We start from the raw sequence: 115343 nt of genomic DNA on the forward strand, positions 1-115343 counted from the left end.
CCTGCCATAAATGCTAAAGCTTGATCTGAATCACTTAAAGATTCACGACCAGCAGATAAACGAATATAACTATGCGGCATAACAATACGTGCTACCGCAATGGTGCGGATCCATTCAATAACATCTAGTTTTTCAACATCAGCTAGAGGTGTACCTTCAATTGGTACAAGCATGTTAATTGGCACAGATTCTGGGTGAATAGGTAAGGTTGCTAACTCGTGTAATAAACCGATTCGATCTTCACGGCTTTCACCCAAACCAACAATACCACCACTACATACTTTCATACCTGCTTGGCGTACATAATCCAAAGTATTCAAACGGTCATCAAAAGTACGTGTGCTAATAATGTGAGAATAGTACTCACGAGAGGTATCTAGGTTATGGTTGTAATAATCTAAACCAGCATCTTTTAGGCGTTCTGCTTGTGATTGGTTAAGCATACCTAATGTCATACAGGTTTCCATACCTAATGCTTTAACTTCACGTACCATTTCTAAAACATATGGCATATCGCGTTCATGTGGGTTACGCCAAGCAGCACCCATACAAAAACGAGATGAACCTGAATCTTTTGCAGCTTTTGCTTCGCTAATTACTTTTTCAACAGCAATACGTTTTTCTGCTTCTAATTTTGAATCGTAATGTGCAGATTGAGAGCAATATTTGCAATCTTCAGGACATTTACCCGTTTTAATCGATAAAAGGGTGCTGACCTGAATTGTATTGGCAGTGAAGTGCTCACGGTGTACTTGCTGAGCCTTAAAAACTAAATCCAAAAAAGGTTGTTCATATAGAGCTTGGATTTCTTCACGAGTCCAATCATTACGTAGAGTCATTGTCATATCCATGATGATGGCATTAATTCACTGTACATAATCATACAGAATTCGTATTAAAGCTATAGGGCAAAAAACATCATTTTTTTAATTTGATAGCTGAAGTTGATTAAGTTGCTGTTCAATTGCCCAATCAATATGCACATTGACGATTTCGTCATGTAAATTTTTGCCTTTGTGTAGCTGATCTACAATTTCTTTTGAGTACGGTGCATTGCCTAAACCGATAGCAATATTGCGCTTAAATGACTGATAACCTGTGCGTCGTATTGGACTACCTTCTGTATTGGCTAAAAAAGTAGCTTCATCCCACTGCCAGATATCAAGCAGACTAATATTATCTAAACCATGTCTAGGGTTAAAGTCAGTAATAGAAGCTGTCTTAGCAAAGCTATTCCACGGGCAAATTAATTGACAGTCATCACAACCAAATATTCGGTTACCAATACCTGCACGTAATTCTTCATCAATAATTCCCTTATATTCGATTGTTAAATAAGCAATACAGCGTCTAGCATCTAACATATAAGGTTCAACAATCGCTTGTGTCGGGCAAATATCAATACACGCACTACACGAACCACAGTGAGATGTTGCAGGTTCATCAAAAGGTAAGTCGAGTGATGTAAATAGTTCACCTAAAACAAAGAAAGAACCTGACTTTTTATGAATGAGCAAAGTATGTTTACCTGTCCAGCCCATTCCAGCACTTTCAGCTAATGATTTCTCAAATATAGGCGCCGAGTCTGCAAAAGGGCGAGATTCAAAATCTCCCACTTTTTCACGGATACGTGTAGCTAATGTTTTTAATCTGCCTCGCATCACCTTATGGTAATCACGACCACGAGCATAACGGGCGATAATCGCAGAGTTGGGTTCAAAAGGTACATATCTTGGCTTTGGTGATTCCACCAAATAATTCATACGCACGCAAATAATACTTTTTGTGCCGGGAACTAATAGAGTCGGATCAGCCCGCTTTTCCAAATTTTCTTCTAGGTATGTCATATCTGCATGATAACCACGTTCAAGGTACTCTAAAAAACGTGGCATTTGCTCTTGAGCATCTGGTTTTGCAATGACACAATCAGCAAAACCCAAGTCTAATGCTTGAGCTTTGATCCATGCTTTTAATTCATGTGGATCAATTTGTTGCACTGCAATGCGTGATGTGTTGGAAGATGTCATAAAACCGAAAAATGCAAGAGGATAAGAATATGCAGGCAGTAGTTTACCATAGCCAAGATATCCAGGCATGGGAGCAACGTTGGTTTGCTGCGCAAAACTCATCATTAGGCTTAATGCAACAAGCAGCTTGGTCAATCACTCAACAACTCATTGTACTTTTTCAAAACCAAGATATTAAGTATATTGCTGTTTGGTGTGGACAAGGTAATAACGCTGGTGATGGCTACTTTATAGCAAGTTATCTCAAGGAAGCAGGGTTATATGTTGAAATATTTGCGGCCGAATTGGGCGAGTCAGCCGATTTACACCATGCTGTCCATTTTGCTAAGGCAAATCATGTCCAAATACATCAAGGTTTTGAGGTACACAGAACATTTGATTGTCATATTGATGCGTTATTTGGGATTGGTTTAAATCGAAAGTTAAATGATTATTGGCAACATTCTATTCAACAATTTAACGAGCAAGCTGGGTTAAAAATTTCAATTGATATACCAAGTGGCTTACATGCAAATACAGGACGAGTCTTACCTTGTGCTGTAAGGGTTGATCATACATTTACTGTTTTAGGGCTTAAAGCTGGATTATTTACAGGCCAAGGTAAAGAGTATGCGGGGCAAATTCATTTAATTAATTTAATTCCAGTAGACCAAGACCTGAAACCTCTTGCTTACCTGACGCCAACACATATCAGACTTCCTAAACGTTTGGCTTTTGGTCATAAGGGAAGTTATGGACATGTTTTGGTGATAGGTGGTCATGAGCAAATGGGCGGGGCTGTCATTATGGCTGCTGAAGCTGCCTTTCATGCAGGAGCAGGCAAAGTTACGGTAGTTTGTCACCGAAACCATCATCAGGCTATTTTGTCGAGAGCTCCTAATATTATGCTTCGTGACATTAATAATTTCGATGAAAACAGTATTAAAGAGATTTTATCTCAGGTTGATGCAGTATGTTTTGGCATGGGCTTAGGGCGTGATGAATGGGCACAGCAAATCTATCAACAGTGGTTCGATTATTTAAATCATGACTCACATTTGGAAGTTGTATTAGATGCAGATGCACTATGGTTTCTTGCCAAACAACCTAAAAAATTGGGTGCACATATTTATGCAACTCCACATCCCGGAGAAGCCGCTACTTTATTGGATTGTTCTACAGCGAAAATTGAAAATGACCGAATTGCTGCTATTTATGCGTTGCAACAAAAATATGCGGCTCAATGGGTGCTGAAAGGTGCGGGCAGCTTAATTTTAGAGAATAAGTTATATATTTGTACCCAAGGTAATGCTGGTATGGGAACGGGCGGCATGGGAGACATATTAGCGGGTATGATCGCAAGCTTAAAAGCCCAGTTCCACAAAGGTATTGCATTACATGAGATTGTAACTCTTCATGCTCAGGCAGGGGACCAACTGGCAAAAAACGGAATACGTGGTTTACAAGCTTATGAAATGAATCAGGCAATTACTCGAGTAGTAAATAATCAATAAAGCTTTAACGTCTACGGCTACTCGAACGGCTGCGTCCACGTGCCATACCACCTAAAGCATTCAAGACAGAAAGTTTACTCATACTTCCTGAAGCATGGGCATGGCAAATCGCAGCAGCAAGAGCATCGGCTGCATCGGCTTGAGGTTTAATAGTTAGGTTGAGTAAACGCATGACCATCATTTGTACTTGCTCTTTATCGGCAGCACCATAACCCACTACGGATTGTTTTATTTGTCGGGCTGTATATTCTGCAACTTGTAAATCTAAATTAACTAAGGCGGCTATTGCAGCTCCTCGGGCTTGCCCTAGTTTTAAAGCAGAGTCCGGATTTTGTGCCATAAAAACTTGTTCAACCGCAGCTTCAGTTGGGCCATGAAATTTTACAATTCGCTCAACACCAGCAAAGATACGTTTTAAGCGCTCAGGCATTTCTTGAGTTTCTGTTCGGATTGTACCAGCATCGACAAAACGCAGTTTACTACCATCTTTTTCAATGATTCCATAACCTGTTAAGCGTGAACCTGGGTCAATTCCAATAATCAATGCCATGTGTAGACTTACATAAATAGTTTAGAGAGTATTGTTGCATAGCCAAAAAGGTTCTGCATAAGTAATTTAACCAATGCTGATATAAACGGTTATTTTTCGATTTCTAACTCTACTGATGTATATTTTGTTAGGTACTTTTTGGACCTTAATCGTAATTGGTCTAAGATCACTTGATGTAATTCTAGTTTAATGGAATACTTATCTATAAATATGGAATTGGGTCTGGTCGATGGATGATATCAACATCAGGATTGCACATCGAATAAGGGAGCTGCGTTTAGCACGTGGATATACTTTGGATGTGCTAGCTGCCCGATGCCAAGTTAGCCGTTCAGCTATTTCTTTAATTGAAAGAGGGGAAGCGAGTCCAACGGCAGTTGTTCTTGAAAAACTAGCCAATGGTCTAGAAGTACCTTTAACTAAAATTTTTACGAACGAAACAACTAGTCCATCTCCTCAACCATTTATTCGCAGAAATGAACAAGTTGAGTGGCAAGATCCGGAAACTGGATATGTTCGCCGTACTGTCTCACCACCAAATTTAAAACTACCATTTCAAATTGTTGAAATTGAATTCCCTCCTCATGCTCGAATTACGTATGAAATTAGTGAAAGCTCTAAAGTAGTACAACAGCAACTTTGGGTAGTTGAAGGGCAAATTGATATTCAACTGGGCAAAAACTCTTATGCATTGGGCGAAGGGGATTGCTTAGCTATGCAATTAGATCAACCCGTCATATATAGCAATAATTCATCACAAGTCGCTCGCTATATTTTAGTCGTCTCTAATCAACTCGTGTCTGCTCTTAAGGAATCTTCATGAACTATTCCCTTGATTCTAATTTTCGTTTAATTGATTGTAATGAAGCAGAACATGCGGCAGCTATATTAGAGATTTTAAATGAGGCAATTGTTAATTCTACAGCATTGTATGACTATGTACCGCGTTCGCTTGATTCAATGAAAACTTGGTTTTCGGTAAAAACCAGAAATAGTTTTCCTGTAATCGGGGCTGTAGATGAGTCAGGTAAGTTATTAGGATTTGCTAGTTGGGGAGCTTTCAGAGCTTTTCCGGCTTATAAGTATACGGTTGAGCATAGTATCTATATTCATCATGAACATCGGGGCTGTGGTTTAAGTAAAGTTTTAATGCAAGCGTTAATTCAGCGGGCTCAAGAGGCTCAGATTCATGTATTGATTGGTTGTATTGATGCGACAAATCAAGCCAGTATTGGGCTCCACGAAAAACTCGGTTTCACACATGCAGGTACTTTTAAACAGGTAGGCTTTAAATTTGGACAATGGTTAGATGCTGCATTTTATCAGCTAATTTTAAATACACCATTTGAACCAGTGGATGGGTAAATTATTGAATTTTTGGGTAGACAATGACTCAGTTCAAAGTAAGAAAATTTGAACTGAGTCATAGCATGGATTTATAAAATACCTAATAGTTCTAATCTCTTTTCATGTAAAATCACTTATTTCATATAATAAAAGAGCTCAATTTAGGAAAAAATTGCAATCTTGTAGAAAAAACACTTGATAAAGTTGTTATAGCACTCATTAATAATAAAGTATGGCTATTTTATTAATTTAAATCAGTCTTATTGATAGTATTGCAGCATTTGGGTTTAGCCATGTTTTTAGGTTAAAAGAAAACATTGCCTAAGCTTCACTACAAGCTCTTTAATCCGTATTTTAACTGAAAATGGTTCATGGATTAGATAGCTAAAACTGCAATGAATTTTCTTTTTGAGATAGATAAAGTTTTACATGAATTTACTTCTTATTGTGGTTCTGGGCGCGATTGTTGAAATTGCCGTATGGATTGGCGTAGCACAGTTCATCAGTGGATGGTATGTGTTTTTCTGGTTCATTATTGCTTTCTTTATTGGTCTTACGCTTATTCGCAAAAGTACGGCTGGTATTATGCCGCAATTACAACAAATGCAGATGACCGGGCAATTAGGCAGTGATCCGACAGTAACTAAAAAACTAGCATATGCTTTTGCAGGTTTTTTATTGATGGTGCCTGGTCTGGTATCTGATGTGTTAGCGCTTTTAATTCTAATTCCAGGCGTGCAAACTGCGTTTCGTAATATCGCAATGAGAACACTTGCAAAGCGTCAGCAAGCAATGATGGAAAAAATGATGGGTGGCATGGGCGGAGCAGGTGCTGGTCAAAACCCATTTGCTGATTTAATGCGTCAAATGCAGGATATGCAGAACTCACAAGGTGGCAATCAATACCGTGGTGACTCCAGCATTATCGATGGCGAAGCGAGAGAAGTTACCCCAGACCATAAGAAAATTGAACATAAAAATAAGGATTGATTAATTCCTTATATAAAAATAAAAGGCCTAAATCTTAAATGATTAGGCCTTTTTTAATATTCTATCGATTATTAATTTGAACAATCAGCATTATCTGTTCCAGCTTGAGCTATTACAGTTGAATTTTCTTCTGACTTCGTCTGAGGTTGATACTTGTTTGAAGGTAGAGCTGTCTGCTTGTTTTCAGATTGTTGATATTTCCGGCTTCTATTGGCTCTTTCACGAAAGCCACCTTTATTAATGAGCTGGGTGTGTGACATGGATTGGCCTAGAAAATGAACTATTCATGTATTTTAACAAATTCAGCAAAATATCAAAATAAGAAAAATAGTACAGAAAAAATAATATTTAATTTATCTCCTTGTATAAACTAAATTTTTTAAAAATGAACGCATTGTTCATTCAGATTGAATTCTCTTTTCATTTCACATAGGATAAATATAAAGGATGTATAAATTAAAAATTGTAGCAAACCTATTAAAACAACAACGGTTGAAGTGAGGGAAGGAGGGTTACCTATGATATATCAATATCATTGTGCGTGTTGTGACAAAGTTGTGGCATCAACTGACAAATCATGTCCATATTGTGGTTCACATCATATTCGTAGTCCTTATGGGTTATGGATGTTTTGTGTGATGGCTTGTTTGGCAGTAGTTGTTGTATTCAAAGTTGTCCATATTTATATTCAAAATCATCAGGATACACCTACTCAATCGACTTTATTAGATGTACTAAATGAAGGTGATAAAACTACGAAACAGTAGTAGTGCTTAATTTGCTACATACTTTTAAATAATGTGTGTTGGAAAGTTTATTGCTTAATTTTAACAAAATATAAAAAATAATAAAAAAAGCCCGCATTAAGCGGGCTTTTAATATATAGGGCTTAAAGGCCCGCCGCATCTTTAAGTACTTCAACTTTGTCAGTTTTTTCCCATGTGAATGCAGAATCTGAACCTTCACGACCAAAATGACCGTAAGCAGCTGTCTGTTTATACATTGGTTGAATCAAGTTAAGCATACGAGTAATACCAAATGGACGTAAATCAAAATGCTCACGTACTAATTGGATAATTAACTCATCAGAAACTTTTGCAGTACCAAAAGTATTGATTGAAATAGAAGTTGGTTCTGCAACACCAATTGCATAACTCACCTGAATTTCACATTTGTCAGCAAGTCCAGCCGCAACAATATTTTTAGCAACATAACGACCAGCGTATGCAGCTGAACGGTCTACTTTAGATGGATCTTTACCAGAGAATGCCCCCCCGCCGTGACGAGCCATACCACCATAAGTATCAACAATGATTTTACGACCTGTTAAACCACAGTCGCCTACAGGGCCACCGATAACAAACATACCAGTCGGGTTAATATGGAATTTAGTGGCTGCATGGAACATTTCAGCAGGGATGATCGGTTTGATAATTTCTTCAATTACAGCTTCTTTAAGCTGAGTTTGAGTAATTTCAGGATCATGTTGAGTAGAAAGTACTACTGCGTCTAAACGTACAGGCTTGCCATTTTCATACGCAAAAGTAACCTGACTTTTTGCATCAGGACGTAACCATGGTAATGCACCTGAACGACGAAGCTCAGCTTGACGCTCCATTAAACGGTGAGCATAAGAAATAGGAGCTGGCATAAGCACATCAGTTTCACGACTTGCATAACCAAACATTAAACCTTGGTCACCAGCACCTTGATCTTCAGGTTTTTGGCGATCCACACCTTGTGCAATCTCAGGTGATTGTTTACCAATCATGTTGATTACGGCACAAGTTGATCCATCAAAGCCTAGATCTGAATGGTGATAACCGATACCGTTAACAGTTTGGCGAACTACAGCTTCTACATCAATATTCGCAGTTGTTGTGATTTCACCTGCAAGTACAACAGCGCCTGTTTTTACCAGTGTTTCACAAGCAACACGTGCGTATGGGTCTTCTTTTAAGATTGCATCCAAAATAGCGTCGCTAATTTGGTCGGCCATTTTATCGGGATGACCTTCGCTTACAGATTCCGAGGTAAAAACAGCGTACTCGCGCATGAAAGTCCTATCTTGGTTATTTCAAAAAGACATAATATGTTACATCGACTTGAGCTTGAGGACCAGTTCATACTGACTAAAAAGCATGAATTTCTTTCATTTCTACTATGTTTTAATTGATAAGTGTATCAGGGAAATTGATATAGCTAGATGAAAATTAATTATTTTTATATAAAAAATTTAAAAAAATGTCTAAATTTTAAACATTTGATTTTGTTAAATATTAACCAAAAATTTTAGACTATGAAGCGAAAGACTATAATTAAAGAGAATAAATATAACTTTATATGCTGATCAAAGGGGGATATCTCGACAAATGTTGAGGATAGAAGTACCCGTAAATAGTATTGTTTTACACAGCTTAAGAATCTAAATGTTTTTTGAGTAACCAAGAAAAGGTTAAAAATAAAGAAATATACCGTGTTGGGGTTTACCCCTAGGCGTTTTTTTAAGACAATATAGCGGCATTGAATGGTTATTCATCATCTTCTTTTCATCAATCTATTAAAATTGGATTCTGATCTATGACGACCCCTTTAAACGAACGTCGTATTGCAAACGCAATTCGTGTATTGGCAATGGATGCTGTGCAACAGGCAAACTCAGGGCATCCAGGTGCTCCAATGGGGATGGCAGATATTGCTGATGTCGTCTGGCGCGAGTTTTTAAATCACAACCCAACTAATCCACAATGGGCAAACCGTGACCGTTTTGTTTTGTCAAATGGTCATGGTTCAATGTTGCAATATGCTTTGCTTCATTTAACAGGTTATGATCTTTCAATTGAAGATTTAAAACAATTCCGTCAATTGCATTCAAAAACTCCTGGTCACCCTGAATATGGTTATGCACCAGGGATTGAAACAACGACTGGTCCTTTAGGTCAAGGTATTGCAAACGCCGTTGGTTTTGCATTGGCTGAAAAAACTTTAGCTGCTCAATTCAATAAAGATGATTTAAAAGTAGTTGATCACTTCACTTATTGTTTCTTGGGTGACGGCTGTTTGATGGAAGGTATTTCTCACGAAGTATGTTCATTGGCAGGTACTTTACAGCTTGGTAAATTGATTGCTTATTATGATGACAACGGCATTTCGATTGATGGTGAAGTAGAAGGCTGGTTTAGTGATGATACTGAAGAGCGTTTTAAAGCTTATGGCTGGCAAGTTCTTCGTGTAGATGGCCATGATGCTGATGCTATTCGTCAAGCAACAGTTGAAGCTAAAGCTGAAACTCAAAAACCAACGATTATTATTTGTAAAACAATTATTGGTTTAGGTTCTCCAAACAAACAAGGCAAAGAAGATTGTCACGGTGCGCCATTAGGTAAAGATGAAATTACCTTAACTCGTGAAGCTTTAGGTTGGACTGAAGAAGCATTTGTTATTCCTGCTGATGTATATGCTGCATGGGATGCTAAAGCAAAAGGTAATGAAGCTGAAGCAGCTTGGAATGAAGTATTTGCTCAATACCAAGCAAAATATCCTACAGAAGCAGCTGAGTTACTTCGTCGTATTAACGGTGATTTACCAGCAGAGTTTTCAGCTCAAGCAGATGCGTTTATTCGTGAGACAAATGCTAAAGCTGAAACTGTAGCAACTCGTAAAGCAAGTCAAAACACATTACAAGCATTTGGTCCTTTATTACCTGAATTATTAGGTGGTTCTGCGGACTTGGCTGGTTCTAACTTAACACTTTGGAAAGGTTGCCAAGGTGTTCAAGAAAACCCAGCGGGTAACTACGTGTACTATGGTGTACGTGAGTTTGGTATGACTGCAATTGCAAATGGTGTTGCATTACATGGCGGTTTCATTCCTTACGTGGCAACATTCTTAATGTTTATGGAATATGCACGTAACGCAGTGCGTATGTCTGCATTGATGAAACAACGTGTAATTCATGTTTATACACATGACTCAATTGGTTTAGGTGAAGATGGTCCAACACACCAACCAATTGAACAAATTGCTTCTTTACGTGGTACACCAAACTTAAATACTTGGCGTCCTGCTGATACTGTTGAAACAGCAATTGCATGGAAATCTGCTTTAGAGCGTAAAGATGGCCCTACAGCACTTATTTTCTCTCGTCAAAACTTGCCATTCCAAACGCGTACTGAAGAACAAATTCAGAATGCAGCAAAAGGTGGTTATGTTCTTGCTCAAGAGAAAGGCGAGTTGAAAGCAATTATTATTGCTACTGGTTCTGAAGTTTCTTTAGCAATGGAAGCTTATGCTCAGCTTGAAGGTGTTCGAGTTGTTTCAATGCCATGTGCTGAAGAGTTCATGAAACAAGATGCTGCATACCGTGAAGCTGTATTGCCAGCTCATATCCGTGCACGTGTTGCGGTTGAAGCAGCTCATGTTGACTACTGGTGGAAGTTTGTTGGTCTTGATGGCAAAGTAATTGGTATGTCAACTTATGGTGAGTCAGCACCAGCGAAAGACTTGTTCCAATTCTTTGGTATTACAACTGAAGCTGTAGTAGCTGCAGTAAAAGAATTGACTGCTTAATCTAATTAAGTAGTATAAAAAAAGCGCTCTGATTGGGGCGCTTTTTTTATAAATTTTTTAAATATTAAGCTCAGTTTGAATTGAAATATTAGAAGTTAAAAGCTTATGAATTGGGCAGCTTTCAGCAACTTTTAAAAGTCGTTTATGTTGATCTTCAGTAAATTCACCCTTTAGCGTAATTTTACGTTCAATGTTATTTTGACCAGCTTCCGGATCACCATTTGGATTTAAAGCTAAATCGACTTGTACATGCTCAAGCTTAATTCCTTTGTGATTTGCATACATTTCTAGTGTAATTGTAGTGCACGCGCCTAAAGCTGATAGTAAAAGCTGAACTGGATTTGGAGCTGTATCTTGTCCACCTTTATCAGTTGGTTCGTCTGCAAACCATTGATGACCTGACGGATCGGTAAGTGTTACTCGGTACGGAGTAGAAGTGCTTTGTGCTTGAACAGTGTTAGCCATGTTTTACCTTGTTATTTATCAATAAAATCGAAGTAAAAACCAATAAATCTGAAGGTTTCGGATAGAAAAATATCTATACTTTATAATATGGGTTTTGAATAACAACTGTAACGCTTTTATTGTTGCATGGATGAAACATATCGTTTTATAAAGAATAGTGAATTAAATTACTTGATGTATACACTAACGACTATATCAATAAAGGATACGAAAAATGCATCTTAAAACATTAAGCTTCGGTTTAGCAGCAGCGTTGGCAAGTACAGTTACTTTAGCTGCACCAGTGGATTATAAAATTGACCCAACACATACAGCGACTGTTTTCTCATGGAATCACTTTGGTTTTTCAACCCCAAGCGCTAACTTCTCGGACATCCAAGGTGTAATTAAAGTTGATAATGCTAAACCAGCAAATTCTTCTGTAAATGTGACAATTCCTTTAAGCAGTGTAAATACAAACGTGCCTGCTTTAGATAAAGAATTCCAACAAGAAGCTTGGTTTAATGCAGCTAAATATCCAAATATCACTTTCAAAAGTACGAAAGTAGAAACTAAAGATAAAAAACACTTCAAAATTACTGGTGACCTAACTGTTAAAGGTGTCACTAAGCCAGTTGTACTTGATGCTGTTTTAAACAAACAGGGTGAACACCCAATGGCAAAAGTTCCAGCGATTGGTTTCAATGCGACAACTTCATTCAATCGTTCTGATTTCGGTCTAGGCAACTATGTGCCTAATGTAGGTGATAAAATCACTGTAAACATTACGACTGAAGCAACGGCAGCTAGTGCAGCTAAAAAATAAGTTGTAAGTTTTCTAAAAAGTCCTCAATGATGAGGACTTTTTTAATTAGATTGGTTCTTTTTTATCGGGTTCTATAAAAACTAAGGGTTGAGAAGGATCTACATTTCTTTTTTCGGCTTTTTCTCTTAAAAATTGATAAGTTGGCACTTTCATTTTTGCCTGATCACGTAATTTCTTTTTAATATAAAGAACAAGAGCAAAGCAGGTGGTTGCTACGGTCAGCATCATGCCATTCATATAACTCATGATCGAACTTACGTAACCAATGGTGGTTAAGCGATGCATCATACGCTCAACTTGAGTACTAGTTTCAATACCAGTGATGGCCCAACTGCATAAATGTTCACAATTATTAATGATCAAATGATAATGGTTTTCGTGCATGCGTGAGCGCATACGTCGAACAACCACTTTTCCTTTGTAGCGTGGCGCATCATAAGAACGCACATGAATTTTTTTGCCATGAGAAAAGGCATCTAATGAAGTAATTTCAATGGGTCGTTTTTTGATGAAATGTGCTAGGCCTGAATAATGAATAACTCGACCTCTCCCAGCGTAAATACCATGATGGCTATAGCCGAGATGTTTTACAATAAGATGAGCCCCTAAAGGGTAGCGTTTATTTGTTTGTTGCATTTTCACGCTGATCCAATAAAGTTTTGATCACTTTTATTAAAAGCTGTTCACTATTATAACGAATATAGTTGTGCTCTAGTGTATTGTTTAGGTGGAATAAGCGCCTTTCGGGTATATATCACATCAAAGCATTTTATTTAATAAAGTATTGCTATGAACAGAAAATGACATATGAGGTTTGCCATTAATGAAAATACTCATGCTGTGTATTATTAATTTTATGGTCTTTGGGCAATCTGCTTTAGCAGAAGAGTATAGCCAAATGCAAAATGCTACCGATGATCAATTTGAAGTCATTGAAATTTCAAATTTAAATCAATTGCGCTTATTTTTGCAAAATCCAAAAACGAATCAATATTATAAAAGCTTCGATAATATTCAGCGCCAACTCAAATCATGTGAACAGCTTACTTTTGCGATGAATGGAGGTATGTTCCATTCTGGTTTTTCTCCAGTAGGGCTATATATTGAACAAGAAAGACAGCTCCAGCCCTTAAATGAAGATAATGGATGGGGTAACTTCTTTTTGCAGCCTAATGGAGTTTTAGCATGGAATGACAAACAAGCGGTTATACTGACAACTGAACAATATAAAGCAAAAGCTTTTCAACCCGAATATGCAACTCAATCTGGCCCTATGTTGCTGATTAATAGCAAAATAAATCCGTTATTTCTAGCAAATAGCGATTCAAAGAAAATACGTAATGGGGTAGGTATAAAAAATAATAAACTTTATTTTGTGATCTCTAAAAATAGAGTGAATTTTTATAATTTTGCTGAATTTTTCCAAAAAGGTCTTAACGTAGAGCAGGCATTATACCTAGATGGTTCTATCTCTAGTTTGTATTTGCCTAAGAATAACCGTAATGATAGAAAATTTTATATGGGACCTATTATTGGTTTAGTCAGCCACACAAATTGTGAAGTCAAATAAAATACAAAAAAGCCAGTACATGACTGGCTTTATAATTAATGAATAGATGGTTTTTGAATGAGTTCATTTAACTCTTTACGGCTATACCCACGGGAAATAAGAACTTTTTTTATTCCCATAATGACATCTTCATCTGTTGCTTGTGCAAGCGCACTTAGAAGTTGTTCATTAGTTTTACATGAGCAGTCATTTTCAACACAAGCAGTTTGATTCTTATGCTCGTTATGCTGTTGATCTGCTAAGAACAGCTTTTGCCAAAAACTCATAGAGCCTTCATATACAACCTAACATAGATCGAAATATAGCCAAATTAAATTAAAATACAAGTCTCTATAAGTGATAAATCCACCAGTTGAACTAGAGAATTTTCGATAGTAATGGTTGAGTTAAACGAAATTATGACGAATAGATGACTTGATATTTTTTTTAAATTTAAATACTTAATTAAAAGATATTGAAAAATAAGGAGATATTTAACCTCCTTATAAAATAGAGTTACATTGAAAAATTTTGTTTAAATCTTCTCGAGTAATACACCTGACTCAACATGATGTGTATAAGGAAACTGATCGAACAAAGCAAACTTAGTCACTTGATGAGTTTTTGTGAGTGTTTTTAAATTTTCATATAAAGTGTCGGGATTACATGAAATGTAGATAATACGCTCAAAACCTTGCAAAAGTTTTAAAGTTTCATCATCAATTCCCGCACGCGGAGGATCTACAAATACAGTATCAAAATCATAACTTCGAATATCAATATTTGCTTCTTGTAGACGGCGGAACTCGCGCTCACCTTGATAAGCTTGAGTAAACTCTTCAGCTGATAGACGTGCTACCTGAATATTATCAATCTGGTTTTGTTCAATATTCCATTGAGCAGCATAAACTGATGATTTTGCAAGTTCGGTAGCAAGTACGCGTTCGAATTTTAGTGATAATGGAAGGGTAAAGTTACCGTTACCACAATAAAGTTCTAGTAAGTGTTTTTTCGAACCCTCAGCTGCATCACATGCCCATTGCAGCATTTTTTTGCAAACTTGTGCATTCGGCTGCGTAAAGCTACTTTCAATTTGTTTGTACTTGAATGTACGGTTTGAAAGTTCAAATTCTTCTACAACAAAGTCATCGCCAATAACAACTTTCTGACCTCGGCTACGGCCCATAATTTTAATATTTAGTTTTTCAGCAAGTGCTTTAGCTGCTTGTTCCCACTCCTGATTAAGTTTACGGTGATAAATCAGGGTAACTAGCATTTCTCCACTAAGTGTTGCGAGAAAATCAACTTCAAATAAACGCTGTGAAAGTAAAGGCTCAGCTTTGAGTTCTGCTAAAAGGCGAGGCATTAAATCGTTAATGCTTTTGTCTGCAATAGGAAACTCATCTATGCGGACAACTGTTTTTTGCTTATCTTCATCGTTACGTTCAAACATGGCATAGAACATATCATTTTCTGTATGCCAGATCCGAAATTCAGCACGCATACGGAAATGTTGTTCAGGTGATTCAAACACTTCTAATGTAGGCGGTGTAAATTCAGAAAATTGAGTAGTAATGCGATCAATTTTAGCTTGAAGTTGTTGACGATAAGAAGAGGTCATAGACAAAGAAAATTTAGACAGAATCAAATAGTGAATGGTATCAAAAAAATCGAGCTTGCAGGAGCCAATTTTAGTCAGATATTCATAAAGAAATAGGGTACTTAAATTAGAGATGATTTAAGACGCGGTTAATAAAATCTGATTTTATTGCTCTATATTGATCGGGATCTAAATGGCTACACTGTAATTTTAATTGATTATATTCATGCACCAACAGCGGTGAATCTATAAGCTTATTTCTAAATGTTAAGAAAAACGTAAATACTGAATCGGCTACTACAATTTGAAATGCAACTTCATCATCGTTCATTGATTCAAGCATGCAAAGCTCATGTGTCCTAAGGGTATTTTGTTTTTCTATAAAATTAAGTGTTTTTAATTGTTCTATTGCGAATTCAAATTGATCAGACATCACTTCAATATAAATGTCTAAATCACCTTTTGAAATCGCATTCGGGATTGCAGACGAACCAATATGCTCAATTTTGGCAAATGGTACAAGGCAGGAGATATTCTTTTTATATGAGTTGAAAAGATCAATACAATTTTGTTGATATTGTTCTGGTTCTAAAAAGATCATTATGAAATTCGCTAATCGATAACATTTATATATTTAAAAAGAGATTACTCGATTAAACAAAAAAGCCCAAATACTGAAATTTGGGCTTTTCGATAAATTATCTGTTAATCCGACATGGTCATTAAGCTTGCATTGCCACCAGCCGCAGCTGTATTCACACTAATTGCACGCTCAATTACTAAACGTTCAAGTGGAATTGACTCGTTTGATTCAACATGTGTAATGCCTACAATTGCACCAGAGCGGCTTGCAATTTCTTGCTGTAATGAGAGAACCTCTTCACGGCTACCATGGTGCAAAACAGCATCAAAATCATCTGTAGTGATGTTTTTGATAGTCGTAATTGCATCAAGTACATCTTTTGGCAACGTTTGCTTATGTTTTGCCAACAATGGACTATTTGGCATTACAGCAGCTTGACTACCCACTGCAAAAATTGCGAGCAATTGATGTAATTGATTTTGTTCATTGTCGGCAATTGAAAGCACACGGTGACGCGGCAAAATAATATATTGGTTACTTTCCCCAGTAGGGCCTTGTAACTCATAAAACTTGCCTACACCAAATGGTTCAATTTCACGACTTGCTTGTGGTAAATGTTGTTTCGCCCAGTTTTGTAAGCTTTGATAAACTTCGCGGTTAAAGCCTTCAAAAATGGTTTGCTCATTTTTTACCGCAAATGGAGTTGCTAATACTTTGTTTGAACAATCCTGCATTAAGCGATACATGTAAAGAGGGCCACCCGCTTTAGGACCTGTACCAGATAAACCTTCACCACCGAATGGTTGAACGCCAACAACGGCCCCAACAATATTACGGTTGATATAAAGGTTACCAACTTCAGCATGTTGAATTACGGTTTGGATGGTTTCATCAATACGAGTATGTAGACCCATTGTTAAGCCATAACCTTTAGCATTAATGCGTGAGATGAGTTGTTCAAGCTCACCATACTTATAGGTAATGATATGTAAAACCGGACCAAAAACTTCACGCTGTAAGTCATCGAGGTTAGGTAACTCAATTGCTGTTGGTACAACAAAAGTTCCTTTATCTAATTCAGTTTGGCTTGTCGCTCCAAACATCAATTGATGTACTGGATAGCCCTTAGACTTCATTTTTTGGATGTGCTGGTCAATCGTCTGTTTTGCTTCGTCATCAATAACTGGACCAATGTCAGTTTTTAAAATAGCAGGGTTGCCTACAATTAACTGTTGCATTGCACCTTTAAGCATTTTAATAACGGTTGCAGCACTATCTTCTTGTACACATAAAATACGCAAAGCAGAGCAACGTTGACCCGCGCTATCAAATGCAGAACTTACAACATCAAGTACAACTTGTTCAGTTAATGCAGATGAGTCCACAATCATTGCATTCTGGCCACCAGTTTCTGCAATGAGAGGAATAGATTGACCATTAGCAGCTAAACGTTTTGCAACTGTCTTCTGCAAAATTTTTGCAACTTCAGTTGAACCGGTAAACATGATGCCATCAATACGTCGATCTTGGCTAAGCTGAGTACCTACTGTTTCACCACGACCTGGTAATAACTGTACAGCACCATGTGGAATACCAGCTTCCCATAAAATTTGCACTGCTTGAGCCGCGATTAAAGGTGTTTGTTCAGCAGGTTTTGCAATAACACAGTTACCACTGACTAATGCTGCAGCAATTTGACCAGAGAAAATTGCAAGAGGGAAGTTCCATGGGCTAATACAAAGTACAGTACCAAGTGGCTGAATCGTTGTATTTGCAGGAAGATTCTCAACTTGAGTTGCGTAGTAACGTAAGAAATCTACAGCTTCACGAACTTCTGCAATTGCATTGGCATAAGTTTTACCACTTTCACGGCAAAGTAATACCATTAACTCTTGTATACGGCTTTCCATAAGGTCAGCTGCACGTTTTAAATATTGTGCACGTTGAACTTTAGGTGTATTTGCCCATTCAATTTGTATTTGTTCAGCTGCATTCAATGCAATTTCTACATCATTAAGATCAGCTTCTTGTACATACCCGACAATTTCATCATTTTGTGCTGGATTTGTAATTGCAACAGAATGGCGTTGTTCTGTTGAAGCGTTATTTCCTAGTAGTGGATGGCTTTGCCAAACACGGTTACGAAGTTGTTGAGCTGTGCTATCTAAAGCTTCAAGCGGCGTGTCGTTTGCTAAGTCATATCCTTTAGAGTTTTTACGGAGTGTGCCGTACATATCTAAAGGAAGAGGAATTGATGGGTGTTTTAAACCAATTGAGCCTTCAAGCTTAGCTGCATTGCGTATATCGTAAATTGGAGACTGAATGAGGTCTTCAACTTTAAGTGTTTTATCGGCAATACGGTTAACAAATGAAGTATTTGCACCATTTTCAAGTAAACGACGAACCAGATAAGCTAATAAAGTTTCATGGTTCCCAACTGGAGCATAAATACGGCATGGCACGCCTAATTTATTTTGCTCACGTGGACCAACAACTTGTTCATAAAGCGGTTCACCCATACCATGTAGGCATTGGAATTCATATTGACCAGCATAATACTTGCTTGGATCAGCTAAATGATAAATTGTTGCTAGTGTTTGAGCATTGTGAGTCGCAAATTGTGGATAGATGAACTCAGGCGCTGCAAGTAATTTTTTAGCACAAGCAATATAAGACAGATCTGTATGCACTTTACGTGTGAAGACAGGGTAGTCATCCATACCTTCGATTTGCGCTTTCTTGATTTCGCTATCCCAATATGCACCTTTTACAAGGCGAATCATGAGACGCTTTTGGCTGCGTTTAGCAAGATCAATAATATAATCAACTACGAAGAAACAGCGTTTTTGGTAAGCTTGAATAACGAATCCAATACCTTTCCAGTTCTCAAGTTCTGGCTCAAAACAAAGACGCTCAAGTAACTCAAGAGAAATTTCTAAACGTTCAGATTCTTCTGCATCGATATTTAAACCAATGTTGTACTGTTTAGCTAAACGAGCGAGTTCAAATACTTTGCCGTAGAGTTCTTTGTGAACACGTTCAATTTGCGCACGTTGGTAACGTGGATGTAAAGCAGAAAGCTTAATTGAGATACCAGGGCCATCATAAACGCCTTTACCATTAGATGCTTTACCAATTGCATGAATGGCTTGTGTGTAATCGTTAAAGTAGCGTTCAGCATCATGTTCGGTTAAGGCAGCTTCACCTAACATGTCATAAGAATAGCGGAAACCTTTATCTTCAAGTACTTTTGCGTGGTCGACAGCTTCTTCGATGGTTTCACCAGTTACAAACTGTTCACCCATCATGCGCATTGCTACATCAACTGCTTTACGAATAATGCCACGACCACTACGGGCTAACAGGCCAGTAAGTACACTTGAAAGACTGGTTTGCTTTGGTGTCTCCATAAGCTTACCGGTTAACATGAGGCCCCATGCTGCAGCATTTACAAACATTAAGCTACTTTGGCCAACGTGTTCTTTCCAGTTACCTTGATTGATTTTATCGCGAATGAGCAAATCACGTGTTGCTGTGTCTGGTATACGAAGCAAAGCTTCAGCAAGACACATCAAAGCCACGCCTTCTTGTGAAGAAAGAGAGAATTCTTGTAATAACCCTTGAACAATACCCGCTTTACCCGAAGAGGTCTTACGTTCACGTAAATTATGGGCAAGGTTAAATGCAAGGTCATAAATTTTATGATCTAAATCATCAGATACCGCAGCAGCTTGTAATAGCTCTTCTACAGCTTCAGGTTCAGCACGACGCCAAGCTGTATTAATGCGTTGTTCAAACTCACTTTTATCGTTGAATTCGGTGATATAGCCTTGGTGAGATTTATCCATTTGATGAAAAGTATCCATTGTGTTCATATCTATTTCCGCCAACCAGCTCTCATAAACTCATCTTGAGTAGAGAGGTTTAGATAATTTATCATTACAGAAGAAACACCGAATAACTCACTATATTTTGCCCATTTTTTAGAGGAAAATTCAGATGAATGGCCCCTTATTAAGCCTTGATCGTACAGATTTAAAAATTTTGGATATTCTTCAAACAGATGGGCGTATTTCCAACAGTAGATTGGCTGAACTTGTAAACCTATCTCCAACTGCAGTTATGGCCCGGGTGCAGAAGCTGACGAAGGATGAATTTATCTTGGGTTATGAAGCTAAATTAAATCCAGTTAAGTTAAATGCAAATTTTTTGGTTTTTGTTGAAGTCTTACTCGATAAAACAACACCCAATGTTTTAGATGAGTTTATTGACGCAGTAGTGCATTATCCAGAGATCGTTGAATGCCATATGGTTAGTGGCGGATTTGATTTTTTAATTAAATTACGAAGTGGCAGTATGGAAGAGTTTAGACGTATTGCTGGGCAGGTACTATGGCAATTACCAGGTGTGAAAGAAACGCGTAGCTACCCTGTGATGCAAGTTGTAAAAGATAGTTCAAAAATTAAAATCAAAACTAAAAATAAATAAAAAGGGGCCGAAGCCCCTTTTTATTTTATTCATTTTTATACACTTTCTTTATAGAGTTTATCAGCTTGTTCGAAGCGGTCAGTTACATCAGTATTTGGAGTTTTGCTAATCAAGCTCACTACGATGATGCTGATAAATGCACAGATAAAGCCAGGAATAATTTCGTAAACACCGGTGCTTGCGAAAAGATTTTTCCAACCAATTACAACAACTGCACCTACGATCATACCTGCTAAAGCACCTTCTAAAGTCATACGTTTCCAGAACAATGACAATATGATGAGTGGTCCAAATGCGGCACCAAAACCAGCCCACGCATAAGCAACAAGACCAAGAACTTTACTGTCAGGATTACCAGCGAGCACAATTGCCAGAACAGCAATTGCAAGTACCATGATACGGCCAACCCATACAAGCTCTTTTTGAGAAGCATTTTTACGGATGAAGCCTTTGTATAAATCTTCAGTTAGCGCACTTGAACATACCAACAGTTGACAGCTTAATGTACTCATAACCGCAGCTAAAATAGCAGCTAGGATGATACCGACAAGCCATGGATTGAATAAAATTTTAGTCAATTCCATAAATACAGTTTCAGGGTTTTTACTTACAACACCTGCAAGCTCAGGATGTTGCTGGAAATAAGCAATACCAAAGAAACCGGCACCGACAGCACCGACTAAACATAAAATCATCCAAGTCATGCCAATACGGCGCGCAGCAGGAATTGATTTTACGGAGTCAGCAGCCATGAAACGTACAAGAATATGCGGTTGGCCAAAATAGCCTAAACCCCAAGCCATTGAAGATAAAACGGCCACCACACTTAAATCTGAAACGATGTTAAATGCATGTGGACGAGCAGTTTCAATAAGCGTTACAAACTGAGTTGTGTCGCCAATTGCAAGGTAAGTTACGATTGGGGTGAGCAAAAGGGCAAAAATCATTAAGCCAGCTTGGAAAGTATCAGTCCAGCTAATTGCCAAAAATCCACCAATACAAACATAACTGATTGTTGCAATAGCACTTAACCAGATTGCGGTGGTATACGACATACCAAATAAATTTTCAAATAAACGAGCGCCAGCTACCATACCTGAGGCACAGTAAATTGCGAAGAAAACCAAGATAATAACGGCAGAGAAAATACGAAGAATCTTTTTCTTGTCATCAAATCGACTTGTAAAATAGTCGGGCAGAGTGAGTGCATTATTTTGGATTTCAGTATGAACGCGTAATCGACCAGCAACCAGTAACCAGTTAAGCCAAGCACCGATAATTAGACCAATTGCAATCCACGCTTCAGATAAACCAGAAAGATAAATCGCTCCTGGTAAGCCCATGAGTAACCAACCACTCATGTCTGATGCGCCTGCGGATAATGCAGTAACGAAACTGCCTAAACTACGACCACCAAGAATATAATCAGAGAAGTCGCTTGTAGCACGGTAGGCAAATAAGCCGATAAGTACCATTGCTACGATGTACACCATAAACATGATGAGGGTGGGATCAAAATAACTCATAATGGATGTGTGTCCTTATATCCATAATCCGTGATTGTAACCTAATCCAGGTCGCTGTTTTCTTGTACGGCATTTCAAGAGGTTGAGATTCAACCACAAAAGAAATTTTTTGCTCTGTTATCTTTGTGATGTGTTTTGTGTATTTTTATGTAAACCAATGTAATTTTAATTACAATTAAAATTAAACTAAATTTAATCAATAGTTTATGTAGTGTAAATAATTTATTTATTGTTTAGAAAATTATAAAAATAGTAAATTTAGAAAATGGATCAGCATGTTTGGTTACAAAATTAGCAATGACAATATATGTCTCAAGAAAAAATTTGACATGAGTTGAGTGTTTTCGCATCAATTTCATGTGAAGAGACAACTTTAGAGGTGAAATTTGCAATAAAAATGAAAGAAATATTAGCTCGTCAATTGATGAAATAGCTCTTTCATACCTTCTGTGGCTGTCATATTTAATAGTTTATATTGAGATGGAACACGAGAATGATCTGCTTGGGGATCTATATAGTAGGCTTCAGTGTAGTTAGGAATTTCATGAACTAAAGCAGCAACAGGGTAAACACTTAAGGTTGAACCAATAACAATGAAAATATCTGCTTCATGCACTTGCTTTATGGCTTCTTCAAATGCTGGAACTGCTTCACCAAACCAAACCACATGAGGGCGAAGTGGATAGCCATTTGGACAAAGGTCATGCTCTAGATCTAATTTCCAACCATTAATTTCATAAAATTCATTTGTATATTGGGCATTTGGTCCAGAGCTTTTCGCTAATCGAATATTACCATGTAGATGCAACACATTGTGGCTACCAGCACGCTCATGTAAATCATCAATATTTTGTGTAATGACTTGTACATCGAAATGGTTTTGTAATTTAGCAATATATTGATGAGCTTCATTTGGCTGAGCTTCTAAAATATTTTTACGGCGTTCGTTATAAAACCGTTGAACTAACGCAGGGTCTTTATCCCAAGCTTCCGGAGTAGCAACTTGCTGTATATCATAATTTTCCCATAGGCCATTACTGTCACGAAAAGTACTAATTCCACTTTCTGCACTCATACCTGCACCAGAAAATACAACAAGTCTTGTCATGTTATTGATCCTACGCGTCCAGTTTTATAACTATTTTATACATATATAAAAAAACCAGTTTAAAAGTAAACTGGTTTTTATCAAATATTGAAAGCAATGCTAAATTTTATAAGCCAGCTTCATATTCTTCATTTGTTAAAAGTTTTTCAACGTCTGCCATGTTGTCTGGCTTAATTTTATAAATCCAGCCTTTCCCGTATGGATCTTCATTTACAAAATCCGGATCATCTTCAAGGTTTGTATTTACTTCCACTACTGTACCAGAAACAGGAGCGTGGATGTCAGAAGCAGTTTTAACTGATTCAACTACTCCAGCTTGTTCGCCAGCTGTTACTTGGCTGCCCACTTCTGGAGTTTCAACATAGACCAAGTCTCCAAGCTCATCTTGTGCATGGTCGGTAATCCCAGTAATAACAAGATCACCTTCAATTTTTACCCACTCATGTGTACGTGCATACTTCAATTCTGAAGGGTGATTCATGACATCTCCTTAAGCTTGTGTCCAATATTTTAATAACATTATAAATAGGGGTCTTTGCGCCAGTTACTAGGACTACGACCACTCCAGCGTTTAAATGCTCGGCTGAAATTTGCGACATCGGAATAACCTAGTTCATCCGCAATTTGTTCAAGACTATAATCTGTACGTGAAAGTAAAGAAGTCGCATGACGATAGCGGACTTCATCTACTAATGTTGAAAATGAAGTTCCTTCCGCTGCCAACTGTCGCTTTAATGTGCGATCTGACATGTGTAAGTATTCTGCTACATTTTCTATGCTTAAGTAATGTTGTTCCGAATTACTTAAAATATCACGTACACGCATTGCTAAACGGCGGCGTTCACCTAAAGCAGAGAGTTCAGCCTCACATTGGTTAATAGCAATTTGACTGGCGATTGGATCTGAATTAATTAATTTAAGACCTAAATATTTTTTATCAAAACTAGAAATTAAATGAGGCTGATTAAACCGAATAGTACTGCTTAGTTTGCTCTTATATTTATCAAAGCCTGCTGGTTCTGGAAAATCTAAGTCGACATCGCCCGCTAAATCTTCAATACCTGTCATGGCTTTTGCCATTGTCATGATGCCAATGGTTAAGCCTAAAACAATTTCGGTGCGAAGTGGTTCTAACTCAATATCACATTGTAGTTGTAATGTGGCTTTTGGGCCGAAGGTAGAAAAATAGAGTTGTAAAAAAGGTAAGCGTAACTGGATAAAACGAGCAGCGAGAGCAATTGCTTCAGTAATATCTTTTGCTGTCATTATTGCGTAGCCAATAAATCCATGAATTGAAATACGCATTTGGGTGCCAATATGGTAACCCAATGTACTTTCTCCAGTGAGATTTAAGGCATGTTTAACCAGTTCATTTGCTACAGGTGTTGAAATACGATATTCAGGGTCAGCCAATTGTTCACTTGTAAGATGAAAAGGGGCAAATAATGTCTCATCGTTGTATCCCCAACGTGAAACAACATCTAATAGCAATAAGCCATAGACTCCTGGAATACCTTGATCTTGACGAGCTGAGGTAATTTTCATATGCGTTCCGTTGCTCTCATCAATTTTCTACGTGCATTTCTTACACATCTTGTCATGAAATATAATTTGAGTTTATAAAAACTGTTAGACAATCATATCAAGGATTCGTTAAATATTCTTTTTAAAGACAACGATTTTTGTCGTTGAAATAAGTAAAACATCTCCATGTTGATTTAAAGCTTGCGTAACGTAGCTTACAATACCACGATCCAATTTTGTTTTGGATGGTGTAATTGCTGAAATCTCAGCTTCAACATGTATACGGTCACCAGGTCGAGTCGGGCGAGGCCAACGTAAACTAGACTCTGAACCCACGAGCCCCCCATGAATAGGCATACATTCTGTCCATAAGCGCATAGTAATTGCCGAGGTATGCCATCCACTGGCAGCAATACCTTTAAAGATTGGATCTTCTTTAGCTAATTCTTCATCTGTATGGAAAGGCTGAGGGTCGTAGTGGCTTGCAAATTGTTTAATCTCATCTAGTGTAATTTCATATTCACGACTGATAAAACGATCACCAATTTTTAAATCTTCTAAATAAAGCATTAATCCTGACCCTGTACTACTTTTTGCTCAATAAGAAAGCCACCAGTTTGGCGTTTCCATAATTGTGCATATATACCATTTTTAGCAATTAATTCTTCATGGGTACCTTGCTCTGCAATTCTACCTTCATCAAGAACAATTAAACGGTCCATTTGAGCAATGGTAGACAAACGGTGAGCAATTGCAATAACTGTTTTATCTACCATCAGGTCATTTAAACTAGACTGAATAGCTGCCTCAACTTCCGAGTCTAATGCACTTGTTGCTTCATCTAATATTAAAATTGGTGCATCTTTTAAGAAGACACGTGCAATAGCGATACGTTGTCTCTGACCGCCTGAAAGTTTAACCCCACGCTCACCAACCTGTGCTTCATAGCCAGAACGGCCTTTTAAGTCGACAAGTTGAGGAATAAATTCAGCTGCTTTTGCCTTATGCACTGCACTTTGCATGTCCAGATCGGTTGCATCCGGACGACCATATTTAATATTTTCAGCAACTGAACGATGGAGTAGAGAAGTATCTTGAGTAACTAAAGCAATATTCGCTCTCAAACTATCTTGTGTAACATCTTCAATATTCTGCCCATCAATTAAAATTGCACCTTCTTTAAGATGGTAGAAATGTAAAAGTAATTGGATGAGAGTGGATTTTCCTGCACCTGAACGGCCAACGATACCAATCTTTTCGCCCGCTGTAATGTGTAAATTAAAGTGATCGATGACATTTTTATTGTTATAGGCAAAGGTCACATCTTTAAATACGATTTCACCTTGCTTTACTGTAAGTGGTTTTGCATCTGGTTTGTCTTGAATATTGATTTTCTTACCAAGAGTTTGCATACCATCTTGAATGGTACCCACATTTTCAAATAAGGCTGACATATGCCACATCATAAACTCAGCCATGCTATTAAGCTTTAAAATCATGGCGGTCGTTGCTGCAATTACACCTAGTGCTGCTAGGCCTTGTGTCCATAGCCAGACTGCTGTTCCAATCACGCCTACAAATAAAACAGCAGAAAGTAAATTAATGCTGACTTCAAAAAGAGTACCTAATCGCATTTGTGCATAGACAGTTGTCATAAACTCTTTCATTGAAGCTTTTGCATACTGGCTCTCACGACCAGCATGGGCAAATAATTTAACCGTTTGAATATTTGTGTAGGCATCTGTTACACGTCCAGTCATTACTGCACGAGCATCAGCTTGTTGCTGTGATACTTTGCTTAAACGGGGAATAAAGAACCAAGCGCTTAATAAGAATAAACCCAACCAAACCATAAGTGGAATGAGTAAAGTTGGTGAAATTGCACCAAGAACGATACTAACGGTAATAAAATAAATGCTGACATAAGCCAACATATCGCCCAAAATAATCCAAAATTCACGGATAGCTAGTGCTGTTTGCATGACTTTTGCTGAAAGGCGACCCGCAAAATCATTATGGAAAAAATCTAGACTTTGCTTTAACAAAAGATTATGAAAACGCCACCGTAAGCGCATTGGAAAAGTACTATATAAAATTTGGTGTTTTATAATAGATTGAATATTAACAAATAAAATATTAGCAAATAAAACGCTAATAAGAATGAGTATATTGGAAGCGTGTTGGCTTAAAAAGCTTTCTGGTTGACTGTTACTCAGCCAGTCGACAAGTTGCCCAATTTTTGAAAAGAGTAGAGCTTCAAAGCTGGCTGCACCCGCTGTACATATAATGAGTAATAATAAGTACGGACGAACACCTTCAGTAGCTTGCCAAACAAATGGGAAAAAGCGAGTTGGTAAGGGCTCATCCAGACCTTTGGTTGGATAAGGATCTACAAGTTTTTCAAACCACTTCAGCATGAATGACTACCTTTATACATCAGCTACTTTATTAAAATTTCGCAATTTAATTTGCAATAAAGTCAGTTAGATCAAACTCGATATAGATGTTGATCTGTTGGGTGTGTGGATACACGTCAAAGTCTATGTTGTATATCTTTAGCTAAAACTGACAAGATTTAGTCAAGATATAAATTTGGAAACGGGAAAAGCCTAAAAGGCATGGTAAAGACAAAAAATGTTTTATTCATTATATCGATAATAATAGATGAAGTGGTGAATGAATTTGATGTGAATGTAATTTTTATAAGTTTTTTTAATAAATGATAAAATACTGATATTTAGCCTAAGCAGCACGAGCCTTTATCTTAATATTCATAAAGGCTCATAATAATTACCACATTAAGTCATCTGGAATAACATATGCTGCATACGGATCTTCTTCGTCAGTAGTTTGTTCATTTTTCTCTGCATTATTAATTAAAATAAAGCCTTGCATTTTTTGATCAATTTTTTCGGCCAAAGCTTTTGGAAGATAAGCGTATTGATCTTGATCTTTAGCAATTACTAAACTACCTGTAACAAGGGCATTGTAGACTTGTTGAGATAGATATACCTTTTTAATCTTATTCTCGTCAATAAATTGATAAGCCACATCTCCGGCAAAATCTACAATTTTGTGTTGTTTAATCATTTGAATAATAGAAGCTTTTAATGCTTTTTCTTCGAGTTGTTGCTGTTTTTCTAGATTTAAAGCTTGGTCTTTAGCTAGTTTTTCTTGTTGAGCTTTTTCAATATTTGCTTTGATTTCTGCTTCATTGCTTTGACCAGTACGCTGCTCATGCTGAGCTTGTTTGGTGAGTTTTTTTGCTTTTTTATTGTCAACTAAACCTGCTTTGAGTAACTGAGCTTGTAAGGCATTTTTAACCATGACTTAATCCGAATCTGAAGAGGAAGAACGATGAAAATAAACAGCCCAATATGAAATACTGAGTGTTAAGCTTAAAATTGCTGGTAGCAAAAATGATTGCAATTTTAAGTAGGGGTGAACTGAAGCAGCAATTATACCACCAATAAGAAAACCTGAAAAAATAAGTAGATGTAAAATAATACGACGGTTTTCTACTTTTAAACCTCGTGCTATGTAACCAAGTGCAAGGCCAAGATCTGTTAAGACACCCGATAAGTGAGTTGTCCTAATAATGGTCCCTATATAATGGCTGACCATGGCATTTTGTAAACCCATGGCGACACAAGCCCATAATAATCCATATTTGGGAAAATATGGCAGTAATAACCAGCAAAGAAAAATAAAGAGGGCAACTAAGCTTAAAGGGAGGCCATATCGACGGCCTAATTTGAAATGGCTATTGCCTAAAATAAAACCACTGTAAAATGATCCACATACATAACATAGTATAACAAGTATCAAATATATGACGTGATCAAAGTGCCAGTTTACCAAACTCATGGCTAGCATACTGACATTACCAGTCATATGCGACACCGATTGATGTAAAAGGGTGATAAGCCCTAATACATTAATCATTCCGGCATTCATTGCCAGTAAAAAGGCACCAATTTGGAACCAGTTTGGTAAACGTTGAAATGGCATGTTCTCTAAGAGTTTTGTCTTGAGCGAATATCAACAGCGGCAGTAAATAAAACATCAGTTGATGAGTTAAGAGCTGTTTCGGTTGAATCTTGTAATACACTAATAATCATACCAACTGCAACAACTTGCATCGCAATTTCTGATGAAATACCAAATAAACTACAAGCGACTGGAATTAAAAGTAAAGAACCACCGGCAACACCAGACGCACCACATGCTGAAACTGTAGCGACTACTGACAAAATAATCATAGTTGCCAAATCAACATGAATCCCCAATGTATGCACAGTTGCTAAAGTAAGCACAGTGATTGTAACAGCTGCTCCAGCCATATTAACTGTAGCACCTAAAGGAATAGAAACACTTGCAGTAGATGGATTAACACCTAAACGTTCAGCTAAATCAAGGTTAACTGGGATGTTAGCTGCTGAGCTGCGTGTGAAGAATGCAGTAATACCACTTTCTTTTAAGCATTTAAAAACAAGTGGGTATGGATTGCCACGAATTGTTAAACCTACCAAAATTGGGTTAACTACAAGAGCAACAAAAAGCATTGTTCCTAATAGAACAGCTAATAATTGCGCATAACTTTCAAGCGTTGCTAAACCAGCATCGGCAAAGGTTACTGCAACTAAACCGAAAATGCCTACAGGTGCAAATGCGATGACTTTGTGAATAATCGCACTCACAGCATGTGAAACATCATGCATCACTTGTTTAGTCGTATCTGAACTATGACGCATTGCCAAACCTAGACCAATTGCCCATGCCAGAATGCCAATAAAGTTCGCTTCACTAATTGCTTGAACAGGGTTTGCAATAAAACTTAAAAGCAAATTTTTTAATATATCAGCGAGGCTACCAGGCGCTTGTAGGTTGTTATGTGAAACAGTATTAAGATAAAGAGTACTTGGAAAAGACAAGCTCGCAACAACGGCACTAAACGCAGCTAATAGCATACCCACTACATATAATAGTAAGACTGGTCGTAAATTTGCACTATGGCCAACCTGAAAGTTAGCAATAGATGAGAGAACCAGTACGAAAACTAAAATAGGAGCAACCGATTTCAATGCTTTAATGAACAGCTCACCAAACAAGCTTAAGTAAGGTGTAACGGTTGGAAATAATAGTGCAACACCTATTCCTAAAATAATGGCGATAATAATTTTGGTGACTAAGCTTAATCGAGAAAAGAATTCAAGCATATAAAGGCCTTATTAACCTATTCATGGCTAAAGGTTGAACAAGCGGAGTATTTTATACTTAAGTGATGTGAATCTTAAGCTTTTTTATATCAAGTAATTAGATTAATAAAAAAAGGTAATATTAAGTATTTGTTTTTAAAATAGTAAAATTAAATTATTAAATCAATTAAAAAGATATTCTGCTTATATAACAGTCAATAAAAAATTAACTGTGTGGTCTAAAAACCTATTGAAAAATAGTGGAGGGAGAGACAGGGATAAATAAGAAAGTGTATTGTTGTTTTCAATAGCTTTAGATACTTGAAAAACTACGCGAATTTTCAATCCTCTTTGCTTGGTTTATTACCAGCTACCAAGTTGAAAAATCGCATATTTCAGGAATACATTAATATTATTATAATTTTATAAATTCAGCGCAGTTATTCTATACAGTATAACTGATAAAGCGTATTCAAAATTGAGTGCATCTTGTCATCCTTTATAGAATAGAAAATTTGTTTGCCATCACGACGTGTTGAAACGACATCACTTTTACGTAACATCATCAATTGTTGTGAAAGAGTGGGTTGGGTGATTTGGGTTTTCTCTTCGATTTGAGAGACATTTAACTCCTCATGAGCTAAGTGACATAAAATTAATAAACGGTCAGGGTTAGCTAAAGACTTTAATGTGCCTACGACTGAATCAGCCGCATTTTTCATTTCTTCAATTTGGAGTCCATCTTTCATACTTTATACCTATATCAATATGGCCGGCATAGTATAGATTGATCTTAAGAAAATGAATGTAGCAAAACTAATCAATCCAATTGTTTTTGTTGAAAAGGTTTATAAGTGTAATTGATAAATATATAACATTATTAAGGTATAACAATAATTTGTAGTTGTTTTGTGTCAAAAGTGTTGCATTGTGTGAGAAGCGTAATTGTTAAGTATAAATGAAACAAAGTCAAAGGAAAAAAATCTTATTTTAAGTTCTATCTATAGTTAATTCTGATTTATCTAAGAAAGGGTAATAAAAAAAGATTGAGTTTTTACTTTTTAAAGATATAATTGATTCTGTACAGACAGGTCTGTATATTCTAGTTTGGGATGATAGTCCAAAAAAAACGTCTAACTCTAGGCTAGAATGACTTTCAGACGCAGCGTGATGAATAAGAAGAAGATTCAACAATATAAGAAGAATAATATCACGCTTTATTTTTTACTGTGCAACTTTTTCAAACTCAATAAGCTTCTCTACACGTTTCCAGTAGTCATTAATTTTTACTGAGCCGTGCTCAACCTGAGCTTGAATGGTCATACCTTCTAAAATATTGACTAACAGTAATGCTAAAGGACGAGATTCCTCAATTTCATGTTGAACAAGAAGGTCCTGCATTAACTGAGTCAACCATATTTTGTATAAAGTCGCAGGTTGGTGAGTTGAAGGGTATTGCTTTAATACTTCTTCTAAGGCTTTTTGAAACATACAGCCATTAAAATCTTCGCTATTAAACCAATCTGCATACCATAAAAAGATTGCCTTAATACGGGCTAATGGATCATTTTCGTCTTGTTTAGATATAGCAGCAGTAAGAGAATTTTGTAAAAGTGAGTTTCTTAGTAATAAACACTCTTCAATTAGTTTCTCTTTGGAAGGGAAGTATTTGTAAAATGTCATTTTTGCTACACCAGACTCACTGATGATACGATCAACCCCTATAGAGTTAAAACTATATGAGTTAAAAAGTCTTAATGCAGTGGTAATAATGTCATCTTTTTTTGACATATTTTAGTAGCCTCACACAAAAAATTTGCTCTTAGCCTAAATGGTCGAGTGTATAAATAAAAAGCAAGAACGCACAATTTTACATTGTATTGATTGTTATTGATAGAAAAAAATAGGTTTTTTAAAAACAATAGAAGGGCAAAGCATAATGCTCTAGGTATATATTTTATATTTGCTGAAAAAATTTCTATGTCTTAATTAGACGTATTTGCTAGATAATTTTTTAATTTAGAAAATAATTTTAAACCATAGAAATGTAACCGCAAAATAGATTTATAGATTGGTATATTTAAACATGTATTTATAAAAGAAAAAAGGAGAAATTTTAGAATTTTCTCCTTTTAACCTATTTAGTCGATATTATTCTGCCGGTGGCAATAACATAAGAATTGAATCATTCAATAATTGAACAATGTTTTCTAAAATCTCTACATTGCTTAGCTGGTTATTAAATGGAATACTTTCTCCATCTGCTATTGTTTTGAGTTGAGTGGCAAAAGATTCCACTATTGTTAAATCTTCTCCATTGCCCCAAAACTTTAAAATTCCATTTTGTTCTGTATAAAGTAGGCGAGAGGCTGGTTCTAGCAATAATTCATAACCTTCTGTCAAAATAGCATTGAGGTCTTCAACTTCTATCTCGTCTGGTTCAGGAATATTATCTGGATATTTAGGTTCAGTCATATATGCCATGATGGCAGCATCAAGTACTGATGAATTTTGCAATTGAGCTAAAACCAACCCTCTTAAATACGCTAATTCTTCTGTATTAATTTCACCAACTTGAGAAATACTCTTTCGGGCAATATCTATGACAGGGTTTTGTAGTAATTCATCGGTAGCAAATTGGTCACTAATTCTGTCAATCATGCCTGAAATATTAGGCATACGGAAACCAAACGAGAAAGTTAAGCAATCATCTTCAGCAACACCATAATGTGCTAAGCCAGGTGGAACATATAATAAGTCACCAGGAGCTAAAACTTCGTCAAAATGAACATCTATGTCTGGCAATAATTTTAAGGGTTGATTTGGAACAAATTCAGTGGTTGCATCACACATTTGGCCTAATTGCCAACGACGGTGACCATATCCTTGAACAAGAAATACATCATAAAAGTCAAAATGTTTTCCAACTGAGCCACCTTTAGGTGCATAAGAAACCATAATGTCATCACGACGCCATTGAGGAATAAAAGGAAATTTCTTCCATAATTCCGCTAAATCGAATGAGTAATGATCAACTGCTTGTACTAACAGTGTCCATAGCTTTGGTAATTTTTGAAAGTCACCTTTAGTTAGAGGAGAAGACTTTACGTGCCACTCATTTGGATTTTTGTCTTTTTGACGAATAAGACGTGCGCTAACATGATCTTCTAAAGCGAATTCTTTCACATCATTTGGCTCTAACACGCCAATGATTTCAGGCATGGCGTTACGCACAAGTAATGGTTTTTTCTGCCAGTATTCTGATAAAAACTGTTCAGCAGTAATGCCGCCTAAAACGGTTAAAGGTTCTGTCATGGAGATAACCTATAAATAAACTAATAAATATTAAGGAATTTGAAGTTCAAGCTGTCTTAAAATCTGACAGAGCTGAATCATGGGTAAGCCCATTAGGGTGGTTTGATCTTGGCCTATCATTTTCTCAAATAAACTAATGCCAAGACTTTCACACTTAAAACTTCCCGCACAATGAAGGGGTTGATCTAAATCGATATATCTTTCAATTTCTGAGTCGCTTAAATTGCGAAATTTAACTTGATAATGTTCAACTAGAGTGTGTTCAAAGCTTTTTTCAAGACATTGAACACTTAAGGCTGTACTAAAAAAGACTGTTCTGGCTGAGTTTGCTTTTAACTGAGCTTTAGCATTTTCAATACTCAATGGTTTGCCAATAAAATCATGAGGTGCATGTTCTCGCCATGCAACCTGATCTGATCCAATTACAATTGCTTCCGGATTTTTCTGAGCAATAACCTGAGCTTTAGTAAAAGCCAGTCTTTTAGCTAAATCATCAGCATGAGTCTCGCCACGAGAACTTTCATCAATATCTGGACTGATACAGATATATTCGATGCCCAAACGATTCATCAAATCCTTACGCGTTTGACTACTCGATGCCAAAATAATTTGGGGGTGTTTCATTACACTGCGTATTCCATTAATACATCTAATGGGACATAACTTAATACTGCTTGATGGCAGGCATGAAGTTTGACAGGTGGAGCTTGACCAGCTTGATATGCTTCTACCCAACGAGTTACACAAATGCACCAGAAGTCACCTGGCTGTAGGCCAGGGAAGCCAGCTTCAGGTAAAGGAGTAATGAGATCGTTGCCAACTTTTTGCGAAAAATTTAAAAAGTCAGACGTCATTTGAGCGCATACAGTGTGTTGCCCAAGATCTGTTACTGCTGTATGGCAAAAACCATTTCGAAAATATCCGGTAATAGGATCAAAACAACAGCTCGCTAAAGGCTCACCTAAAACATTTAAACGATTGATTTGTGGATCGGGATGAATAGACATAATCGATGAAATATTAAATTACTACCTCTATCATAATCAAAACTTTGGCTTTCTACAGCTTTTATGCAAAAAAACTAACCTTTTTTGATGTAATCATTTAAAATTGGCGCGTTTTTAAAATCATAAAGAGAGCTTTACATGAATTTTCAGCGCATGACTGACCTTAACTTAGCAGGTAAACGTGTACTTATTCGTGAAGATTTAAACGTTCCTGTTAAAAATGGTGTGATTACCAGCGATGCTCGTTTACGTGCGGCACTTCCAACAATAAAAGCTGCTTTAGAAAAAGGCGCTGCTGTAATGGTATTTTCGCATTTAGGTCGTCCTGTTGAAGGTGAACCAAAGCCTGAACAATCACTTGCACCAGTTGCAGCATATTTAACTGAAGCATTAGGCCAAGAAGTTAAATTATTTACTGATTATCTTGATGGTGTAGAAGTTCAGGCTGGACAAGTTGTTTTGCTTGAAAATGTTCGTTTTAACGCTGGTGAAAAGAAAAATAATCCTGAGCTTGCACAAAAGTATGCTGCTTTATGTGATGTATTTGTGATGGATGCATTCGGTACTGCTCACCGTGCAGAAGCTTCTACTGAGGGCGTAGCACGTTTTGCTCCAGTTGCAGCTGCTGGTCCTTTATTGGCTGCTGAATTAGATGCGCTTGGCCGTGCAATGCAAACACCTGAAAAACCAATGGTTGCTATTGTTGCTGGCTCTAAAGTTTCAACAAAACTTGATGTTTTAAACTCATTGTCTACTATTTGTGATCAACTTATTGTTGGTGGTGGTATCGCAAATACTTTCTTGGCGGCCGCTGGTTACAATGTTGGAAAATCTCTATACGAAGCTGACTTGGTAGAAACAGCAAAACAAATTGCTGCTAAAGTAAGCGTTCCACTTCCTACAGATGTTGTTGTAGCGGATGCATCTCAAATTAACTTTGAAGATTTCTTGGGTTCTTTGGCGGCTGCACAAGCAGTTGTTAAAAAAGTTGAGGATGTAACTGCAAACGATATGATTTTAGATGTTGGTCCTGAAACAGCTAAAGCATTTGCAAATATTTTAACAACATCAAAAACGATTCTTTGGAATGGTCCCGTTGGTGTGTTTGAAGTTGATCAATTTGGTGAAGGTACTAAGGCACTTTCTCTTGCAGTTGCTCAATCTGATGCATTCTCGATCGCTGGTGGCGGTGATACTTTAGCTGCAATTGATAAATATAATGTTGCTGACCAAATTGGTTATATTTCAACTGGTGGTGGTGCGTTTCTTGAATTTGTTGAAGGTAAAACTTTGCCAGCAGTGGCTGTTTTATTAGAACGTGCATAATACATATATGTAAAAATAAGAAGGGGTTGGGTTCAACCCCTTTTTCATTGATAAGTCATTAAATTGTCATATTACTGAAATAAAATAATGAGCACTAAATCACCAATTGTGGAAAATAGTGATGAATTTAAAACTTACCTTAGCTGCTTTATTAATTGTTCCAGTGATGTTGACTGCTTGTGCGAAAAAAGAAGAGTCTTCTAAAGCAGGACAAGATGCAGCATCTACAGCAGTTTCTGATAAAGTAACTCCTGAACAGCAAGCTACAATTGATTCGCTTGATAAGCCAGTTTTAGATGAAAAGAATACAGATGTGGTTGAAGGTAGTGCGTCTAACGAGTCGGCTGCTTCAGAAACTCATTAATTTGTTGTTTTTTGTTAAAAAGTCCCTGCAAATGCAGGGATTTTTTTTGAAATACTGTGATTTGTTGCTGAATTGAAATAAATGACAAGGTAGAATAAGCCGCACTACCTGGGAGGATATTATGGCACTCATTTCAATGCGCCAGCTCTTGGATCACGCTGCGGAACACAACTACGGCGTACCAGCATTTAACGTAAATAACTTAGAACAAATGCGTGCAATTATGCTTGCCGCAGATGCAACCAATTCACCTGTAATTGTTCAGGCATCAGCTGGAGCTCGCAAATATGCAGGCGCTCCATTCTTACGCCATCTTATTTTGGCTGCAATCGAAGAGTGGCCGCACATTCCAGTGGTAATGCACCAAGACCATGGTACTAGCCCTGATGTATGCCAACGCTCTATTCAACTTGGTTTTAGCTCAGTAATGATGGATGGTTCATTAGGTGCTGATGGTAAAACCCCTACAACTTACGATTACAACGTAGATGTAACTCGTCAAGTCGTAGCAATGGCTCATGCTTGTGGCGTGTCTGTTGAAGGCGAAATCGGTTGCTTAGGTAGCCTTGAGACAGGTATGGCTGGAGAAGAGGATGGTGTTGGTGCAGAAGGTGTACTCGATCATTCTCAACTTCTAACTTCTGTTGATGAAGCGAAGCAATTCGTTGCTGACACAAATGTTGATGCCTTAGCAATTGCTGTAGGTACTTCACATGGTGCTTATAAATTTACACGTCCACCTACAGGTGACATTTTAGCAATTGATCGCATTAAAGAAATTCATGCGGCGTTGCCAAATACTCATCTTGTAATGCACGGTTCAAGCTCTGTACCACAAGAATGGTTAAAAGTAATTAATGAGTTTGGCGGCAATATCGGCGAGACTTATGGTGTGCCAGTTGAGCAGCTTGTAGAAGCAATTAAACACGGTGTACGTAAAATCAATATTGATACTGACTTACGCTTAGCTTCAACAGGTGCAATTCGTCGTTTCATGGCGGAGAATCCAGCTGAATTTGATCCACGTAAGTACTTCGCTAAAACTGTCGATTCAATGAAACAAATTTGTATCGATCGTTATGAAGCCTTTGGTACAGCAGGTAATGCTGACAAGATCCGACCAATTTCATTAGAGAAAATGGTGGATCGTTATAAATAATTCCCGATAGGGTTTGATTTATGGAAACCGGTTATTTATATAACCGGTTTTTTATTATCTAAATCTTATCCATAAAAAAACCTGTGCTAAACACAGGTTTTAATTAAATAAAAATTAACTTACTTTTGCAGATTCTTTTTGTCGAGACTTGGATCTTTAATCTCTACATAAGCATTTGCACGTACTTCACGTAACCAGCTATCAATTTCAGTATTGAATTGACGTTCACCTAAAATTTGACGTGCCATACGTTCTTGATATTCGTGAGTCATATCTTTTTCGCGTTTGTCTGTCACTTGTAGAATATGCCAGCCAAATTGAGTTTGGAAAGGTTCACTAATTTGACCTACAGGAATTTCCTGCATTTTTTTATCAAACTCAGGTACCATCATTCCTGGATTAACCCAGCCTAAACTACCACCGTCACGCGCGGAACCTGTATCGTTTGAATAAGTTGCCGCAAGAGTGGCAAAATCTTCACCTGCCTTCAATCGCTTGTAAATGCTATCAATGATTTGTTTTGCATTTTCAGGACTTACTACCTCGGAAGGCTGAATAAGAATATGGCGTGTTTGATACTGTGGTACTAAGGCTTTTTGTTCATTTTGCTTGCGTTCTAAGAGTTTTAGAACATGTACACCATCTCGTACAGAAATTAGATCAGTGGTTTGACCATCTTGTAGGGGAGTAATACGGGCAGCGAGTTCAGCCGGAATATCAGAAAGGGGACGGAATCCCATGTCTGCACCTTCAACTTTTACTGTCGCAGTTGAAAGTTTTTTGAGAGCATTTAAATCATTGCTTTGAGCCAGCTTTGAACGAACTTCTTTAGCTACACTTTGAACTTCTTGAGGATTGTCTCCAGAAATTCGCATATGAATCACATGTGCCTGATTGCCGAGAGCAGCTTGACCCTGTGGTGATTTTAAGAAATTGTCAACATCTTGATCACTAATCTTAATACGTGACATCACTTGCTGTTGGCGTAGACGATTAATTGCTAAATCTTCGGCAATACGGCCTCGTAAATTTTCATAAGTTCCTGGAGCAATCGCATCTAATTTTTGTTGAAATGCTTCTAAACTTTTACTGCCAGATTGACTCGCTACTTTAAGTACTGCCTCGTTTAGGCTTTTCTCATCAGGTTTAATACCATAACGTTTTACTTGTTCAAGTTGAGCTTGACGCAAGATGAGTTGGTCTAAAACTTGAAATTGTAAGTATTGTTGAGGTGGTACTTCTTTTTTTTGTGCCTGTAACTCGTGAGTAGCTTCTGCCATTCCTTGTTCAAGGTCACTTTTTAAAATTACGCTATTGTCCACAATTGCCACAACTTCATCAGTGGGTTGGGCAAAACTATGCATTGATGAAGATATTAATACAGCAAGGGTTGTTGCTTTAAAAAACTGTTTAAGATGCTTTGCCTTCATTAACGTTGTGTCCAAGATTGATTAATTTTGTTAAAACCTAAAACGCGATTTTCAAGTATAGATGCAAGTTTGTTATTTAAACCACCTAAACCTTTAAGTGTGACTTCAGCCATAATCGCGCGTTTCTCGTTAACATTAGGAGATTTTGGATCATCTAGGTCGTTATAGTAAGAACGACCGTAGACTGAGATACCCCAGCAACATGATTCATAGTTAACACCTAATAACAGCTCACGAGCCACATCATTGTCCATGTCATATTGAACAAGACCCATAATACGCCAGTTGTCTTTAATTGGTTGTATAAACGATGCAACAACTTGATCGTAAGTGTGTTGACGACCAACAATGTCTTTGCGATAGAAGTAACCTAAGTTATATAGGTTGCCTTTATCGCCTGTATAGTAAACTTTGAAGTCTCTCTGGGCATTATCACCATTTGACATCCATGCCGAATTGGCTGCAATCGTAAAGTTCTGGTTAAGTTGGCTTGTTAAGCTAACGACAGGACCAGTATTACGTTCGGTATCAATCTCATCTGGTTCGTTTAGAGTAACGCGTCGATCTTCAAAGTAATAACTTTGTCCTACACTGGCACGCAAACGTTCTAAACCTACCGTGTCAAAAAGACTATAACTTACACCTAGTGATAAAAAATTGTTGTCTTCAAGGCGGTCATGCCCATAAAAGCGGTATGGGTTAAAGAGTTGATCGTAATTAACCGATGCTGAAGTTGAGTCAAAGTTTGGATAACCGTCCTGGTTCTTGTAAGGCGCATACGCATAAAATGCACGAGGGGTGATCGTTTGTAGGTATTTACCTTCGCGTTCAAAAGTTAAACCACTATCCAAAGTAAACTGAGGTACAACGACTGATTTATTTTCAGAGCCACCAGGGTTATTTAACTGAGTATCTTTATCATAGAATGTTTGGATAGAGCGTACAGAAACTTCAGGAATAACAAAGGCTGCCGGTGTTCGATAGTTATAACGTGTTGCGAACTGGTTATAAATACGGGTGCCGCTACTTTCCTGAGCAGAACCGTCATTAATTGATTTTTTAAAGTATGCTGTATCGTTATTAAATTCGTATTGCAATCCTTGTGGGTTACCAGTGACATAATTTAATAAGAACTGTGGTAAACGTGCATAAGGTTTGTTTACATCCTTAACTGAAGGATCTAGCGTTTGGAAGTCTTCAACTTTGAGCTGAGCTTTTAAACCCGGAATACCATGTTGATAGTTCAGTTCCCAAGCTCTTCGTAGATTTACATCAGTTTTAGTATTTGGACTGTGATCTAAATCCGCAAAATAATCTTTATCCGATGCATAACGATATTCAAGATTAGTCGACCATTGATCGTTAATATTCCAGTTGTGGAGAAAATTAAAATCTTTACGGTCTTTATCGTTATATTCTTTATCAGATGGAAGAATACCGCCTGATATTACCCCTGCACCGAAGCCATCCGTTAAATAGCGAAATTCACCTTTGAGCATGGCCCCACGTTCTGATAGATATCGTGGAGTAATCGTTGCATCATAATTAGGCGCAAGATTTAAATAAATTGGAACAGAAAGTTCACCGCCACCACCACTATTTGAGAAACCTGAAAAACCAAACTGTGGGTTAAGAATACCCGTAGTTCGACGGTCATCAATTGGGAAGTTAAAGTATGGGACTGCTATAACTGGTACATCTTTAACATAGATTTTTGCATTACGAGTGACGCCTCGACCAGTTTCCTGATTTAGCTCAATTTTATTAGCCTGAATTTTCCAAGCAGGTTTTTGGCCTGGTGGACAAGTGGTATAGCTTGCATCGTTAAGAACCATTACATTTGGAGAGGTTCTTTCGATTTTTCCAGCGTGACCATGTGCATGCTGCTGTTCAGAAATATAAAAACTATTATTTAAATCACCAGTTTGAGTCTTTAAATTGTAATTAATTTCATCACTTTGAGAGAGTAAGCCGCCTTGGGCTAACTGCACTCGACCTTGTGCATGAGCAAATGTTTGAGTTTTATCGATGGTAACTTTATCGGCACGTACAGTACGACCTTCTTGATCTATTACTACGTTTCCTTCTAGCTCAGAATCGCCAGCAGGGTTGTAATGACCATAATCCGCCGTTACAACCGATGTAGCCTTATCTGCATCTAATGCTTTAGTTTCAGGATTAATCGGTGTAATCCAAGTTCCTTGGCAAAATGCCGAACTCAAATATTTATTATTGCGCAACTGCGCTTCAGGTGCAGATTTATCAACATAATATTGTTGAAAGAATTCCTGCCCAGGATAGGCTTCCTTAATACTCGCCTTAAGTTGATTATTGTCTATGTTGGAGACAACACCAGCTGACTCAGCATAACTTGATTGTATGGAGCCACATAAGAGCGTAAAAATAGCGGTCGCTAAAGGATTAAATTTAAACTGATGCTTCATTGTCTCATTAACCAAGTATGCTAATTCACAATTAATTATTGTCGCATCATAGAGAAAAAGTTTATAAGTGGCTACACTTAACCCTTCAAAAATCTCAGCTTGTTTTAGATTTTATTGCAAATGAATACACAACGTGAACAATTGATACATACATGGCTTACATCTGTTCTTGAAAATGATCAATTTCAGATCGCTTATTTAGCAGGGGATGCCAGCTTTCGCCGTTATGCTCGCATCCAGTTACAAAATAAAACTTATATGCTTATGGATGCGCCTCCTGAAAAAGAAGACTGTGTTCCGTTTGTAACCATTGACGAATTTTTTGCAGGTCATGGGGTTCGAGTACCTCAGATTGTTGCAAAAGATTTAACTCAAGGTTTTCTATTGCTAGAAGATTTTGGTGATGTACTGTTGTCGACATTATTAAATGATGTAACAGTTGATCAATATTACGAACAAAGCTTTAAACAGCTCACTCATTTGCAATCAATTAATGGTATTGATCATTTCCCAGCTTATTCTTATGAAAAGCTTATGTCTGAAATGCAGCTGCTAACCGATTGGATGTTGCCATCACTTGGGATTCATCCAACAGTTGAGCAAAAGAAAACTATTGATGATGCATTTGATTTCTTAGCCAAAGCTGCATTGGCTCAACCGCAAGTTATTGTGCATCGTGATTTTCATAGTCGTAATTTAATGAAAATTACTAATGAAGAAGAATTGGGGGTAATCGACTTTCAAGATGCGGTTATTGGTGCCGACACTTATGATTTAATCTCGATTACACGTGATGCATATGTACAGTGGAATGCTGAGCGTGTTTATCAATGGTTTAAAGTTTTCTACGAGCTTTTACCAGCATCTGCTAAACAAAACCGAACTTTTGAGCAATTTAAACGTGATGCCGATTTAATGGCAATTCAACGTCATATCAAGATTTTGGGCATTTTTGTTCGTCTGTTTGAGCGAGATGGTAAGTCTGGATATTTAAAAGACTTGCCGCGAGTCATGTGGTATTTACTTGAAGAGAGTCGTGGTTATCATGAGCTTGATGACTTCATGACGTTTATTCGTAACTCAGTCATGCCTAAGTTTATAGAAAAATATGGCCCCTATGAGGTAGCAGCATAATGAAAGCAATGATTCTTGCTGCTGGCTTGGGCAATCGTATGCGTCCACTTACGCTATATACACCAAAGCCTCTGCTTGAGGTGGGGGGTAAGCCACTTATTGTGTGGCATATCGAAAAGCTTAAGAAAATTGGTGTGACTGAAATAGTCATCAATTCTGCCTGGTTGGCTGATAAGCTAATCAGTAGCTTAGGTGATGGTTCTCAATTTGGTGTGGACATCCGTTGGACGCGAGAAGAAGAAGGGCTGGAAACAGCTGGTGGAATTATTAATGCTTTGCCACTGCTTGGAACAGATCCATTTATTCTAGTGAATGGTGATGTATGGACCACAATGGGTTTTGAAGCGCTACGCGATATTAAGCTAAATGATGATTTAGCTCATCTTGTGTTGGTTGATAATCCTAAACAACATCCTGAAGGCGACTTTACATTATTGGATGGACGTGCTTTTGCATTCGATCAAGATGTGAAGGGCGAGAATCTCACTTTTAGTGGGGTATCTGTTATCAATCCTAAGCTCTTTGATGGATTGGAGCCTGGTAAACGTCCGTTAGCACCATTGTTAAAGCAAGCGATGCAGAATCAAAGAATATCTGCTGAAAAGCTTAAGGGTGCATGGGTAGATGTGGGAACGCCTGAACGTTTAATGGAGCTAGATTTGCAAATTCGTGAAGGCTTCTACGATTAACTGCGTAATCCCTAATCGTTAAATAGTGTTCCACGATGCATAAATGGGTATACTTTGTTTTAAATTTTACTTAGATGTTATCTGTTTATGCATCCATTTTTTCAAGAGTTACAACAGGGTAGTCAAAAACTAGGTTTGTCGCTTAGCGATGAAGCTTTGACATTATTGTTAAAGTATCAAGATGCTTTGGTACTTTGGAACAAAGCTTATAATCTAACAGCGATTCGTGATCCGAAAGAAATGTTAGTGAAGCATTTGTTAGATAGCCTAAGTATTTTGAAAGATTTACCACCAGGTCGATTGCTTGATGTAGGTACTGGTGGTGGTATGCCAGGCATGATCATTGCTTTATGTCAACCAGAGCGCTCTTGTGTATTGCTTGACTCAAATGGTAAGAAAATTCGTTTTTTGAAACAGTTTATTGCTGACCTTAAGCTTAAAAACGTAGTAGCTGTGCAAACGCGTGTTGAAAATCAAGATACAATTGATGAGCTTGGTCAATTTGATGTGATCACAAGTCGTGCATTTGCATCTTTAACTGATTTTGTTGAGGCTGCACGTCCATATTTACATGAGCATAGTATAATTGCTGCGATGAAAGGATTGATTCCAGTTGAAGAAATGGAAGAGCTTAAGCAGGAATTTTCATGTAAAGTGATTGAACTGCATGTACCAAGACTTGATGAACAACGTCATTTACTTTTACTTCAACGAATTTAAATAAAAAGTATTAGGGTTACCATGGCTCAAATTATTGCGATTGCAAACCAAAAAGGTGGTGTTGGTAAAACAACGACTGCAGTAAATCTTGCAGCATCACTTGCTGTATTGAAAAAACGTGTATTACTTGTTGATATAGATTCGCAAGGTAATGCTACGATGGGGTCTGGTATTCAAAAGAATGATCTACTTTACTCAATCACAGATGTGTTATTGGGTGAAGTGCCAATTGAAACTGCAATTCAAAAGGCAGAGGTTGGATATAAAGTTTTGGGTTCAAACCGTGAGCTTTCAGGTGTTGAACTGGCAATTGCCGAACAAGAAGGTCGTGAGTTCATTTTAAAGAATGCTCTGAACGAAATTAGAAATTCTTTTGACTACATTATTGTTGACTGTGCCCCTAGCTTAAGTTTAATTACGGTAAATGCCTTGGCTGCCGTAGATAGTGTAATCATTCCTATGCAATGTGAGTACTATGCATTGGAAGGTTTGGCTGATTTAACCCAAACAATCGATCGTATTCAAAAAGCATTAAATCCTGATTTAGAAATTATCGGTGTTTTACGTACGATGTACGACGCACGTAATGCCTTAACTCGCGATGTATCAGCTGAGTTGGAACAGTATTTTGGTAAGAAGCTCTATGACACGGTGATCCCACGTAATGTTCGTTTGGCTGAAGCGCCAGCGCATGGTTTGCCAGTGATTTATTTTGAAAAGAGTTCAAAGGGTGCAGTTGCATACTTAAATCTTGCAGCTGAGATGTTAAAGAAAAGTAAAGTAAAGAAAGGAAGTAAAGTATGAGCATCAAAAAACGCGGATTGGCGAAAGGGCGTGGTTTAGATGCATTACTTGGTTCAATTCAAAAAGAAAAATTACAATTAGAAGCTCAAGCACTTGATCATGGTCAGTTAAAACAAATTAATGTGAATTTGTTGAAGCGAGGTGAATATCAGCCACGTCGTTTTATCCATGAACATGACTTACAAGAATTGGCATCCTCTATTGAAAAACATGGGGTAATGCAACCAATTGTTATCCGTCCTGTAGATGATGAAGCTCATCCTTACGAAATCATTGCAGGTGAGCGCCGTTGGCGTGCAGCACAAATTGCTGGTTTAGCTGAAATTCCAGCAATTGTTCGTGATTTAAATGATCAAGTTGCGATTGCTTTGGCGCTTATTGAGAATATTCAACGTCAAGATTTAAATCCAATTGATCAAGCCTTGGCATTACAACGTTTTCATGATGAATTTGGTTTAAGTCATCAGGAAATTGCCGATACTGTAGGTAAGGCGAGAACAACGGTCAGTAACTTGTTGCGTCTATTGAGTTTGGCTGATGACATTAAAGAATTTATGCAACAAGGCCAGCTTGATATGGGCCATGCTCGTGCCATCTTGACTTTAAAAGGTAAAGAGCAACTTGAAGTAGCTAAAATTGTCATTGAAAAGGGATTATCCGTTCGTCAAACTGAGCAATTAGTACGTGATTGGAACGAACCTAAACAGGAAAAGGAAAAAACTCCTGTTGCACCAGACATTGAGCAATTAACTCAGAAATTATCGGAACGTTTTGGTGCCAATGTTAAAATTGATCATAACCAGAAAGGTAAAGGAAAACTCGTTATTCATTATCATTCACTCGATGAGTTAGATGGTATTTTGAATATTTGTTTGCCAGATTAATTCTAAGTTAGGTCATATATTTCTAATTTATATTCTTGGGGAAGAAAATATGTGGGAACTTGTGAAAGCGGGCGGCTGGTTAATGCTGCCTTTAATTTTGTGTTCAATTTTAACGGTCGCTATTAGTATTGAACGTTTTATACGTTTGAGACGTTCACAAGTTTTGCCTAAAGCACTGATGAGTGATGGTAGTGCAGATATTTCTCATATCATCACAAATTTGGAGCAAGATACTGATGCCTCAAGTACAGCATTAGGAAATATTCTAAAAGCTGGTTTTGAGCATCAGGCGCATGGAGAGCAATTTGCTCGGGCTCAAATGGAAGCAATCGCTTCTCAAGAAATTTCTTATTTAGAAAAAAATATTAACTTCTTGGGAACTTTAAGTGCTATAGCACCTTTGCTTGGGTTACTTGGAACAGTTGTAGGGATTATTGAGTCTTTTCTCGTGATTGATTTTGGTTCGGCAGGTAGTCCAAGTTTAATGATTCCTGGTATTTCAAAGGCCTTGATCACGACAGCGGTTGGAATGCTCATTGCAATTCCTGCACTTATTTCTTATCGTTATTTTCAGAGAGTGGTGCAAAATTACATTGCGGAGTTAGAGCAGCAATCTACACTCTTTCATGCATCATTGTTTTATAAACGTTCTTCTGTTGTGCAAGAACATCGCCGTGTTGGTTGATGGGTAGGTAGCAATATGAAGTTTAAACGTTCTCAAGTTGAAGACATTCATATCAATCTAACGCCCATGATTGATTGTTTATTGTTCATTCTGGTGTTTTTATTGTTATCTACCACTTTTAATCAGCCAAGTCGCATCAATCTAACTTTACCAGATGCCCAAGGCGTCCCACCAAAACAGTACGATCATAAAATTGAAGTCGTGGTAGACTCTAGCGGTCATTACGCTGTCAATGGTCAAGCATTGTCTACCAAGGACGTCGCTGATTTGAGCACTGCAATTAAGCAAATTGCTCAAGAGCGCCGTGATTTTATGTTTATCATCGCTGCAGATGCAAAAGCGTCTCATCAGGATGTTATTCGTGTTATGGATGTAGCAGGACAACTCGGTTTTGTTAACATCAATATTAGTACCAAAGTTCCTTCTAGAGGTTTTTCTGAGTGAATCAAGATTTTAAGGTTTATTTGCGTCTCATATCCTATTTAAAACCTTATTGGGGCGTGGCCTTATTAGTTCTTATCGGATTCGGTATGAACTCAGCAACAGAGGTTTCTGTTGCTAAGCTCATTAAATTTATTATTGATGCCATTCAAAATGCGAGTAGAGCGGATCTGGATTGGTTCCCTTTATTAATCATTTTATTAGTATTTTTCCGTGGCTTAGGTCTATTTATGGGTGGCTACTATACTGCTGTTATCTCCCGTAGTTTAGTTTTTAGTATTCGCCAAGAAGTTTATGCAAAGCTTTTAAGACTGCCGGCTCAATATTATCTCGATAACTCTTCGGGACATATTACAGCTAAAATTATGTATAACGTTGAGCAACTCACAGCTGCTTCATCTGAATCATTAAAAACCATTGTTCGTGATGGTATGATTACATTGGGGCTGCTAGGTTATTTGTTTTATACAAATTGGCGGTTGACCCTTTGTATTATGGTGTTCTTACCTATTATTGGGGTTTTGGTGCGCAAAGCATCAAAAAGAATGCGTAAACTTTCACTGCAAGTTCAGGACACTATGGGCGATGTTAACCATGTCGTACAAGAAAGTATTAGTGGTAATGCAGTTGTTAAAAGTTTCGCTGGTGAAGACTCAGAACAAGAGCGTTTTTATAAGTCGTCTGAAGAGAATTTAAAACGCGGTTTAAAAATGGTGATTGTACAGAACCTAAATAGTCCTGTTGTTCAAGTTGTAATGGCTTGTGCAATGGCTCTTATTGTGTGGTTAGCCTTAAGACCACAAATTTTAGGAAATACCAGTGCTGGTGAGTTTGTTGCGTATATTACAGCAGCAGGACTTCTTTCTAAACCTGTTAAAAACTTAACTGACATTAATGAAAAGTTGCAGCGTGGTTTAGCGGCAGCACATTCAGTTTTCGAATTATTAGATTTACCTGAAGAAGAAAATACCGGTCAACTTAAACCTCAATTGCAAGGTGCAATTCGTTTTGACCATGTCGTGCTTAACTATGCTGATGGTACTCAGGCGATTAAAGACTTTTCTTTAAATATTCGCCCAGGTGAGACAGTTGCATTGGTAGGGCGCTCGGGTGCTGGTAAAACTTCATTAGTGAATATGTTGGTACGTTTTCAAGAAGTCTCAAGTGGTCAAATTTATTTAGATGACTTACCAATACGTGATATAGAACTTTCAAGTTTGCGCACACAAATTGCAATGGTTAATCAGCAAGTTGTTTTGTTTAACCGGACTGTACGTGAAAACATCGCTTATGGTCAGTTACATGATGCAAGTGATGAAGAGGTTATCGCAGCCGCAAAAGCTGCTTACGCCCATGACTTTATTATGAACTTACCAAATGGTTACGATACTGTTTTAGGTGCACAAGGTCTAAACTTATCTGGTGGTCAACGTCAACGTATAGCAATTGCTCGTGCAATTTTGAAAAATGCACCAATTCTTATTTTAGATGAAGCGACAAGTGCGCTTGATAATGAATCTGAACATTTTATTCAGCAAGCATTTGATGAGGCGATGCAAGACCGTACAACGATTGTGATTGCTCATCGTTTATCTACAATTGAAAATGCAGATCGTATTGTTGTATTAGATCGTGGACAAATTGTTGAGCAAGGCACTCATCAAGAATTACTTGCTAAGCATGGTGCTTATTATCAATTACATCAGCGTAATTTTGAGGACAACTAAGCATGTCTTTGGCCCAGCTGATACAAAACGCATGGAATAAGCAATCAAGTTGGTTGATTGTTTTGCGTCCGTTGTCATGTTTGTATCGTGCTGGGTTTTTATTGAATCGTTATTTTTATAATTCAGGTTTAAAAAAAACCTATAGTGCACCTATACCAGTCATGGTAATTGGCAATATTACAGTAGGTGGTAGTGGCAAAACTCCATTATTAATAGAACTAGTCAATTACTTAAAACAGCATAATGTAAAAGTAGGCGTAATTAGTCGGGGTTATGGTGGAGCTGGTCCTTTTCCTATGTTGGTAACATCGGCCAGTCAGGCAGCTGAAGCAGGAGATGAGCCTGCTTTGATTGTACAGTCAACTGGTGTGCCTATGGCAGTAGGACCGAATAGACAAGCTGCAATCGAGTTATTATTAGCATCGACAAAACTAGATTTAATTATTAGTGATGATGGATTACAACACTGGGCTTTAGGTCGTCAAATAGAATGGATTGTGCTTGATCAAAATCGTGGACTTGGAAATAGAAAGTTATTACCAGAAGGATATTTGCGTGAACCTGCTGAACGTTTAAAAACGGGTACAGTAATCGAACATACATTTGCCCCTTCAACAGCAATGCATATGCATCTAGAAGCGGGGCATCCTTACTTATTGAATCCTTCTTCAGCAATTGAATTATCATTCAATACACAAAATAATTACCATGCAGTAGTGGGTATTGGTTTTCCTCAGCGCTTTTACCAAACACTTAAAGGTTTAGGTGTAAATCAATTTCAAGAGCATGCTTTTCGTGATCATCATGATTACGTTATTGATGACCTTGTATTTAATGATGATCAGCCTATCATTACGACTGAAAAAGATGCGGTTAAGTTGTTACCTTTACTTGAAAAGTATCCAGAATTTAAACGGCCTATTTGGGTCGTACCTGTTAAAGCAGTTTTGTCTGCAGAGTGCTATCAGGTTTTAAATCAGCAATTGCAAAAGCTTGATATTCAAATATCTTAGGAAGAAAAAATGAAACACATCGTTATTCCAGCACGCTTCTCAAGTTCGCGTTTGCCAGGTAAGCCATTGTTACTTATTCATGATCGTCCTATGATTTTACGTGTCGTAGATCAGGCAAAGAAAGTTGAAGGCTTCGATGATTTATGTGTAGCAACTGACGATGAGCGTATTGCTGAAATATGCCGTGCAGAGGGTGTTGATGTTGTTTTAACAAGTGCTGACCATCCATCGGGGACAGACCGTTTAAGCGAAGTTGCTCGTATTAAAGGATGGGATGCTGATGACATTATTGTAAATGTACAAGGTGACGAGCCTTTACTACCAGCTCAACTTGTTCAACAGGTTGCCAAGCTTCTGGTTGATAAACCAAATTGCTCAATGTCTACATTATGTGAGCCTATTCATGCATTGGATGAATTTCAGCGTGATAGCATTGTGAAAGTGGTTATGTCTAATCAAAATGAAGCTTTATATTTTAGTCGTGCAACTATTCCTTATGATCGAGATGGTGCTAAACAAGCTGAACCAACTTTACATACCCAAGCATTTCGTCATTTAGGTTTATATGCTTACCGTGTGAACTTGTTACAAGAATATGTTACATGGGACATGGGTAAACTTGAAAAGTTGGAAAGTCTTGAGCAATTACGTGTTTTAGAAAACGGGCACCGTATTGCTATTGCTGTAGCAGAAGCAAATTTACCGCCGGGTGTTGATCCCCAAGCCGATCTTGACCGTCTAAATAATATGCCTGTTGAGTCTTTTGAGTAAGTACTAATTTAATGAATCAGAATGTGACTTCTAAGGTTTATCCGTGGCAACAGACAATGTGGGAAACGTTAACAACACGTTTTCCTAATATTGGGCATGGCTTATTATTTTATGGTAAACAAGGTTGTGGTAAGCATGCTTTTGCCAAGCATTTTTTAGCATGGGTACTTTGTTTAAATAAACAGCCTCAGGGGGCTTGTGGTGAGTGTAGTAGCTGTCAATGGTTAAAATCAGACACACACCCGAACTATGTTCATATCACGACTGATGAAGAAAATAAAAAACAGAATGCAAAAATTAAAATAGAAAAAATTCGAGATTTATTGCCATTTGTACAGCAAACTGGTGAAGGATGGCGTGTTATTGTTATTGAGCCAGCCGAAGCTTTAAATCTTGCATCATCAAATGCACTGTTAAAAACTTTAGAAGAACCAGGTGAGCGCGTTGTTTTAATTTTGTTGGCTGATCATTATTTGAAATTACCAGCCACCATTCGAAGTCGCTTACAGCATTTTGCTTTAGATCGTATTTCATATGAGCAGGCAACATCTTATTTAGATGAACATTTAGCTGAAATCGCGGCAGTACCATCTGAATTATTGTTAGGTCTTTCTAATGATATGCCTTTGCAAGCAGTTGAAATTGCTACTAGTGATTGGTTTGCGAAAAGACAAACATTTTTAGAAGACTGGACTAAGGTAGTTAATCAAAAAAACATGCCTTTATTTTATTCGGCTAAATGGCAAAAAGAGCTTAACTTTAGTGATTTTATGATGCTTCTTGAATACTTGTTAGGGGATTTAATTTGTGTCAAGCTCAATCAACCACAGAAAAATATAGATTTACAGTACGATCAATTGGCGCAAAACTATAATTTAGAGAGCTTATTCAGTCTTTATGAGGAATTGCAGCAATCTAAAAGATTAGTTGAACAAAATGTACAAACACAACTCATCATAGATCAACTTTTTATAAAATTAATGAACGTTTAAGGGGAAATTATAATGCAACCACAAATGGGTGGAATTATTCAGGTCAATATTCCAGATAGAGCAACATTGCAAGCAAGTTATATGGGATATGTACAAGGTGGGGGCTTATTTGTACCATCGAAGCAAAAAGTGCAGATGGGCCAGGAAATTTTTATTTTAGCTACGTTACCAGAACAATCACAAAAAATTCCTTTAACTGGTAAAGTAGTTTGGATTTCACATAAGCAAAGTGGTTTTAAGCCTCAAGGCTTCGCAATCCAATTAAGTGGTGATAAAGGCATTTACTATAAAGCTGAGGCTGAACGGATTTTAGCTGGTAGTATGTCTTTAGATCGTCCAAGTTATACCATGTAAGCAGATAGGAAAGAACAGTGTTTGTTGATACCCATTGCCATTTAACAATGTTAGATTTAACACTTTATAACGGTGATTTAGATCTTGCCCTTGCTGCTGCGCGAGCAGAAGGTGTCTCTAAGTTTATGGCAATTTCAGTTGACCTTGATGATCATATTGCTTTAGCTGAAATCGCAAAGCGTCATGAAGATGTGGGGTATACGGTAGGCGTACATCCGTGTGAGGATGTTGATACTATGGCTCGAGCAACGACTGAGTATTTGACTGAATTGGCTCAATCAGAAAAGGTGTGGGCTTTAGGTGAAACAGGTTTAGACTATTACCACAGCACTGACTTTATTAACGAGCAAAAAGATTGTTTTGCTCGTCATATTCAAGCCTCTAAAAATGTTAAAAAACCAGTAGTTGTTCATACGCGTTCAGCAAAACATGATACGGTAGATATTATTCGAGCTGAACAATCTACGCATGGTATTTTGCACTGTTTTACTGAAGACTGGGAAACAGCAAAAGCTGTATTAGATTGCGGGTACTATATTTCTTTTTCAGGTATTGTTTCATTTAAAAATGCTCAAGATTTACGAGATGTTGCCAAGCAAGTGCCTTTAGATCGACTTTTAATTGAAACAGATAGTCCTTATTTGGCTCCAGTACCATATCGTGGTAAAACAAATGAACCAAAATATGTACCCTATGTAGCGAAAGCACTTAGTGAGGTATATGATAAATCGGTTGAGGAAATTGCAAGAATCACCTCGCAAAATTTCGAAAATTTACTCAAAGCGATTTAACTTATAGAAACTATACAAAGAGAGTAATTGCGTGAAGATGGACCGTCAAGCTCAGTTCCGAGCAAGAGAAGCGTTAATATTTCAAGTTGCGGAACAATTGTTGTTAGAAAATGGCGAAGCCGGAATGACACTTGATGTGCTGGCTGCTGAGCTTGATTTGGCAAAAGGTACTTTGTACAAACATTTTCAAAGCAAAGATGAATTGTACATGCTGTTAATTATTCGTAATGAGCGCATGTTACTCGAAATGGTCCAAGACACTGAGAAAGCTTTTCCAGAGCATTTGGCTTTCTTTATGTTGCATCATTTGCACCACCCGGAACGAACAGTTTTGTTCCATCAAATTGAAGAAAAGCTTTCGATTACAGCACAAGGTGTGCATCATCTTTTTAATGAACTGTATCAAGTAAGAAAACAGCGCTTACGTATTATTATTCGTATGACTGATCATTATTTAGAATCAATCCAGAGTCATATGACTACGCGAGATTACTTGGCTTCAATTTGGTCCCTTACTCATGGAGCTGCGGCAATTCTGAATTCAAGTTTTTACCAACGTTATTTGGGTTCAAGAGACACTTTGAGAGTAGCTTATATTGATCAGGCGTTGGCCTTACCGAAACAAGCAGTTGAACAATACGCTTAATAGGTCAATATGAAATTGAAATCATTTCAATCACAAAAAGGCTTTACCCTCATAGAGGTGATGGTAGTCATTGTGATTATGACAATTATGACTTCACTTGTTGTATTGAATATCGGTGGTATAGACCAAAAAAAGGCAATGCAGGCAAGAGAGTTATTTCTACTCGATTTACAGAAAATTAATAAAGAATCACTAGACCAATCACGTGTATTAGCTTTAGAAACTCATGGTGAGACAGATGTCTCACCATTTTCTTATGAATTATACGAATATCACGATCAAAGCACTTTACAAGTACAAGACTTAAAAAATCGCTGGCAGAAATATACTGAATTTAAAACACGACAACTTCCTGCGCATGTGTCTTTTTCAGTACAGCCTTTAGATGGCGAGAATTATTCTAAAGCTAAAAATACCGATTTGGTTGGTGGACAAACACCTCAGCTTATCTGGTTTGGCAATGGAGAAGCCAAGACCGTTAAAATACAATTTTATCTAGAGCAAAAACCGATTGGTTCAGAAATACAAATAGATCATTTGGGTAAAATAAATGAAATCTAAAGGCTTTACCCTCTTAGAAGTTATGGTTGCTTTGGCAATCTTTGCAGTAGCAGCTGTTGCTTTAACTAAAGTGGCAATGCAGTACACTCAGTCTACTTCTAATGCCATTTTAAGAACTAAAGCTCAATTTGTAGCTATGAATGAAATTGCTATGATGGAAATTAATCAAGAGTGGTTGCAGGGCACTCAAAGTAAGCAAGTAACTTCTCAAGGTGAGACTTGGCAGATTGATAAATCAGCTGAATCAACTGTTAGCCCTAATGTTCAAAAAATTAATGTACAAGTTAGCTTATATGATTCGGATAAGGGAAAAGTACAAAACGGTATTACTCATATGGTCTTTTTTAATTATCCAGTGAAAGCAAAATAATGATAAAAAATAAGAATTTTCGAATTCAAAGCATTGCTTCTCATCTTAGAGCTCAGTCGGGTGTTATTCCGACTGACTACTCTGGGCATAGCTCTTCGTCTTACGCTCAGACAAAGCTTCGCTTTAGAGAGCCTCACACTCGAAACATGGTTTCTCGTCTTGCGGTGCGATCGAGCAATACTCGATTAACTCGCGCCTCAGGATTTACGTTGGTTGAATTGTTAGTTGCGATTGCTATCTTTGCGGTCTTATCTTTATTGGGGTGGAAAATTTTCGATTACTTGCTTAAAGTTCGTGACCGTAATGCTGAACATGAAGTGCATTTGTTTGAGTTACAAGATGCTTATCAACAAATTCTTCGTGATAGTCTGCAAATTATTCCTTTATCTGCAAATCAAGGTGGCCAACTTCATCCAGCTTTAGAAATTGATAATCAAATTCTGCGTTTTAGCAAAGCAGGTGTAACGGATCCTTTAAAACAAGGTTTATCACCGTTTGAACGAATTGAATATCGTTATGATGCAGACCAAAAAAAATTATATCGTCTTAAATATACAAATTTGAATACTTCGAATAATGAGCAACCTTTATCGAGTACCTTGCTAAGTCAGGTTGACCAATATCAGATTATGGTTTTGACTCCACAAGAGGTAACAAAGTGGCCTGAGGTTAATATTGATCCAACAAAGCCTAACGAATTGAAAAAATTACCGAAAGGAATAAAAATTCAACTTACTGTAGCAGGAGTAAGTTATGAATGGATCTATAGCTTAAATCAAAGTAATTTATCGCTTTCCCCACAAGGTGGCTCATAATGTTTAAAAATTATAAGCACCAACAGGGTGTCGCTTTACTGACAATACTTATTATGGTTGCCTTGGCTACAATTTTAGCTGCTTCTATTGCCAAACATCAAAATAATACTATGGAAAATACAGCTTATTTAATGCGTCAAAATCAATCTTTGCTCTATGCAAAAAGTGCAGAAGCTTTTTTTTCGGAGTTATTAATTCAAGATGCAAATAATGCGGGTGGAGTAGATCATTTAAAAGAGACATGGGCACAACCTACGCCACCGTTCCCGGTAGAAGATGGTTCTGTCTCAGGGCGTTTGCTTGATGAGTCGGGGAAATTTAACTTAAATAATTTGACCAATGGGGAAGGTATGGTAAATGAAGATGCTAAAAGTTGGTTTGAACGTTTGCTTGTACGAGTAGGTTTACCTGCTGAGCTAAGTCAGGCTGTGATTGATTGGCAAGACCCAAATGATGAGCCAGCTGGACCAATGGGAGCAGAAAGTAGTTATTATCAAGGCTTAGATCCTAGCTATATGGCTGCGAATACTAAATTTCACCGTATTGAAGAGTTAAAACTAGTTAGAGGCTTTGATGGGAAAAAATATGATTTGATCGCCCCATATATTTCTGCTTTACCAGAAAATACGAAATTAAACATCAATACTGCTTCACCATTGGTTTTAGCAAGTATTGATGAAAAACTAGATGTTGGGGCGATCGAAAAAGAATTACAGGCGCGACAGCAAAATTTAAAGTTCTTCCAAAATGTTGATGAATTGTGGCAATTGAGTGCTTTTTCAGCGGTTGATAGTCAAAAGAAAAAGCAGGCAAGTGGTCTTATTGATGTTAAATCTAACTTCTTTCAAGCTCAAATTGAAGTTGTTCTAAACAATAGAAAGCGCCAATTTACTAGCGCCTTAATGCGAAAAGATAAGCAAGTATATGTCTACTCAAGGAGTTTGGCTCCATTTAACTAAATAAATTTATTGATATTTTTCCTAAGTCTGTAATACTTGAAGCTTATTAATAAAAGGGATGAGGTCATATTTCTGTATAGACAATATTTAAAGTAAAAATCAATATCTTCAAAATTCCTTCACATCTCTTATCATACTTTTTGCTAATTGTTTCTATTTGAAAAGTGGTGCGAAGTTTTTATCTTTTGCTTTATAATAATGTTCTTAGAAGGAATGATCGATTTGGCACATGTTAATTCGTAAGTTATTTAAGTTTGAAAATGCACATGTAGTACGTAACTGTACATCAGATCGTTGTAAGCGATCGATTCATGGGCACAGTTATAAAGTCGAGTTATTACTTAAAGCTTCGAAATTAGATCATGGACAAATGGTATATGATTTTGGACTATTAAAAGGTGTGATTAAGGACCTTTTTGATAGTTTTGATCATGCGATTTGTTTCTGGGAAAAAGATGATCCACAATATATCGATGCTTGTAAAACTTTTAGTGCACGTTGGATTTCTTTACCAGTGTCTCCATCTGCCGAGCAATTTTCTCGTATTTTCTTCTATCTAGCTCAGCAAGTATTAAAATCAACCATTACCCAAAATGGGGAAGGTGATGTTGAAGTTTATTCAGTGATTGTTCATGAAACTGATACAGGGTATGCCCAAAGTTTTCTTGAAGATATTCAAAATGAACAAATGGGACTACTAAACCTTGAAGGTATTGTTTTCTCAGAACAAGTTCAATCTGAATGGACTGATCCACAAATGTATGAAAATTTAAAACAAGGGATTAAGTTTCAGAATCCACATGTTAACTTACAAGTAGAAGTGTAAGTTAACATCCTTTTGTTTGTAGAAATGAAAATTGATCTAGGATGACATTAATGCAATTAACTGAGCAACAGCAAGACAAACTCAGTAAAGTTCAATTAGAAGAAAGCTGGAAAAGATCATTAACTCCATTTTTGCTGAGTCCTTACATGGATAGTTTGCGAGACTTCCTGTTTCAACAGAAGCAGGCTCAAAAAACAATATATCCACCCAGTAAACAAATTTTTAATGCGTTAAATATTACACCTTTAGATCATGTAAAAGTCGTGATTTTAGGGCAAGATCCATATCATGGACCGAATCAGGCAAATGGCTTAAGTTTCTCTGTACAAAGAGGGGTTGCATTACCTCCATCTTTACGTAATATTTTTCATGAATTAAATACAGATTTAGGTGTACCAATTTCGCGTCATGGTGATTTAACCAAATGGGCCGAGCAAGGTGTACTTTTATTAAATAGTGTACTTACTGTAGAAGCAGGACAGCCCACATCACATCAAAAACAAGGTTGGGAAGAGTTTACTGACGCAGTAATTGATGTCTTAAATGAACAACGCGAGCACATTGTTTTTATTTTATGGGGTGCTTATGCACAACGTAAAGGGCAACGTATAAATAGAGAAAAACACTTAGTTTTAACTGCTGCACATCCATCCCCACTTGCGGCTAATCGTGGTGGTTTTTTTGGTTGCAAAGTGTTTTCAAAAACAAATCAATATTTGAAACAACATGGCATTGAGCCCATAGACTGGCAATTGGACGCATGATGAACTCTCCCAATGTAAATAGCTATCATCCGGATTTGGTAGTTGAAGAAGCGAAAAATGGTTGGCGTATAGTACGTTTGAATCGGCCTAAATCATTACATGCTTTAGATGAATCAATCGTAACGGCTTTATTACGAGTATTTGAAGACTTCCGTGATGATGAGCGAGTGAAAGCAATTTGGTTGGACTCGACAACACCAAAAGCTTTTTGTGCAGGCGGGGATGTACGCAAATTACGTCAGCTGGTCATTAATCAAGAAGTAGAAACAGCAAATAAGTTTTTCCAGCAAGAATATGCTTTGGATTTACTTTTGCATAATTATGCAAAACCAGTTGTTGTATGGGGCGAAGGTTATGTAATGGGCGGCGGTTTAGGCTTGTTTATGGCTGCACCTTTCCGCTTAGTTACACCATATTCACGTTTGGCAATGCCTGAAATTAATATTGGCTTATACCCAGATGTAGGTGCAAGCCGTTTCCTTGCTGACCGTGGGCAAATTGGTTTATTTACTGGTTTGACGGGTTCTATCATGACTGCCGCTGGGGCCTACAGCATTGGTTGGGCGACGCATATTTGCGAAGCACAACGTGATAATGTTCTGCAAAAAGTACTGAATATTAATTGGGCTCACTATCCTGCAGGTGATTTCCGTGCGATTGACGATACTTTAAATAGTTTGCACCGTCCGGTTGCAGCAGGACCATTGCAAAATTCTTTAGACGTTATCCATAGCGTTTGTCGTGGTTCAAGTTTTGAACAAGACTATCAGGCGATTGTAAGCTTACGCGATGCAAGCAGTGATTGGTTGCGTCAAGCTAGTGAAAACTTACAAAAGGGTTCGCCAAGTACAGCAGCGATTACTTGGTTGTTATGGCAATGGGGTAAACAAGTTCATTCTTGGGACGAAGTTTTTGATCTGGAAGCGCAAATTTCTGAATGGAAAATTCGCCACCCTGACTTTGTGGAAGGTGTGCGTGCACGTTTAGTCGATAAAGATTTATCGCCAGAGTGGAAAGCATGTGAAGACCTTACATTAAGAGGCATTTTGGCCGATGACCCACCAATTACGACTATTGATAGCTGGAATGCATTACTTAGACAGTATGGTGTAGTGTCATAATAAATAATGTCTAAATTTAATGATGAGTATTGGATGCAGCTTGCTTACGAGCAAGCTGAATTAGCAGCCGAGCAGGGGGAAATTCCTGTTGGGGCTGTAATTGTAAGCCAAAATAAGTTAATTGGAGCTGGTTTCAATGCTCCAATTGGTTTATCTGATCCTACAGCGCATGCAGAGATTCAAGCTATTCGTTCAGCTTGCCAATTATTAAAAAATTATCGTTTACCTGAAGACGCGACTTTATACGTTACGCTTGAGCCATGCACAATGTGTGTGGGAGCTTTGGTACATGCAAGAATTAAACACGTTGTATTTGGAACAGTAGAGCCTAAAGCAGGCTCACTAGTGAGTACACGTCAATTATTAGAAAATGGTTATTACAACCATAAATTTACTTTTGAGCAGGGATGTTTACATGAAAAATGTGCTCAGCAGTTAAGTCTTTTTTTTAAGCAAAGACGGGAACAAAAGAAACAAGAGAAGCAACAAAAATCGTCCTTAAATGATTAAAAAATGTCATGTGGTTATGGCAAACTAACGCCGTTTCATTGACATGATTTATTTAAATAAGGAACTTTCATGCGTAATGTAATTACTATACAAAAAGAATTTAATGCTCCTCTAAGTGATGTATTTAACCTGCTTTCTAAACATGCAACTTACAATAAGGCATTTGCTCCATTACAAGTTGTACGTGTAAAAGACTCAGTAGATCCTGAAAGACCCGATGGGGTTGGTTCTGTTCGTCGTATGGGGTTTGGTACGATTAAACCACTTAAAGAAGAAATCACTTATCTCGAAGAAAACAAGCGTATTGAATATAAATTAATTGATAATCCCTTAGTTAAGCACCATTTAGGTCGTATCGAGTTTTCTGAAATAACCCCATATATTACTTTGGTTACTTATCGTATCGAATTAACGGCAAAAGCTCCTGTTGTAAGTAAATTAATTCTTGCACAGCTAAAACTAGCGATTACACTAGGCTTTTCGAGATTAGCTAAAGCATTTGCTTCTTAGTGAGAGTTCAATGACAGTTCAAATTATTACTATTGATGGTCCGAGTGGTTCGGGTAAAGGAACACTAGCGGCAAAACTTGCTGCTTATTATCAATTTCATTTACTCGACTCTGGCGCCTTGTATCGTTTGTTAGGGTTGTCATTACATAAACATGATTTGTTAGAAAAATTAGATAGCCATTTAGATGAGTGTGTGAAATATGCTCGTCAGCTTAATATCAAGTTTGAAACTTCAGCAGAGGGAACATTGGTTTTCCTTGATGGAGAAGATGTATCACAAACCATCCGTACAGAGCGAGTTGGAGAATATGCTTCTAAAGTTGCAGCAATACCAGAGCTCAGACAAGCACTTTTTGAGCGTCAAAGAGCCTTTGCGCAAACTCCAGGTTTAGTGGCAGATGGCCGAGATATGGCAACATCAATTTTCCCTGAAGCGAATGCAAAAATTTACCTGACAGCTTCGGCAGAGTCTCGTGCTGAGCGAAGAGTAAAACAGTTGCAGGGCATGGGTCTAGATGCTAAAATAAACGACATTTTAGCTAATATACAAGCGCGTGACAAAAGAGATATGGAGCGGGAAGTAGCTCCTCTCAAGCCAGCCGCAGATGCTTATATCATTGATAGTTCGGAATTAACGATCGATCAAGTATTTAAGTTAATGGTTGATTATGTCAATAGCCGTACTATTAGCAACTAAGATTATCAGTTGACGCATAGCTTGATCAGTCTATAAAGACTATGTTGATACTTAACTAAACCGGCCTTGTCTGATCCAAGACCGCTGACTTTATCAGGTATATCATGACCGAATCTTTTGCAGCCCTCTTTGAAGAAAGTGAATTAAACCTCAACGTTGAAAAGGGTGCAGTCATCCAAGGTGTTGTTGTAAACATCGATAGCGACTGGGTTACTGTTGACACTGGCCTTAAATCAGAAGGCATTGTTGACCGTGCTGAATTTTTAAATGAACAACGTGAACTTGAAGTTCAGGTTGGTGACACTGTTGACGTAGTTGTTGAAGCTCTTGACAACGGTATGGGTCAAACAGTTTTATCACGTGAAAAAGCTAAACGTGCTGAAACTTGGACTAAACTTGAAAAAATCTTTGAAGATGGCGAAATCGTTACTGGTGTTATCTCTGGTAAAGTTAAAGGCGGTTTCACTGTTGACATCGGTCCTGTTCGTGCGTTCTTACCAGGTTCATTAGTTGACACTCGTCCTATCCGTGACACTACTCACCTTGAAGGTAAAGAGTTAGAGTTTAAAGTAATCAAACTTGATGCTAAACGTAACAACGTTGTTGTATCTCGTCGTGCTGTTATGGAAGCTGAATCTTCTGCTGACCGTGAAGCATTACTTGCTCAACTTGAAGAAGGTCAAACAGTTACAGGTACTATCAAGAACCTTACTGATTACGGTGCATTCGTTGATCTTGGCGGTATTGATGGTCTTCTTCATATCACAGATATGGCTTGGAAGCGTATCAAGCACCCTTCAGAAGTTGTTGAAGTTGGGCAAGAAGTTACTGTTAAAGTACTTAAATTTGACCGTGAACGTAACCGCGTATCTTTAGGCCTTAAACAATTAGGCGAAGATCCATGGTTAGCGATCATGAGCCGTTACCCTAAAGGTTCTATCGTTAAAGCACGTGTTACTAACTTAACTGACTACGGTTGTTTCGCTGAAATCGCTGAAGGCGTTGAAGGTTTAGTACACGTTTCTGAAATGGACCACACTAACAAAAACATCCACCCATCTAAAGTTGTTCAGATCGGTGACGAAGTTGATGTTATGGTTCTTGAAGTTGACGAAGAACGTCGTCGTATCAGCCTTGGTATCAAACAAACTCGTGCTAACCCATGGGAAGAGTTTGCTAAGTCTCACGAGAAAGGCGAAAAAGTTTCAGGCACAATCAAGTCTATCACTGACTTTGGTATCTTCATTGGTTTAAATGGCGGTATCGACGGTCTAGTTCACTTGTCTGATATTTCTTGGAACGAACAAGGCGAAGAAGCTATCCGTCGTTACAAGAAAGGTGACACTGTTGAAGCAGTTATCTTGTCTGTAGACGCTGAAGGTAACCGTATCAGCCTTGGTATCAAGCAATTGAACAGCGATCCGTTCAATGATTTCTTAGCTGCTAACGAACGTGGTGCTTTAGTTAAAGGTACTGTGACTGCAGTTGATGCTCGTGGCGCAACTGTTAAGTTAGCTGACGAAGTAGAAGCTACTCTTAAAGCTTCTGAAATCAACCGTGACCGCGTTGAAGATGCAACTAAGTTCTTAGAAGTTGGTCAAGAAGTTGAAGCGAAAATCATCAACGTTGATCGTAAATCTCGCTCTATCAACTTGTCTATCAAAGCGAAAGACGAAGCTGAAGAGAAAGAAGCAGTAGCTAACTTACGTACAGCATCAGCTTCTCAAGAAAATGGTCCTAAGACTATTGGTGACTTGATCAAAGCACAAATGAAGTAATAAGTTAACAAAGTACAGTTTCATGTAACGAAATTGTACTTTTTATACAAATTACTGTAAACGGTAGCGTAGTATTCAACATACTGCGCTACCGTTTTGTATTTAAACAGGTTATTATCAAACGACTTAGAGTAGTAATAAATAACGAGGTCGTAGATGACTACTGAAGCTCTTAATAAGTCTGATTTGATTGAACGCATTGCGCTAAAAAATCCACACTTGGCTGAACCATTGGTGGAAGAAGCGGTTAAAATCATGATTGATCAAATGATCGAAGCTCTTTCGACTGACAATCGTATTGAAATCCGTGGTTTTGGTAGCTTTGCTTTACACCACCGTGAACCTAGAGTTGGTCGCAACCCAAAAACAGGTAAGTCAGTAGATGTTGCAGCGAAGGCTGTTCCACATTTTAAACCAGGTAAAGCACTCCGTGATGCAGTGAATGAATCTGGAAAATAAATAAAACTCATAAGTGGGGTGCCTATGCGTTATATTCTAATTGCATTACTCATTATTGTATTTGGCTATTCTTTAGCACTTGTTTTGCAGAACCCAACAGAACTTCCTGTTGATTTATTATTTACTCAAGTTCCTGCAATGCGTTTAGGTTTATTATTGTTGCTTACCTTGGCGCTTGGAATTGTAGTTGGACTTTTATTAGGTGTACAAGTTTTCCGAGTTTTCCAAAAAGGTTGGGAAATTAAACGCCTTAGAAAAGATATTGACCATTTGAGAAAAGAACAAATTCAAAGTGCTCAATTGGCAGCAGCAGAAGCAGCTGCAAATGTAAGACATGAAAAAACTGTGGTAGATGTTTATCCTCAAGATAAAAACTCTACTCCTTTATAATTATTCGTAATACTACTCTTTATCTAGGTATAGAGAGTAGTATTTCCTCCCTATATTTCTCCTCATTCATTAAATTTAAAATCAATATTTTTTTATTCAAAAACTTGTCTTCATAGTTTTCTTTATTAGTAGCTGACTTGTCTATTATAATAGCGCTGATTTTATATGATGGAAGAAAGTCTCTTGAGTATCATTGTTGCGTTAGATGCTAAAAGCCAATATGACGCTTTAAAAATTGTTGAACAACTTGATCCTACATTATGCCGCGTAAAAGTAGGTAAAGAGCTTTTTACTCATGAAGGCCCATCTGTTGTAAAAAAACTTCAAGAAGAAAATTTCGAAGTTTTCTTAGATTTAAAATTTCATGATATTCCTAATACAACTGCTCAAGCTGTATGTGCTGCGGCAGACTTAGGTGTGTGGATGGTGAACGTACATGCATCAGGTGGTCGAAAAATGATGGAAACCTGTGTAGAGCGTTTAAAGGCTGGTAATTATCAAACTCAGTTAATTGCTGTAACAGTTTTAACTTCAATGGGTCGTGAAGACTTAAAAGATATTGGTTTAGATATTGAACCTGTAGAGCAAGTTAAAAGATTAGCTAAACTGACTAAAGAGAGTGGTTTAGATGGTGTAGTTTGTTCTGCTCAAGAAGCTAAAATTCTCCGTGAATTAATTGGAGAAGATTTCTCTTTAGTTACCCCTGGAATACGTCCAGAAGGTAGTAATGCAGATGACCAAAAACGTATTGTGACTCCAAAACAAGCAATGCTTGATGGCTCAACCCATTTAGTTATTGGTCGCCCAATTACTAAAGCAGAAGACCCAACTCAAATGTTGAAGTCAATTCTTGCTTCGATTGCTTAAAAGTTTAAAAACACAGTAATTAAAAGTGGAGCAAGTAGGCTTAGAAGTAAGCCACTCATCATGGCGTGTGGTACATAATGTGTGCCACATGACTGTTTTACCATTGCTAATGTTACATCCATCGAGGTAGCACCAGCGCTTGAAATTGCTGGACGTGGAAAACGCCATCCCATGGTGTACATGAGTAAAATTGCAACTATTTCTCTAAATAGATCTGTAAGTAATGCAATTCCACCTAGCTCAGCTGAATGTAATTGTGTAAATAAAATACCTGACATTGAATACCAACCATAGCCTTGGGCTAAAGCCAGCATTTCATTAAGTGTAAAGTGATTGCCTAGTATAAAATAGTTAAGAAAACCAGCTATACATGAACCTATAAAGGCAGCCAAAGGTACAATAAGAATTTTCCAGCTTAACCATGTTCGGTTAAAATGAGTAAAAGCTAATTCGATGCCAATTAGAAAAATAAAGACTAATAACAAATACCAACTATTAAATGAAATATGTATATTTAGTCGAGTAAAAAGAATACCTAAAATGATACCTACAGTTAAAGCTAGAAATGCCTTAGCAATATTTTTTAGAGCATTGATAAAAAGCTGAAGTGAAATTTTTCCTTTAACACTTTCTTTATCAAAAATTGCGTAGGCAATTAAACAAGTAAAAAAAGAACCAAAAGATGTTGTAAATGCAATTAATAGAGCTGGTGGCAATATAGTAGATGGGTTATTAATTTGATCAAGTGCAAGTGTTAATTCTAAAGCAACACTTGTTAGTAAAATATATGAAAAATAGGGCAGAATTTTAAAAATAAACTGCCGAATATTTAATGAGAGTTTAGGACCAAGAAAGTAACCAAAAGCTATTACAATAAAAATTTGAATAATGAGGCTAACAGATTGCATATAATAGATAGATTGTTATTAACCTATCTATTATGTATTGAACATTTTATGCTGCATAGCTCTTAGAGAACTTATTTAGCAGTAAATAATTTTTGGGGTTAACTTTACGGGTTTCTAACCAATACTTCCAAGTATAAGTTGGCCATAAAGAAAAGTTTTTCCCATCGGCAGCCTGATACCAACTATTACAACCGCCTGCTTGCCATACGGTACCTTGAAGTTGTTTCTGTATTCCTTCATTGAAAGTATCTTGGACTTCAGGTTTAATTTCTATAGCGTGTTGACCAGATTTATCTACGAGTTCAATAAGTTGTAAAATATAATTAACTTGAGACTCAATCATAAAAATAACCGAGTTATGTCCTAAAACAGTATTTGGTCCAAGCAGTTGGAATAGGTTAGGGAAATTCTTGGTCACTATTCCATAATAACTTTCTGCACCGTTCTTCCACGCCTGCTTTAATTCAATTTGGTTACGACCAATACAAGTAAAATCTTTTAAGTAAATTCGGGGATCTGTAATAAAGCCAGTCCCATAAATCAAACAATCGATAGATCTTTCTTTTCCATCTTTTGTAATAATGCTGTGTTCTTTAATTTCTTGAATACTATCCGTCACTAATTCCACATTTTTACGGTTAAATGTCGGGAAGTATTTATTTGAAATAAGAATACGTTTACAGCCCATCACAAAGTCTGGGGTAAGTTTTTTAGCTAATTCTTTATCTTTTACTTGGAAGCGTATAAAAGCTTCGGCTAGTTTTTGTCCATATTTCATGATTTGAGGCTGAACTATTGGCACAACGCGTGATTCGTTACTCCAATAAAGGCGACTACGATGAATTTGTCTATAAAGATTAGATGTTTTAAATAGAGCTTTACTTAAACTGGAGTATTTTCGCTCATCACGTGGAATAACCCATGCTGCTGTTCTTTGAAAGACATATAGTTGCTTAACATCTTTTGCGATTTCTGGAATATATTGAATCGCACTACCACCTGTACCAATCGAAGCAACTGATTTACCTGTTAGGCTATAGCTATGTTCCCATTGGGAGGAGTGAAAAACTTTACCCTTAAATTTTTCAATACCTTGAATATGAGGGATTTGTGGAATATGTAATGGACCAGATGCAAATACTAAAAATTGTGCTTCTAGAGAAGGTTGGTTGGCAAAATCTAACATCCATACATGTCGCGTTTCATCATACTGTGCATGTGTAACTTCATGATTAAACTTACAGTAGTTTTTTATTTGATATTTATTAGTTATATCTTGAATATAATCAAAAATTTCAGGGGCTTCAGCATAGCGTTTTGACCAGTCTGTTTTAGGTGCAAAAGATAAAGAATACATGTGTGACTGTACATCACAGGCAGCTCCTGGATACCTGTTTTCTCGCCAAGTTCCCCCCACGTCAGTGGATTTTTCTAAAATAAGAAAATCTGTTTGCTTGTTCTGTAATAGACGAATAGCCATTGCAAGGCCACCGAATCCAGCACCAATAATTGCGATTTTAGTTTTTTGAGTAGCATGTTGTTTTGAATTTAGCATTGGAAACCCTGCATATGCGCTAAAGAGGATTGCAGGCAAGACTAACTTCTTTTGAACAGTTTAAACATGATTGTACCGACGTGAAAATTGATATATTCGGCAATTAATTTTATTACTTCTTTATAGTAAAACATTTCAGTCTAGAGAAATTGATTGAAGAATGAAACGATCGGCACTTGGTTTAATCTATTTAATTCAAGGAATGCGCAATGCGGGCATTGATGTCGACTCACGTTTGGCAGATATCGGTATTAAAGTAGATTCCTTAGACCCAAGCTCAACAATTCATGACAGTTTAGAATGGGATATTCAACAAATTATTAGTGAAAATGTTGATCCTGAAAAGGGATTATTCATTGGACAGCACTATGCATTAGCAGGTTATGGCCCTTTGTTAATGCTACTTGTAACAAGTCAAGATATACAAACCGCCTTAGAAAAAGGCATAAAGTATCAAAAACTTACTCATTTATTTGGTACTTTGAGCTTACAAGAAACTGAAAATCATATTATTTTGAATTATTTACCTGTCGATTTAAAAACAGAAATCGGTTTGCTTCGTGCTCAATGTGAAATTTCGGGGACTTACAAGTTTATTCAGGATATTTATACCATGATGGGTTTAACCATGCCTCATATGCGTATAGATGTACCGTTTCCCAAACCAAATAATACAGATACCGTTTCTCAATATTTCTCATATTATGGAGATGATCTGCATTTTAATTCTACACATGCAGCATTTAGCCTAAGTAAGAATGTGCTTGGAATAAAAATTCCTTCAGCAGATATCATTACTCATCGTATCTATGAAGCTAAATGTATTAAAGAAATTAAACGATTAAATGAACAAGATCATCTAATACCACCTATTATTCAATATGTGCAAGATTATTTAGAGCTACAACAAGGAATTATCCCGAGCATGGCGGAAACCGCTTTTGCTTTAAAAATGCCTGAAAGGACATTAAGGCATCAATTGCAGCAGCTTAATACGAGTTATAAACAAATTCGTGAACAGATTATCAAGAATAAGGCGCTTAAGCTTATGGAATATAAAGAGTATTCAATTGAAGTTATTGCAGAAGCACTTGGTTATTCTGAACCTGCCGCTTTTAATCATGCGTTTAAAAGATGGTTTGGACAGAGCCCTCGGCAATATGGAAAAGAGTTTTACTGAGTATAACTCTTGATGCTAAAAGCTAATGTGGTCGGACAAAATGTTCGCTATACTCTCTTAAGTTAAAATTGAAATAAAATGATATGTTAAATTTAAAATCTTCTCATAGTACTGCATTTACTCCTTCTTCCCCAGCAGAGCGCTATGCTGAGGCATTGGCTTCAGGCCAGTTCATGGCAGATGAAGCACAAGCACAGGCAGTGCAAGAATTAGATCGTGTATGGAAAGAACTTTTAAATCGTTATAAAGCTTCTAAAAAAGCTTTTCGTCGTTTTCGCCGTCAAACCTCTCCAAAAGGTGTATATATGTGGGGTGGTGTAGGACGTGGTAAAACTTGGCTTATGGACCAATTTTATGAGTCTGTGCCATTTCGCCGTAAAACGCGTATGCATTTCCATCACTTTATGCAACATGTACATAAAGAATTAAATAAACTTTCTGGTCAACGTAATCCACTCGATATCGTGGCTGATCAAATTTATAAAGATGCTGTTGTTATTTGTTTCGATGAGTTTTTCGTGTCAAACGTAACAGATGCAATGATTTTGAGTGATTTATTCCAGAAGTTATTTGTTCGCGGTGTAACACTCATCGCAACTTCAAATATTGCACCAGACGGTTTATATAAAAACGGGATTCACCGTGATCGTTTTATTCCCACAATTGAAATGGTTAAAAAGAACTGTGTCGTTTTAAATGTAGACGCGGGTGTGGATTACCGTTTACGTGTTTTAAAACAAGCTCAATTGTTTAAATCACCACTGGGCAATGAAGCTCAAAACTGGATCGCAGAGCGTTATAGTGCTTTAACTCAAACGCAAACAAATTCTCATGAACCAATTGTGATTAATAACCGTGTTGTTGAAACGCTAGGTCACACAGAAGATGTTTTATGGTGTGAGTTCTCTGAACTTTGTTTAAAGCCGCGTAGTCCTGCAGACTTTATTGAAATTGCCAATATTTATAATACTGTTCTGGTGAGTAATGTTCCGCACTTAACTGACTTCTTGTCAGAAGGTACACGTCGTTTTATTTATCTAGTCGATGAATTTTATGATCGTGGCGTGAAGTTACTCTTAACTTCTCAAGACAGCATTATTGACATCTATCAAGGCGAGAAATTGGCTTTTGAGATTGAGCGTACGCGTTCTCGTTTATTAGAAATGCAATCAGATGAGTATTTGCATTCTGAGCATCGTCATATTGATGCTACTAAAACTTCTTAAGAAATGAGATATAAAAGAGCGCTCTAAATAGGGCGCTTTTTTTACAACAAAAATAGATAAATTTAGCTAAATAATACTTTTTCATTGTGCAAAGTTTGATATAACTAAATACGCTTTAGAAAAAATAAGATAGTGAAACTTTTTGTATGTTAACAAAAAGTCTAGTTTCAGTATCTTTCAATATTGAATAAATTGTTGGGAAACCTAGTTAGAATTTTAATATTTTCCTATATAGAAAAATTTATCTTTGTCAATAGTTTTGCAAGGGAAAATGCTTACTATTTAGGAATGTGATATTAGTATTCAGCTTAATTTAAATCGGTATACTAGGTTTCTCTTGGTATAAAAAGTAGCAACTTCAGGAAAGACAATGACTGCACGTATTCAAAAAGGCAAGTTAGCGATTGCTAAAGAACTTTACGATTTTATCGAAAATGAAGCTTTACCAGGTTCTGGTCTAGATAGTGAAACTTACTGGAAGAACTTTGAGCAAGTTGTTGTCGATCTTAGCCCAAAAAATAAAGCGTTATTGGCTAAGCGTGATGAATTACAAGCAAAAATTGATGAATGGCACCGTAATAACAAATTTGAATTAGGTGCTTATAAAGCGTTTTTAACTGAAATTGGTTATTTATTACCAGAAGTTGAAGATTTCCAGATTACAACCGAAAACGTAGACGAAGAGATTGCATTATTAGCAGGGCCACAGTTAGTAGTGCCTGTACGTAATGCACGTTATTGCTTAAATGCAGCAAATGCACGTTGGGGTTCTTTATATGATGCACTTTACGGCTTTGACGTAATTTCAGAAGAAGGTGGTGCTGAAAAAGGGAAGGGATATAACCCTGTGCGCGGCGCTAAAGTGATTGAGTTTGCTAAAAATTTCTTAAATGAAATTTTCCCACTTGCACAAGGTTCACATGCTGATGCAACCAAATATGCAATTGAGCAAAACAAACTTGTTGTGACTTTAAAAGATGGTACTAAAACAGGTTTAGCTCATGAAGCCCAGTTCGTTGGTTTCAATGGTGAAGAAGCAAATCCTTCAGAAGTAGTACTTTTAAGTAATGGTTTGCATGTCATTATTGAAATTGATGCGAATAGCCCAATTGGTCAAACTGATTTAGCAGGTGTTAAAGATTTAACACTTGAAGCGGCGGTTACAACAATTCAAGATCTTGAAGACTCAGTTGCAGCTGTAGATGCAGAAGAAAAAGTTGAAGGTTACCGTAACTGGTTAGGTTTAATGAAGGGTACACTTCAAGAATCTATCGAAAAGAATGGTAAAACAATTGTTCGTGCGTTAAGCAAAGACCGCGAGATTAAAAACTTAATTGGTGGAACAACAAAACTTCATGGTCGTTCACTTATGTTACTTCGTAACGTAGGTCACTTAATGACGAACCCAGCGATTTTAGTAGATGGTGAAGAAATTTTTGAAGGTATTATGGATGCATTGGTAACTCCATTGTTATCAGTTGCAGATATCCGTAGTACGAACGAAAATAAAAACTCTCGTAAAGGGTCTATGTATATTGTTAAGCCAAAAATGCATGGTCCAGAAGAAGTTGCTTTTGCTGTTGAATTATTTGAACGCGCTGAGCAAGCACTTGGGTTACCAGCGAAATCTTTAAAAATCGGTATTATGGATGAAGAACGCCGTACATCTGTAAACTTGAAAAACTGTATTGCTGCTGCTAAAGATCGCACTATCTTTATTAACACTGGTTTCATGGACCGTACAGGTGATGAAATCCATACTTCTATGGAAGCTGCACCAGTTGTCCGTAAAGAAGCGGTTAAAACACAAAAATGGATTGCTGCTTACGAAAACCGTAACGTTGCAATTGGCTTGAAATGTGGTTTACAAGGTAAAGCTCAGATTGGTAAAGGCATGTGGCCAAAACCAGATAGCATGAAAGATATGTTGGCAACTAAAGCTGCTCATCCAAATGCTGGTGCTTCATGTGCTTGGGTTCCATCACCAACTGGTGCTGTACTTCATGCGATGCATTACCATCAAGTAAATGTAAAAGCGCGTCAAGATCAGTTAAAAGCTGAAGAAATGTTGTCATTAGATGACCTATTAACACCTCCATTTGCACCTGATACAAACTGGTCAGCAGAAGAGATCAACAATGAACTTGAAAATAACTGCCAAGGTATTTTAGGTTATGTTGTTCGTTGGGTTGACTTAGGTGTAGGTTGTTCAAAAGTTCCTGATATTAACAACGTGGGTTTAATGGAAGACCGTGCAACATTACGTATTTCTTCTCAACACGTTGCGAACTGGTTACGTCACGGTATTGTGACTCGTGAACAAGTTGAAGAAGTGCTTAAACGCATGGCAAAAATTGTTGATGAGCAAAATGCGAATGACCCATTGTATAAACCAATGGCAGCTAACTTTGAAACGAATATTGCTTTCCAAGCAGCTTCAGACCTTATCTTTAAAGGTTGTGAACAGCCTTCAGGTTATACTGAACCGTTACTACACGCTGCTCGCTTAAAATTAAAAGGTTATACAGGTGACTAATTTAAACCTGTTATAAAAAAAGCCTCTTCGGAGGCTTTTTTTATTTTCGGTATATTTTGTGCTTATAGATAAGGTGTGAATTTATAAATAAAGGATTTCATGTTTGATTAACTTAAAAAATCTCGACCGTGAGAATTGGCTTCTATGCGCAAAATTATCATTAGATGATTCTCAAAAGGACTATGTTGCACCAAATGTATATTCTATTGCTGAGTCCAAAGTGGAGGATACTTCAAAAAAACGCTAACTGAAAATTCAAGTTAGCGTTGGAGATAATGGAGCTATATAAATTAAAAGAAATACTAGTTGCTACTTACAATTCCAATTTTAGTAACACCTAAACGCTGTGCTGTAGCCATAACCATCGCTACATTTTTATATTCAGCCATCTGGTCTGGTTTGAGTTTGATCTGGTCTTGATCTTTTTTTGCAACAACACCTTGAAATAAAGCCTCTAGTGCCTTTCGGTCAGAAACCGCTTGGTTATTCCAAAATACTTTGCCTGTTGCATCAATTCTTACATCAATCACTTCAGGTGGCTTTTCATTTGTTGGTGGCGGTGTGCCATTTGGCAAATTAATATTAATCGCGTTGTTTGGTGCAGGTATGGTAATAATAAACATAATAATGAGTACCAACATGACATCAATAAGCGGTGTCATGTTGACTTCCAACATCACATCGTCATCATTATTTGAACCGACATTCATACCCATAAAATTCTCCTTAAAATCATTACGGGGTGGCTGGAGGTGTAGTAACAAAGGCAATTTTGCCAATACCAGCTTGTTTGGTCGTACTAATGACCTGATCTATCGCTTCAAAATGGGTAAGCTGATCTCCTCGAATATGTACTTCTGGCTGTGGTCTTTTTTGTGCTACAGCCTGCAATTTTGCTAACAGTATTTCTTTATTTGGTACATAACTTTCGTTCCAGAAAATATCGCCTTTCTTATTAACTGAGAGTTGAATATTTTCAGGTGTGGTTGCATACGGCGTATTCTTTTCTTCTGGTAGTTTCACCGGAACTGTATGAGTAACTACCGGAATAGTAATAAGAAAAATAATAAGTAGAACTAACATGACGTCCACCAAAGGTGTCGTATTAATTGTTCCAATCATTTCGTCATCATCTTCAGAACCAACACTCATACCCATAATGTTTGCTCCTTATTATTTAATGCTGCGGTTAACTGAATTATTGGTATTAATTTCACCGCTTAATAAAACTGCATGTAAATCTGAACCAAATGAACGGACGTTTTCCATTACTGCTTTATTGCGTCGAGTCAACCAGTTGTAACCAAGTACAGCCGGTACTGCAACTGCAAGACCAATAGCAGTCATAATAAGTGCTTCACCAACAGGTCCTGCTACTTTATCAATAGATGCTTGACCTGAAATCCCGATAGCAGTTAACGCGTGATAGATTCCCCATACTGTTCCGAATAGACCCACGAAAGGTGCAGTAGATCCAACCGTTGCTAGAAAGGCTAAACCTCCACCTAAATGGTTTTGTACTTTTTCAATCGCACGTTGTATTGAAATGCTGACCCAAGTATTAAAGTCAATGCGTTCAAGTAATGAACCGCCGTGTGATTTAGTTGAGTTAATACCTTTTTCCGCAATAAAACGATATGCGCTACTTTGTTCCAAACCATCAGTGGCATTATCAAGAGAAGTGGCTTCCCAAAAACTTTTTTCTGCTTCTTTACCTTGGCGTTTTACTTTTGCTTGTTGTAAGAATTTAGAGACAATGATGTACCACGTACCAATAGACATAAGTACGAGTATGAATAGGGTAGATTTAGCAACTAAATCACCTTCACGCCAAAGAGCTTCTAGACCATAAGGGTTTTTAACAGTTTCACTCGTTGCAGGCTTTGGAGGCGGAGTAGGAGTACTTGCGTTTGAAGTCGCTTCAGTAGTTTCTGTTGCAACAGGAGTATTACTGGTTTCTTCTGCAAAAACTGTACTTAATGGGAGCAGTGAGCATGCTGCGATTAAACTTGCAGAAGCGAAACGTACTAGTGGTTGAGTTGATTTTTTCATCATGTTATCTCCAATATTTTTAATTTCTTACTAATTCAATTGTTTATTCAATTACGAATGGATATTCAATTTCATACCAGTCCTGCTGAGGCACGCCATCTTTCATTGCTGGTTTGAATGTACATAAGCTGTAAGCTTTAGTTGCCGCTTTGTCTAAAGTTTTACTGCCACTCGATTTTTTCACTTTGGCATCAATAACTTTGCCGGATGTATCAACTAAAACACGTATACGTACCGTACCTTGTTCTTCATTCATCAGTGCTTCGCGAGGATATTCCGGTTTTTCACAACCTGCGGAACCTTCTGAAACGCCACGAGTCACGCCAGTTGGTTTAGGTGCTGGTGCAGCAGCCGCCACTGGAGCGGGTGCAGCAACAGGGCTCGGAGAAAGAGTACTAGGTGCAGCAGGAGCTGGAGTAGCGACTTTAGTCGGTTGAGCTACCGGAGTAGTTTTTTGTACCGGTGTCGTTACTTTTTCTACCTGTTTAGGCGGCTCAGGAACCTTGGCAACCTTTTCGACCATTTTTGGCGGCTCCGGTGGTTTTTCCTTAGGTTTTGGCTCCTCCGGTTTTGGTGGAGGAGGCGGTTTAATATCCTGAATAATTTGTAATTCCACAGGTTTTTCTGCTGGTTTTTGAATATTGTTTGCTAAACCTGACATCAGAATATAGGCAACAAGAAGATGCAGAAAAAGTACTGCGGCAATACCAATAAGGCGTTTGGCAGATTTATTTTCTATGTCTGTAAAAGTCATGCCCATAGTTACTCCTGAAACTGTAGACAAACAATTTTTTAAAATGACTGTTTGGCTAAGAATGAGTATTTGTTCTGCAAACTAACTTTTGAGAGTTATATTTGCAGAACAACCATTTAGAACTTATATGTACCTCGTACAAAGTAAGTACGTCCTAAAGGATCTGCGTAACGTGGGTCATATCCCATTTGGAAGTTGTCACCAACATTTGAAGCAGGAGGGTCTTCATAAAAAATATTCTTAATCCCCGCCGTAACTTCTAGATTTTTAAAGCCTTTATATGTGCCTGAAATATTGTAGGTTGTATAGTCGCTCACTTTGTGATTTCGATAACCTGCCTTAACAGTAGAACTTGAATTCTGATCTTCATAGCCACGTGAAAAATTTTGTTGTAGGTTTAAAGCCCAATTCTCATAGTTCCAGTTCAGGTTGGCTGTATGTTTCCAGCGAAGAATAATAGCCTGGTAGTCTAGGCCACTATAAGTGCCTGCAACACCTTTCCAGTCACCATCTGGTTCTGCTTGATATTTGTAGTCAGTGATATATGTACCATCAATATTGAAACCAAATCGACCCGTAGCAGTCATTGGAGAAACCCAACTTAAGCCCACATCAAAACCAGATGTTTTAATGCCGCCTAAATTTTGTTGTGTTGTAATAATATAATCTAATGAGCCATCAGCATTACGTACAAATTTGTCTGCATATTTCACTGGGTCATCAAAAATAGCAGTTTCCGAAAGTGTAGCAATTTGCTTGTCTACTTCAATATTGAAATAGTCGAGAGTAAAGGCTAAATTTTTAATTGGTTCAAATACTAAGCCAGCAGTAAAAGACTTTGACTCTTCCGGATCTAAAGTTTTATTTCCCCCATTTTGTCTATCAAATTGCATATTACAATCACGTTCTCTTACACCACCTGGTTTTAAGACATTCCCAGGACAAAGTACGGGATCATAATAGTATCCACCGGTATTGGTTACTGAGTTTGGTCCATTTACTTCCCAAAGTGTTGGAGCTCTGAAACCTGTACTATAAGTGGTACGGAACATTAATTGTTTAATAGGTTCCCAACGAAGTGCAAATTTTGGATTAAATGTATCGCCAAAGTCACTATAATCATCATAACGAGCAGCGATTTGAGCCTCTAAAGTTTTATGGAGAGGGATATGAAATTCGGTAAATACCGATTTAATATTACGATCACCCTTATTTACTGGTTCATCAGGATCAACGCCAGTACTAGGGGCTACTCGGGCAACATCAGTAACGACTTTTGAAGTCCAATCTTCATAACGATAGCTTGCCCCAATGGCAAATCCAACATCTCCTGCTGGTAATTTAAATATAGGTCGACTTGCTGTGAAATCGACAGTAGTTGTATCTAGGTTGGCTTTTAAATACTTGCCTTCAACACCTAACTGGTTCCATACATTGGCATCTTCAGGGGATTGCGGCCCGAATGGGTTTAAAATACCATTGTTTAAAGCTTCTTGTGTTTTGTCAAAGTTTAAATAGCCACTTACTACAGCATCCGATGCACTACTATGTGCATAAGTAACGCCTGAATTAATATCCCAACCGTGTGTTTCCCCCTCAATACCGGCAAATAGTCTATGTGACTGGTTAATACTATTACTTACACGATTACCTGATTGTGAACGTAGATATAATGGGATAGACCCCGTAACACCAGCTAGGGCTGGAGTTATGCCATTTCCTGGATAATATTTACTACTAGGATCAAGGGTCAAATCAAAAAATACATCTGGTGCAACTGAAGTTGTAACTTCATTTCTTGCATATAAGTATTCTGCAATCGCATTAAAGTTATTGCTCAATTTAAAAGTAGCTCGGCCCATAGCTGAAATATCTTCAGTTTTTGGAACAATGCCAATTACTGCTTGGCTATTATATTTACAAATTTGACCATCGGTCTCTACTAGAGGGTTATTACCACAACCTGTAGATGCATAGGGATTGCCTAACCCAGGAACATTGGCAGGGAATGAACCACTACTAGTTTTATGGATTCCTAATTCAGGTAATATGCCTCCACGTCGACTGACTTTACGGTCTTGGGCCATGACATCATCGCCTTTTCGGTAATCGACAACTCCAAAAACGTTATAGCCATTTTCCTCTAAGTCACCAAAACCGCCGAAAATGCTGTAGTCTTGTTGATCTCCACCTTTTTCTTCTGGTTTTTGATACCCAGCAGTTAAGTTAAGACCCGTAAACTGCTTTTTAGTAATGAAGTTGATAACCCCACCGATTGCATCTGTTCCATAAATGGAAGAAGCACCATCACGTAAAACTTCAATACGGTCTAACATAGCGAGTGGAATAATATTTAAATTGGTTACTCCGCTATCGTATGCATTGGCAGCTAATCTACGACCATTCAGTAAAATAAGAGTTTTGTTTGCCCCTAAAGCTCTTAGGTTTGCTGCTGACCCCACAGTTTTACTAGCGCCCACGTTGCTAGCAGTTACGAAGTTTGATTGGTTTGCACTAATCTTAGCTAATGCTTCTTCAGTTGAAGTTACCCCTTGTTTTAAAATTTCATCAACTTTTACAACGGTAATTGGTGAAGCACTTTGTGCAGCAACCCCTTTGATTGAAGAGCCTGTAACGGCAACTTTTACAACTTTTGCTGGTTTGTCATCATTACTTGTTTGTTCAGTTTCTGCTGCTTGTGCCATGGTAAGACACATCATGCTTAAACTAAGGGTACTTAATTTAAGTATTGTCTTGCCGATCTTGGGGGTTACCTGAGATCGAACATTGTATTTTTTTTTCATCGTGGACTTGATCCCTTTTTGTTGTAGTTAGCGATATTGCTGTAATGCTTTTAAGCAAAGCAAGTGCCAACTATATATTTTTCTTTTTTTAGTTTATGCAAAATACTGATAAATATTGATTTTATTATGTTTGAAGACAGAGTCTTTGTTTGTTTTGATGAAAAATAAATTTTCCATTTGGCAAATTTTTTTATATTGGCTAAAAGTTTCAAATTTATTTGTATAAAAAATATACATTAATGGACACTTCACATACTTAATAAATAAAAATGTATCGTTTTAGAACTTTACTATATGTAATGTTATACTATTTGTTGTAAGATTTTTTCACATGATTTTATTTAAATATCAAATAATTAAATTTATATTTTTTATTTGGTACAAATGAATTAATATGATGCATTATGAATCATCAATGTATTTTTTTTGTGCATTTAAGATGTTAAATGATTAACATATACAAATATAATATTTGGCAAAAAGTAACTTTTATTTATATAGTTCAAACGGATTTAAGTACCTAATAAAAATATGAATTTCGAATAATCTTAAATATTTTATTATGAATACCAATAGATGGCATGAAATTCGCTTTATATTCAGTAGTTACAAAACTCTGGGTACTTGAATTTATTTTTCCATTTGATCAAATAAAAAGATGATAAAGGAAAGTGAATTCCAAATCCCAAATAGGCCTATCTGCTGAAAAAAGAACTTTTCTTATGCGGATTTAGATGTTACTCAAAAGGTTAATATCTTTTAAAAAAATTAGTTATGTGGATATGAACTTGAAATTAAAATTTTTTAAGCTCGCCATTTTAAGTTTGGCTATTACTTCAATTCCATGTGCTTATGCAATTACGCCAGCACAACCAAACAAGATTTTGCATGTTGCCTATGAAGCACCAGATGACGGTTTTGACATGGTTAAAACCACCAATTTCTATAGTGCTAGTATTGCTGAAGCTATTTTTGAACCACTACTCAAATATGATTATTTAGCTCGTCCATTACAATTAGTTCCTTATACGGCTGAAAGCATGCCTAAGGTTGAGCAAGACGGTAAAGTTTATATATTTAAAATTAAGCCAGGGATTTATTTTACAGATGATCCTGCCTTTAAAGGCAAACGCCGTGAGTTAGTGGCCGAAGATTATATTTATTCAATTAAGCGTATTTTAGACCCTAAAAATCGAGCACCTTCTGTTTCTTTTCTGGATGGAAAATTGCTGGGTGCCGATGCAGTGGTAGCTCAAGCAAAGAAAACTGGAAAGTTTGATTATGCCGCGCCAATTGCAGGGCTTAAAGCGACTGATCGATATACTCTCCAATTTACGTTAACTCGCCAAGACTATAATTTTCCTTATATTCTTGCTTATATTGCTTTTGGGGCCGTTGCTAAAGAGGTTGTTGACTATTACGGTGATCGTATTGGTATGCATCCAGTGGGTACCGGACCGTATATGTTAAGTAAATATGTTCCAAGAAGTAAGGTCGAGTTGGTTGCCAATCCTGATTATCGTGGTTTTGTCTGGAATTTTAAGTCAACTGGAACACCGTGGGATAACCAGCTTGTTAAAGAAATGTCTGGAAAGAAAATGCCACAAATTGGCAAAGTTGTAGTGAGCATTATAGAAGAACAACAATCAAGATGGTTAGCCTTTCAATCGGGTCAATTAGATTTTGACAAACTTACGGCAGATGCCGTTCCTCAAGCGTTAGATGGCAATCAACTTAAAGCTTCTTTTCAAAAAAAAGGAATTAAACACTTTCCATATAAAGAACCTGAAATGACCTATACCATGATGAATATGCGTGATCCGGTTATTGGTGGTTTTAGTCCAGAAAAAATTGCACTTCGTCGCGCAATTACTTTGGCCTATGACCAAAAAGAAAGCATAAAACAGGCATATAAAGGTCAGGCAGTTAGAGCAGAAATGTTTATACCTGAAGGTGTAAACGGGTATAACCCAAAGTATAAAAGTAGCGTAGGATATAATCCTCGGTTAGCAAATAAACTACTTGATTATTATGGTTATAAAAAAGGAGCTGATGGCTATCGGACCTTACCAAATGGCAAGCCTTTAGTTTTAAAAATTAATAATGAAAATAGCTCAGCTGCAGTTATTCTTTCCGAACTCTGGAAAAAAAATTTAGATGCGATTGGCATTCGTGCTGACTTTAAAGTAAGTAATTTTGCAGATAACTTAAAAGCCGCGACACAATGTAAATATATGATCTGGAGTGGGGCATGGATTGCTGACTATCCCGAAGGAGATAATTTTGCACAATTACTATATGGACCAAATGCTGGGCAGGGAAACCATGCCTGTTATCAGTCTAAAACATATGATGCTCTTTATACTCAGGCCATTCATTTACCACCGCAACAACGTCTACCATATTATGAAAAGCTTAATCGCCAGATTGAAGCAGACAATCCTTGGATCATTCATGTAACTCGAATTCGCAATTGGTTGATACGGCCACAAGTTCAGGGTTTTAAACCTCACCCGATGATAAATACAAGCTGGCAATATCTTGATATTACCCCCGTTAAAAAATAATTTTAGATAAAGATCATCATGACTGAAAATTTAAGACTAAAGCTCAAGCACTGTAGTGTAGGCCTATTATTTGCCGGAATGGCATTAACGGGGAACACGACTATTTTTGCCAAAAGTCCAGCCGATCCGAATAAAATTTTACATTATACGTTCCCGACAGCTGAAACAGGTTTCGACCCAGCGTATATCCATGATTTATATTCGGCGCATGTAACTACTTCGATATTTGAAACTTTATATACCTATGACTATTTAGCAAGGCCAGCAAAGCTTATTCCTCAAATCGCAACTGCTATGCCTGAAGTGAGTGCAGATGGTCTGACTTATACTATTCACATTAAAAAAGGTATTTATTTTACGCCAGACCCTGTTTTTAAAGGCAAACCTAGAGAGTTAACGGCTTATGATTATGCATACTCTTTTAAGCGGTTATTGGACCCAACTTTACGTTCACCAAATAGCTGGTTGCTGGAAAACAAAATTGAAGGTATGGATGCGTTAGTACAATCAGCTAATAAAACAGGAAAATTTAATTATGATCAAAGTGTGAGTGGTTTGCAGACCCCTGATAAGTACACCTTGGTTATTCGATTAATAAAACCTGATTATAACTTTCCTTTATTACTGGCACATGACCCTACAGGGGCTGTAGCACGTGAAGTTATCGAAAAATATAAAGATAAAGCTGGCTTTGTTATGGGGCATCCAGTAGGAACAGGACCTTATATGCTCAGTAAATGGGTGCCTGCTTCACGCATAGTTTTAAAAGCGAATCCTGATTATCGTGGCTTTACTTGGAATTTTGTCGCCAGTACCCCTGAAGATCAAGCTATTGTGAAGCATCTTAAGGGCAAACAAATGCCTCAAATTGGTACAATTGATATTCAGGTGATGGAGGAAAACCAGTCAAGATGGTTAGCATTTCAGCGTGGTGAAGTTGATATCATTCAGCTCGAAGGGCAATTAGTCTCGAAAGCCATTAAAGACGGTAAATTAAGACCCGAGCTTGTAAAAGAAGGTGTGCAATTATCACGTATTGTCGATCCGGAAATTAGTTATAACTATTGGAATCTTAAAAATCCCGTTGTTGGAGGAATGAGTAAAGAAAAAATCGCTTTACGCCGTGCAATTGCAATGTCCCGTTCAATAGATCAAGAAATTAAGTTAGTGCGCAACGGTGATGCAGAGCGTCTACATTTCCCAGTTCCACCAGGTGTAGTAGGGGCCGAACCTCAATATAGAAGCAGTACCCCATATTCGGTCAAAGCAGCAAATTTATTATTAGATAAATATAACTACAAAAAAGATGCATCAGGATGGCGTACACAACCAAATGGTAAGCCTCTGGTCATTGAATATATGGCGCGTAATGACAGTATTGGTCAGCAAAGCGCTGAGCTTTGGAAAAAGAACTTTGACAGTTTGAATATCCGTATGGTGTACAAGCCAATGCTCTTTTCAGATCTCATTCGGGCACAAAAACAGTGTGACGGAATGTTCGGTTCCTCTGCATGGATAGCCGATTATCCGGATGGGGATAATTTTATGCAGAATTTTTATGGTCCGAATACCCATATGACCAACTGGTCTTGCGGTTCTATACCGGAGTTTGATCAATTATACCGTCAGTCTCAACAGGTTAAGCCAGGCCCAGAACGAGACGTGATTTATCGAAAAATGACACGTTTATTAGAAGTTTATATGCCAGTGCAAGTCTTGTATGCACGTTATAGAAATATGTTGGCTCAACCACGAATCATTGGATATAAGAAGCATCCGATTTTACATGCTGAATGGATGTACTTCGATATTGATACAAATACGAAATCTAATCATTAAATGAAAAAAATTGGAGATACGATGAAAAATAACACACTGAAAATGACTAGTTTATGTATGTTGACGATAGGTATAAGTCAGTTTGCATCGGCAGAGACCACACGTGCAACCTTACCATTACTTAAGGCAGAACAACTCCCAGCATGGTGCGATTCTAATTTAAAAAAAATCCAGCAAGAGATTTCAAACTTTGAAAAAACACCTGTTAAAACTGATGCTGCCGCAGCTCCAATATTAGCAAAGTGGGATAAAATTTTTGCTCATCTTGAAGATTTTTCAGGGCCCATAGGTTTATATAGTAATGTAGATCCAGATGCGAAATTACGTAAGGCAGCAGAAGATTGTGAGATCAAAATTAATCAATTTCATACTGATATATTCCAAAATTCAAAATTATATAACGTAATTAAAAATACAAAAGCAACTGATCCGATAGATCAGAAATACCGTCAGGATATTCTGGATCAGTTTGAAGACACAGGGGTTCAATTAGAACCAGCCAAACGTGCAAGAATGAAAGCGATTCTTGATGAATTGACTAAACTCGAGCAAGAATATAACCGCAATATTCGTGATAACCCTGAAAAACTTGAATTTACGCCTGAAGAGATGAAAGGTCTGCCAGAGAGTTATATTTCAGGGTTAAAGAAAAATGCCAAAGGTAACTATCTTTTAGGTTTTGAGTATCCGGAATATCGTCCATTTATGGAACTGGCAGATAATGATGATGCTAGAAAAAGATACCAGATTGCCTTTACACGACGTGGTACTGAACAAAACTTAAAATTACTCAAGCAGGCAATAGATTTACGTTATGAACTTGCACAGTTATTTGGCAAAGCAAGTTATGCTGATTGGGCGTTAAAAGACCGTATGGCAAAAACGCCAGAAACTGTAAATCAATTCTTAGCAGAAGTACAAAAAACGGTAGCACCACTTGAGCGCAAAGAAGTAGAAGAGCTCCGTGCATTTAAAGCACAAACTTTAAAAACACCATTAGATAAAACCGAGATAACACGTTGGAGTGAAGCTTATTGGAGTGAAAAACTTCGTAAGAGCAAATATCAAATTGATCAGGAAAAGCTTCGTGATTATTTCCCGACTTTAGCAGCACAAAAATGGTTATTTGCTATCTCATCTGATCTTTATGGTATTGATTTTAAACCTGTCAAAGTGAAAGCATGGCAGAGCGAAGTTGAATATTACGATGTAGTCGATAAAAAGACAGGAAAACTTCTAGGCGGCCTATATATGGATAAATTCCCTCGCGAAGGGAAATATGGTCATGCTGCCGTTTGGGGAGTATATGGTGGCAGCACTTTAACCAACCGCTTACCGGTTTCAGCATTAGTCACAAACTTTAACCGTAAAGGTTTAAATAGTGATGAGCTTGAAACTTTTGTGCATGAATTTGGTCATGCCTTACATGGCATTTTATCTAATACCCGTTATGCAAGCCAGTCTGGAACATCTGTAGAGCGTGACTTTGTAGAAGCACCATCTCAAATGTATGAAGAGTGGGCACGCCGTAAAGAAACCTTATCTAAAGTGGCCGATTATTGTGATCCGGCATGCCCACGAGTTGATGATGAATTAATTGCCCGTTTAAAAGCAGTACATAACTATGGGCGCGGTTTACGTTACGCACGTCAAACGCTTTATGCACAGTACGATATGGCGCTTCATACGGCTGATGCCTTAAAAGTAAAACCTTTAGAAACTTGGCAAAAAATGGAAGCAGCTACAGCCTTGGGATATGTCCCAACAACAGAGTTTCCTGGTCAGTTTGGACACTTGATGGGTGGGTATCAAGCGGGTTACTACGGTTATATGTGGTCTGAGGTTTTAGCTTTAGACATGCTTTCTGCTTATGGTGACAACTTAAATAACCCACAAGTAGGACAACGTTATCGCCAGACCATTTTATCGCAAGGTAGCCAAAAACCGGCAGCTGAATTGGTTAAAGATTTCCTTGGTCGTGATCCTGACAATAAAGCATTCTTTAATGAAATTACCGGACAACGGGTTAAATAAGGAATTATCACTATGCTGGCATATGTTATTCGGCGGTTATGGCAGATGATTCCAACCATGTTGGGAGTAGTACTGTTTATCTTTATTCTTTTTAACTGGGTCGGTGGAGATCCGGCCTATATTCTGGCAGGTAAGATGTCTAATCCTGAGCAGATTGAAAACATTCGTAAGCAACTAGGTGTCGATCAGCCTTATTACGTTCAGCTCTGGATTTTTATTAAGCAGATTCTTACTTTTGACTATGGCGCAAGTTGGAGTACTGGCGAGTCAGTTTCACAAATTATTTTAACTCGCTTAGGGCCTTCATTAACGCTCCTAATTCCACTCACTATTTTACAAACCGTTATTTCAATTGGCTTGGCTCTAGCTGTATCGGCAGTACGTGGTTCTTTAACAGATCGTATGGTCATGATGTTATGTACCATTGGTATGTCGATCAGTATCTTGGTTTATATTATTGTTTTTCAATATGTTTTGGCATATCAGTTAAGTTGGTTTCCAGTGCAGGGCTGGAGCGATAACTTTACCGATAATTTATTTAAGTTTGCCTTACTTCCAATTCTAATTATGTTGGTGGTGAGTATTGCACCTACTTTACGTTTATACCGTAGTTTTGTGCTTGATGAGATTAATCAAGATTATGTTAGAACGGCAAGGGCTAAAGGTGTAGGGGAAAGCCGAATTTTAGGTGTGCATGTTTTACGTAATGCCTCAATTCCGATTATTACCGATGTGATGGCGACTTTACCTGCATTGCTCATAGGTGCATTTTTAATTGAACGTTTTTTTGGTATTCCCGGTATTGGTCGAGAAGTAATTATCGCGGTTGAGCGAAGTGATTTTCCTGTGATTAAAGCAATTACAGTGTATATCGCAGCTGCAACCATGATTTTTAACTTGATTGCCGATTTGGTCTACAAAGTGGTTGATCCACGTGTACAGTTGAAGTAGGTGGGTTATGCTAAGTGTTCTAACAAAAAGAAAGTTACAAACCCAGACAGCTCCAGCTTCAGCGGGTTTATGGCGCCTTGCAATGCGCCGTCTTCGGGCTGACAAAATTGCAATCGCATCGCTCATTGTTGTGCTGTTCTATCTGGTCGTATTGCTACTATCATTTACTGGTGTGATTGCATCAGACTGGAATAAAGAAGTTGCTGTCAGTTATGCACCTCCTACATTTATTGGTGCAGATAAAACAAATGAAGCTTTGCAAAAGACAGCTGCTGTAGATGAAGAGTTACCGGAAAATCCAGTCGATCCTTTAAAAGATGTCATTCACCAACTTAAGGCTGAAATTAAACAAGAAAAGAGCTCTGGAAGTGCAATTGATTATTATGGTGTGGTTGACCCGCTGGCTGATGATATGAAAGCAATTGATCAGCAACTTGGTGGACATTTACTCGATCAACAAAGTGAACTAAAAAGTACCCTTATCTTTGGAGCTGACAAATGGGGACAAGATGTCCTTAAAAAGACTATTAAAGGTGCTGAAACCTCAATTATTGTAGGGCTAGTTTCAGCATTGCTCGCAGTGACCTTAGGCACATTATTAGGGGCAATTTCAGGCTACTTTGGTGGTTGGGTAGATGACATCCTTAACTGGTTTTATAACATTTTTACTTCCATTCCATATTTATTGTTAGTTCTTGCGATCGCTGCCGTACTGCAACAAAAGGGTATTTTATCTATTGTTCTGATTTTAGGTTTAACGGGCTGGACAGGTGTTTACCGTTTAATTCGTGCTGAGTACATGAAACATACCGCACGTGAATATGTTCTGGCCGCCAAGGCAATTGGTGTTGGGCATTTCCGCCGTATGTTCATTCATATTTTTCCTAATGTCAGCCATATCGCTTTGGTTCAAATGTCGATTTTGGTGGTTTCCTTTATTAAATCGGAAGTTATTTTAAGTTTCTTAGGATTCGGTGTACCAGTGGGTGTAGTGTCTTGGGGCAGTATGTTAAATGAAGCTCAAAGTGAACTTCTTTTAGGAAAATGGTGGCAGCTTGTTGCAGCCTCGGTAGCAATGGCTGTTTTGGTTACGGCATTTTCAATGTTTACTGATGCACTGCGTGATGCATTAGATCCAAAACTAAAATAAGAGGAAACGCTAATGTCAGAACAACAAAAAAATGTCCCATTACTTCACATTGAAAACTTACGTGTAAGTTTTAAAGGTGAAGACAAGCAGTATATCGAAACTGTTAAAGGAATCTCCTTTGATATTCCAGCAAATACGACTGTTGCTTTAGTTGGTGAGTCAGGTAGTGGTAAATCGGTTACTTCTTTGGCAATCATGGGTTTACTACCTGTAGGCCAAAGTAAAATTGATGAAAAAAGTAAGATTGTTTTTGAAGGTCAAGATTTACTCAGCTTATCCCGTAAAGATATGCGAAAAATCTGTGGTAAAGATATTGCCATGATTTTTCAAGAACCGATGTCATCATTAAATCCCGTTTTTACGGTAGGTAATCAAATCGCAGAAGTGTTGTGTTTACACATGGGTATGAGTCGTAAACACGCCCGTCAACGTGTTTTAGAGTTACTTAAAGAGGTCGGGATACCTTCACCGGAAACTAAGATTGATGCTTATCCTAACCAACTGTCTGGTGGTCAACAGCAACGTGTCATGATTGCAATGGCGATTGCTTGTGAACCTAAGCTACTAATAGCCGATGAACCGACTACGGCACTTGATGTCACCATTCAAAAACAAATTATTGATTTACTCGAATCGTTGCGCCAGCGCCGTCAAATGTCGATGCTCTTTATTACGCATGATTTGGCTTTAGTGGGTGAAATTGCAGATCAAGTCATTGTGATGCGTCATGGTGAAATTAGAGAGCAGGGACTTGCAGAACAAGTTCTAGAACAACCTAAAGATGTATATACCCGAGCATTGCTCTATTGTCGTCCTCAAATGTCACAGCGACCTTATCGTTTGCCTGTGACCAGCGATTTTATGCGTCAAGAAGACAATATATTGGTAGAGCAAAGTTTTGATGTTTCAGAAATTCCACAGCGTAAACGTGGTTTAAATGGCGATGAGCAAATTATTTTAGAAGTAAAAGATCTGAAAAAAAGCTTTTATAGCCGTAAAGGGTTGTTTGGAAAAGAAGAATTTCAAGCAGTAAAAGGCGTTTCTTTTAAACTTGCTAAAGGTAAAACGCTTGGTTTAGTGGGAGAGTCTGGCTCAGGTAAAACCACTGTGGGCTTGTTGCTTATGCGTTTACATGAAGCATCGGGTGGGGAAGCTTTCATTGAGGGTAAAGATATTCTGTCATTAACTGAAAAAGAATTTGCTAAATATCAAAGGAAGATCCAAATCATTTTCCAAAATCCATATGCTTCGCTAAATCCACGCTTTACCATTGGGCAGATTTTATTAGAACCTATGCAAATTCATGGCATTGGTAAAGATGATGCGGAACGTAAGCAAATTGCACTTGGTTTACTTGAGCGAGTGAATTTACCTGAACAAGCTTATTATCGATATCCGCACGAGTTCTCGGGTGGTCAACGCCAGCGTATTGCGATTGCGCGCTGCTTAACGCTAAAGCCTGAAATTCTAATTTGTGATGAATCTGTTTCAGCCTTGGATGTTTCAGTTCAGGCACAAGTACTTAACTTATTACAAGACTTACAAGATGAGTTTGGCCTTAGTTATATTTTTATTTCACATGACTTATCGGTTGTGAAATATATTTCTGATCAGGTCATGGTCATGAATCATGGTGAAGTTGTTGAAATCGCTAACTCAGATGAGCTCTATGCGCATCCTCAACATGACTACACTAAACGACTATTACAGGCCATTCCGCAAGGAATTCAGCACATTTCCTAAGCGTAAAGTTATGTCGTTAAAGGCACTTTCGAGTGCCTTTTTATTTGGTTTATAGAATAAATACTTATAAAATAAGAGATGTAAAAGTACAGTATTTTATTCTTGCTATGTGTGCCAACTTTAAACCTTTAACTCTTGCCCAATTGCAGCAACTTCAGTTGCCTGTGGTCGGCTTTAGCTATGCCGATGAGGTTTATCCGGGTGGGACAACGCCGCTATTATTCAAATCACCGCAAGGTTTTGAGTGGCGTGAAGTCATGTTCGGTTTGGTTCCTAAATGGGCCGAAGATACAAATATAGCAAAACATACTTATAACGCCCGTCATGAAACGATTTTCCAAAAACCGAGTTTTCAAGAAGCCGCTCTTAAATGTAAGTTTGGTGTAATACCCGTGACGGAGTTTTATGAGAGTAAATATATAAATGATAAACCTGAGCGATGGGGCGTCCGCCGTAAAGATGGACAGGTTTTTTTCATTGCCGCAATTTATGAAATTTGCAAAATGAATGAAACCATTATCCGTTCTGCAAGTATGTTAACTATGGATGCGATTGATCATCCTATGATGAAAGATTTTCATGAACCGGGCGATGTCAAACGATCAGTCATTGTGATTCCGCATGACCGTCTAGAAGAATGGTTAAGTTTAGAAACACCAGATATTTCAAGCTTTATTGAAGGTTTTCCTGTTGAGGAATTTGAATGTTTACACGTTCCCAAAGAGAAGATTATAAAGCCCACGCCTCAATTAAGTATGTTTGAATAACAATAGTAGAGTCAGGTTATTGGCTTAATTTTTAAGTCAATAACCTTTGTTATTTAGTCAATATTTTTACTTAAAGTTTCTACCTGCTCATCTTGGGCCAGATAAGCCAATTCAATTGGTGAAATCACAAAAGTCGAATTATCTGAGGTTTGTTTAAAAACAAATCCATATTCAAATGATTGTGTATTCTTACTTGGTAACCAGAATAAATAAGGGCAACCCGTATAGCTACCGTCCCAACCCATTTCTTTAGCTAAAGCCAAAGCTGTATCGGATTTAGCAATAATTTCTTTCAGTGATTCTTTGTCTCTTTGGGAGACATCACCATCATCATCAGCAAATGTTTGTAAAAACTCATTTAATGGGGTTAAGTCTTCCCAGTTATTTTCAATTGTTGAAAAGTGATATCCATATAGCGTCATATTTAGTCTTCCATTTTGTTATTGTGCTATTGAACATAGCAAGAAATGTGTGAAAAGGAAATGGTTGGTTTTACATTAAGTTGTTTATTTTTCATAAGTTATAATATGTTTTTTATACAAAATTTAACGTTACTTTCTCTTGAGTAATAAGTGGTTTAATAAGTAAAAATATAAAGAATCAGCTTTTAAGGTAATAGAAGACTTCTTAGTTAAAGATAAGAGCTTTTTGTAAGAATACTAGACTGTTGGTGAATACTGAATTTGTCACAATTCACTTATAATGAAAAGGAAAGTAAATAGAGCTTATTTATGTTTATAACAACAACTCGCCCCAATGATGTCTTAATTGAACAGCTACTACCAATATTGGAAGAGGCTAGTCAGATCTTATTACAAGAATATCAGAATTATTCAGCTGGATATGAGTTTAATATTCAAGAAAAACATGATGATTCACCTGTGACCCAAGCAGATTTAAAAGTAAATCAATTTTTATTAAAACATCTTGCAGAAATCACACCGGAGTTACCAGTTTTATCCGAAGAAAGCGACTATAGCGCTCGCCACGATTGGTCTTCTTGTTGGATGCTAGATCCTCTTGATGGTACGAAAGAGTTTATTCATGAACGAGATGAGTTCACGATAAATTTGAGTTTGATTGAGGGGCGTGAAACTGTATTTTCTGTAATTGTTGTACCGTGTGAACAAGTTGTTTATTTAGGTTATTTAAACCATTTGCCTTTTAAATATAACTTTAGCCAACAACAATGGTACCAATATCAAAAAGAATCTTATTCGACACAAGCGCCTGTACAGATTGGCTTAAGTCATAGTAGTAAAAACCCGAAGTATCAGAAGTTTATTGAGCCAATTGAAAAGAGCCGTACCGTAATCCGACGTGAGGCGGGAAGTGCTTATAAATTTTGCATGATGTTAGAAGGCGAGATTGATATTTACCCTAGATTTCACCCTACATCTGAATGGGATACTAGCTCAGGTCAGGGATTATTAGAAAGTATAGGTGGAGGATTGCTCACACTAAAAGGTAAACCATTTGAATATAACCAACGTGATACTGTATTAAACGGGGGCTTTATCGCATTTCGTGATCAGGAAAGCAAAAAAATAGCATTTGAAGCTTTGGCTCAATCGGGTGTTTTGGATTGAGAGTTATTGCAGACATGCTATAGTGGCAAAATATTGAGAAAAGATGACACGATAAAAATGGCACTCGATTTATTGCCTAAAAGCATGTTTGAAGCAATTGATTTATTGCCTGATGCTTCAACTCCTGTAACCCTTTTTACACGTCACTCCTTAAGAGAGCTGGTAGATGGGCAAGGCTTGGCAGGATATGACCTTCAACTTACACCTCAAGGACGTGAGCTTGCACAGGAATGGGGTAGCTATTTAATTAAAAATACGGATCGTGTGATTCAACATTGTATATCTAGTCCAATTCAACGTTGTGTAGATACTGCTGCACTTATGATTGAAGGTGCAGATGGGGTAAGCCCTGAGCCGAATACACATACAATTGAAATTGTTGAACAAGGCTTACTGGTAGAACCAGGGAGCTTTGTACTCGATATTCAACAGGCTGCACCATATTTTCGTAAACAAGGTGCTTTAGGCTTTATTAATAGTTTTGTGAACAATGCATTACCTGGTATGAAACATCCCATTACCGGGGTTTTAGATGTGTTGGAACTTATTTATCAGACTCATCCTAAAACAAAAAGTGGGCTGAGTTTAGCTGTTAGTCATGACACAATTATTGCTGCCATAGTTGCCGTAATTTCAGGCAACAATCAAATACAAAAGGCAGATTGGCCAGAAATGATGGAAGGCCTGTTTGTGTGGTTTGAAGGGGATGAATTTCCAAATTGTAAATTGAAATGGATTTGGCGAGGCGAAGCTTACGAGTTAAATGTCTCTAAATTTCATAAAGTAGAGTAATTATAAAATTATAGGTAATAAAAAAAGCCCTGTTGGGCTTTTTTTACATGCTTCAATTAGTTAGCTAAAGCTTTAACTTGAGCATTTAAACGGCTCTTATGACGAGCAGCTTTATTTTTGTGGATGATGCCTTTATCAGCCATGCGGTCGATTACAGGAACAGCTTTTTTGTAAGCTTCTGTAGCAACAGCATAATCACCACCAGCGATTGCACTTAAAGTACGTTTGATGTAAGTACGAACCATAGAACGCAAGCTTGCGTTGTGTTTACGCGCTTTAACGTTTTGGCGCGCACGTTTTTTAGCTTGAGCAGAGTTTGCCACTCTTGCACTCCTTGAAAATAAGTTGGTCTGGGCGGGCTGTGGTCAATCCAGTAAACTGGTGTAACCATCACCAGCCCGTAAACAAGTGCCATATTGTGATGAATCAATACCGTGAAGTCAAGCCTTGAGAGCATTTTAAGCCGTTTTAGGGGCTGCTAAAACCGTAAGAAAAGGTTAAATTTGATACAAACTTAAAGAAGGTTGGATAAAAAATGACTATAAGCACGAAAAAAGCAATTGTAGTAGGTGCTACAGGACTCGTTGGATTAGCTCTAGTTGAAGAGCTTGAACAAACACCGGAATTTGAAGCGATTACCGTTGTTGTTAGAAAAGAATCACAACTACTTAATACATATAAAAAAGTTACTCAGTTAGTAATTGAAGATTTTTTATTGCTCAACGATGAAGATGTAAATGGTCATACTCACGCATTTAGCTGTTTAGGTACAACTTTAAAAATAGCAGGTTCAAAACAAGGCTTTTATGCGGTGGATTATGAGATAAATGCTCATTTTGCAGACTTGATCCAAGATAAACATATCCATTTTTTAATTGTAAGTGCACTTGGGGCAAATGCTAATTCACCAATTTTCTACAATAAGGTTAAAGGACAACTAGAAGACTATATTCAGAGTTTAGGCATCGAAAAATTATCTATTTTCAGGCCATCTCTATTGATTGGTAAGCGTAGCGATGTGCGTTTTATGGAAGATTTAGGACAAAGTCTTTTTAAATTCATTGAAAGTAAATGGAATAAACCATTCAAATATAAACCTGTTACAGCAGAGCAATTGGCTCATACCATGGTTGTAGCGGCGCTAACGCAAATTGAAGCATTTAAACGATATGATAATCTCAGCATACAACAAACTCGATAGGGAGAATAAAAGTGTCAACAGTACCATTTGTGACATGTGATTTATTGGATGATAACCCGGAAAAAGATTTACAAGTGGTCACGCCCTCAATGGACGGTAAGTTCTTTAAAAGTTACGGTGCACGTCAAACTTTTGGTGGACAAGTTGTGACTGTAAAGTGTTTTGAAGATAACTCGCGTGTAAAAGAATTATTGGCTACAGATGGTACAGGGAAGGTATTAGTCGTAGATGGTGGTGCTTCAATGCGCTGTGCACTTATGGGAGATATGATTGCTGAATCAGCAGTTAAAAATAACTGGAATGGTGTGGTTATCTATGGCTGTGTACGTGATGTTGATGCACTTGCAACTCTGGATTTAGGTGTACATGCATTGGCTGCAATTCCGCAAAAAAGTAATCGTAAGGGCATTGGTGAAGTAGATATTCCTTTGTATTTTGGTGGAGTCACAATTCAATCTGGCGATTTTATTTATGCAGATAACAATGGAATTGTGATTGCTAAGGAAAAATTAGTTTAGCTCCACAATATAAAGGAACGTGTAATGGTGAATCATCAAATTAAAGTGCTGCAAGCAGTAGCATCTGCAATTGCTCAAGGTGGTAGAGGAGTTACAGGTACAGCATTTCCTAATCAGCCTGTTAACGCTCTAAAACTTTATGAGTTTGAAGGTTCACCATTTTGTCGGCGTGTTCGTGAAGTGATTACACTTTTAAACTTGGATGTGGAAATTTACCCATGTCCCAAAGGAGGAACAAGATATCGTTCAGTTGTAAAAGAAATAGGCGGTAAATTGCAGTTTCCATTTTTAATTGATGAAAATACAGGCGATAAACTATATGAATCACAAGATATTATTCATCATTTATTTAAACATTATGGTAAGACAGGGCAAACGCCTCAGAAATTTTCAAATTATCCTGAAAAACCATATGTTGCATTTGCTGGAACCTTATTAAATGGTGCTCGTGGAGTCTGGATTGATAAAAAAATAGTAAATCGGACCGCACCTGAACATAAACTTGAATTATGGAGTTTTGAAGCAAGCCCATATTCAAGAGTAGTAAGAAATGTACTATGCGAACTTGAAATTCCTTATATTTTGCATAATGTGGCTAAAGAAAGGTGGCAAGATATGGGGCCTGCTATTCTTCGCTTAAAACCGGGAAAATATGTGCCCTTAAAGGGTGGTAAACGAGAAAAATCGTTGCAGATTATGCAAGGAAAAATGCAGGTGCCTTATTTAGTTGATCCAAATACAGGCGTTAAAATGTTTGAATCTGCCCAAATTGTAAAATACTTAAAACAACAATATGGTGGCTAAATATAACTTAGAAAAATTACAAGAGATTGGGATCGTTCAATCTCTTTTTTAACAGCTAAGAACCATAAGAAATCGTACGATAAAAACATGAATATGCTAAATTACTACCGTAAATTACCAAAATAAGGCCTGTTTTATGGAATGTATGAGAATTCAGCCTGTAACGAGTCATCCTGGAGAAAATGCATTATTTATTGTATTAGGATTAGCTCAAGGTGATTCTGTTGTAGAAAAAGTAAAAGATTTTGCAGCTAATTTTTCAGCGTTAACCAGAAGTTTGTCTAATCGTTATCCAGAAAGTAAATTTAATGCCACGTTCGGTTTTAGCTCAAATGCGTGGGATATCTTATTTCCAGAACAATCAAAGCCTCAAGAATTAGAAACATTCCAAGAAATCAAAGGCCCAAAGTACACAGCCGTTTCAACACCAGGTGATTTATTCTTTCATATTCGTGCTGATCGACAAGCTCTCTGCTATGAATTGGGAAGTATTATCAATGAACAGTTGGGTAAAGTGACTTATCCAATTGATGAAGTACATGGTTTTCGTTATTTCGATGGTCGTGCAATTATTGGCTTTGTAGATGGAACAGAAAATCCTGAACCTGTAATTGCAGCGCAGTGGGCTCTAGTGGGCAGTGAAGATCCCGAATTCATTGGGGGAAGTTATGCATTTATTCAAAAATATACCCATGATATGGAAAAATGGCGTGCTTTAAGTGATGAAGAACAAGAAAAAGTAATTGGTCGTAAGAAGTTTAATGATATTGAACTCGATGATGATGAAAAGCCTTTAACAGCTCATAATGTTGTAAGTAAAGCGCATGATGCGGAAGGTAATGAGCTAAAAATTATGCGTGCCAATATGCCTTTTTCTAACCCTTCAAAAAATGAATATGGGACTTTCTTTATTGGATACTCGCGTAAATTTAGTACAACCCGTCAAATGCTTGAAAATATGTTCTTAGGAAATGAGCAAGGTCATCTTGACCGCTTACTTGACTTTAGTACTGCCCAAACAGGTACTTTATTTTTCGTACCGACAGTAGATTTTCTAGATGACTTGGATGACGAGTAGGCATTAAAAAAATAAACTTAGATGGTAGAGGTGAGTAGATTACCTCTACTATATAAATTGAAATTAATAAGATGTGATGAAATGTTCAAAAAGTTAAGCCAGTTTTTTCAAGGCTCGAAAGAGTCACCAGAGCAATTATATTTACAGGAGAATCAGCTCAGTTTTGATTCAGAGCGTGGTCCGGTTATTAAAGATGTCGTGATTAATGAAAAGTGGTCAGAGCACCTTGAATATTTTTCAAATCGTAAATTACAGAACTTTGATGATTTACGTAAGTTATTCCAAATCACACCACAAATTAATGAAAAAATTGATTTAGAAATTGCAAATCAACGCTATATCGAAAGGTTAGGTAATACTCAAGAAAAGATGCTTGAACTTAAAGCAATCATACAAATATTGAACCAATATTATGTGATGTTTCTACGTGATAAATAAGTTCAAACATTTGTTTAAGAACTATAAAAAAGTATCGTAAAGTAGTAGCTTGATTTCAGAAAAATAACTCAATTCAATAAAAACATCATGCTACTATTAACCTCATACCTTTTTAGCTCATAAAAGCCATATACATGTTTCAACAAGAAATCTCTCAATTGAATTTGCAACAGCTCAAGGCCGGTGAAAAGCGTTGGGTGGGGTCATTATTAGGTTCATCAGCAGCTTTATTGCTTAAAGAAATTGCGAATCAGCATTCTTCTTTATTGGTATTAGTTGCTAGAAACAACCAACATGTTGCTCAATTAGAAAGTGAACTTGAATTTTATGGAGTAAAGCCGACAATTTTTCCCGATTGGGAAATTTTGCCTTATGATCGGTTATCTCCGCATCAAGATATTGTCTCGGAGCGTCTTGCGATTTTATCGAATATGCCGCAGCAAGGCGTATTACTCATTTCAGCAAGTACTTTGGCTCAACGGGTTGCGCCTTACTCATGGGTTTTGGGTAAGCACTTTGATATAAGAGTGGGGCAAAAATTTGATTTAGAACAGCAAAAACTAAGATTGGTTCAGGCTGGCTACCATTTGGTAGATACAGTTTATGATCATGGAGAATTTGCTGTACGCGGTAGTATTATGGATATTTTTGCATCTGGGCAAGAAGCTCCTATCCGAATAGACCTATTTGATGACGAAATTGATTCGTTAAAATTCTTTGACCCTGAAACCCAGAGAACAACTACAACGCTAAAAAGTTTTACAGTTCTACCCGCTAAAGAGTTTCCATTAAAAGAAGCACGGTCAGTTTTTAGAGATCGTTATTCTGAGTTTTTCCCGACAGCAAACCCTAAGAAAAATCCAATTTATCAAGATGTTTTAGATGGTATAGCATCTCCCGGAATTGAATTTTATTTACCATTATTTTTTGATAAAGAACAAATGCAATCGCAAAGTATGTTTACAATGTACTTGCCAAAGAATTGTATTGTAATTACAACTAGTGATGTTGATACCGATTTAACTAACTTCTGGAAAGAAGTTATGCGTCGTTATGAAGATCGACGTCATAATATTGATCAACCTATTCTTGCTCCTGAAGAGTTATTTATTTCTCCAAATAATTTGCTTAGTGCTTTAAATCAGTTTCCGCGCATGCTTGTAAGTGCAGAAATTATTGAAGAAAAAGCTGGTGCACTTAACCTTAAAACTGAACAACCACCCAAGTTGCCAGTCGATCCGAAAAAAGAAAAACCATTTAGTGCCGTAAAAAAATATATTGATGAAGCAAATCATCCGGTTCTATTGGTTGCAGAAAGTGCAGGACGCCGAGAAAGTTTAAAAGATGCATTGCGTTCAAGTTTGGGTGAAATTCCGAATGTAGAGAATTTTGAGCAATTCAAAACCAGTCAATTTGCAATTGCGATTACCAATGCACCTTTAGACCGTGGTTTACTTATAACTGATCAATTAACAGTTATTTCAGAAAATCAGCTTTATGAACACCGAGTTGTACAGCGTCTTCGTAAGCGTCAACAGGAGGTTTCTGAAGAGTTTCTAATTCGAAGCTTAACTGAGCTAAGTATTGGTGCTCCTGTCGTACATATTGATCATGGTGTGGGACGTTATGCTGGCTTAATTACACTTGCTATCGAAGGTCAAGACTATGAATTCTTGCAGCTAGATTATGCTGAAGATGCCAAAGTTTATGTCCCAGTAACGAACTTACATCTGATTAGCCGTTATAGTGGTGGTGACCCAGATTTAGCACCTTTACATAAAATTGGTACTGATGCTTGGAGTAAAGCAAAGCGTAAAGCATTAGAGCAAATTCATGATGTTGCAGCCGAGCTTTTGCATATTCAGGCACGTCGTCAGTCAAAACCTGGTTTTGCTTTTGAATTGGATCAATCACTTTATATCCAATTTGCAAGTGGCTTTGCGTATGAAGAAACACTTGATCAGGCCAATGCAATTGAAGCTACGCTGTATGATATGCAGCAAGCAAAACCAATGGATAGATTGGTATGTGGTGATGTAGGTTTTGGTAAAACCGAAGTGGCCATGCGAGCAGCATTTGTTGCAGTACAAAATGGTAAACAAGTTGCAGTTTTAGTTCCTACCACGTTACTTGCCCAACAGCATTATGAGTCTTTTAAAGATCGTTTTGCTGATTGGCCTGTTCGTATTGAAGTGTTATCACGATTTGGTTCGAACAAAACTCATTTAAAAAATATTGAAGACTTGGCGGATGGTAAAGTCGATATTGTGGTAGGCACACACAAGTTATTACAAGAGAATGTTCAGTTTAAAGATCTAGGCTTAATGGTCGTGGATGAGGAACATCGCTTTGGTGTACGTGACAAAGAGCGAATTAAGGCTTTACGTGCTGATGTTGATATGTTGACCCTTACCGCAACTCCAATTCCTCGTACGCTTAATATGGCTTTTTCGGGAATGCGTGATTTATCGATCATTGCCACTCCACCAGCGCGTCGTTTAGCAGTAAAAACGTTTGTTCAAGAACATACAGATGCTTCAATCAAAGAGGCGATTTTGCGTGAGTTATTACGTGGTGGACAAGTTTACTTCTTACATAATGAAGTAGATACCATTGAGCGAGCGGCTGAAAATATTCGTATGCTTGTGCCAGAAGCACGCGTGGCGGTAGCACATGGACAAATGCGCGAACGTGAACTTGAGCAAGTTATGCAGCAGTTCTACCACAAAGAATATAATGTGCTGGTGTGTTCAACCATTATTGAAACGGGTATTGATGTTCCAAATGCCAATACAATTTTAATTGAACGTGCAGATAAGCTTGGCTTAGCACAATTGCACCAGTTGCGTGGACGTGTAGGTCGTTCACATCACCAAGCTTATGCTTACTTATTGGTGCCTTCAATCAAACACTTGAAAGGTGATGCTGAAAAACGTCTTGATGCAATTCAACGAGCTTCTACATTAGGCGCAGGCTTTATGCTCGCTACGGAAGATTTAGAAATTCGTGGTGCTGGTGAATTGTTGGGTGAGCAACAAAGCGGTTCAATGCAGGCGATCGGATATAGCTTGTATATGGAAATGCTTGAGAAAGCGACTAAAGCAATTCAACAGGGTAAAACACCGAATTTCGATGCTCCATTGTCGCTAACTGCAGAAATTAACTTACATATTCCCGCACTTATTCCGGATGATTACTTAGGGGATGTTCATCAACGTTTATTATTCTATAAACGTATTAGTAATACAGATACTCAAGAAAAACTGGATAATATTCGCATGGAGCTTATTGACCGTTTTGGTGTTCCACCGCAATCAGTTAAACACTTGTTTAGCGTGCATCAGATCCGCTTAAAAGCGGAGCATTTGGGTATTACAAAAATTGATATTAATACTCAAGGCGGCAACATTGAATTTTCACCAGATACTCCAGTTCAGGCGATTAGTATTATTCAACTCATGCAAAAGAACCCGACCTATTATCGTATGGAAGGTGGACAGCGCTTGAAAGTGATGGTGCAGCTTGAAGACTATGAAAAACGAATTCAATTTATCAATGATTTACTACAAAAATTGATGAGTGAATTATATGCCTGAGTCCAGTTTTTTGAATAAGCCATAACTGATCAGGGCATTTGTCTTGTTGTGATTGGATTTTATGTACTTTTTTATACCTTGAGATATGAATAAGTGCATAAAATCATTGTTATTTGTAAGTAAACGGGCTACTAATAATATTCACATCAAAACTGATGTGATAGTATTAGCCATTATTGTTTATTGTCATTTATAAAAGATATGTTTAGTTTGCATCCACAACTTGCTCAAGATACTTTTTTTGTAGGCGATTTCCCGCTTTCAACATGTCGTTTAATGAATGATATGCAATTTCCTTGGTTGATTTTAGTACCTCGTGTACCAGGAATCACGGAATTATACGAATTGAGTCAAGCTGACCAAGAACAGTTTTTACGTGAATCAAGCTGGTTATCTAGCCAGTTATCTCGCGTTTTTCGTGCTGACAAAATGAATGTTGCAGCTTTAGGTAATATGGTACCTCAATTACATTTCCACCATGTTGTCCGCTATCAAAATGACGTAGCTTGGCCTAAACCAGTGTGGGGTACACCAGCTGTACCATACACAAGTGATGTTTTAGCTCACATGCGTCAGACCCTTATGCTTGCTTTACGTGGTCAGGGTGATATGCCTTTTGATTGGCGCATGGATTAAATCAATGTCATGCCACATGTGAGTGTGGCTACATTGAAATGTGGAGGATAGGGTGCAATTAGAGAGGTTTATAGATCGGGAACCTAAGCAGTTTGCATATTTTCATCGTTTGATGGGGTATTCAATTCTGTCATTGATTTTAGTGATCTATGCCTTTACCTCACCAAATACTAATTATCAAATCTATATTCCTCCTTTCTTTCTTTTTTTACTTTTTGTTAGTTCTAAATTAGAGCACTGGTTACAGTACCAATTTGATAAGAAAACCCAAAAAAGTGTTTTCTTTGCGATAGATGCAATTGTGGTGGCGGTTACTCTAGCAGGCGTACACCTCAATCTTGTTCCTACATTTATTGCACTTTTTGCATTATTTTACTCAGCAATTAATAGTCGTATTTCGTTTGCAGTGATTTGTTTAACGAGTCTGCTTGGTGCGATTATTTTTTATTTAAGTACTTTTTTTCTATTTGGTTTTCATCCATATTTTGAAGCCACAAGCCAAGAATTAACGGTAATTACCCTACTTGGTTTAGTGATGTTTATCACTATTGGAAATTACTACCAACATCGCTGGGTAAAAAAAATTAGTCAGCAACGCCAGCATTATTATGACCAAATGACGCGTTATATCGCTTTTGCTAATCAGTTAAGCCGCTATGCTCCATTGCAATTATGGCAGTCGATTATGCGTGGTGAAGCTGAAGCAAAAATCGAATATAAACGTAAAAAAATGACCGTATTCTTTTCTGATATTCAAGGTTTTACTGAATTGTCAGAAACCTTAATTCCAGATGACTTGGCCTTCTTGCTTAATGACTATTTAAGTCATATGACTGAAATTGCGAAGCAATATGAGGCGACTGTCGATAAATTTATGGGAGATGCAATCCTCATCTTTTTTGGAGATCCAAATTCACAAGGTGTTGAACAAGATGCCAAATCTTGTGTAGAAATGGCAATTGCTATGCGTCAGCAAATGAAGTTGCTGCGTGAGCGTTGGAAAAAGATGGGATATTCAGCCTTGCATATCCGTATGGGTATTAGTACGGGTTATTGCCACGTTGGGAATTATGGGGCAACACATCGTATGGCTTATACAATTGTAGGTCGTGATGTAAATTTGGCGGCGCGTTTACAGTATGCTGCTGAAATTGATGAAATACTCATTTCCGATGATACTTATCAACTCATTAAAAGTGATTTTCTATGTGCACCGAAAACCCCAATCTATTTAAAGGGAATTCAAGGTGCAGTAAAAACATGGCAAGTCATGGAAAAATACACAGGAAATAAATCAGATCATCAACAATGGTTTGATTATGAATATAAAGGTTTCCATTTAGTATTGAACTTAGAAGAAGTACAAAACTACGAATATCCGGAATTGGTTGAAGTGCTTGAAAAGATGATTCAACGTATTAAAGTTCAACAAACTTTAATTAATACTCAAGGTGTTGCTCAGCTTAGACTTGAGGATGAAGTTAAACCAATAAATATTGATCAAGAGCAAGATCAGGTATAAATCATATAAATAAAAAAAGCTGCTTAAGCAGCTTTTTTTACCATTAAATCTTAATGATTTTCTGAAGCATGATTAATTGTGTATTTCGGAATCTCAATTTCAAGATCTTCATCTACAATTTTAACCTGACATGAAAGACGAGAGTCAGGTTCTAATCCCCAAGCACGATCTAAAAGATCGGCTTCAACATCGTTCATCTCTTCTAAGCTATCAAAACCTTTGCGAACAATCACGTGGCAAGTTGTACATGCACAAGACATATCACAAGCGTGTTCAATTTTGATACCTTTATTGAGCAAACTTTGGCAAAGATTTGCATTTTGTTCAACCTCAAATTCTGCACCTTCAGGGCAAATCTGAGCATGAGGAAGTACTTTAATACGTGGCATATTGATCACCTATACCTTTTAGTTTGATTTTGACCAATCGTCGAGCTTTGTGCCTTTTAAGGCATGGTCAATATGTCGGTTCATTCGTAATGCTGCAAAAGCGTCACTATGTACTTTAAGCTGTTGAACAGCATGTTCAATTGCTTGAATATCACTACCTTCGAGCTGAACTTTTAATGATTCTTTTGAGGAATTGAGTTCTGCAAGTTGCTTTTCATCAAGTAAATCAGCATCTACTTTTAAGGCTTGCTCTAGAGCTTCAAGTTCACGCTCTGCTTCAACTTTGGTTTCTTTTAAGTGACGAAGATTTTTGTCTTCTTCGGCATGTTGGAAACCTTCAATTAATAAGCGTTCTGTATCTGCCTCAGATAAACCATACGATGGTTTGATATCGATATGAGCTTGTACACCAGAAGTTGCTTCACGAGCAGAAACAGTAAGTAAGCCATCAGCATCAACTTGAAAAGTGACTTCAATACGGGCTTGACCTGCAGTCATTGGCGGAATGCCATGGAGTACAAATCTACCTAATGAGCGGCAATGTTCAACTAAATCACGTTCACCTTGAACCACATGAATTAACATGGCAGTTTGGCCATCTTGATAGGTTGTGAACTCTTGACGACGTGCAACAGGAATAGCTGTATTACGAGAGATCAGACGTTCAACTAGTCCTCCCATTGTTTCTAAACCAAGAGAAAGAGGAGTGACATCTAGAAGAAGTGAGCCATCTTGGCTATTACCAATTAACTGATTTGCTGTAATTGAAGCACCGATTGCTACAACTTCATCTGGGTTAATTGTGCAAAGAGGTTCTTGATCAAAAACTTCACGTACAGCTTTTTGAACTGCATAAGAGCGGGTAGAGCCACCCACTAAAACTACATTTTGAATGTCAGTCAAATCAAGCTTTGCATCACGCAATACACGCTTACAAACACTGATGGTTTTATCTAAAGCAACTTGAATAATACTTTCAAATGTAGGTCGGTCTAGTGTAAGAGTTCTATCAAGCAGTTTTAATTCAACTGAATCTTGAGTAGATAATTGCTCTTTAGCTTGACGTGCTGCAACTATAAATACTGCATAGTCTTCATTACTTAATACATCAATATTAAGCTGCTTTTTTGCCCATTTCACAATTAGGCGGTCTAAGTCATCACCACCTAAAGCGGTATGGCCGCCGGTCGCTAAAACTTCAAATACGCCTTGTGAAAAACGTAAGATTGATACATCAAAAGTACCACCGCCCAAATCGTAAATTACATAATTACGGTCGGTCTCTAAATTACTTTCTTGATCTAATCCATAAGCTACTGCGGCAGCTGTAGGTTCATTTAATAAACGTAATACGTTTAAGCCTGCAAGTTGAGCTGCATCGCGAGTTGCTTGACGCTGAGCTTCGTCAAAATAAGCAGGAACTGTAATCACAGCACCATTAACAGGATTTTGTAAGCTGTCTTCAGCACGATCTTTTAATTGTTTTAAAATTTCGGCTGAAATTTCTACTGGTGTTTTGCGCCCGGCACGTGTTTCAAAAGCAGGCATTTCATTTTCTGAGCCTACTAATTCATAAGGATGCTGAAACTTAATGTCTGCTTTTGAGCGTCCCATAAATCTTTTAACAGATACAATCGTATTTTTGGGATCTGCAATAATAAATGGTTTAGCTTCTTCACCATAATGAGTTGTATTGTCCCCATAATGAACGATAGAAGGAAGTAATCTTCTATTTTGAACATCATTGAGTACTTTAGGTTTGCCTGATAACACTGTCGCAACTAATGAGTGTGTTGTTCCTAGGTCAATACCAATCGCAATGCGATGTTGGTGTGGGGCACTGGATTGACCCGGTTCAGCAATTTGCAAAAGTGCCATGAGTTAAATCCCTTGAAAATAAAGTAGAGAAAGCAAAATTAAAAATCATCGTCTAAATCAAAGCTGTCTTCTTCATCTAACAGTTGATCTTCTGCTTTATCAATATCGTTTAAAACACGTTGAAAGAAACGCAACTTACGTACGGTATCACGTGCTTCAGCCCAATCTTCTTCGTTGTAATCAATTTTGAATTCACGAACCAAGCCATCAATCCATTGTTGTACTTCCAATCTTAACGTACGTAAATGTTCAGGTGATGTCGCTTCATCAAGTTGTTCACGAAGTTCTAATGCAGATTGTAGAAATTCAAAATCACTAATAGATTGGTCAAGATGATGATCTTGCTTTTTAAGAGCTAAAAGGTAGGCAGCGCGGCTATCAAGTTGTGAAAGCGTTTTAAAAGCTTGATTGATTTCACTTGATTTGATCAATGCTTGATCTTTATCTGCGGCTTTATCTGGATGATATTGTTGTTGCAAACTCAAGAAATTTGATTTTAAGCTTGCTAAATCGATATCGAGTGCCACAGGTAAATTGAACAACTCAAAATGATTCATTAGAAATGGGATCCACGTTAATTAAATACATTAAAACAGTGCTGTTGAAAGACACTGTTTTAATGAGAAAAAGGAAAGGAGAGGATTAAACAGTGAAAGACTCACCACAACCACATTCACCCTTTTTATTAGGATTGTTAAATTCGAACCCTTCGTTAAGGCCATTTTTAACATAGTCCATTTCTAAGCCTTCTAAGTAAACTAAGCTTTTAGGATCTACAAAAACCTTAACACCAAATTGTTCGAAAACTTGATCATGTTCATCGATATCGTCTACAAATTCGAGAACATAAGCCAACCCAGAACAACCAGAAGTTTTCACACCAACGCGAATGCCTTCACCCTTACCTCGGTTTTTAAGGTAATTGCTAATATGAGTCGCAGCATTTTCAGTTAAATGAATCATGAAAACTCCAACGTTTATAATGGTAACAAATTAAGCTTTTGACTTTTTACTACGATAATCTTCAATCGCAGCTTTAATCGCGTCTTCAGCTAAAACAGAGCAGTGAACTTTTACTGGCGGAAGAGCTAACTCAGTCGCAATATCAATATTTTTGATTGCTTGAGCTTCATCAAGTGTTTTACCTTTTAACCATTCAGTTACAAGTGAACTTGATGCAATTGCAGAACCACAACCGTAAGTTTTAAAGCGTGCTTCTTCGATTACGCCACTGTCATTTACTTGAATCTGTAAACGCATCACGTCGCCACATGCAGGTGCACCCACCATGCCTGTACCAACATTTTCAGAGTTTTTATCTAAAACACCAACATTACGTGGATTTTCGTAATGATCAATTACCTTTTCGCTATAAGCCATTTTGCTTCTCCAAACCTCGGGGTCAGCCTAATATTAATATGAGGGTTAAAACACTAATTTCAATAATTAGTGTTCTGCCCATTCAACTGTAGAAAGATCGATACCTTCTTTGTACATATCCCAAAGCGGAGAAAGTTCACGTAATTTCTCAACAGCGGCTTTGGTAATTGTAAGCACGTGGTCAATATCTTCTTCAGTCGTGTATTTACCAAAACTAAAGCGAATTGAGCTGTGTGCTAGCTCATCAGATAAACCTAATGCGCGAAGAACATATGAAGGCTCTAAAGTTGCAGACGTACAAGCAGAACCACTTGATACAGCAGCATCTTTAAGCGACATCATTAAAGACTCACCTTCAACAAAGTTGAAGCTGACATTTAAATAATTAGCAACGTTTTGAGTCGGGTGACCGTTTAAGAACACTTGTTCAAGGTCTTGTAAACCGTTCCAAAGTTTGTCACGAAGTTTACGAATACGCTCTTGTTCAGCATGCATTGTTTTGCCTGCAATTTCAAAAGCTTCACCCATACCAACGATTTGGTGAGTTGCCAAAGTACCAGAACGCATACCGCGCTCATGACCACCACCATGAATTTGTGCTTTTAAGCGAACACGTGGGCTACGACGTACATATAATGCGCCGATACCTTTTGGACCATAAATTTTATGAGCAGAGAAACTCATAAGATCAATTTTCATAGTAGATAAGTCGATATCAACTTTACCAGCTGCTTGTGCTGCATCTACATGGAAAAATGTTTTGTTGGCACGTGTTAATTCACCAATCGCCGCTACATCTGTAACCGTACCAATTTCGTTGTTTACCATCATAAGAGAAACAAGAATAGTATCTGGGCGAAGGGCAGCTTTAACCATCTCAGGAGTAATTAAACCTGTTTGTGGCTCTGGCTCTAAGTAAGTAATTTCAAAACCTTGTTCTTCTAATTCACGACAAGGGTCTAGAACAGCTTTGTGTTCAATTTTACTTGTAATGATATGTTTGCCTTTAGATGCATAGAATTGAGCAACACCTTTAAGAGCAAGGTTATCTGACTCAGTTGCACCAGAAGTCCAAACAATTTCACGTGGGTCAGCTTTAATTAAATTTGCGACTTGCTCACGTGCATATTCAACTTTTTCTTCTGCCTGCCAGCCATAAGCATGGGAACGAGATGCAGCATTACCAAAGGTACCGTCGAAAGTTAAACACTCCATCATACGTTCTGCAACTTGCGGATCTACTGGAGTGGTTGCTGCGTAATCAAGATAAATTGGACGTTTCATATCAAATACCTGTACCCGATAAAAGAGCTGAATCTGTGCCAGTCACATTTTGGCGTAATGCAACAGTTTGAACGTTGTCTCGGCTAATGAGGTCGGCAAGAGTGATTTTAGCTAAATAGTCGGCAATATGATGAGAGAGTTCTTGCCATAAATCGTGAGTAAGACACATTGCACCATTTTGGCAGTTACCTTTATGGTCACAACGTGTTGCATCAACAGTTTCATTTACGGCTTCAATAATTTCTAACACAGTAATTTCATCAGCGTTTCGAGCCAAATGGTAACCACCATTTGCACCGCGAACACTAGAAACTAACCCATGACGCTTAAGTTTTGCGAACAACTGCTCTAAATAAGCAACTGAAATAGATTGACGTGCGGCAATTTCGGCGAGCGTGATCGTTTGTTCAGTTGGCTGCAAAGCTAAATCAAGTAGAGCAGTCACTGCGTAGCGACCGCGAGTTGTAAGGCGCATGATTCGATACACATGTTAAGACTAGATAATAGGATTTTATGAATCCCGACTAAAATAGTCAAGTTTTTTTATTTTTAATTCAAGTGCAGGATCAAGATAGAAAAAATAAGTTAAGCTACCCACAAATTATATATGAAATAAGCAATAAATATTAGGCTAATTATACCAAAGCACAAGTTAATGTTGCGTTGGCGCTGCTGTAAACGTGAAATTCGATTTTGATACTGCTTAATTTCGACATTCAAAGAATTTATCTCTGAACGCTGTTGATCAATTTTTTCAAGTAAAGGGGCAATTTTTTTACGTGAAGCAAGTGCTTCGGCTTCATCATCTGGAGTATTGAACCATTGCTTCCAGTCAGCTAGAAGCTTAGGTAAAGTGAGATGTGAAATTAAATCGATGAGTTCTTTTTTAGTTTCTGCATCTCCATCAATTCGCATATTGTTTAAACTACGTTGATTTGAAAAAGCAAAAATTTTGATAAGGTCGATGAGAGTACTATTAATTTCTAAGTCAATACGACGATCATAAGAATGAATATCAAATAACAAACCTTTTTCCGTAAATTGCACATAGAAGTTGAAAAATGGCAAGTAGCTATTAATACGGATTGTGATTTTATTTGCGATAAACTTTTTCGCCTGCAAGCGAAGAACACCATCGTGGGTGAGAATAAATGAGAAAAAAGTTTCTAAAATAATTAGAACAATGTTCAGCAACAGACGTGGGTGTTTTTGTCTTTGTTGCGTTTCACTCATAAAAGTTTATCCTTAAATATTAGAGATTAATTAAGAGAATGAGACATCCTATCTCAAACTTAACACATTGTCCTGTTAAATATATTTACATGACATGATTGTTTTGTAGAACAGTTTCATAAATGTATCAAGTCTTGACTTTGTTATTATAAGAATATTTTGTGGTTAAATAAGACTTCATCTGTCTCATCCGATCAGGAGCTTAGGTCAATGGATAATGCAAATATAGAAACACAATCAGAAGAGCAAGGAGATAAAAACAAATTAAAATCAAAAAGTTCTAGAAAGTCTGCATTGGATTTTAGAAAGTATACCAAGCAAATATGGTTAGCTGGTTTAGGTGCTTTCTCTCGTGCAGAAGAAGAAGGCAATAAACTATTTGACTCACTAGTCAAAGTAGGGGAAGAACTTGAGTCTAAAACTGGTGATTTAGCCGATACAACTGTTGGCAAAGTAACCGAAAAGGCGAAAGAGTCAGTGTCTGATACAAAAGACAAGGTCGAAAAAATTTTAGATACCAGTGTAAATCATTCTTTAAATCGAATTGGTTTAGTTACTCCGAAGGACTTACAGCACATTGAACAACTGTTAGTTCAATTGCATATAAAGGTTGATGCTCTTATTGAAGAAAATCAAAAATTGAAGGCAAAATTGAATGAAAAGTAAAAAAATGTAGGGATTTAGCAAATATATAACAGTTTTTTAGCATTTATTTTTGCTAAAAGCTCTGCTCTAGTATTGCGTTTTCCCCCAAAGCATTGCTATAAAGGCGTCATGGCCTTTTAAACTATAGCCTTGGACCTTAAACAAACGATATTAAGAGGATGTTTTATTCATGAATAAATCAGAATTAATCGATGCAATTGCTGAAAAAGGGGGAGTATCTAAGACTGATGCAGGCAAGGCACTCGATGCGACAATTGCGTCAATTACTGAAGCACTTAAAAAAGGTGACACAGTAACTTTAGTTGGTTTTGGTACTTTCAGTGTTAAAGAGCGTGCTGCACGTACTGGTCGTAACCCTAAAACTGGTGAAGAGCTTCAAATTAAAGCAACAAAAGTACCTAGCTTTAAAGCTGGTAAAGGTCTTAAAGATTCAGTTGCTTAATCTTTTAAGATGATTAAACGCGCCGATATAGGCGCGTTTTTTATTAAAAATCTGAATTGACCAATATTGCTCATTCATTCATTGTGGTTTTTCAGTTAAAATTCTCCTCGAAATAAAATATTGGAATACTTATGGAATCGTTTCGTACAGTCATTAAGGGTTGGCTCGGCAAAGTCCTTTTAATTTTGTTTTTGACCCCTTTAGCGCTTGTAGGTATTAATGGATATTTTAATAGGGGAAACAAGGCAGATGTCGCAAAAACTGTAAATGGACAGGACATATCAAAAAAAGACCTTGAAACTTTAACGCAAAGGTATAAAGAACAATATTTGGCTGCTGTAAAAGGTGATGAAAGTTTACTTAATTTACCGGTTATTCAAGCAAAAGCTCTCGATATATTGGTATCTCGTAATTTACTCATTCAGCAAGCTGAAAAATTGGGTATTTCTTTGAGCGATGCTCAAATCGAGCAAATGTTAGCTCAGCAGCCAAGCTTGCAAGAAAATGGTCAGTTTTCACAAAAATTATATGAAAATTATTTGCGTTCAATTGGTATGACAAGCCAAGCCTTAATTGCGAGCTTGCGTCAAGATCACGCTTTGAAAATGTTGACTTCAACTTTTTCTGATTATGCTTTAGTGAGTAAAGTTGATGTAATGCAAATTGCGAATTTGCAAACTGAACAGCGTACATTACATTTAGCTAGTATTAAGTTAGATACCTATAAAACGGGTTTAACAGCATCTAATCAAGAAGCGACTGAATACTACAATAAACATCAAAACGAGTTTAAACAGCCTGCTTCTGTTGATGTAGATTATGTTGTTTTATCTCCGTCTTTAATGGCGAAACCTGCACCAGCAACAGATGCTGAACTGAAACAAGCCTATGCCAAATTTGTAGAAACTCAGCAAAAAAATGCTAAACGTGTTGTGAAGCATATTCTTATTACGACAGATGCTCGTGATGATGCAGCAGCTCAAAAGCTTGCTAATGAGGTATATGCAAAAATTCAAGGCGGTCTTTCATTTGCTCAAGCAGCAGCTCAGTTCTCAGAAGATCCAACTTCAAAAACGAAAGGCGGTTTAGTAGAGGCGTATGCACCTGGTGTTTTCTCTGATGCATTTGATAAAACTGTTTCAAGTTTGAAAAATGGTCAAGTTTCGCAGCCAGTAAAAACACAATATGGTTACCATATTATTGAAGCAGAGACTCCAGCGAATCAAATTCCTTCGTTTGAAGCTGAGAAGGCGCGTTTAACTGCTGAAGTTGAAAAGAATAAAGTTGCTACTGTTTATTCAGATACAGTAAATAGTTTGAATGAAACAATCGTAGGTAACGATTCTTTAGATGCAGTTGTACAGCAAGTTAAAGGTACAAAAATTGAATCATTAAATGGTGTAACTTTAGCTACTCAAAATCCACAACTAAGCGATCCAAACGTAAAAATTAAATTGTTTAATGATGATGTTAAAAATGGCGATCGTAACGCTTCATCAAATATTCAATTAGCGAATGGTGATACTGTTTGGGTTAAAGTTCGTGATTATCACGCTGCTGGCGTTAAACCACTTGCTCAAGCAATGAATGAAGCAAAAGCTAAAGTAATTGATGAGAAAGCACGCAAAGCAGCTCAAGCGAAAATTGCTACCATGTTGACTGAATTCAAAACTCAGCCAGCTGAACAAGTTGTTGCGAAAAATAAAGTACCTTTTGAATCTGCAGGTGTGTTTACTCGTTCACAAGGTTTAAAACGTGCAATTGAGCGTGCAGCATTTAGTGTTCCTGCACCGAAACCTGGTATGTGGTCTGTTACAACAGCGAACTTACCTAATGAATTGGTTGTTGTTGCCGTTTCTAATGTAAATTCAGCTGCGGTAAATGCTATGCCAGCGGATCAGTTAAAGCAATTACAACAGCTTTATCGCCAATCTCGTGGTCAGCAAATACTCGAAGATTACAGCGAATACTTAAAGTCACACGCTAAAATCAAATAAAACTTATGTAATAAAAAAAGCGCTTCGGCGCTTTTTTTATTACTGATCTCTACTACCTATATAATTTTGTCTATATTGTTTAGGCGATAAATCAAATACTCTCTTAAATGCCTGACTAAATGCAGTTTCTGATGAATAGCCGACTTTATTTGAAATTTGTTGAACTGATAAATTACTTGTGCGTAGATATTGGCTCGCTAAGCGAAAGCGATAATGCTGCAAATAAGTAAGAGGTGGCTCACCAATAATATTATTAAAGAGATTAGCAAACTTAGAACGCGACATGCAGCATTGTTCAGCTAATGATTCAACAGTCCAGCTAGCCTCAGGTTGGCTATGGATTGCAGATAGAGCATTACTTAACTCAGGATGTGTTAATGCTCCTAACCAGTTTTGTTGGTCTGACATTTGTTGGATATGGTCTCGAATACATTCAATTAAAAGAATACTGACTAAGTGATCAATAATTTTGTCATGGCCAGGTTGAATTTTTTGTGTTTCGACCGCTAAAAAATAAAGCCCTATTTGCAACCATTCAGGAGGAGTTGTCTGGTTTTCGTGTTGAATATGCATAATAGATGGTAATGCATTAATCAGTGGTCCCGCCATATACGTATCAACTTGACAACGTAGACAGAGCAATAATGTATTTTCAGGTGCTGATGAACCTAACTCAATTGGATCGTGACGATGCCCATTAAATAAGGGAGTAATATCGACAGAATCTACCAGTTTGCTTCCAGTCGCTTTTGAATCTGTAGCTTGATGAGCTTTTCCAGAAGGAATTAAAATAATATCTCCAGCTTTTGCAATTATTTTTTCGACATTATTTATTTGAATATATACAGAACCCGTTAAAACAATGTAAGCCAGTAAAGCAGATTGATCTTGTGTTTTAAAAGCCCATTCACCTTGTGCTTTTATATAAATATATTCAGACTTATTTAAGTGGATATCATCAAAAAATTTACTTAGTGCATCCATGTTTATATGATCAATCATTATTTTAATAAAATTATAGTGAGCTATAAGAATAGATCAACATGTGTTTTTAGGACAAAAAAGTGGAAGAAAATGCCAAAGACTTTGAAATAGGTTTTTTGGACGGTTACAACTGTTAAGCAAATAGTATTTCTTTAACTATATAGGTATATAGAAAAAGGAAATATGACTATGAATGCACCAGTGAATGTTCAGCAAGAACTTATGCCAGTGCCAGCGTCTATGCGTGAGATAGACCGTAAGCGCTATTTATGGATGATTAGTCCGGCTCTACCTGTAATTGGTTTAGGTATTTTAGCGGGATACCATTTTGGTCCACGCCCATTAAAGAAAGTATTTGCTTTAGGTGGTCCACTTTTATTACATGTTGTGATTCCTGCAATTGATACAATTATTGGTAAAGATGCGCGTAATCCAACCGATGAAGAAATTAAACTTCTTGAGAAAGATCCATATTATTCGCGTTTGGTAAAAAGTTTTATTCCATTGCAGTATGCGGCAAATATTTATGCATGTTATTTAACAAGCCGTAAAGATACTTCATTTATTGACAAAATTTTGCTTGGTATTTCCATGGGTGCCATTAATGGTATTGCAATTAATACAGCCCATGAACTAAGCCATAAACATGATCGTATCGACCATATTTTATCTCATCTTGCTTTAGTACCTACTGGTTATAACCATTTCCGTATTGAGCATCCATATGGCCATCATAAGCGTGCAGCTACTCCTGAAGATCCGGCATCTTCACGTATGGGTGAAACATTCTATGAATTTTGGCCACGTACAGTTGTTGGTTCTTTTAAATCAGCAATTGAAATTGAAAAAAATCGTTTAAAACGTAAAGGTAAAGAGTTTTGGTCACTCGATAACGAATTGCTGCAAGGCTGGGGTATGAGTGCTGCTTTCCATGCTTCTATGGTAGGAATTTTTGGTAAAGGTACGATTCCTTATTTAGCAACACAAGCATTTTACGGGATTAGTCTATTCGAAATTATTAACTATATTGAACATTATGGCTTATTGCGCCAGAAAAAAGAAAATGGTCAATATGAACGTACAATGCCAGAGCATAGCTGGAATAATAACAATGTAGTGACCAACTTATTCTTATATCAGTTACAGCGTCACTCAGATCATCATGCTTATCCAACTCGTCCATTCCAAGCATTACGTCATTTTGATGAAGCACCCGAGCTACCAAGCGGCTATGCAAGTATGTTGCTACCAGCAATGATTCCTTCATTATGGTTTAAAATGATGGATAAGCGTGTATTTAATCACTACAAAGGTGATTTAAATAAAGCGAATATTTCACCAAAACGTCGTGCAAAAATCTTCAAAAAATTTGGTGTAGTCGATAAGTCATTAAAAACTACACAAGCTGAATAATTAAAAATATATTCCTGAAATACCAAACCCTCTAGTCATGTGGTTAGAGGGTTTTATTTTTGCTAATAAGTCACAGTGCTAAGAAGCAAGGAAGTAAAAAAACTCCCTTGCAATATCTTTATTTTAGTTCACTTGAAGATTTTCCAAGCTCACGACGAGCAATAATAAGTTGCTGGATTTGTTGAGTACCTTCAAAAATATCAAGAATTTTTGAATCACGTGCCCACTTTTCAAGTAGTTCATCTTCGTTATAGCCAACACTTGCTGCTAACTCGACACATTTCAAAGTGATTTCGTTGCCTACACGACCTGCTTTTGCTTTAGCGATGGAAGCCTCTTTGGAGTTTGGTTTTTTGTTGTCTGCCATCCATGTGGCTTTCAACATAAGTAACCGTGCAGCTTCCCATTCGGCTTCCATTCGGTAAATTTGCGCAGCAAGGTTGGAAGTTTGCAAATATGGAGTCGAGTAATTGGGATCTAATTGGTCTTTAAAAATTTCTTTAATACGTTCTAAAGAAGCTTTGGCACAGCCAATTGCCATTGCGGCAACTAATGGTCGTGTATTGTCAAAGGTTTCCATTACACCGGCAAAACCTTTTGCAACATCAATTTCAGGGTTTCCGAGCAAGTTTTCAGCCGGAACACGACAGTCAGTAAAACTAATAACGGCTGTATCAGAAGCTTTGATGCCTAACTTATGTTCAAGTCGTTCAACCTTCATTCCGGGTGTGCCCTTAGGCACCACAAATGATTTGATGGCTGCACGTCCAAGTTTTCGGTCAAGTGTAGCCCATACAACCACCGAGTCCGCACGTTCACCAGAAGTTACGAAAACCTTTTCACCATTTAAAATATAGTCATTGCCATCTTTAGTTGCCGTAGTACGGATCGCAGCAGAGTCAGAACCACAGCCTGGTTCAGTAATCGCCATAGCTGCCCATGTTCCTTTAAAACGTTCTAGTTGCTCATCATTTGCGACCGCGGCAATTGCAGAGTTTCCTAAACCTTGACGTGGCATACTGAGTAATAGCCCAGTATCGCCATAGCACATTTCAATGATGCCTAACGCTGTTGACATGTTAGTTCCGTTACGGATACCTTCATTATCAGATTCACCACGTTTTCCTGCACCGGCAGCACCTGCATTAATTCCTTCACCACCTTCATTCATGCCATCAATGAGTGAAGCGAGCATATCGAGTTCTTTCGGATAAGCATGTTCTGCTTTATCGTATTTACGGGAAATAGGGCGTAATACATTGATCGCAACATCATGTGCTTGATCAATCATCATTTTGAATTTTTTTGGATTTTGTAAATTCATGAAAATATCCTCTGATTGATCTTAAGCATGTAAGCCAGAATGTAAAATTGCGGTTGCACGTAAATCACGATACCAACGTTCAACAGGGTGTTCTTTTGTGAAACCATGACCACCTAAAATTTGTACGCCATCTGTTCCTATTTTCATTGATTTTTCTGCGCAAAGAATACGAGCTAAATATGCTTCACGGTGGAATGGCTTACCTGCTTCGGCAAGGCTTGCGGCATTTAGAATCAGCATGCGCATAGCATCAATTTCAATTGCCATATCTGCAATCATGAATGCGACACTTTGACGATGTGAAATTGGTTCTCCGAAAGCAGTTCGCTCATTGGCATATTTAATACAATAGACTTTTACCGCTTCACATGTTCCTACAGCCATTGCACACCACATAAGATTGCCTAAATCTAGAAAGGCGGTGTAATCAAAATCTGTTGTGCCTAATCGTAGAGCAGGTGTATGGCTGAATTTTAAAGTAGCTGTCTCTGTTGCTTTGAGACCCATAGCAGGGGTACTTTTAATGGAAATGGTATCGCCCGCTTGAACTACAAACACATCCGGCTTGCCGTTAAAATCTGCACTCACCAAGAACACATCAGCTAAATCACCTAAAATGACTAAGGTTTTTTCACCTTCTATAAAATATTGATTATTTTCAAGAGAAGCTTTTGTTTTTAAGATATATGGGTTAAATGCCGGAGTAGCTTCTTGTACAGCGAAAGTGGCGGTAATGTCTGAGTCTTCTGCAAAGCAAGGTAAATACATTGACTGAACTTCAGTAGAACCCCAACGTGTAATAGCATTAATAACGCTAAACGTACTCAAAAGTCCTGCTGTAAGACTAAAATCACCTTCAGCTAGTTTTTCAGCAATCAATAGGTTACTTACAATATTTTGTTCAGCGGCGACACCACCTAGTGCTTCTGGAAGAGCATAATAATTTAGTCCTAAATCTTCTACATATTGCCAAAGGCTTTCTGGAAATTGACCTGCCTGATCAGCATCATGAGCTAATCCTAATAAAACTTCTTGAGCAAATTGAGACATTGCATCTGAAGTCATTTGTTGTTCTTCAGTGAGGCTTAAGTCAAATAGGTTTTTCTTCTGTTGAGGTAGACGCTGTTGGGGGATTTGCTTAGGTTTAAATGCTTTCTGAGTCTGACTTAATGCTCTAAATCCAGCTTTTGAACCTTGATAAAGAGACTTTTCAAGAAATTTACGTAGTTTGAGTTGATCAAGTACATCGCTTCCAGCTAATTTCGTGATCAGCGATAAACCCAACCCTTGGGCTTTATTGATCATATTTGTCATGATTGTGGTGTCCTAACACATTGTTATTGTTTTATGCTGACACGCTGTATAAGAAAAAACTATGTCGTTGCTGACATTCAAAAAATGAGCAGATAAATGGTAAAAGCAAAATAAGTTTTAATACATTTTATTGATTTTATAAAAGAAAAAATTTTTTTTAAAAGAACTATTTTGTTTGGATTGACTAGAATGACACGGAATCATTCTAGTCTTAATAACATTAAGCAAAGTTACGAATCATACGTCGTACATTTGTTTTGGCATCAATAACAGTCATAAATGTATATGCGCCAATAAACTTACGGCTAATAAACATAAATTCTTTTGGAGGAACCGAGAAATATCGAGACGCCATTGATTTGCTTGCTTGCTGCATAACACGACTATGTAACTGACTCTTTTTCCAGTCATAACGTTCATGTTCATCCATCAGGCCCACTGGCATATCTGAATTATTTGCAGGGGTACTGAATGCTTCTGTCGCAAGTAAAAAGACATCGGCCATGCCGGGTTTAATACTTTCAGGCATTGCATCAAAGAACTCATATCCAGTCATAGCTTGGACCATTGCATCTTTATCGTGCTGATAACCCGCTTGTATAAGATTACGCGCGACTGAGAGTAAATGTTCATCGAACTGACGGATCGCACCGAAGTCTAGTAGTACGATTTTATCCTGAATATCTTGGCCATTACCTAAACGAACAAGGTAATTACCAAAGTTAGGGTCAGTTTGCATTTCACCCCATTCAAAAATTTCACGAACTGCAATTTCTAGTGAAGCTTCACCGAGCTGATTGCGACGTTCTTGAGGAAGTGAGAGCATGACTGGACTATTAATAGGCACGCCACGTTCAAACGTCATACATAAGACCTGATCGGTACAGTATTCGTCTACAATCGTAGGGATAATGTAGCGTTCATCATCTTTTAAACGCTCAGCAAAGCGACGTGTTGTGGCTGCCTCTACGTGATAATTGACTTCACGATGCATCATTTCACGTACTTCATCAAACCACTGATCAAACTCACGTGTTTGAGGAACCATGCGTGTAAGCTTAAGCATGTTTTTAAACAGGCTCATATCGGAGTCAATTGCATTCGCAACACCAGGGTATTGAATTTTTAAAACTAACTCTAAACCGTCTGATTTACGTGTTGCGCGATGAACTTGTGCCAGAGAGGCTGTACCGATAGGCTCATGATCAATTGTTAGATCATTTAATTTAGAACCTAATTGTTCTTGCAAATGAGGTTTAATTGCTGGCCAGTCTAAAGCAACGGTCTGGTTATTTAGGGTATTTAAAGCTTGAGTGATTTCTTCTGGTAAAAAATGTTCACCATAAAGTGCCATCATTTGGCCAATCTTGACAATAGAACCTTTAAGTTTGCCAATTTCAGAAACAAGATAATTAGCTTGTTCGCTCATTGCCTTTTTACGTTTCTTCTCTTTTTCTTCTTCACTAGAAAAGAGGGAAGAGGCACTTGCAGTAGCCCAACGTGTTCCTGCCAGTAAAGAAGCTTTCGCGATTGATAAGCGTCGATCCATGGAAGAAGTTTTTAAACTCTTAAGCTTATCGTTCTGATTTGACATGAAAATAGAATCCTATGCGCATCATGCAGCCAAACGCTGGTGATCTAAAATTGTAACGAA

Annotated in this window: 112 protein-coding genes and 1 pseudogene; 65 read left to right on the forward strand and 48 right to left on the reverse strand. The window is 37.4% G+C overall.

All coding sequences use genetic code 11. The features are described 5' to 3' along the window. Positions 1-839 (reverse strand): biotin synthase BioB (gene bioB, locus J576_RS06225; protein ID WP_033855531.1); only part of this gene is annotated, 839 nt, incomplete at its 3' end. An 87-nt stretch (positions 840-926) separates the two neighbouring features. Next, entirely contained in the window at positions 927-2027 is a 1101-nt protein-coding gene (queG, locus tag J576_RS06230) for a tRNA epoxyqueuosine(34) reductase QueG (protein WP_002049834.1), read from the reverse strand. Between the two features lie 29 nt (positions 2028-2056). On the opposite strand from queG, the gene J576_RS06235 reads away from it, so the two are divergent. After that, positions 2057-3520, forward strand: coding sequence for a bifunctional ADP-dependent NAD(P)H-hydrate dehydratase/NAD(P)H-hydrate epimerase (locus J576_RS06235; RefSeq protein WP_002049980.1), 1464 nt, complete (start codon positions 2057-2059; stop codon positions 3518-3520). A gap of 4 nt (positions 3521-3524) precedes the next feature. On the opposite strand, the gene ruvC is transcribed toward J576_RS06235, so the two are convergent. After that, complete coding sequence (ruvC, locus tag J576_RS06240) at positions 3525-4070, reverse strand: crossover junction endodeoxyribonuclease RuvC (RefSeq protein WP_002050094.1); 546 nt, start codon at positions 4068-4070, stop codon at positions 3525-3527. A gap of 229 nt (positions 4071-4299) precedes the next feature. Between ruvC and J576_RS06245 the strand changes: the two genes are divergently transcribed. The 3 genes from J576_RS06245 to J576_RS06255 all read left to right on the forward strand — a co-directional run bounded on the left by J576_RS06245 (position 4300) and on the right by J576_RS06255 (position 6407). Further along, complete coding sequence (locus tag J576_RS06245) at positions 4300-4893, forward strand: helix-turn-helix domain-containing protein (protein WP_025467807.1); 594 nt, start codon at positions 4300-4302, stop codon at positions 4891-4893. Continuing rightward, entirely contained in the window at positions 4890-5435 is a 546-nt protein-coding gene (locus J576_RS06250) for a GNAT family N-acetyltransferase (protein ID WP_002049789.1), read from the forward strand. The genes J576_RS06245 and J576_RS06250 overlap by 4 nt, the downstream gene beginning before the upstream one ends. A gap of 411 nt (positions 5436-5846) precedes the next feature. Then, positions 5847-6407, forward strand: coding sequence for an FxsA family protein (locus J576_RS06255; RefSeq protein WP_002049974.1), 561 nt, complete (start codon positions 5847-5849; stop codon positions 6405-6407). Between the two features lie 71 nt (positions 6408-6478). On the opposite strand, the gene J576_RS06260 is transcribed toward J576_RS06255, so the two are convergent. Continuing rightward, positions 6479-6667, reverse strand: a complete 189-nt coding sequence (locus J576_RS06260) for a hypothetical protein (RefSeq protein WP_002050045.1) — start codon at positions 6665-6667, stop codon at positions 6479-6481. Between the two features lie 258 nt (positions 6668-6925). Between J576_RS06260 and J576_RS20310 the strand changes: the two genes are divergently transcribed. Next, positions 6926-7174, forward strand: coding sequence for a hypothetical protein (locus J576_RS20310; RefSeq protein WP_025467808.1), 249 nt, complete (start codon positions 6926-6928; stop codon positions 7172-7174). 122 nt (positions 7175-7296) lie between these two features. Here J576_RS20310 and metK read toward each other — a convergent pair whose 3' ends face one another. After that, complete coding sequence (gene metK, locus J576_RS06270; RefSeq protein ID WP_002049844.1) at positions 7297-8463, reverse strand: methionine adenosyltransferase; 1167 nt, start codon at positions 8461-8463, stop codon at positions 7297-7299. Positions 8464-8987: 524 nt separating this feature from the next. Between metK and tkt the strand changes: the two genes are divergently transcribed. After that, positions 8988-10976 carry a transketolase gene (tkt, locus tag J576_RS06275; RefSeq protein ID WP_002050084.1) on the forward strand — a complete coding sequence of 663 codons (1989 nt, stop codon included), beginning with the start codon at positions 8988-8990 and terminating at the stop codon, positions 10974-10976. 57 nt (positions 10977-11033) lie between these two features. Here the strand turns inward: tkt and J576_RS06280 are convergent, their stop codons facing one another. Further along, complete coding sequence (locus J576_RS06280) at positions 11034-11441, reverse strand: OsmC family protein (protein ID WP_002049929.1); 408 nt, start codon at positions 11439-11441, stop codon at positions 11034-11036. A gap of 214 nt (positions 11442-11655) precedes the next feature. Here J576_RS06280 and J576_RS06285 point away from each other — a divergent pair, with 214 nt between their 5' ends. After that, positions 11656-12246, forward strand: a complete 591-nt coding sequence (locus J576_RS06285; RefSeq protein WP_002049792.1) for a YceI family protein — start codon at positions 11656-11658, stop codon at positions 12244-12246. A 45-nt stretch (positions 12247-12291) separates the two neighbouring features. On the opposite strand, the gene J576_RS06290 is transcribed toward J576_RS06285, so the two are convergent. Then, complete coding sequence (locus tag J576_RS06290; protein ID WP_002050195.1) at positions 12292-12882, reverse strand: lecithin retinol acyltransferase family protein; 591 nt, start codon at positions 12880-12882, stop codon at positions 12292-12294. Between the two features lie 187 nt (positions 12883-13069). Here J576_RS06290 and J576_RS06295 point away from each other — a divergent pair, with 187 nt between their 5' ends. Next, entirely contained in the window at positions 13070-13816 is a 747-nt protein-coding gene (locus J576_RS06295; protein WP_002050073.1) for a phosphodiester glycosidase family protein, read from the forward strand. 35 nt (positions 13817-13851) lie between these two features. On the opposite strand, the gene J576_RS06300 is transcribed toward J576_RS06295, so the two are convergent. From J576_RS06300 to putA, 4 genes are all read right to left on the reverse strand, one after another. After that, positions 13852-14082, reverse strand: coding sequence for a hypothetical protein (locus J576_RS06300; RefSeq protein ID WP_002050077.1), 231 nt, complete (start codon positions 14080-14082; stop codon positions 13852-13854). 248 nt (positions 14083-14330) lie between these two features. After that, positions 14331-15416: a tRNA (uridine(54)-C5)-methyltransferase TrmA gene (trmA, locus tag J576_RS06305; protein WP_002050002.1), complete on the reverse strand. Its 1086-nt coding sequence runs from the start codon at positions 15414-15416 to the stop codon at positions 14331-14333. A 106-nt stretch (positions 15417-15522) separates the two neighbouring features. Then, positions 15523-15996, reverse strand: coding sequence for a GrpB family protein (locus tag J576_RS06310; RefSeq protein ID WP_002049858.1), 474 nt, complete (start codon positions 15994-15996; stop codon positions 15523-15525). Positions 15997-16100: 104 nt separating this feature from the next. After that, positions 16101-19853, reverse strand: coding sequence for a trifunctional transcriptional regulator/proline dehydrogenase/L-glutamate gamma-semialdehyde dehydrogenase (putA, locus tag J576_RS06315; protein ID WP_002050079.1), 3753 nt, complete (start codon positions 19851-19853; stop codon positions 16101-16103). 124 nt (positions 19854-19977) lie between these two features. Here putA and J576_RS06320 point away from each other — a divergent pair, with 124 nt between their 5' ends. Next, on the forward strand, positions 19978-20466 hold the full coding sequence (locus J576_RS06320; RefSeq protein WP_001014235.1) for an Lrp/AsnC ligand binding domain-containing protein: 489 nt from the start codon (positions 19978-19980) through the stop codon (positions 20464-20466). Positions 20467-20501: 35 nt separating this feature from the next. Here J576_RS06320 and putP read toward each other — a convergent pair whose 3' ends face one another. From putP to J576_RS06390, 14 genes are all read right to left on the reverse strand, one after another. After that, complete coding sequence (putP, locus tag J576_RS06325) at positions 20502-21992, reverse strand: sodium/proline symporter PutP (protein ID WP_002050014.1); 1491 nt, start codon at positions 21990-21992, stop codon at positions 20502-20504. 409 nt (positions 21993-22401) lie between these two features. Continuing rightward, a complete protein-coding gene (locus J576_RS06330) occupies positions 22402-23109 on the reverse strand; it encodes an SIR2 family NAD-dependent protein deacylase (protein ID WP_081400929.1) in 708 nt (235 codons plus the stop codon). A gap of 97 nt (positions 23110-23206) precedes the next feature. Next, on the reverse strand, positions 23207-23581 hold the full coding sequence (gcvH, locus tag J576_RS06335; RefSeq protein ID WP_002049861.1) for a glycine cleavage system protein GcvH: 375 nt from the start codon (positions 23579-23581) through the stop codon (positions 23207-23209). A 38-nt stretch (positions 23582-23619) separates the two neighbouring features. After that, positions 23620-24645: an AraC family transcriptional regulator gene (locus tag J576_RS06340; RefSeq protein ID WP_000705529.1), complete on the reverse strand. Its 1026-nt coding sequence runs from the start codon at positions 24643-24645 to the stop codon at positions 23620-23622. A gap of 108 nt (positions 24646-24753) precedes the next feature. Continuing rightward, on the reverse strand, positions 24754-25194 hold the full coding sequence (locus J576_RS06345; RefSeq protein ID WP_002050041.1) for a MaoC family dehydratase: 441 nt from the start codon (positions 25192-25194) through the stop codon (positions 24754-24756). Then, on the reverse strand, positions 25194-27041 hold the full coding sequence (locus J576_RS06350; protein WP_002050158.1) for an ABC transporter ATP-binding protein: 1848 nt from the start codon (positions 27039-27041) through the stop codon (positions 25194-25196). The genes J576_RS06345 and J576_RS06350 overlap by 1 nt, the downstream gene beginning before the upstream one ends. 373 nt (positions 27042-27414) lie before the next feature. Continuing rightward, positions 27415-27951 (reverse strand): DUF2058 domain-containing protein, encoded by a 537-nt coding sequence (locus J576_RS06355; RefSeq protein ID WP_002050144.1) that lies wholly within the window; start codon positions 27949-27951, stop codon positions 27415-27417. A 3-nt stretch (positions 27952-27954) separates the two neighbouring features. Further along, positions 27955-28635 (reverse strand): YoaK family protein, encoded by a 681-nt coding sequence (locus J576_RS06360; protein WP_033855532.1) that lies wholly within the window; start codon positions 28633-28635, stop codon positions 27955-27957. 5 nt (positions 28636-28640) lie between these two features. Next, positions 28641-29843, reverse strand: coding sequence for a serine/threonine transporter SstT (gene sstT, locus J576_RS06365; protein WP_002050031.1), 1203 nt, complete (start codon positions 29841-29843; stop codon positions 28641-28643). Between the two features lie 419 nt (positions 29844-30262). Beyond that, entirely contained in the window at positions 30263-30571 is a 309-nt protein-coding gene (locus J576_RS06370; RefSeq protein WP_002050127.1) for an ArsR/SmtB family transcription factor, read from the reverse strand. A gap of 475 nt (positions 30572-31046) precedes the next feature. Continuing rightward, positions 31047-31613, reverse strand: a complete 567-nt coding sequence (locus J576_RS06375; RefSeq protein ID WP_002050010.1) for a TetR/AcrR family transcriptional regulator — start codon at positions 31611-31613, stop codon at positions 31047-31049. 360 nt (positions 31614-31973) lie between these two features. Next, a complete protein-coding gene (locus tag J576_RS06380; RefSeq protein ID WP_002050188.1) occupies positions 31974-33137 on the reverse strand; it encodes a ribosomal protein uL16 3-hydroxylase in 1164 nt (387 codons plus the stop codon). A 30-nt stretch (positions 33138-33167) separates the two neighbouring features. Beyond that, on the reverse strand, positions 33168-33761 hold the full coding sequence (locus tag J576_RS06385; RefSeq protein WP_002050190.1) for a Maf family protein: 594 nt from the start codon (positions 33759-33761) through the stop codon (positions 33168-33170). After that, on the reverse strand, positions 33761-34144 hold the full coding sequence (locus tag J576_RS06390; RefSeq protein ID WP_002050020.1) for a DUF2237 family protein: 384 nt from the start codon (positions 34142-34144) through the stop codon (positions 33761-33763). Before J576_RS06390 ends, J576_RS06385 begins: the two co-directional genes overlap by 1 nt. Before the next feature lie 138 nt (positions 34145-34282). On the opposite strand from J576_RS06390, the gene J576_RS06395 reads away from it, so the two are divergent. From J576_RS06395 to fba, 3 genes are all read left to right on the forward strand, one after another. Then, on the forward strand, positions 34283-35470 hold the full coding sequence (locus J576_RS06395) for a phosphoglycerate kinase (protein ID WP_002049932.1): 1188 nt from the start codon (positions 34283-34285) through the stop codon (positions 35468-35470). A 121-nt stretch (positions 35471-35591) separates the two neighbouring features. Continuing rightward, the gene (locus J576_RS06400) at positions 35592-35834 is read left to right on the forward strand and encodes a hypothetical protein (protein WP_002050198.1); all 243 of its coding nucleotides are present in this window, start codon (positions 35592-35594) and stop codon (positions 35832-35834) included. A 121-nt stretch (positions 35835-35955) separates the two neighbouring features. Beyond that, positions 35956-36993, forward strand: coding sequence for a class II fructose-bisphosphate aldolase (gene fba / locus J576_RS06405; RefSeq protein ID WP_002049840.1), 1038 nt, complete (start codon positions 35956-35958; stop codon positions 36991-36993). A 119-nt stretch (positions 36994-37112) separates the two neighbouring features. On the opposite strand, the gene J576_RS06410 is transcribed toward fba, so the two are convergent. Both J576_RS06410 and J576_RS06415 read right to left on the reverse strand, forming a co-directional pair. After that, positions 37113-38423 (reverse strand): peptidylprolyl isomerase, encoded by a 1311-nt coding sequence (locus J576_RS06410; RefSeq protein WP_002050186.1) that lies wholly within the window; start codon positions 38421-38423, stop codon positions 37113-37115. Further along, on the reverse strand, positions 38423-40867 hold the full coding sequence (locus J576_RS06415) for an LPS-assembly protein LptD (RefSeq protein WP_033855533.1): 2445 nt from the start codon (positions 40865-40867) through the stop codon (positions 38423-38425). The genes J576_RS06410 and J576_RS06415 overlap by 1 nt, the downstream gene beginning before the upstream one ends. Before the next feature lie 120 nt (positions 40868-40987). On the opposite strand from J576_RS06415, the gene J576_RS06420 reads away from it, so the two are divergent. The 28 genes from J576_RS06420 to pyrF all read left to right on the forward strand — a co-directional run bounded on the left by J576_RS06420 (position 40988) and on the right by pyrF (position 63145). Then, on the forward strand, positions 40988-42001 hold the full coding sequence (locus J576_RS06420) for an aminoglycoside phosphotransferase family protein (RefSeq protein ID WP_002049884.1): 1014 nt from the start codon (positions 40988-40990) through the stop codon (positions 41999-42001). Next, complete coding sequence (gene murU / locus J576_RS06425; RefSeq protein ID WP_002049766.1) at positions 42001-42690, forward strand: N-acetylmuramate alpha-1-phosphate uridylyltransferase MurU; 690 nt, start codon at positions 42001-42003, stop codon at positions 42688-42690. Before J576_RS06420 ends, murU begins: the two co-directional genes overlap by 1 nt. An 87-nt stretch (positions 42691-42777) precedes the next feature. Beyond that, positions 42778-43410, forward strand: a complete 633-nt coding sequence (rsmG, locus tag J576_RS06430; RefSeq protein WP_002050181.1) for a 16S rRNA (guanine(527)-N(7))-methyltransferase RsmG — start codon at positions 42778-42780, stop codon at positions 43408-43410. 21 nt (positions 43411-43431) lie between these two features. Beyond that, positions 43432-44214, forward strand: coding sequence for a ParA family protein (locus tag J576_RS06435; RefSeq protein ID WP_002050124.1), 783 nt, complete (start codon positions 43432-43434; stop codon positions 44212-44214). Then, positions 44211-45098, forward strand: a complete 888-nt coding sequence (locus J576_RS06440) for a ParB/RepB/Spo0J family partition protein (RefSeq protein WP_002049896.1) — start codon at positions 44211-44213, stop codon at positions 45096-45098. Before J576_RS06435 ends, J576_RS06440 begins: the two co-directional genes overlap by 4 nt. A 49-nt stretch (positions 45099-45147) precedes the next feature. Then, positions 45148-45783, forward strand: a complete 636-nt coding sequence (locus J576_RS06445) for a MotA/TolQ/ExbB proton channel family protein (RefSeq protein ID WP_002049809.1) — start codon at positions 45148-45150, stop codon at positions 45781-45783. A gap of 15 nt (positions 45784-45798) precedes the next feature. Next, entirely contained in the window at positions 45799-46227 is a 429-nt protein-coding gene (locus tag J576_RS06450; RefSeq protein ID WP_000669684.1) for an ExbD/TolR family protein, read from the forward strand. After that, positions 46224-47951 carry a lipid A export permease/ATP-binding protein MsbA gene (gene msbA / locus J576_RS06455; RefSeq protein ID WP_002050075.1) on the forward strand — a complete coding sequence of 576 codons (1728 nt, stop codon included), beginning with the start codon at positions 46224-46226 and terminating at the stop codon, positions 47949-47951. The genes J576_RS06450 and msbA overlap by 4 nt, the downstream gene beginning before the upstream one ends. Positions 47952-47953: 2 nt before the next feature. Continuing rightward, positions 47954-48964, forward strand: a complete 1011-nt coding sequence (gene lpxK, locus J576_RS06460; protein ID WP_002050028.1) for a tetraacyldisaccharide 4'-kinase — start codon at positions 47954-47956, stop codon at positions 48962-48964. A 9-nt stretch (positions 48965-48973) separates the two neighbouring features. Next, a complete protein-coding gene (kdsB, locus tag J576_RS06465) occupies positions 48974-49735 on the forward strand; it encodes a 3-deoxy-manno-octulosonate cytidylyltransferase (protein ID WP_033855534.1) in 762 nt (253 codons plus the stop codon). 11 nt (positions 49736-49746) lie between these two features. Continuing rightward, on the forward strand, positions 49747-50727 hold the full coding sequence (locus J576_RS06470) for a DNA polymerase III delta subunit-related protein (RefSeq protein WP_025467811.1): 981 nt from the start codon (positions 49747-49749) through the stop codon (positions 50725-50727). Between the two features lie 12 nt (positions 50728-50739). Continuing rightward, positions 50740-51081: a PilZ domain-containing protein gene (locus J576_RS06475; RefSeq protein ID WP_002049839.1), complete on the forward strand. Its 342-nt coding sequence runs from the start codon at positions 50740-50742 to the stop codon at positions 51079-51081. A 17-nt stretch (positions 51082-51098) separates the two neighbouring features. Beyond that, positions 51099-51872, forward strand: a complete 774-nt coding sequence (locus tag J576_RS06480) for a TatD family hydrolase (RefSeq protein ID WP_002050255.1) — start codon at positions 51099-51101, stop codon at positions 51870-51872. A 37-nt stretch (positions 51873-51909) separates the two neighbouring features. Then, complete coding sequence (locus tag J576_RS06485; RefSeq protein WP_000375838.1) at positions 51910-52518, forward strand: TetR/AcrR family transcriptional regulator; 609 nt, start codon at positions 51910-51912, stop codon at positions 52516-52518. Positions 52519-52527: 9 nt separating this feature from the next. Beyond that, complete coding sequence (locus J576_RS06490) at positions 52528-53079, forward strand: type II secretion system protein (RefSeq protein WP_002049902.1); 552 nt, start codon at positions 52528-52530, stop codon at positions 53077-53079. Beyond that, complete coding sequence (gene gspI / locus J576_RS06495) at positions 53069-53449, forward strand: type II secretion system minor pseudopilin GspI (protein ID WP_002049794.1); 381 nt, start codon at positions 53069-53071, stop codon at positions 53447-53449. Before J576_RS06490 ends, gspI begins: the two co-directional genes overlap by 11 nt. Further along, on the forward strand, positions 53449-54264 hold the full coding sequence (gene gspJ / locus J576_RS06500) for a type II secretion system minor pseudopilin GspJ (protein ID WP_025467812.1): 816 nt from the start codon (positions 53449-53451) through the stop codon (positions 54262-54264). The genes gspI and gspJ overlap by 1 nt, the downstream gene beginning before the upstream one ends. Further along, a complete protein-coding gene (gene gspK, locus J576_RS06505; protein ID WP_002049780.1) occupies positions 54264-55223 on the forward strand; it encodes a type II secretion system minor pseudopilin GspK in 960 nt (319 codons plus the stop codon). Before gspJ ends, gspK begins: the two co-directional genes overlap by 1 nt. Positions 55224-55452: 229 nt before the next feature. Then, positions 55453-56049, forward strand: coding sequence for a 6-pyruvoyl trahydropterin synthase family protein (locus J576_RS06510; RefSeq protein ID WP_002050068.1), 597 nt, complete (start codon positions 55453-55455; stop codon positions 56047-56049). Between the two features lie 50 nt (positions 56050-56099). Next, entirely contained in the window at positions 56100-56813 is a 714-nt protein-coding gene (gene ung, locus J576_RS06515) for a uracil-DNA glycosylase (RefSeq protein WP_002049829.1), read from the forward strand. Beyond that, positions 56810-57934, forward strand: coding sequence for an enoyl-CoA hydratase/isomerase family protein (locus J576_RS06520; RefSeq protein ID WP_006580787.1), 1125 nt, complete (start codon positions 56810-56812; stop codon positions 57932-57934). The genes ung and J576_RS06520 overlap by 4 nt, the downstream gene beginning before the upstream one ends. Before the next feature lie 6 nt (positions 57935-57940). Then, complete coding sequence (tadA, locus tag J576_RS06525; protein WP_002050153.1) at positions 57941-58444, forward strand: tRNA adenosine(34) deaminase TadA; 504 nt, start codon at positions 57941-57943, stop codon at positions 58442-58444. A 69-nt stretch (positions 58445-58513) separates the two neighbouring features. Next, on the forward strand, positions 58514-58954 hold the full coding sequence (locus tag J576_RS06530) for an SRPBCC family protein (RefSeq protein ID WP_002050033.1): 441 nt from the start codon (positions 58514-58516) through the stop codon (positions 58952-58954). Positions 58955-58964: 10 nt separating this feature from the next. After that, a complete protein-coding gene (gene cmk / locus J576_RS06535; RefSeq protein ID WP_002049899.1) occupies positions 58965-59651 on the forward strand; it encodes a (d)CMP kinase in 687 nt (228 codons plus the stop codon). A 104-nt stretch (positions 59652-59755) separates the two neighbouring features. Further along, positions 59756-61429, forward strand: coding sequence for a 30S ribosomal protein S1 (gene rpsA, locus J576_RS06540; RefSeq protein ID WP_002050239.1), 1674 nt, complete (start codon positions 59756-59758; stop codon positions 61427-61429). Positions 61430-61585: 156 nt separating this feature from the next. After that, entirely contained in the window at positions 61586-61888 is a 303-nt protein-coding gene (locus tag J576_RS06545) for an integration host factor subunit beta (protein ID WP_002050043.1), read from the forward strand. Positions 61889-61912: 24 nt separating this feature from the next. Then, entirely contained in the window at positions 61913-62278 is a 366-nt protein-coding gene (locus J576_RS06550; RefSeq protein ID WP_002049904.1) for a lipopolysaccharide assembly protein LapA domain-containing protein, read from the forward strand. Between the two features lie 168 nt (positions 62279-62446). After that, a complete protein-coding gene (gene pyrF, locus J576_RS06555) occupies positions 62447-63145 on the forward strand; it encodes an orotidine-5'-phosphate decarboxylase (protein WP_025467815.1) in 699 nt (232 codons plus the stop codon). Here the strand turns inward: pyrF and J576_RS06560 are convergent. Both J576_RS06560 and J576_RS06565 read right to left on the reverse strand, forming a co-directional pair. After that, positions 63142-64053, reverse strand: a complete 912-nt coding sequence (locus tag J576_RS06560) for a LysO family transporter (protein WP_002049769.1) — start codon at positions 64051-64053, stop codon at positions 63142-63144. The two genes, pyrF and J576_RS06560, sit on opposite strands and share 4 nt — an antisense overlap. A 46-nt stretch (positions 64054-64099) precedes the next feature. After that, positions 64100-65647 (reverse strand): flavin-containing monooxygenase, encoded by a 1548-nt coding sequence (locus J576_RS06565; protein ID WP_081400930.1) that lies wholly within the window; start codon positions 65645-65647, stop codon positions 64100-64102. Between the two features lie 121 nt (positions 65648-65768). On the opposite strand from J576_RS06565, the gene J576_RS06570 reads away from it, so the two are divergent. From J576_RS06570 to J576_RS06585, 4 genes and pseudogenes are all read left to right on the forward strand, one after another. Then, a complete protein-coding gene (locus J576_RS06570) occupies positions 65769-66788 on the forward strand; it encodes an AraC family transcriptional regulator (protein ID WP_002049883.1) in 1020 nt (339 codons plus the stop codon). 83 nt (positions 66789-66871) lie between these two features. Continuing rightward, positions 66872-68014: a cell division protein ZapE gene (zapE, locus tag J576_RS06575; protein WP_002050256.1), complete on the forward strand. Its 1143-nt coding sequence runs from the start codon at positions 66872-66874 to the stop codon at positions 68012-68014. 370 nt (positions 68015-68384) lie between these two features. Then, positions 68385-70550, forward strand: a complete 2166-nt coding sequence (locus tag J576_RS06580; protein WP_002049843.1) for a malate synthase G — start codon at positions 68385-68387, stop codon at positions 70548-70550. A 103-nt stretch (positions 70551-70653) separates the two neighbouring features. Continuing rightward, positions 70654-70779 (forward strand): annotated as a pseudogene (locus tag J576_RS06585) (GNAT family N-acetyltransferase); the annotation flags it as partial. A 73-nt stretch (positions 70780-70852) separates the two neighbouring features. Here J576_RS06585 and J576_RS06590 read toward each other — a convergent pair. The 5 genes from J576_RS06590 to J576_RS06610 form a co-directional block, all read right to left on the reverse strand. Further along, a complete protein-coding gene (locus J576_RS06590) occupies positions 70853-71266 on the reverse strand; it encodes an ExbD/TolR family protein (RefSeq protein WP_002050000.1) in 414 nt (137 codons plus the stop codon). A gap of 19 nt (positions 71267-71285) precedes the next feature. Continuing rightward, positions 71286-71708 (reverse strand): ExbD/TolR family protein, encoded by a 423-nt coding sequence (locus J576_RS06595; protein ID WP_002050154.1) that lies wholly within the window; start codon positions 71706-71708, stop codon positions 71286-71288. Between the two features lie 15 nt (positions 71709-71723). Continuing rightward, positions 71724-72605, reverse strand: a complete 882-nt coding sequence (locus tag J576_RS06600; RefSeq protein ID WP_002050062.1) for a MotA/TolQ/ExbB proton channel family protein — start codon at positions 72603-72605, stop codon at positions 71724-71726. 40 nt (positions 72606-72645) lie between these two features. After that, a complete protein-coding gene (locus tag J576_RS06605) occupies positions 72646-73362 on the reverse strand; it encodes an energy transducer TonB (protein ID WP_002049872.1) in 717 nt (238 codons plus the stop codon). A gap of 110 nt (positions 73363-73472) precedes the next feature. Then, positions 73473-76160 carry a TonB-dependent receptor gene (locus tag J576_RS06610; RefSeq protein WP_031997746.1) on the reverse strand — a complete coding sequence of 896 codons (2688 nt, stop codon included), beginning with the start codon at positions 76158-76160 and terminating at the stop codon, positions 73473-73475. 776 nt (positions 76161-76936) lie between these two features. Between J576_RS06610 and J576_RS06615 the strand changes: the two genes are divergently transcribed. The 7 genes from J576_RS06615 (at position 76937) to J576_RS06645 (ending at position 87211) form a co-directional block, all read left to right on the forward strand. Next, positions 76937-78727 carry an ABC transporter substrate-binding protein gene (locus J576_RS06615; protein WP_006580795.1) on the forward strand — a complete coding sequence of 597 codons (1791 nt, stop codon included), beginning with the start codon at positions 76937-76939 and terminating at the stop codon, positions 78725-78727. Between the two features lie 15 nt (positions 78728-78742). Further along, the gene (locus J576_RS06620) at positions 78743-80566 is read left to right on the forward strand and encodes an ABC transporter substrate-binding protein (protein WP_081400932.1); all 1824 of its coding nucleotides are present in this window, start codon (positions 78743-78745) and stop codon (positions 80564-80566) included. Beyond that, the gene (locus J576_RS06625; protein WP_022574646.1) at positions 80567-82600 is read left to right on the forward strand and encodes a M3 family metallopeptidase; all 2034 of its coding nucleotides are present in this window, start codon (positions 80567-80569) and stop codon (positions 82598-82600) included. 12 nt (positions 82601-82612) lie between these two features. Beyond that, positions 82613-83551, forward strand: a complete 939-nt coding sequence (locus J576_RS06630; protein WP_002050078.1) for an ABC transporter permease — start codon at positions 82613-82615, stop codon at positions 83549-83551. Between the two features lie 7 nt (positions 83552-83558). Beyond that, complete coding sequence (locus tag J576_RS06635) at positions 83559-84701, forward strand: ABC transporter permease (RefSeq protein ID WP_002049926.1); 1143 nt, start codon at positions 83559-83561, stop codon at positions 84699-84701. 12 nt (positions 84702-84713) lie between these two features. Next, positions 84714-86444 carry an ABC transporter ATP-binding protein gene (locus tag J576_RS06640; protein ID WP_002050215.1) on the forward strand — a complete coding sequence of 577 codons (1731 nt, stop codon included), beginning with the start codon at positions 84714-84716 and terminating at the stop codon, positions 86442-86444. Between the two features lie 107 nt (positions 86445-86551). Further along, entirely contained in the window at positions 86552-87211 is a 660-nt protein-coding gene (locus J576_RS06645; protein ID WP_031951098.1) for an SOS response-associated peptidase family protein, read from the forward strand. A 53-nt stretch (positions 87212-87264) separates the two neighbouring features. On the opposite strand, the gene J576_RS06650 is transcribed toward J576_RS06645, so the two are convergent. Beyond that, the gene (locus J576_RS06650) at positions 87265-87633 is read right to left on the reverse strand and encodes a hypothetical protein (protein WP_002049893.1); all 369 of its coding nucleotides are present in this window, start codon (positions 87631-87633) and stop codon (positions 87265-87267) included. A 309-nt stretch (positions 87634-87942) separates the two neighbouring features. Here J576_RS06650 and J576_RS06655 point away from each other — a divergent pair, with 309 nt between their 5' ends. Together J576_RS06655 and J576_RS06660 are read left to right on the forward strand one after the other, a co-directional pair. Next, a complete protein-coding gene (locus J576_RS06655; protein ID WP_002049785.1) occupies positions 87943-88800 on the forward strand; it encodes a 3'(2'),5'-bisphosphate nucleotidase CysQ family protein in 858 nt (285 codons plus the stop codon). Between the two features lie 57 nt (positions 88801-88857). After that, a complete protein-coding gene (locus tag J576_RS06660) occupies positions 88858-89592 on the forward strand; it encodes a histidine phosphatase family protein (RefSeq protein ID WP_033855535.1) in 735 nt (244 codons plus the stop codon). Positions 89593-89648: 56 nt separating this feature from the next. Here J576_RS06660 and rpsT read toward each other — a convergent pair whose 3' ends face one another. Then, positions 89649-89915 (reverse strand): 30S ribosomal protein S20, encoded by a 267-nt coding sequence (gene rpsT / locus J576_RS06665; RefSeq protein ID WP_000013652.1) that lies wholly within the window; start codon positions 89913-89915, stop codon positions 89649-89651. A gap of 212 nt (positions 89916-90127) precedes the next feature. Here rpsT and J576_RS06670 point away from each other — a divergent pair, with 212 nt between their 5' ends. The 8 genes from J576_RS06670 (at position 90128) to J576_RS06705 (ending at position 99385) form a co-directional block, all read left to right on the forward strand. Further along, entirely contained in the window at positions 90128-90793 is a 666-nt protein-coding gene (locus J576_RS06670) for an NAD(P)H-binding protein (RefSeq protein WP_002049943.1), read from the forward strand. 11 nt (positions 90794-90804) lie between these two features. Further along, positions 90805-91311 carry a ribonuclease E activity regulator RraA gene (gene rraA, locus J576_RS06675; protein WP_000108826.1) on the forward strand — a complete coding sequence of 169 codons (507 nt, stop codon included), beginning with the start codon at positions 90805-90807 and terminating at the stop codon, positions 91309-91311. 24 nt (positions 91312-91335) lie between these two features. Then, entirely contained in the window at positions 91336-92115 is a 780-nt protein-coding gene (locus J576_RS06680; RefSeq protein ID WP_002050250.1) for a glutathione S-transferase N-terminal domain-containing protein, read from the forward strand. Between the two features lie 145 nt (positions 92116-92260). Continuing rightward, positions 92261-93193 carry a Dyp-type peroxidase gene (locus tag J576_RS06685; RefSeq protein ID WP_002050133.1) on the forward strand — a complete coding sequence of 311 codons (933 nt, stop codon included), beginning with the start codon at positions 92261-92263 and terminating at the stop codon, positions 93191-93193. An 81-nt stretch (positions 93194-93274) separates the two neighbouring features. Next, entirely contained in the window at positions 93275-93631 is a 357-nt protein-coding gene (locus J576_RS06690; protein ID WP_002049986.1) for a hypothetical protein, read from the forward strand. A 134-nt stretch (positions 93632-93765) separates the two neighbouring features. Then, entirely contained in the window at positions 93766-97227 is a 3462-nt protein-coding gene (mfd, locus tag J576_RS06695; RefSeq protein ID WP_002049934.1) for a transcription-repair coupling factor, read from the forward strand. A gap of 201 nt (positions 97228-97428) precedes the next feature. Continuing rightward, positions 97429-97863, forward strand: a complete 435-nt coding sequence (locus J576_RS06700; RefSeq protein WP_000492048.1) for an HIT domain-containing protein — start codon at positions 97429-97431, stop codon at positions 97861-97863. Between the two features lie 52 nt (positions 97864-97915). Continuing rightward, on the forward strand, positions 97916-99385 hold the full coding sequence (locus tag J576_RS06705) for an adenylate/guanylate cyclase domain-containing protein (RefSeq protein ID WP_002050106.1): 1470 nt from the start codon (positions 97916-97918) through the stop codon (positions 99383-99385). A gap of 50 nt (positions 99386-99435) precedes the next feature. Here the strand turns inward: J576_RS06705 and fdx are convergent, their stop codons facing one another. From fdx to J576_RS06745, 8 genes are all read right to left on the reverse strand, one after another. Further along, complete coding sequence (fdx, locus tag J576_RS06710) at positions 99436-99774, reverse strand: ISC system 2Fe-2S type ferredoxin (protein WP_002049779.1); 339 nt, start codon at positions 99772-99774, stop codon at positions 99436-99438. 18 nt (positions 99775-99792) lie between these two features. Further along, complete coding sequence (gene hscA / locus J576_RS06715) at positions 99793-101652, reverse strand: Fe-S protein assembly chaperone HscA (protein ID WP_002050161.1); 1860 nt, start codon at positions 101650-101652, stop codon at positions 99793-99795. Positions 101653-101690: 38 nt separating this feature from the next. After that, positions 101691-102209: a Fe-S protein assembly co-chaperone HscB gene (gene hscB / locus J576_RS06720; protein WP_002050170.1), complete on the reverse strand. Its 519-nt coding sequence runs from the start codon at positions 102207-102209 to the stop codon at positions 101691-101693. Between the two features lie 85 nt (positions 102210-102294). Further along, on the reverse strand, positions 102295-102615 hold the full coding sequence (gene iscA / locus J576_RS06725; protein WP_002050042.1) for an iron-sulfur cluster assembly protein IscA: 321 nt from the start codon (positions 102613-102615) through the stop codon (positions 102295-102297). A 30-nt stretch (positions 102616-102645) separates the two neighbouring features. Next, the gene (iscU, locus tag J576_RS06730) at positions 102646-103032 is read right to left on the reverse strand and encodes a Fe-S cluster assembly scaffold IscU (protein WP_002049835.1); all 387 of its coding nucleotides are present in this window, start codon (positions 103030-103032) and stop codon (positions 102646-102648) included. A gap of 66 nt (positions 103033-103098) precedes the next feature. Continuing rightward, positions 103099-104316: an IscS subfamily cysteine desulfurase gene (locus tag J576_RS06735; RefSeq protein ID WP_002050229.1), complete on the reverse strand. Its 1218-nt coding sequence runs from the start codon at positions 104314-104316 to the stop codon at positions 103099-103101. Between the two features lies 1 nt (position 104317). Then, positions 104318-104791, reverse strand: coding sequence for an Rrf2 family transcriptional regulator (locus J576_RS06740; RefSeq protein ID WP_002050146.1), 474 nt, complete (start codon positions 104789-104791; stop codon positions 104318-104320). A 110-nt stretch (positions 104792-104901) separates the two neighbouring features. Then, positions 104902-105549, reverse strand: coding sequence for a hypothetical protein (locus tag J576_RS06745; RefSeq protein WP_002050024.1), 648 nt, complete (start codon positions 105547-105549; stop codon positions 104902-104904). Positions 105550-105759: 210 nt separating this feature from the next. Here J576_RS06745 and J576_RS06750 point away from each other — a divergent pair, with 210 nt between their 5' ends. The 3 genes from J576_RS06750 (at position 105760) to J576_RS06760 (ending at position 108654) form a co-directional block, all read left to right on the forward strand. Then, entirely contained in the window at positions 105760-106215 is a 456-nt protein-coding gene (locus J576_RS06750; RefSeq protein WP_002049921.1) for a phasin family protein, read from the forward strand. A 169-nt stretch (positions 106216-106384) separates the two neighbouring features. Beyond that, positions 106385-106657 carry a non-specific DNA-binding protein Hbs gene (gene hbs / locus J576_RS06755; RefSeq protein WP_001043034.1) on the forward strand — a complete coding sequence of 91 codons (273 nt, stop codon included), beginning with the start codon at positions 106385-106387 and terminating at the stop codon, positions 106655-106657. A 131-nt stretch (positions 106658-106788) separates the two neighbouring features. Next, on the forward strand, positions 106789-108654 hold the full coding sequence (locus J576_RS06760) for a SurA N-terminal domain-containing protein (RefSeq protein WP_002049888.1): 1866 nt from the start codon (positions 106789-106791) through the stop codon (positions 108652-108654). A 39-nt stretch (positions 108655-108693) separates the two neighbouring features. On the opposite strand, the gene J576_RS06765 is transcribed toward J576_RS06760, so the two are convergent. Then, complete coding sequence (locus tag J576_RS06765) at positions 108694-109638, reverse strand: AraC family transcriptional regulator (protein ID WP_002049958.1); 945 nt, start codon at positions 109636-109638, stop codon at positions 108694-108696. 189 nt (positions 109639-109827) lie between these two features. Between J576_RS06765 and J576_RS06770 the strand changes: the two genes are divergently transcribed. Next, positions 109828-111051 (forward strand): alkane 1-monooxygenase, encoded by a 1224-nt coding sequence (locus J576_RS06770; RefSeq protein WP_002050032.1) that lies wholly within the window; start codon positions 109828-109830, stop codon positions 111049-111051. Between the two features lie 118 nt (positions 111052-111169). On the opposite strand, the gene J576_RS06775 is transcribed toward J576_RS06770, so the two are convergent. The 3 genes from J576_RS06775 to J576_RS06785 all read right to left on the reverse strand — a co-directional run bounded on the left by J576_RS06775 (position 111170) and on the right by J576_RS06785 (position 115283). Beyond that, positions 111170-112375, reverse strand: a complete 1206-nt coding sequence (locus J576_RS06775) for an acyl-CoA dehydrogenase family protein (RefSeq protein WP_002050192.1) — start codon at positions 112373-112375, stop codon at positions 111170-111172. A 21-nt stretch (positions 112376-112396) separates the two neighbouring features. Beyond that, on the reverse strand, positions 112397-113680 hold the full coding sequence (locus J576_RS06780; protein ID WP_171062648.1) for an acyl-CoA dehydrogenase family protein: 1284 nt from the start codon (positions 113678-113680) through the stop codon (positions 112397-112399). 229 nt (positions 113681-113909) lie between these two features. Further along, positions 113910-115283, reverse strand: coding sequence for an ABC1 kinase family protein (locus J576_RS06785; protein ID WP_002049923.1), 1374 nt, complete (start codon positions 115281-115283; stop codon positions 113910-113912). Between the last annotated feature and the right edge of the window lie 60 nt (positions 115284-115343).

Origin of the sequence: Acinetobacter sp. 766875 (assembly GCF_000582055.1) — a bacterium.
Taxonomy (GTDB): Bacteria; Pseudomonadota; Gammaproteobacteria; order Pseudomonadales; family Moraxellaceae; genus Acinetobacter; species Acinetobacter nosocomialis.

Excerpts from the sequence above, each read along its gene's own strand:
- J576_RS06340 (WP_000705529.1), bottom strand. The coding sequence starts at position 24,645 with ATGAAAATTACCTCAGCTCGTCAAGATCAAGGTATTCCAGGAGTCTAT.
- J576_RS06260 (WP_002050045.1), bottom strand. The coding sequence starts at position 6,667 with ATGTCACACACCCAGCTCATTAATAAAGGTGGCTTTCGTGAAAGAGCC.
- J576_RS06680 (WP_002050250.1), top strand. The coding sequence starts at position 91,336 with ATGGTGAATCATCAAATTAAAGTGCTGCAAGCAGTAGCATCTGCAATT.
- J576_RS06520 (WP_006580787.1), top strand. The coding sequence starts at position 56,810 with ATGATGAACTCTCCCAATGTAAATAGCTATCATCCGGATTTGGTAGTT.
- J576_RS06485 (WP_000375838.1), top strand. The coding sequence starts at position 51,910 with ATGGACCGTCAAGCTCAGTTCCGAGCAAGAGAAGCGTTAATATTTCAA.
- J576_RS06380 (WP_002050188.1), bottom strand. The coding sequence starts at position 33,137 with ATGACAGAACCTTTAACCGTTTTAGGCGGCATTACTGCTGAACAGTTT.
- putP (WP_002050014.1), bottom strand. The coding sequence starts at position 21,992 with ATGAGTTATTTTGATCCCACCCTCATCATGTTTATGGTGTACATCGTA.
- metK (WP_002049844.1), bottom strand. The coding sequence starts at position 8,463 with ATGCGCGAGTACGCTGTTTTTACCTCGGAATCTGTAAGCGAAGGTCAT.
- J576_RS06530 (WP_002050033.1), top strand. The coding sequence starts at position 58,514 with ATGCGTAATGTAATTACTATACAAAAAGAATTTAATGCTCCTCTAAGT.
- cmk (WP_002049899.1), top strand. The coding sequence starts at position 58,965 with ATGACAGTTCAAATTATTACTATTGATGGTCCGAGTGGTTCGGGTAAA.
- J576_RS06655 (WP_002049785.1), top strand. The coding sequence starts at position 87,943 with ATGTTTATAACAACAACTCGCCCCAATGATGTCTTAATTGAACAGCTA.
- iscA (WP_002050042.1), bottom strand. The coding sequence starts at position 102,615 with ATGATTCATTTAACTGAAAATGCTGCGACTCATATTAGCAATTACCTT.
- J576_RS06625 (WP_022574646.1), top strand. The coding sequence starts at position 80,567 with ATGAAAAAAATTGGAGATACGATGAAAAATAACACACTGAAAATGACT.
- J576_RS06765 (WP_002049958.1), bottom strand. The coding sequence starts at position 109,638 with ATGGATGCACTAAGTAAATTTTTTGATGATATCCACTTAAATAAGTCT.
- J576_RS06490 (WP_002049902.1), top strand. The coding sequence starts at position 52,528 with ATGAAATTGAAATCATTTCAATCACAAAAAGGCTTTACCCTCATAGAG.
- murU (WP_002049766.1), top strand. The coding sequence starts at position 42,001 with ATGAAAGCAATGATTCTTGCTGCTGGCTTGGGCAATCGTATGCGTCCA.
- J576_RS06740 (WP_002050146.1), bottom strand. The coding sequence starts at position 104,791 with ATGCGCCTTACAACTCGCGGTCGCTACGCAGTGACTGCTCTACTTGAT.
- gspK (WP_002049780.1), top strand. The coding sequence starts at position 54,264 with ATGTTTAAAAATTATAAGCACCAACAGGGTGTCGCTTTACTGACAATA.
- J576_RS06400 (WP_002050198.1), top strand. The coding sequence starts at position 35,592 with ATGAATTTAAAACTTACCTTAGCTGCTTTATTAATTGTTCCAGTGATG.
- J576_RS06775 (WP_002050192.1), bottom strand. The coding sequence starts at position 112,375 with ATGAATTTACAAAATCCAAAAAAATTCAAAATGATGATTGATCAAGCA.
- J576_RS06420 (WP_002049884.1), top strand. The coding sequence starts at position 40,988 with ATGAATACACAACGTGAACAATTGATACATACATGGCTTACATCTGTT.
- J576_RS06245 (WP_025467807.1), top strand. The coding sequence starts at position 4,300 with ATGGATGATATCAACATCAGGATTGCACATCGAATAAGGGAGCTGCGT.
- J576_RS06560 (WP_002049769.1), bottom strand. The coding sequence starts at position 64,053 with ATGCAATCTGTTAGCCTCATTATTCAAATTTTTATTGTAATAGCTTTT.
- J576_RS06735 (WP_002050229.1), bottom strand. The coding sequence starts at position 104,316 with ATGAAACGTCCAATTTATCTTGATTACGCAGCAACCACTCCAGTAGAT.
- J576_RS06475 (WP_002049839.1), top strand. The coding sequence starts at position 50,740 with ATGCAACCACAAATGGGTGGAATTATTCAGGTCAATATTCCAGATAGA.
- J576_RS06600 (WP_002050062.1), bottom strand. The coding sequence starts at position 72,605 with ATGATGAAAAAATCAACTCAACCACTAGTACGTTTCGCTTCTGCAAGT.
- J576_RS06355 (WP_002050144.1), bottom strand. The coding sequence starts at position 27,951 with ATGGTTAAAAATGCCTTACAAGCTCAGTTACTCAAAGCAGGTTTAGTT.
- J576_RS06650 (WP_002049893.1), bottom strand. The coding sequence starts at position 87,633 with ATGACGCTATATGGATATCACTTTTCAACAATTGAAAATAACTGGGAA.
- J576_RS06370 (WP_002050127.1), bottom strand. The coding sequence starts at position 30,571 with ATGAAAGATGGACTCCAAATTGAAGAAATGAAAAATGCGGCTGATTCA.
- J576_RS06545 (WP_002050043.1), top strand. The coding sequence starts at position 61,586 with ATGACTACTGAAGCTCTTAATAAGTCTGATTTGATTGAACGCATTGCG.
- J576_RS06440 (WP_002049896.1), top strand. The coding sequence starts at position 44,211 with ATGAGCATCAAAAAACGCGGATTGGCGAAAGGGCGTGGTTTAGATGCA.
- J576_RS06470 (WP_025467811.1), top strand. The coding sequence starts at position 49,747 with ATGAATCAGAATGTGACTTCTAAGGTTTATCCGTGGCAACAGACAATG.
- hscB (WP_002050170.1), bottom strand. The coding sequence starts at position 102,209 with ATGAATCATTTTGAGTTGTTCAATTTACCTGTGGCACTCGATATCGAT.
- pyrF (WP_025467815.1), top strand. The coding sequence starts at position 62,447 with ATGGAAGAAAGTCTCTTGAGTATCATTGTTGCGTTAGATGCTAAAAGC.
- sstT (WP_002050031.1), bottom strand. The coding sequence starts at position 29,843 with ATGCTTGAATTCTTTTCTCGATTAAGCTTAGTCACCAAAATTATTATC.
- J576_RS06595 (WP_002050154.1), bottom strand. The coding sequence starts at position 71,708 with ATGGGTATGAGTGTTGGTTCTGAAGATGATGACGAAATGATTGGAACA.
- J576_RS06285 (WP_002049792.1), top strand. The coding sequence starts at position 11,656 with ATGCATCTTAAAACATTAAGCTTCGGTTTAGCAGCAGCGTTGGCAAGT.
- hbs (WP_001043034.1), top strand. The coding sequence starts at position 106,385 with ATGAATAAATCAGAATTAATCGATGCAATTGCTGAAAAAGGGGGAGTA.
- J576_RS06660 (WP_033855535.1), top strand. The coding sequence starts at position 88,858 with ATGGCACTCGATTTATTGCCTAAAAGCATGTTTGAAGCAATTGATTTA.
- J576_RS06670 (WP_002049943.1), top strand. The coding sequence starts at position 90,128 with ATGACTATAAGCACGAAAAAAGCAATTGTAGTAGGTGCTACAGGACTC.
- zapE (WP_002050256.1), top strand. The coding sequence starts at position 66,872 with ATGTTAAATTTAAAATCTTCTCATAGTACTGCATTTACTCCTTCTTCC.
- ruvC (WP_002050094.1), bottom strand. The coding sequence starts at position 4,070 with ATGGCATTGATTATTGGAATTGACCCAGGTTCACGCTTAACAGGTTAT.
- gspI (WP_002049794.1), top strand. The coding sequence starts at position 53,069 with ATGAAATCTAAAGGCTTTACCCTCTTAGAAGTTATGGTTGCTTTGGCA.
- J576_RS06635 (WP_002049926.1), top strand. The coding sequence starts at position 83,559 with ATGCTAAGTGTTCTAACAAAAAGAAAGTTACAAACCCAGACAGCTCCA.
- mfd (WP_002049934.1), top strand. The coding sequence starts at position 93,766 with ATGTTTCAACAAGAAATCTCTCAATTGAATTTGCAACAGCTCAAGGCC.
- ung (WP_002049829.1), top strand. The coding sequence starts at position 56,100 with ATGCAATTAACTGAGCAACAGCAAGACAAACTCAGTAAAGTTCAATTA.
- J576_RS06745 (WP_002050024.1), bottom strand. The coding sequence starts at position 105,549 with ATGAGTGAAACGCAACAAAGACAAAAACACCCACGTCTGTTGCTGAAC.
- J576_RS06700 (WP_000492048.1), top strand. The coding sequence starts at position 97,429 with ATGTTTAGTTTGCATCCACAACTTGCTCAAGATACTTTTTTTGTAGGC.
- gspJ (WP_025467812.1), top strand. The coding sequence starts at position 53,449 with ATGATAAAAAATAAGAATTTTCGAATTCAAAGCATTGCTTCTCATCTT.
- J576_RS06255 (WP_002049974.1), top strand. The coding sequence starts at position 5,847 with ATGAATTTACTTCTTATTGTGGTTCTGGGCGCGATTGTTGAAATTGCC.
- tkt (WP_002050084.1), top strand. The coding sequence starts at position 8,988 with ATGACGACCCCTTTAAACGAACGTCGTATTGCAAACGCAATTCGTGTA.
- J576_RS06685 (WP_002050133.1), top strand. The coding sequence starts at position 92,261 with ATGAGAATTCAGCCTGTAACGAGTCATCCTGGAGAAAATGCATTATTT.
- J576_RS06640 (WP_002050215.1), top strand. The coding sequence starts at position 84,714 with ATGTCAGAACAACAAAAAAATGTCCCATTACTTCACATTGAAAACTTA.
- J576_RS06290 (WP_002050195.1), bottom strand. The coding sequence starts at position 12,882 with ATGCAACAAACAAATAAACGCTACCCTTTAGGGGCTCATCTTATTGTA.
- J576_RS06280 (WP_002049929.1), bottom strand. The coding sequence starts at position 11,441 with ATGGCTAACACTGTTCAAGCACAAAGCACTTCTACTCCGTACCGAGTA.
- J576_RS06450 (WP_000669684.1), top strand. The coding sequence starts at position 45,799 with ATGAAGTTTAAACGTTCTCAAGTTGAAGACATTCATATCAATCTAACG.
- J576_RS06410 (WP_002050186.1), bottom strand. The coding sequence starts at position 38,423 with ATGAAGGCAAAGCATCTTAAACAGTTTTTTAAAGCAACAACCCTTGCT.
- J576_RS20310 (WP_025467808.1), top strand. The coding sequence starts at position 6,926 with ATGATATATCAATATCATTGTGCGTGTTGTGACAAAGTTGTGGCATCA.
- J576_RS06385 (WP_002050190.1), bottom strand. The coding sequence starts at position 33,761 with ATGAAACACCCCCAAATTATTTTGGCATCGAGTAGTCAAACGCGTAAG.
- J576_RS06580 (WP_002049843.1), top strand. The coding sequence starts at position 68,385 with ATGACTGCACGTATTCAAAAAGGCAAGTTAGCGATTGCTAAAGAACTT.
- iscU (WP_002049835.1), bottom strand. The coding sequence starts at position 103,032 with ATGGCTTATAGCGAAAAGGTAATTGATCATTACGAAAATCCACGTAAT.
- J576_RS06320 (WP_001014235.1), top strand. The coding sequence starts at position 19,978 with ATGAATGGCCCCTTATTAAGCCTTGATCGTACAGATTTAAAAATTTTG.
- J576_RS06310 (WP_002049858.1), bottom strand. The coding sequence starts at position 15,996 with ATGATCTTTTTAGAACCAGAACAATATCAACAAAATTGTATTGATCTT.
- J576_RS06415 (WP_033855533.1), bottom strand. The coding sequence starts at position 40,867 with ATGAAGCATCAGTTTAAATTTAATCCTTTAGCGACCGCTATTTTTACG.
- J576_RS06570 (WP_002049883.1), top strand. The coding sequence starts at position 65,769 with ATGAAACGATCGGCACTTGGTTTAATCTATTTAATTCAAGGAATGCGC.
- fba (WP_002049840.1), top strand. The coding sequence starts at position 35,956 with ATGGCACTCATTTCAATGCGCCAGCTCTTGGATCACGCTGCGGAACAC.
- lpxK (WP_002050028.1), top strand. The coding sequence starts at position 47,954 with ATGTCTTTGGCCCAGCTGATACAAAACGCATGGAATAAGCAATCAAGT.
- kdsB (WP_033855534.1), top strand. The coding sequence starts at position 48,974 with ATGAAACACATCGTTATTCCAGCACGCTTCTCAAGTTCGCGTTTGCCA.
- J576_RS06590 (WP_002050000.1), bottom strand. The coding sequence starts at position 71,266 with ATGGGTATGAATGTCGGTTCAAATAATGATGACGATGTGATGTTGGAA.
- queG (WP_002049834.1), bottom strand. The coding sequence starts at position 2,027 with ATGACATCTTCCAACACATCACGCATTGCAGTGCAACAAATTGATCCA.
- trmA (WP_002050002.1), bottom strand. The coding sequence starts at position 15,416 with ATGACCTCTTCTTATCGTCAACAACTTCAAGCTAAAATTGATCGCATT.
- J576_RS06750 (WP_002049921.1), top strand. The coding sequence starts at position 105,760 with ATGGATAATGCAAATATAGAAACACAATCAGAAGAGCAAGGAGATAAA.
- fdx (WP_002049779.1), bottom strand. The coding sequence starts at position 99,774 with ATGCCACGTATTAAAGTACTTCCTCATGCTCAGATTTGCCCTGAAGGT.
- J576_RS06390 (WP_002050020.1), bottom strand. The coding sequence starts at position 34,144 with ATGTCTATTCATCCCGATCCACAAATCAATCGTTTAAATGTTTTAGGT.
- rsmG (WP_002050181.1), top strand. The coding sequence starts at position 42,778 with ATGCATCCATTTTTTCAAGAGTTACAACAGGGTAGTCAAAAACTAGGT.
- gcvH (WP_002049861.1), bottom strand. The coding sequence starts at position 23,581 with ATGAATCACCCTTCAGAATTGAAGTATGCACGTACACATGAGTGGGTA.
- rpsA (WP_002050239.1), top strand. The coding sequence starts at position 59,756 with ATGACCGAATCTTTTGCAGCCCTCTTTGAAGAAAGTGAATTAAACCTC.
- J576_RS06610 (WP_031997746.1), bottom strand. The coding sequence starts at position 76,160 with ATGAAAAAAAAATACAATGTTCGATCTCAGGTAACCCCCAAGATCGGC.
- J576_RS06760 (WP_002049888.1), top strand. The coding sequence starts at position 106,789 with ATGGAATCGTTTCGTACAGTCATTAAGGGTTGGCTCGGCAAAGTCCTT.
- J576_RS06550 (WP_002049904.1), top strand. The coding sequence starts at position 61,913 with ATGCGTTATATTCTAATTGCATTACTCATTATTGTATTTGGCTATTCT.
- J576_RS06395 (WP_002049932.1), top strand. The coding sequence starts at position 34,283 with ATGAATTTTCAGCGCATGACTGACCTTAACTTAGCAGGTAAACGTGTA.
- tadA (WP_002050153.1), top strand. The coding sequence starts at position 57,941 with ATGTCTAAATTTAATGATGAGTATTGGATGCAGCTTGCTTACGAGCAA.
- J576_RS06605 (WP_002049872.1), bottom strand. The coding sequence starts at position 73,362 with ATGGGCATGACTTTTACAGACATAGAAAATAAATCTGCCAAACGCCTT.
- J576_RS06630 (WP_002050078.1), top strand. The coding sequence starts at position 82,613 with ATGCTGGCATATGTTATTCGGCGGTTATGGCAGATGATTCCAACCATG.
- J576_RS06435 (WP_002050124.1), top strand. The coding sequence starts at position 43,432 with ATGGCTCAAATTATTGCGATTGCAAACCAAAAAGGTGGTGTTGGTAAA.
- J576_RS06770 (WP_002050032.1), top strand. The coding sequence starts at position 109,828 with ATGAATGCACCAGTGAATGTTCAGCAAGAACTTATGCCAGTGCCAGCG.
- J576_RS06445 (WP_002049809.1), top strand. The coding sequence starts at position 45,148 with ATGTGGGAACTTGTGAAAGCGGGCGGCTGGTTAATGCTGCCTTTAATT.
- J576_RS06785 (WP_002049923.1), bottom strand. The coding sequence starts at position 115,283 with ATGTCAAATCAGAACGATAAGCTTAAGAGTTTAAAAACTTCTTCCATG.
- putA (WP_002050079.1), bottom strand. The coding sequence starts at position 19,853 with ATGAACACAATGGATACTTTTCATCAAATGGATAAATCTCACCAAGGC.
- hscA (WP_002050161.1), bottom strand. The coding sequence starts at position 101,652 with ATGGCACTTTTGCAAATTGCTGAACCGGGTCAATCCAGTGCCCCACAC.
- J576_RS06345 (WP_002050041.1), bottom strand. The coding sequence starts at position 25,194 with ATGCTTTATTTAGAAGATTTAAAAATTGGTGATCGTTTTATCAGTCGT.
- J576_RS06300 (WP_002050077.1), bottom strand. The coding sequence starts at position 14,082 with ATGAGTTTTTGGCAAAAGCTGTTCTTAGCAGATCAACAGCATAACGAG.
- J576_RS06645 (WP_031951098.1), top strand. The coding sequence starts at position 86,552 with ATGTGTGCCAACTTTAAACCTTTAACTCTTGCCCAATTGCAGCAACTT.
- J576_RS06690 (WP_002049986.1), top strand. The coding sequence starts at position 93,275 with ATGTTCAAAAAGTTAAGCCAGTTTTTTCAAGGCTCGAAAGAGTCACCA.
- J576_RS06780 (WP_171062648.1), bottom strand. The coding sequence starts at position 113,680 with ATGATCAATAAAGCCCAAGGGTTGGGTTTATCGCTGATCACGAAATTA.
- J576_RS06375 (WP_002050010.1), bottom strand. The coding sequence starts at position 31,613 with ATGTCAAAAAAAGATGACATTATTACCACTGCATTAAGACTTTTTAAC.
- J576_RS06350 (WP_002050158.1), bottom strand. The coding sequence starts at position 27,041 with ATGCTGAAGTGGTTTGAAAAACTTGTAGATCCTTATCCAACCAAAGGT.
- J576_RS06235 (WP_002049980.1), top strand. The coding sequence starts at position 2,057 with ATGCAGGCAGTAGTTTACCATAGCCAAGATATCCAGGCATGGGAGCAA.
- J576_RS06360 (WP_033855532.1), bottom strand. The coding sequence starts at position 28,635 with ATGCCATTTCAACGTTTACCAAACTGGTTCCAAATTGGTGCCTTTTTA.
- J576_RS06510 (WP_002050068.1), top strand. The coding sequence starts at position 55,453 with ATGTTAATTCGTAAGTTATTTAAGTTTGAAAATGCACATGTAGTACGT.
- J576_RS06250 (WP_002049789.1), top strand. The coding sequence starts at position 4,890 with ATGAACTATTCCCTTGATTCTAATTTTCGTTTAATTGATTGTAATGAA.
- J576_RS06295 (WP_002050073.1), top strand. The coding sequence starts at position 13,070 with ATGAAAATACTCATGCTGTGTATTATTAATTTTATGGTCTTTGGGCAA.